Genomic DNA, 115,343 nt, shown 5'->3' on the forward strand with positions numbered 1-115,343 from the left:
GGCTTCGCCCATCCCGGGCTTCGCCCGAACCCGGGCTTCGCCCATCCCGGGCTTCGCCCGAACCCGGGCTTCGCCCATCCCGGGCTTCGCCCGAACCCGGGCTTCGCCCATCCCGGGCTTCGCCCGAACCTGGGCTTCGCCCATCCCGGGCTTCGCCCGGTCGCGTGGGTCAGACCTGTGATTCGTCTACCGCTCCGGAGGAGCCATGCAGATCGCCGTACTGCTCTACGACCGCTTCACCGCCCTCGATGCCATCGGGCCCTTCGACACCCTCGGCCGGCTGGGCGGGGCCGAGGTCGTGTTCGTCTCCGAGCGGCCCGGGCCGGTGCGGACCGACAACGGGTCGCTCGCGCTCGTCGCCGACAAGGGGCTCGACGAGGTGACCCGGCCCGACATCGTCATCGTGCCCGGTGCGCCGCACCCCGAGGTGCAGATGGAGAACCCGGCCGTGACGGAGTGGCTGCGCGCGGTCGACGCCACCACCACCTGGACCACCTCCGTGTGCACCGGCTCGATGCTGCTGGCCGCCGCCGGGCTGCTCGACGGGCGGCGGGCCACCTGTCACTGGATGTTCCTCGACCGGCTGTCGGCGTACGGGGCCGCGCCCACCGGCGAGCGGGTCGTGTTCGACGGGAAGTACGTCACCGCCGCCGGGGTGTCCGCCGGGATCGACATGGGGCTCACCCTCCTCGGCAAGATCGCCGGGGACGAGTACGCCCAGGCCGTCCAGCTCATGACCGAGTACGACCCCCAGCCGCCCTACGACGCCGGTTCCCCCGCCAAGGCCCCGGCCGCGCTCGTGGCCCGGCTGCGGGCGACCGACCCCCTGCGGTAGCTCACGGAGCCCACGTGAAGGAAGGGGCCCGGCGCTCCAGGAACGCGGCGACACCCTCGACGGTGTCGTCGCTTCCGGCCGCCTGGTCCTCCCAGTACGCGTCCCGGTCCGTCCGGCCGTCCGCGAACTCCTTGGCCGCCGCCTGCGTCAGCTGCGAGCGCGAGGCCAGCACCCGGGTGAACTCGGCGACCCGCTTGTCCAGTTGGCCCGTCGGCAGCAGCTCGTTCAGGAACCCGGTGCGCAGCGCCTGGTCGGCGCCGATCAACTCCGCCGAGAAGAGCAGGTACTTGGCCCACGCGGGGCCCACCAGCGCCGCCAGCCGCCGGGTGGAGGACGCCGGGTAGACGATGCCCAGCTTCGCCGGGGTCACCCCGAACGAGGCCCCCTCCTGCGCGAACCGCAGGTCACACGCCGCAGCCAGCTGGCTGCCGCCACCGACGCAGAATCCCCGGATCGCCGCCAGCGTCGGCTTGGGGAAGGCGGCCAGCGCCTCCTCCGCCGTCACGGCCAGCGCCCGCAGGTCCTCGCTCCCGGTCAGCGAGGAGATGTCCGCGCCCGCGCAGAAGGTCGCTCCGTCCCCGGTCAGCACGACCACCCGTACGGCCGGGTCGTCCGCCAGCCCCGCCAGCAGCTGCGGGAGCGCCCGCCACATCGGGGCGGTCATGGCGTTGCGCTTGGCGGGGTGGGAGATGACGACGGTGGCGACCCCGTCGGCGACCGTGTGCAGAAGGGTTCCGTCCGAGGCTGCGTCCATGCCCCGGATGCTATCCCGGGCTCACAAACCTATGATCGGGGAAGTCCGGCCGGGGGTGCGAGGAGGGAGCGCGTCCATGGACACAGACCGTGCGGAGACGACCGAACCCCAACGGGAGAAGAAGAAGCTCAGCCGCAGTTTCGGGCTGCTGGCACTGCTCGGGCTGATCCTCGTGCTGGCCGGGCTGGTCGGCCTGGTCTACACCGGCGTGGCCACGCTCACCTCGATGTTCCTCTTCGGCTGGCTGCTGCTGGTCGGCGGAGTGGTGGGCCTGCTGCACGCCGTGCAGTCGCGCAAGAGCAGCTACTTCTGGCTCGCCGTCATCGTCGCCGCGATCAACCTCGCGGCGGGTTTCGTGATCCTGCGCCGCCCCGAGGCGAGCGCGGAGGCGCTGACGATGTTCGCCTCCCTGCTCTTCCTCACCGGCGGCGTCTTCCGGCTGGCCGGAGCCCTCGTGGTGCGGGGCGCCAACTTCGGGCTCGCCCTCGTCCAGGGGGCCTTCGGGGTCCTGCTCGGCATCCTGATCCTCGCCGAGTGGCCCGGCAGCAGTCTGTACGTGATCGGAACCTTCTTCTCCCTCGCCCTGCTGTTCGACGGCCTCAGTCTGGTGGGCCTGGGCATGGGCGCCCGGCGCATCCTGGGGTTGGTCAGGGAAGACGGGGCGCCGGCGGGGACGGGCGCCGCGGACGGGACACGCGCGGTGGCCCAGAAGCGTCCCGCAGAAGATCAGGAACAGTCGAACAACTGACTCTGTCATACGCCCGTGGTCAGAATGCGTCCGATTGACGCTGACTTCTGGTCAGCGCTCCGGTCCGAACCGGCCCGTTCACCACTCTGGACGCGTGGAGACGATCGAGCGTGAAGACGGGGGACGGAAGATGGATGTCAGCGGGAGCGTCCCGCCAGCCAGGGAGGGGGAGCCGCAGGCTCCGGCCGACCCCCTCGCGTACGAGGGAGTGTGGAGGTTCACCGCGCCCGCCGTAGAAGAATCCGTTCCTCAAGCCCGTCGCGCGGTGCGCGAGCTGCTCGGGCGCCAGGGGGTGCCGGCCCAACAGGACCTCGTGTACTCGCTGCTCCTGATCGTCTCCGAACTGGTGACGAACTCGGTCCGGCACGCCGCCCTGCTCTCGCCGGAGGTGGCGGTCGAAGTAGCGATCGGCCGCGAGTGGGTACGCGTGGCCGTCGAGGACAACCACCCGTACCGGCCCAAGGCGCTGGAGGCCGATTTCGGTCAGATCGGCGGCCGGGGCCTGCTCCTGGTACGGGAGATCACGCGCGAGGCCGGAGGCGTCTGCGACGTCGAGCACACCTCGACCGGCGGGAAGGTCATCTGGGCGGCCCTGCCGCTCGCCGCCCCGAGCGCACCGGCCCCCGTGGGCTGACCGGTCCGGGAGCGAGCCCGGACCGGGTCGGGGGAAGCTACCAGCCCGCTTCCTCGCCGGTCAGCTCACGGATCGCGGGCCGGGCCGCGTCCAGGACGGTCATGAACCAAGCGGAGAACGGTACTTCGGCGTGCCGCTTCGCCAATTCCTCGGCCGTGACGAAGGCGGTGTCCTCGACCTCCTCCGGATCGGGCCGCACCGCCGCCTGTGCGAGTCCCACGAACAGGTGATTGAACTCCTGCTCCACCAGACCCGACGCGGGGTCGGGGTGGTTGTAGCGCACCGTCCCCGCCTGCGCGAGGAGCGAGGGTGACAGCCCCAGCTCCTCGTGGGTCCGCCGGGCCGCCGCCGCGAACGGCGACTCCCCGGGGTAGGGGTGACCGCAACAGGTGTTCGACCAGACGCCGGGGGAGTGGTACTTCCCGAGTGCCCGCTGCTGGAGCAGCAGGCGGCCGCGCTCGTCGAAGAGGAACACCGAGAAGGCGCGGTGCAACTGACCGGGCGCCTGGTGGGCGGAGAGCTTCTCCGCCGTGCCGATGGTGTTGCCGGACTCGTCGACCAGTTCGAGCATGATCGGTTCTTGAGTGCCGGTGCCGTGGGACGCGCTGTTCGCGGCGGTGGCTGGTGTGGTCGGCATACCCATCCTTCGCTTCGGACTTCGGCCTTCAGTCTGCCGTACAAAGGAGGCTTGTCCCCACTTCGGAGATCCGCGCATGTCCGGGCCCCGTCCGTGCTAGGCCGTCTCCGGGCTCTCCGGGCTCTCCGGGCTCTCCGGGCTCTTCGGGCGCAGGACGTAGCCGGTGTACCCGTACTCGTGCCCGTGGCGGACCCGTACGTCGATTTCCTCGCGGACGGCGGCCAGCGCCCGGGCCATCGCGGGGCCGGCGCTCGCGGAGCTGGTGCGCACCCGCTCCGCGAGCGGGCCGTAGTACTCGGCCCAGTCGGAGTCCGGCAGGTGGTGCACGCCCAGCACCCGGTACCCGGCGGCCCGGGCGGCGGCGAGGTTGTCGGCGGTGGAGCGCAGGGGGCACTGCGGGTCCCAGAAGGCGCGCGCGCCGGCGGAGGGTTCCCCGACCGTCCACTCGCACTCGGTCAGCACGAGCGTGCCGCCCGGGGCGAGCAGGCGCTTCCACCGGGCGAGCGCGGTGTCGAAGCCGAGGATGTAGGCGGACCCCTCCGCCCACACGAGGTCGAAGGAGCCGTCGGCGAAGGCGGCCGGGCCCCTGCGGGCCTCGCGCGGGAGCTCGCCCATGTCCGCCCTGACGGCGTGGACGCGGTCGGCGAGCCCGCGGGCCGCCGCAGCCGTACGGAGCTCGTCGAGGAAGGGGTCGTGCAGGTCGACGGCGATCACCTCGGCGCCGCCCCCGCCCGCGCCCAGCCAGCCCGCCTCGGCGGCGAGCAGCAGCGCGCTGCGGCCCGGACCGCAGCCCAGGTCCAGCACGCGCGGCCGCTCGGGCAGCGGACCGCACAGGGACAGCAGGTGGCGGGTGCTCGCGTCGGAGCCGGGGGCCTGCCGGGGCAGGCCGTGGTGCAGGGTGAAGAAGGCCTGCATGAAGTCATCGGAAGCGGTGTCGGTCAACGTGAACCCTTGAACGGGGGCCCCGGCCGACGAGGCCGATCAGTTCAGCGCATGATCAGACCCGGCCAGCGCCCGGAAGGAGCGGAAGGAAGGGAAGGAAGGGAGCAACGGGGACGTACCGGAGCTCGCCGCGCACGGCCGCGACCACTGCGACGGTCATCGACCCACCTCTTTCCGCTCGACACCTTCAGGGGGGTGTCCACCGTAACAGCCAGGCCGTTTGTGGTATCGCGCCGTGATCATCGATGATGATCGCGCCCGGGCCCGGGCCGGGGACATTTCGGCCTGTCGGGGCGCAAACGGGTGGTGAACCCCTGCTTCCGTCCATCCGATAGCCTCTGCCGACGTGCCGCCCCCCTCGGGCGCCCGTTCGCAATCCGTTACAAGGAGTGAGTTCGTCTGCCGACCGTCATCCTCACCGGCCTGCCGGTCCCCGGATCACCGCTCGCGGACGAGCTGCGCTCCCTCGGCTTCGACGTCCGCCCCGCCACCGGCCGCGAGGACGCCGCGGCCGCACTGGCCGGCGTACCCGCCGACCAGCGGGTGGCCGTCGTGGACAGCGGCTTCGTCGGACACGTGCACGCCCTGCGCCTCGCGCTGACCGACCCGCGCTTCGACGCCTGCGCCGTCACCGGCGCCCTCGCCGTCCAGCCGGGCGCCCGCGCGGCCCTCGACCGGGCCGTGGCCACCGCGGCCGACGGCGCCGGCCCGTACGCCGACCGGCTCGCCACCGCGGTCGAGGCCGCCGGGACCGCCGTCCAGCGCCCCGAGCTGGGCACGCTCGTCGCCGCCGTCCCCGCCACCACGGCGGAGCGGGACGCGGCGAGCGCCGCCGTCGCCGCCGTGGACGACGAGGCCGTGCGCCTGCGGACCGCAGTGAAGTCCCGCGACGGGTTCTTCACCACCTTCTTCATCAGCCCGTACTCGCGCTACATCGCCCGCTGGTGCGCCCGCCGCGGCCTGACCCCGAACCAGGTCACCACCGCCTCGCTGATCACCGCGCTGGTCGCGGCCGGCTTCGCCGCCACGGGCGAGCGCTGGGGCTACGTGGCGGCCGGTGTGCTGCTCCTCGTCTCCTTCGTCCTGGACTGCACCGACGGGCAGCTCGCCCGCTACTCGTTGCAGTACTCGACGATGGGCGCCTGGCTCGACGCGACCTTCGACCGTGCGAAGGAGTACTCCTTCTACGCGGGCCTCGCGCTCGGAGCCGCCAGGAACGGCGACGACGTGTGGGCCCTGGCGGTGGGCGCCATGGTCCTCATGACCTGCCGGCACGTCGTGGACTTCTCCTTCAACGAGGCCAACCACGACGCCACCGCGAACACGAGCCCCACGGCCGCCCTCTCCGGCAAGCTCGACAGCGTCGGCTGGACCGTCTGGGTCCGCCGGATGATCATCCTGCCGATCGGAGAGCGCTGGGCCATGATCGCGGTGCTCACGGCCGCGACCACCCCGCGGATCGTCTTCTACGCCCTGCTCGTCGGCTGCGCCTTCGGGGCCCTCTACACCACCGCCGGCCGGGTGCTGCGCTCCCTGACCCGCAAGGCGAAGCGGACGGACCGGGCCGCCCAGGCCCTGGCGGACCTCACCGACTCCGGGCCGCTGGCCGAGCTCCAGGCCCGGCTGCTGCGCGGCCGCGCCGGTACCTTCGGGTCCGTGTACGTCGCCGCCCTCGGCGCGGTCCTGATGGTGGGCGCCGCCCTGTACCTGCCGTTCGGCGACCGGCGGCTGATCGCCGTCGCCGTGATCTACGCCGTGACCGCCGGCCTCGCCGTCGCCGCCCCCCTCAAGGGCGCCCTCGACTGGCTGATCCCCCCGCTGTTCCGCGCCGCCGAATACACCACCGTGCTGGTCCTCGCCGTCAAGGCGGACGTCCCCGGAGCCCTTCCGGCGGCATTCGGCCTGATCGCGGCGGTCGCCTACCATCACTACGACACGGTGTACCGCATCCGCGGTGGCACCGGCGCGCCCCCGCACTGGCTGGTGCGGACGATCGGCGGCCACGAAGGCCGGGTCCTGCTGACCACGGTCCTCGCCGCCATCCTGGTGGGGCGCGAAACGGACTTCCCCGTCGCGCTCGCGGTCCTGGCCGTGTTCGTGGCACTCGTGGTGCTCGTCGAGAGCACCCGCTTCTGGGTCTCCTCCGGGGCACCCGCCGTACATGACGAAGGAGAACCAGCATGATCGGCCTTGTACTCGCTGCCGGTGCCGGACGCCGCCTGCGTCCCTACACCGACACCCTGCCCAAGGCCCTCGTGCCCGTCGGTCCCGCGGGTGACGAGGAGAGCCTCACGGTTCTCGACCTGACCCTGGGCAACTTCGCCGAGGTCGGCCTGACCGAGGTCGCCATCGTCGTCGGCTACCGCAAGGAAGCCGTCTACGAGCGCCGCGAGGCCCTGGAGGCCAAGTACGGCGTCAAGATCACGCTGATCGACAACGACAAGGCCGAGGAGTGGAACAACGCCTACTCCCTGTGGTGCGCGCGTGAGGTCCTCAAGCAGGGTGTGATCCTCGCCAACGGCGACACCGTCCACCCGGTCTCCGTCGAGCGCACCCTGCTCGCCGCCCGCGGCAAGGGCCAGAAGATCATCCTCGCCCTCGACACGGTCAAGAACCTGGCCGACGAGGAGATGAAGGTCGTCACCGCCGACGGCGCCTCCGGGAGCGGCGTCCAGAAGATCACCAAGCTGATGGACCCGGCCGAGGCCACCGGCGAGTACATCGGTGTCACCCTCATCGAGCCCGAGGCCGCCGAACAGCTGGCCGAGGCGCTGAAGACCACCTTCGAGCGCGACCCCGACCTCTACTACGAGGACGGCTACCAGCAGCTCGTCAACGACGGCTTCACGATCGACGTGGCCCCCATCGGCGACGTCAAGTGGGTCGAGATCGACAACCACGACGACCTCGCCAAGGGCCGGACGATCGCATGCCAGTACTGACGAGGCTCATCCCCTCGCCCGTCGTCGTCGACATCAGCCGCGGTGCGATGGACGACCTGGCCGGCCTCCTGGCCGACCAGCGGATCTCCGCCTCCGGCAAGCTGGCCATCGCGATCAGCGGCGGCTCCGGCGTGGCGCTGCGCGCCAAGCTGGAGCCCGTCCTGCCGCACGCCGACTGGTACGCGGTGGTCGACGGCACCATCGACTCCGCGGTCAAGCTGGCCGACGACATAAAGGGCCGCCGCTACGACGCCGTCGTGGGCCTGGGCGGCGGCAAGATCATCGACGTCGCGAAGTACGCCGCGGCGCGGGTCGGGCTGCCCATGGTGGCCGTCGCCACCAACCTCTCGCACGACGGCATCTGCTCGCCGGTGTCCATCCTGGACAACGACAACGGCCGCGGTTCCTACGGCGTCCCCACCCCGATCGCCATGGTCATCGACCTCGATGTGATCAAGGACGCCCCGGTGCGGTTCATCCGCGCCGGCGTCGGCGACGCGATCTCCAACATCTCGGCGATCGCCGACTGGGAGCTCTCCCACAAGATCACGGCCGAGCCCGTCGACGGCCTGGCCGCCGCCATGGCCCGTACCGCCGGCGAGTCCGTGCTGCGCCACCCCGGCGGCTGCGGCGACGACGAGTTCCTCACCGTGCTCTCCGAGGCCCTGGTGCTCTCCGGGATCGCCATGTCGATCAGCGGGGACAGCCGCCCGTCGTCCGGCGCCTGCCACGAGATCAGCCACGCCTTCGACCTCCTCTACCCGGGGCGCTCCGCACTCCACGGCGAGCAGGTCGGCATCGGCGCCGCCTTCGCGATGCACCTGCGCGGGGCCGCCGGGCAGGCCGGGCTCTTCGCCGAGGTGCTGCGCCGGCACGGCCTGCCGGTGGTGCCCGAGGAGATCGGCTTCAGCGTCGACGAGTTCGTCGCGGCCGTCGAGTACGCCCCCCAGACCCGCCCGGGACGTTTCACGATCCTGGAGCACCTCAACCTGTCCGCAGCCGAGATCAGGGACGCTTACGCCGACTATGCCAAGACCATCCGTAGCTGAACTCCGGCCCGTCGTTCACCCGGCGGGCGTCAAGGACCGGGTCAGCGGCGAGCACTGGGGCGGGCGCCTCTACATGCGCGAGATCTCCCTGCGCATCACCCGCCTCCTGGTCACCACCAAGGTCACGCCCAACCAGCTGACCTACATGATGACCCTCTCCGGTGTCCTCGCCGCCCCCGCCCTGCTGCTGCCGGGCGTCTGGGGCGCCGTCCTCGGCGTCGTCATGGTCCAGCTGTACCTGCTGCTCGACTGCGTCGACGGCGAAGTCGCCCGCTGGAAGAAGCAGTTCTCGCTCTCCGGCGTGTACCTGGACCGGGTCGGCGCCTACCTGTGCGACGCGGCGGTGCTGGTCGGCTTCGGCCTGCGCGCCGCCGACCTGTGGGGCACCGGCCGGATCGACTGGCTGTGGGCGTTCCTGGGCACCCTCGCGGCGCTCGGCGCGATCCTGATCAAGGCCGAGACCGACCTGGTCGGCGTCGCCCGCCACCAGGCCGGCAAGCCCGTGGTCAAGGACGCGGCGGCCGAGCCGCGCTCGTCCGGCATGGCGCTCGCCCGCCGGGCCGCCGCCGCGCTGAAGTTCCACCGGCTCGTCCTCGGCATCGAGGCGTCCCTGCTCATCCTGGTGCTGGCCGTCGCGGACCAGGTCCGCGGCGACCTGTTCTACTCCCGGGTCGGCGTCGCCGTCCTCGCCGGCATCGCGCTGCTGCAGAGCGTGCTGCACCTGGTGTCGATCCTGGCCTCCAGCAGGCTCAAGTGACGGCCTCCATGCGGCTGGGCGCCGTCATCATCACCATGGGCAACCGGCCCGACGAGCTCAAGGCGCTCCTCGACTCGGTGGCCCGCCAGGAGGGCGACCCGGTGGAGGTCGTCGTCGTGGGCCAGGGCGTACGCGTCACCGGCCTGCCCGAGGGCGTCCGTACGATCGACCTCCCCGAGAACCTGGGCATCCCCGGCGGGCGCAACGTCGGCATCGAGGCCTTCGGTCCCGGCGGCCGTGACGTGGACGCGCTGCTCTTCCTGGACGACGACGGGCTGCTGGAGCGCACCGACACCGCCGAGCTGTGCCGGCGGGCCTTCGCCGAGGACCCGGAGCTCGGCATCATCAGCTTCCGGATCGCCGACCCCGAGACCGGCGTCACCCAGCGCCGCCACGTGCCGCGGCTGCGGGCCTCGGACCCGATGCGCTCCTCCCGCGTGACCACCTTCCTGGGCGGCGCCAACGCCGTCCGCACGAGGGTGTTCGAGCAGGTGGGAGCCCTGCCGGGCGAGTTCTTCTACGCGCACGAGGAAACCGATCTGGCCTGGCGGGCGCTCGACGCAGGGTGGCTGATCGACTACCGGGCGGACATGGTGCTGCTGCACCCGACCACGGCCCCCTCCCGGCACGCCGTCTACCACCGTATGGTGGCTCGTAACCGGGTGTGGCTCGCCCGCCGCAACCTGCCCGCCCCGCTGGTCCCGGCCTACCTGGGCGTCTGGCTCCTGCTGACGCTCCTGCGCAGGCCCTCGGTCCCCGCGCTCAAGGCCTGGTTCGGCGGTTTCCGGGAGGGGTGGACCACTCCCTGCGGACCCCGCCGCCCCATGAGGTGGCGTACGGTCTGGCGGTTGACCCGGCTGGGCCGACCACCTGTCATCTGACGAGCCCGCGTCTGGGAACATGGCGCGATCACGGGCCTCGCGCCACCAGCCTGATGCCCACCTGGCCGCATCTTGAAGACGAAAGTTTCAACTTGTGAGTGACACAACCCACGACGGCGCCCTCGCCACGAGCAGGCCGCCGTCCGAAGACGCGGGGCTGAGCCCCGCGGAGCTCGCCAGGAAGTACGGCCTCTCCGTCAGCGGTGCCCGGCCCGGCCTGGCCGAGTACGTGCGCCAGCTCTGGGGCCGGCGCCACTTCGTCATGGCCTTCTCCCGGGCCAAGCTGGTCGCGCAGTACAGCCAGGCGAAGCTCGGCCAGGTCTGGCAGGTGGCGACCCCACTGCTGAACGCGGCCGTCTACTGGCTGATCTTCGGCCTGATCCTCGGCGCGGGCAGGGAGATGCCGTCGGGCGTCTACGTCCCGTTCCTGATGATGGGCATCTTCGTCTTCACCTTCACCCAGAGCTCGGTGATGGCGGGTGTCCGGGCGATCTCCGGGAACCTCGGGCTGGTCCGGGCGCTGCACTTCCCCCGGGCCGCCCTGCCGGTGTCCTTCTCGCTCCAGCAGCTCCAGCAGCTGCTGTACTCGATGATCGTCGTCTTCGTGATCGCCGTCAGCTTCGGCAACTACCCGCGGCTGTCGTGGCTGCTGGTCGTCCCGACGCTGGCGCTGCAGTTCGTCTTCAACACCGGCCTCGCCATGATCTTCGCGCGGATGGGCTCCAAGACCCCCGACCTGGCGCAGCTGATGCCGTTCGTGATGCGTACCTGGATGTACGCGTCCGGGGTGATGTTCCCGATCGGGATCTACCTCAAGGACCAGCCGCAGTGGATCAGCGACGTCCTGCTGTGGAACCCGGTGGCGATCTACATGGACCTCATCCGGTTCGCGCTGATCGACGACTACGGCAGCAGCAACCTGCCCCCCCACGTCTGGCTCTTCGCCGTGGGCTGGGCCGCCGTGATCGGCCTCGGCGGCTTCGTGTACTTCTGGAAGTCTGAGGAGCGTTACGGCCGTGGCTGACAACACCCAGGGGCGCGTCCCCACCGTGATCGCGGACGACGTCCACATCGTCTACCGGGTCAACACCGGCAGTTCCGGCAAGGGTGCGGCCACCGCCGCGCTCAGCAAGATCCTGCGCCGGGGCAAGGGCGAGTCCGCGGGCGTCCGCAGGGTCCACGCCGTGCGCGGGGTCTCCTTCACGGCGTACCGCGGCGAGGCGATCGGCCTCATCGGCTCCAACGGCTCCGGCAAGTCGACCTTGCTGCGCGCCATCGCGGGGCTGCTGCCCTGTGAGGCGGGCAAGGTCTACACCGACGGCCAGCCCTCGCTGCTCGGCGTCAACGCGGCGCTGATGAACGACCTGACCGGTGAGCGCAACATCGTCCTCGGTGGTCTCGCGATGGGCATGAGCCGCGAGCAGATCAAGGAGCGCTACCAGGACATCGTCGACTTCTCGGGCATCAACGAGAAGGGCGACTTCATCTCCCTGCCGATGCGCACCTACTCCTCCGGCATGGCGGCGCGCCTGCGCTTCTCCATCGCGGCGGCCAAGGACCACGACGTCCTGATGATCGACGAGGCCCTGGCCACGGGTGACCGCAGCTTCCAGGTGCGTTCGGAGAACCGCATCCGCGAACTGCGGGAGAAGGCCGGTACGGTCTTCCTCGTCAGCCACAACAACAAGTCCATCCGCGACACCTGTGACCGGGTGCTGTGGCTGGAAAAGGGCGAGCTCCTGATGGACGGGCCGACCGAGGAAGTCGTCTCGGCCTACGAGAAGGCGTCCAACGGCTGACCTCCGGGTCGCGCGGCGCCCTCCGGCGTCTCTCCCGCAGGCCCCTGCCGCTCCCGAGCGGCGGGGGCCTGAAGCGTGCGCGGCGGTGACGCGGCGACATTCGCTCGCGCAGCGAATACCCCAGCGGCCCCGGCGGCGTTGTACAGCGTAAGCTGAAGCGGTCCTTAATCGCGCCAAGAGGGGACGATTCCCCGCAGGTGAACGGCCCTGGGGCAGCTCGTGAAAAACCAGGGCGGCGTGTCCGAAATGGGATGTATTGGGTCGGCAGTGTAGAACGGGAGATGTGACGGCAATGGCTACGGGAATTCTCCGGCCCCCAGGCACGACGGCCGTCCCCGCCCCGGGCGGCGGGCGGTGACCCCCGGGCGCGGCATCCCACCCCTGTCCGACACCGTCCCCGCGGCCGACCCCGGCCCCGGGGGCGACTCCGTGCACGGCCCCGCCCCCCATCACGCGGCCGACTCCGTCCACGTGCGCGCCACCCTCGGCAAGGCCGCCGCCGAGAACTTCCCCGTCGCCCCCGCCTTCCTGCCCCGCGCCTGGCGCGACGGGCTCATGGCCGTCTACGGGTACGCCCGCCTCGTCGACGACATCGGCGACGGCGACCTCGCCCCCGGCGGACGCGACGCCGTGCTCCTCGGGCTGGACCCGGCCGCCGTCGACGACCGGCTCGCCATGCTCGACGCCTTCGAGGCCGACCTGCACCGGGTGTTCGGCGGGACCGACGGTCCCCCGCGCCACCCGCTGCTGCTCGCCCTGCGGCCCGTGGTCCGGGCCCACGGCCTCACCCCGGAGCCGTTCCTCGGGCTCATCGAGGCCAACCGGCAGGACCAGCGGGTCGCCCGCTACGAGACCTACGGGGACCTGCTCGCCTACTGCGAGCTCTCCGCGAACCCGGTCGGCCGCCTGGTGCTCGCCCTCACCGGCACCAGCACCCCCGAACGGATCCGCCGCTCCGACGCCGTCTGCACCGCCCTGCAGATCGCCGAGCACCTCCAGGACGTCGCCGAGGACCTCGGCCGCGACCGGATCTACCTGCCCGCCGAGGACATGCGGCGCTTCCACGTGGCCGAGGCCGACCTGGCGGCCCCGTCCGCCGGCGCGTCCGTACGCTCCCTGGTCGCGTTCGAAACCGAGCGCGCACGCGAGCTCCTGAACGAAGGCACCCCGCTCGTGGGCAGCGTGAGCGGCCGGCTCCGGCTGCTGCTCGCCGGCTTCGTGGGAGGGGGACGTGCGGCCCTGCGAGCCGTCACCGCCGCCGGTTTCGACGTACTGCCCGGCCCGCCCAAGCCCACCAAGAGCGGCCTGCTCCGCGAGGTGGCCGCCGTCCTGCGCACAGCGCCGAGAAAGGGGTGAGCCCGACCGTGGAGGGCCCCACACACGCGTCCGCACCCGTCCTTGCGGCGTACAGCTACTGCGAGGCCGTCACCGGTTCGCAGGCGCGCAACTTCGCGTACGGAATCCGGCTGCTGCCCACCGACAAGCGGCACGCGATGTCCGCGCTGTACGCCTTCTCCCGGCGCGTCGACGACATCGGCGACGGCACGCTGCCCCCCGAGGCGAAGCTGGCACGGCTGGAGGAGACCCGCGCCGTGCTCGGGCGGATCCGGGCCGAGGAGATCGACGAGGACGACACCGACCCGGTCGCCGTCGCACTCGCCCACGCAGCCCGCCGCTTCCCGATCCCGCTCGGCGGGCTCGACGAGCTCATCGACGGCGTCCTGATGGACGTCCGCGGCGAGACCTACGAGACCTGGGACGACCTCAAGACCTACTGCCGCTGCGTCGCCGGAGCCATCGGGCGGCTCTCGCTGGGCGTGTTCGGCACGGTGAACGCCGGGGGCCTGGGCGCGCTCGAGGCCGCACGCGCCGGGGAGTACGCCGACACCCTCGGCCTCGCCCTGCAACTGACCAACATCCTCCGGGACGTTCGCGAGGACGCGGCCAACGGCCGCACCTACCTGCCCGCCGAGGACCTCGCCAAGTTCGGCTGCTCGGAAGGCTTCCACGGCGACCGCGCCCCCGCCGGCGCCGACTTCGCCGGGCTCGTGCACCACGAAGTCCGCCGCGCCCGCGCCCTGTTCGCCGAGGGCTACCGGCTGCTGCCCCTGCTCGACCGGCGCAGCGGCGCCTGCGTCGCCGCCATGGCGGGCATCTACCGGCGCCTCCTCGACCGCATCGAGCGGGAGCCGGAGGCGGTGCTGCGCGGCCGCGTCTCACTGCCGCCGCACGAGAAGGCGTACGTCGCCGTGCGCGGCCTCTCCGGCCTGGACGCGCGGACCATCTCCCGCCAGAGCACCCGGAGGCGCAGCTGATGCCCCCGACCCGCCGCGAGCACCGGGGCCGCTCCCGGGCAACCACCGCGCGGGCGGCCGCGTCTCCCCCCGGGGGCCCCGCCGCACGCACCGCACGCGCCGCACGCGCCGAGGCCGGCCCGGACGGCGGCCGCATCACGGGGGAGAGCGCATGACCGGCACCGACCAGCACGCCGTCGTCGTGGGCGGCGGACTCGCGGGAGTCACCACCGCCCTCGAACTCGCCGACGCGGGGCTGCGCGTCACCCTGCTGGAAGGCCGCCCCAGGCTCGGCGGGCTCGCCTTCTCCTTCAAGCGCGGCGACCTCAACGTCGACAACGGCCAGCACGTGTACCTGCGGTGCTGCACCGCCTACCGGTGGTTCCTCGACCGCGTCGACGGCGCCGCCCTCGCCCCGCTCCAGGACCGGCTCGACGTACCCGTCCTCGACGTCGCCCACCCCGGCGGCCCGCGCCTGGGCCGGCTGCGGCGCACCGCCCTGCCCGTGCCCCTGCACCTGGCCGGGGCACTGGCCCGCTACCCGCACCTCTCGCTCGCCGAGCGCGCGAGCGTCGGCCGCGCCGCCCTCGCGCTGCGCCGCCTGGACCCCGCCGACCCGGCGCTGGACGGCCTGGACTTCGCGACCTGGCTCGGCCGCTACGGCCAGTCCGCCCGTACCATCGAGGCCCTGTGGGACCTCGTCGGCATCGCCACCCTCAACGCCACCGCCGAGCAGTCCTCGCTGGGCCTGGCCGCCATGGTCTTCAAGACCGGCCTGCTCTCCGAGAACGGCGCCGCCGACATCGGCTGGGCCCGCGTCCCGCTGGGCGACCTGCACGACACCCTCGCCCGCAAGGCCCTCGACGCGGCCGGCGTGCGCACCGAGCTGCGCACCCGGGTCACGTCCCTGACCCGCACCCCCGAAGGCGCCTGGCGGGTGGACACCGAGGACGAGAGCCTGGAGGCGGGCACCGTCGTCCTCGCCGTTCCGCAGCGCGAGGCACACGGACTGCTGCCGGCCGGGGCGCTGGCCGACCCCGACAAGCTCCTCGACATCGGCACCGCGCCGATCCTCAACGTCCACGTCGTCTACGACCGCAAGGTGCTCAAGCAGCCCTTCTTCGCCGCCCTCGGCTCCCCGGTGCAGTGGGTGTTCGACCGCACCGACTCCTCCGGACTGCCCGACGGCGGCCAGTACCTGGCGCTGTCCCAGTCCGTCGCCCAGGACGACATCGACGAGCCCGTCTCGGTCCTGCGCGCCAAGTACCTGCCCGAGCTGGAGCGGCTGCTGCCCGCGGCGCGCGGCGCCAAGGTACGGGACTTCTTCGTCACCCGGGAGCGGACGGCCACCTTCGCCCCCACCCCCGGCGTCGGCCGGCTGCGCCCCGGCGCGCGGACCGACACGCCGGGGCTCTACTTGGCCGGTGCGTGGACTGCCACCGGTTGGCCCGCGACCATGGAGAGCGCCGTCCGGAGCGGACTGAGCGCGGCGCACGCCGCACTCGCCGCGCTCGGCCGCCCCCGCGCCCACCCTCTGCAGGAGGCGGCATGACGACCATCAGCACGACCGCAGCACGTACAGGAACAAGAGGAGAGCCAGTGAACCCGGGGAATCCGGCTGTCGAGAACACGGATGCCGGTGTGGGCACCGCCGGAGCGGGCATGGAGAAGGCGGACACGATCGCCCTCCTGGAACGCGGCCGCACGCTGTCGACCCCCGCCCTGCGCGCCGCTGTCGACCGCCTCGCCTCGCCCATGGACACCGTCGCCGCCTACCACTTCGGCTGGATCGACGCCCAGGGCAACATCGCCGACGGCGACGGCGGCAAGGCCGTGCGCCCCGCCCTCGCACTGCTCTCCGCCGAAGCCGCCGGCGCCGCCGCCGAGGTCGGCATCCCCGGCGCCGTCGCGGTCGAGCTCGTGCACAACTTCTCGCTGCTCCACGACGACCTCATGGACGGCGACGAGCAGCGCCGCCACCGCGACACGGTGTGGAAGGTGCACGGACCGGCCCTCGCGATCCTCGTCGGCGACGCCCTCTTCGCCCTCGCCAACGAGGTCCTGCTGGAGCTCGGCACCGTGGAGGCGGGCCGTGCGACGCGCCGGCTGACCACGGCCAGCCGCAAGCTCATCGACGGGCAGGCGCAGGACATCTCCTACGAGCACCGCGAGCGCGTCAGCGTCGAGGAGTGCCTGGAGATGGAGGGCAACAAGACGGGGGCGCTGCTCGCCTGCGCGGTCTCCATCGGCGCAGTGCTCGGCGGCGCGGACGACCGTACGGCCGACAAGCTGGAGGAGTACGGCTACCACCTCGGCCTCGCCTTCCAGGCCGTCGATGACCTGCTCGGCATCTGGGGCGACCCGGAGGCCACCGGCAAGCAGACCTGGAGCGACCTGCGCCAGCGCAAGAAGTCACTGCCGGTCGTCGCCGCGCTCGCGGCCGGCGGGGAGGCCTCCGAGCAGCTCGGCGAGCTGCTCGCGGCCGACGCCAAGAGCAGTGACTTCGAGAACTTCTCGGAGGAGGAGTTCGCCGCCCGCGCGGCGCTCATCGAGGCGGCCGGCGGCCGTCAGTGGACCGCCGACGAGGCACGGCGCCAGCACGCGATCGCGATCCGGGCCCTGGACGGCGTCGACATGCCGCAGCGGGTGCGCGACCAGCTCGTGGCCCTCGCCGACTTCGTCGTCGTGCGCAAGAGGTGACCGCCACCCGACAGCGGATATGACTCGCGAGTCGCCGACCGGCGCCGCCGCCTGACGGTGGCGCGCACCGGCCGACGGCAGACCCCAGCACAGCACAGGACACTGTTCTAAGGGGAAGCCATGACAGCGACGACCGACGGCAGCGCGGATGGCGCTGGCGCTGGCAGCGAATCCACCCCGGGCGTTCCGCCGCCCGGTCCCTCACGCCGCAGTGCCCGCCCGGGCCCGGCCCCGGGACCGGGACCGGGCCCCGGCCCCGCGGCCCGGCAGGCCCCGGTGGCCGAGTACGGCCTCGCGGCCGCGCCCGGCGGCGCGGGAACGGCGCGGGCGGCCCGCCCGGCGGCCGACCTGACCGCGGAGCCGGGCTCCCCGTCCGCGCCCGCCCCTCCGGGGACGGGCAGGGCCGAGCCCCCGGCGGTACGGCTCCGGCACGACGGGCGCCCCGGACCCGTCCGGGAGTCCGGCCCGCCGGCCGGGCGCGGCCCCGGCGCGGAGCGGACCACCGCGGGCCTGCCCGGGGCTCCGCGCGGCCACGGGCCGGACCGGGTCCAGGAGGCCGCCGCGCGTGCGACGCGGCACCTGCTGGAGCGCCAGGACCCCGAGGGGTGGTGGAAGGGCACCCTGGAGACCAACGTCACCATGGACGCCGAAGACCTGCTGCTGCGGCAGTTCCTCGGCATCCGGGACGAGGCCACCACCCGCGCCGCCGCCCTCTTCATCCGCGGTGAGCAGCGCGAGGACGGTACCTGGGCCACCTTCCACGGCGGGCCGCCCGAACTGTCCGCCACCATCGAGGCGTACGTGGCGCTGCGCCTCGCGGGGGACCGCCCCGACGCCCCGCACATGTCCCGCGCCTCGGCCTGGATCCGGGCCCACGGCGGCATCGCCGCCGCCCGCGTCTTCACCCGGATCTGGCTGGCCCTCTTCGGCTGGTGGAGCTGGGACCACCTGCCCGAGATCCCGCCCGAGCTGGTGTTCCTGCCGCCCTGGGTGCCCCTGAACATCTACGACTTCGGCTGCTGGGCCCGCCAGACCATCGTCCCGCTCACCGTCGTGTCCGCGCTGCGCCCCGTCCGCCCCGCCCCCTTCGCCCTGGACGAGCTGCACGCCGACGCGCGGACGCCGTACCCGGCCAGGAGGCTGGCCCCGCTGACCACCTGGGACGGGGCCTTCCAGCGGATGGACAAGGCCCTGCACGTCTACCGGCGGTTCGCCCCGCGCCGGCTGCGCAAGGCGGCGATGGCCACCGCCAGCCGCTGGATCGTCGAGCGCCAGGAGAACGACGGCTGCTGGGGCGGGATCCAGCCGCCCGCCGTGTACTCCATCATCGCCCTGCACCTGCTCGGCTACGACCTGCGGCACCCGGTGATGCGCGCCGGACTGGAATCCCTGGACCGGTTCGCGGTGTGGCGCGAGGACGGCGCCCGGATGATCGAGGCCTGCCAGTCCCCGGTCTGGGACACCTGCCTGGCCGCCATCGCCCTGGCCGACGGGGGCCTGCGCCCCGACCATCCGGCGCTGGTCAAGGCCGCCGACTGGATGCTCGGCGAGGAGATCCACCGCAGCGGGGACTGGGCGGTGCGCCGGCCCGGGCTCGCACCCGGCGGCTGGGCGTTCGAGTTCCACAACGACACCTACCCCGACATCGACGACACGGCCGAGGTCGTCCTCGCCCTGCGCCGGATCAGGCACCCCGACCCGGTCCGCGTGGAGGCGGCCATCGCCCGCGGGGTCTCCTGGAACCTCGGCATGCAGTCGAAGAACGGGGCCTGGGGCGCCTTCGACGCCGACAACACCAGCCCCCTGCCGAACAAGCTGCCCTTCTGCGACTTCGGCGAGGTCATCGACCCGCCCTCGGCCGACGTCACCGCCCACGTGGTGGAGATGCTCGCCTTCGAGGGCCGGGCGGGCGACGCCCGCACCCGGCGCGGCATCGCCTGGCTGCTCGCCGAACAGGAGCCCTGCGGCGCCTGGTTCGGCCGCTGGGGCACCAACTACGTCTACGGCACCGGGTCGGTGGTACCGGCGCTCACCGCCGCCGGCCTGGCCCCCGGGCATCCCGCGATCCGGCGGGCCGTGCGCTGGCTGGAATCCGTACAGAACGAGGACGGCGGGTGGGGCGAGGACCAGCGCTCCTACAAGGACCCGTCCTGGGCGGGGAAGGGCGCCTCCACCGCCTCGCAGACGGCGTGGGCGCTGATGGCCCTGCTGTCCGCCGGGGAGCGGGAGGGCGCGGCCGTCGAGCGGGGCATCGCGTACCTGGTCCATGCGCAGCAGGAGGACGGCTCCTGGGACGAACCGTACTTCACGGGCACCGGGTTCCCCTGGGACTTCTCCATCAACTACCACCTGTACCGGCAGGTGTTCCCGCTGACCGCGCTCGGCCGCTACCTGTACGGGGAACCGTTCACCGCCGCCGGGGGAGCGTGATGTCCGCCGCCAGGGGGGAGCGGGCCGGGGCGGCGCCGGAGCAGAACCCCGACCCGTTACTGGTCGCCTGCGCCCTGCGGATCGAGCGCCTCGCGCTGCGCGGCGCAGGGCGAGGGGCCCCGGAGGCGTACGCCCTGCTGCGGACCGGGATGGGCGCGCGCGCGGCCGAGCGGGCCGTCGGCCGCGCGCTGGAGCGGCCGGGCATGGAACGGGCCGCCGTCCTCGCCACGGGATTCTGCGCCGGGCTGGTCCCCGGCATGCACCCCGGCGACCTGGTCGTCGCCGAGGAGGCCCGCGACCAGGAGGGGGCCGTCAGCTGTACCGGAACCGTCCTGCTCGCCGAGGCGCTGGCCCGGGCCGCCCCCGGCCGGACCGTGCACCGGGGCGCCCTGACCGGATCCGAGCACGTCGTCCGCGGCCAGGAGCGCGCGCAGCTGCGCGCCACCGGCGCCATCGCGGTCGACATGGAGTCCGTCGCCACCCTGCGGACCGCGACGCGGGGCGGCAGCCGTCCGGTTGGGGCCGTCCGGGTGATCGTGGACGCTCCGGAGTACGAGCTCGTCCGTATCGGCACGGTTCGCGGGGGAATATCGGCCTTCCGTGTCCTGCGTGCCGTACTGCCCGCGTTTTATGACTGGCACCGTTCTTTGCTGCTCCCCAGGAGGTGAGCCAGATGGCCATGCCGCTGCGCCAGACCATCAGGGTCGGGACGTATCTTCTCGAACAAAAGCTCCGCAAGCGCGAGAAGTTCCCGCTGATCGTCGAGCTGGAACCGCTCTACGCGTGCAACCTGGCCTGTGAGGGGTGCGGGAAGATCCAGCACCCGGCCGGGGTGCTCAAGCAGCGCATGCCGGTCGCCCAGGCGGTCGGTGCCGTACTGGAGTCCGGTGCGCCCATGGTGTCCATCGCGGGCGGCGAGCCCCTGATGCACCCGCAGATCCACGAGATCGTCCGGCAGCTGGTGGCGAAGCGGAAGTACGTCTTCCTCTGCACCAACGCGATGCTGCTGCGCAAGAAGATCGAGAAGTTCACCCCTTCCCCCTATTTCGCCTTCGCCGTGCACATCGACGGCCTGCGCGAACGGCACGACGAGTCGGTCGCCAAGGAAGGCGTCTTCGACGAGGCGGTCGCGGCCATCAAGGAGGCGAAGCGGCGCGGATTCCGGGTGACCACGAACTCTACCTTCTTCAACACCGACACCCCGCAGACGATCATCGAGGTACTCAACTACCTCAATGACGACCTACAGGTGGACGAGATGATGATCTCGCCCGCCTACGCCTACGAAAAGGCACCTGACCAGGAACACTTCCTGGGCGTCGAACAGACCCGTGATCTTTTCAGGAAGGCCTTCGCGGGCGGCAACCGGCGCCGGTGGCGTCTCAACCACTCCCCGCTCTTCCTGGACTTCCTGGAAGGGAAGGCCGATTTCCCCTGCACGGCCTGGGCCATTCCGAATTACTCCCTCTTCGGCTGGCAGCGCCCCTGCTACCTGATGAGCGACGGCTACGTGCCGACGTACCGGGAACTGATCAACGACACCGACTGGAGCAAGTACGGCCGCGGAAAGGACCCGCGCTGCGCCAACTGCATGGCGCACTGCGGCTACGAACCCACCGCCGTCCTCGCCACCATGGGCTCCCTCAAGGAATCCCTGCGGGCGGCCCGGGAGACGATCGGCGGCAACCGGGGAAAGCAGGCATGACAGCCGCGCCGGGAGGGGGCAAGGGCTTCGACCTCGCCGCACTGCTCGCCGAGCGCGGCGCGGAACGGTACGAGCTGCACGCGCGGCACCTCAACCACCAACTGCCCCGGATGCTCCACACGATCGGCTTCGACAAGGTCTACGAGCGGGCCCAGGGCGCCCACTTCTGGGACGCCGAGGGCAACGACTACCTCGACATGCTCGCCGGCTTCGGCGTGATGGGCCTGGGCCGCCACCACCCGGTCGTCCGCCGGGCCCTGCACGACGTCCTGGACGCCCAGCTCGCCGACCTCACCCGCTTCGACTGCCAGCCGCTGCCCGGGCTGCTGGCCGAGAAGCTGCTCTCGTACAGCCCGCACCTGGACCGGGTCTTCTTCGGCAACAGCGGCACGGAGGCGGTGGAGACGGCCCTGAAGTTCGCCCGGTACGCGACCGGGCGGCCACGGATCCTCTACTGCGACCACGCCTTCCACGGGCTCACCACCGGCTCGCTCTCGGTCAACGGCGAGGGCGGGTTCCGGGACGGCTTCGCGCCGCTGCTCCCCGACACCGGCATCGCGCTGGGCGATCTGGCCGCGCTGGAACGGGAGCTGAAGCGCGGGGACGTGGCCGCCCTGATCGTCGAGCCCGTCCAGGGCAAGGGGGTCCTCGCGGCCCCGCTCGGATTCCTGCTCGCCGCGCAGGAGCTGCTGCACCGGCACAAGGCACTGCTGATCGCGGACGAGGTGCAGACCGGCCTCGGACGCACCGGCGACTTCTACGCCTACCAGCACGAGCCGGGCGTGGAGCCGGACCTGGTGTGCGTCGCCAAGGCGCTGTCGGGCGGCTACGTGCCCGTCGGCGCGACCCTGGGCAAGGACTGGATCTTCAAGAAGGTCTACTCGTCCATGGACCGGGTGCTCGTGCACTCCGCGAGCTTCGGGTCCAACGCGCAGGCGATGGCGGCCGGTCTGGCCGTGCTGTCGGTCATGGAGGACGAGGAGGTCGTCGCCCACTCCAGGGCGATGGGCGACCTCCTGCGCGGGCGGCTGGCGGCGCTCGTGGACGAGTACGAGCTGCTGCACGAGGTGCGGGGACGCGGCCTGATGATCGGCATCGAATTCGGTCGGCCGTCCTCGCTGGGGCTCCGCAGCCGCTGGACGATGCTCCAAGCGGCGCGCAAGGGGCTGTTCGCGCAGATGGTCGTCGTGCCGCTGCTCCAGAAGCACCGCATCCTCACCCAGGTCTCCGGGGACCAGCTGGAGGTGATCAAGCTGATTCCGCCGCTGATCGTGGACGAGCAGGACGTCGACCGGTTCGTCGGCGCCTTCCGCGAGGTCATGGACGAGGCGCACGGCGGGTCCGGGCTGATGTGGGACTTCGGGAGGACGCTCGTGAAGCAGGCGGTCGCCAACCGCTGACCGCCTGCTTGAGCGGAGATCAGTCGAGCAGCTGCTCGCGGAGGCGGTCCAGGGTCTCGGGCGTGAGCCCGAGGCCCTGCGACAGGTAGCGGTCCACACCGCCCCAGGCCTCGTCGATGGTCTCGAAGGCCGCGAGCAGGTACTCGGCGCGGGCGTCGAAGAGCGGGGCCAGCAGCTCCATCACCTCGGGGGAGCGGGCCCCGGAGGACCCGTCGCCGCGCCGGACCCGGTAACGGCGGTGCGGGGCGTTCGACTCCAGGTAGTCCGCGACGATCGCCTCGCGCTCCACGCGCAGCGCGAGCAGGGTGACGGCGATCGACAGGCCCGCCCGGTCCTTGCCGGCGGCGCAGTGCATGAGGGCCGGGACGCTGTCCTCGGCGAGGGCGTGCAGGACGCGGCTGTGCTCGGCGGTTCGGTTCTTGATCATCACGCGGTACGAGCGGGTCATCCGGGCCGCGGCCTGCCCGTCGCCCAGGACCGCGCGGAGCTGGTCGAGGTCGCCGTCGCGGACCATCTTCCAGAACTCGCGGCCGTCGGCCGGATCCGAGAGCGGGATGTTGACGTTCCGCACCCCCGGCAGGTCCACGTCCGGGCCCTCCAGCGCGTGGTCGGCGCCGTTGCGGAAGTCGAAGACGGTGTGGAGTCCGAGCGACCCGAGGAATTCTGTATCCGTTTCAGTGGCATGGGCGAGATGTCCGCTTCGGAACAGTCGCCCCGTCTTGACCCTTCGTCCGTCGGAAGTCGGCAATCCGCCCACATCGCGGAAATTGCGCACTCCGGACAACTCCGGCTCCTGTATCTGCTGGGTCAAGGGAACTCCTCCGCTTCGTCGCGCCGACTGTGGGTGCTCTGTCCGAATTACACTACTTGGCGATAACTTGCCATCAGCGGAGGCGAGATCGACCGCGTCCCCGTGAGCCAGATCATACGGTGACCGTGAGTGCCTGATCGCTAAAGCCGAATGACCGCGTCGGAGCGGTTGTTGGCGGTGCGGAATGGACGGAGGGTGACCGGAATTCCGGCGGTCCCTCACCCCTGTTATTCCGTCAGGGAATTCATGGCTTGTTCAGCGTGGCCGTTTGGGATTACGTTCGCGACCGATCCGGGTGGATCGCCGAATCCTGCCGCCGCCCGGAAACCGCACCCGACTATTCACGCGCGGCAGGAGCGGGGGAACCAGGTAAGCCGCTGTCCCGGATCTTCGGACCCGGGACGGCTTGGGGTGAAGCCGTACATGGTCCGTTCATGTGCGGCCGGACATCTCCAGTCCGAACCCGACAGCTCACCTCGCAGGCACCGGAGAGGAAATGCGCCATGCCTGCAAAGGGTAAGCACCGCCGTCCCAAGCCCCTCTCGATATCGCGCGGTTTCGCCGTCGCCGGCACCGGTGGCGCGGCTCTCGCGCTGCCGCTGATGGGCGCCGCCGGTGCTCAGGCCGCCGGTGCTCCGGCCGTCGCCACGACGACCGCGGTCACCGCCGTGACCGCCGTGGCGCCCGTCGTGGCCCCGCAGGTTCCGGTCTCGCTGCAGGCCGCGGCCGCCGCGCCGGGCGTGTACACGGTCGTCCCGGGCGACTGCCTCTCCGTGATCGCCGCCGAGCGTCACCTGCCGGGTGGCTGGGAGCAGCTCTACGCCGACAACCGCGAGGCGGTCGGCAGTGACCCGTCTCTGATCCACCCGGGCCTGAAGCTGAACCTCGGTGGTGCGGGCGACTCGGCCGCGGCCGAGCCCGCCCCCGCCCGGAAGACCGCCGCGAAGCCCGCTTCGAAGCCCGCCACCAAGCCGGTGTCGAAGCCCGCTCCCCAGCAGGCCGCGAAGGCCGCCCCCGCGCAGCAGGCCGCCCCCGAGGCGCCCGCCGCGCAGCCGCAGTCCGCCTCCTCCTTCGTGGCGCCGGTGAGCGGAGGGATCTCCACCCAGTACAAGGTCGCGGGCAGCATGTGGTCCTCCGGCTACCACACCGGCGTGGACTTCATCGCGAGCTCCGGCACCACCGTCAAGGCGGTCGGCGCGGGCACCGTGGTCTCCGCGGGCTGGGCCGGCGCGTACGGCAACGAGGTCATCATCCGCCACGCCGACGGCAACTACTCCCAGTACGGCCACCTTTCCCAGCTCTCCGTCACGGCCGGCCAGAGCGTCACGGCGGGCCAGAGCATCGGCCTCTCGGGCTCCACCGGCAATTCGACCGGTCCCCACCTCCACTTCGAGATCCGTACGGGCCCCTCCTACGGCTCCGACATCGACCCGATCGCCTACCTCCGCTCGAAGGGCGTCAGCCTCTGACGGCAGCCGCCGCCGCGGCACGGACACACGTGGGGCCGGGACCCGAGGGGGGTCCCGGCCTTACGTGTACCTATTCCTTATCCCGCGGGTGGTATAGATCACGGCCCGTCAACCCCTCATTACGTTGGCGTAGGTTGGTAGCGGGAGTGAAGGATGGACCCGTGGCAGCGACGACGACGAAACTCAAGACCATCGGCTCGTACGCGGCGATCGGGGACAGCTTCACCGAGGGCGTGGGGGACCCGGGACCCGGGGATTCATTTCTCGGCTGGGCGGACCGGCTCGCCGTGCTCCTGGCCGATCAGCGCGAAGAGCACGACTTCCGGTATGCGAATCTCGCGGTGCGCGGAAAGCTCCTCGACCAGATCGTGGCCGACCAGGTCCCGAGGGCCAAGGCCCTGGCGCCCGACCTGGTCACCTTCTGCGCGGGCGGCAATGACATCATCCGGCCCGGCAGCGACCCGGACGACGTGGCGGAGCGGTTCGAGGCGGCCGTGGCCGACCTCGCGGGGGCCGTCGGCCAGGTCATGATCACCACTGGTTTCGACACCCGCGGGGTGCCGGTGCTCAAGCACCTCCGCGGCAAGGTGGCGACGTACAGCGCCCACGTGCGGGCCATCGCCGACCGCTACGACTGCCCGGTCCTGGACCTGTGGTCCCTGAGGTCCGTACAGGACCGGCGGGCCTGGGACGCCGACCGGCTGCACCTGTCGCCCGAGGGACACACGCGGGTCGCGCTGCGGGCCGGGCAGGTGCTCGGGCTGGACGTGCCGACCGACCCGGACCAGCCGTGGCCGCCGCAGCGGCCGCGCGGCTCGGTGGACGTGACCCGGGACAACATCCAGTGGGCGCGGGACCACCTCGTGCCGTGGATCGGGCGACGGCTGCGCGGGGAGTCCTCCGGGGACCACGTGGAGGCGAAGCGGCCGGACCTGCTGCCGCTGTAAGAGGCGGGAGGCGGGAGGCGGGAGGCGGCGAGGGGCGGTTGGGGGACGGGCCGCGGGGGCGCGGGGTCGCCGGCCACAAGCGGAATCCTTCGGGGCCGGTGTGCGTTGGGATGGTCGTAGAGCGACGACCACCTTGACCCCACCCCTCCCAGGAGGCGCTTTGACCGGCTCCCGTCCCCTGCGTCCGCGGCTGCGCGCCCTGCGGCCCGAAGCCTTCGGCGCGGACCCGTCCGGCGCCCGGCTCGAGCGGATCCGTCGTTCGCCGAACTTCGCCGACGGTGTCTTCCAGAACCCGCTGGGAGCCCGCAACAGACCCTCGGGATCGATGACGGAGTTCGCCAAGAACTACTTCCACCGGGAGCAGCGGGCGCTGCGCGGTCCCGCCGCGCCGATCCCCGTGTACCCGACGACCCTCGCGGAGCTGGCCAAGCCGCCCGTCGGCGGTCTGCGGCTGACCTGGATGGGGCACTCCAGCGTGCTCGCCGAGATCGACGGGCGCCGGGTGCTGTTCGACCCGGTGTGGGGAGAGCGCTGCTCCCCCTTCCCCTTCGCCGGCCCCAAGCGACTGCACCCGGTGCCGGTCCCGCTGGCCTCGCTGGGCGAGGTCGACGTCGTCGTCATCTCGCACGACCACTACGACCACCTCGACCTGCCCACGATCAAGGACCTGGCCGGTACGGACACGGTCTTCGCCGTTCCGCTGGGAGTCGGCGCGCACCTGGAGCGCTGGGGCGTACCGGCCGACCGGCTGCGCGAACTGGACTGGAACGAGAGCACCGAGGTCGCCGGGCTCACGCTGACGGCGACCCCCGCCCGGCACTTCTGCGGACGCGGCCTGCGCAACCAGCAGCACACCCTGTGGGCCTCCTGGGTCGTCGCGGGCGACGAGCACCGGATCTACCACAGCGGTGACACCGGCTACTTCCCCGGCTTCAAGGAGATCGGCGCCGAGCACGGGCCCTTCGACGCCACGATGATCCAGATCGGCGCCTATTCGGAGTACTGGCCCGACATCCACATGACCCCCGAGGAGGGCATGCGCGCCCACCTCGACCTCCAAGGTGGCGCCCCGCACGGCACGATGCTGCCGATCCACTGGGGCACCTTCAACCTGGCCCTGCACCCGTGGGAGGAACCGGGCGAGGGCACGCTGGCCGCGGCGCAGGGCGCGGGCGCGGCCGTCGCACTGCCGATCCCGGGGCAGCCGTTCGAGCCGGGCGCGGCCGACGCCCCGGCGAGCCCCTGGTGGCGCCCCTTCGCGGGGGCGGGCCTGCCGCTGCCCGCCGAGCCGGCCGCCCGCGCGGTCGTGGCGGACGCTGCGGATCCGGTGGTCCGCGAGGAGCCGGAGGCGGTGGGCTCCTAGAGCAGTCCCGGCGCCTGACCGGGTGCGGTCCCGTAGCCCGCTCGGGGGCGGTCCCGGCTCGCGCGGGGGGCGGACCGGCGCATTTCGGGCTGCTGTACGAGCGCTCCACCGGGAGCGGGAAGCACCCCCGCGAAGTTCCCCAACTGGCGGCATCGGGCGGGAGATCGGGGTCTAGCGTGGGTATCCGGTGATCAACACCGGGCCCCGGGAACGCTGGGGGCCGGGCCCCACGTACCGAGGACGCCGATGTCCGGACTCCGCGCCGCCCGCCACGCCCCGTCGAGACACGCAGTCACCGGTCCGGGGCGGCAGATACGGCCCCAGCTGGTGCACGCGGCCGTACTGCCCACGCTCGCCGCCGCGCTCAGCGGCGCGGCCGCGGTGATCTTCACGCTCCAGCTCGGCGGGGGAGCCGGTGACCGCGACGCCCGGCTGTGGCCGGTGCTGACCGGCTGCGCCCTGCTCGTGGCCGGCGCGCTCGCGGCCGCCCTGTTCGGAGCCCAGCGCTCCGCCAAGGCCGTCCGGGACCGGTGCGAGGCGCTGCGCCGCTCCAGCGTGCGCGGCCGTCAGGAGTTGCGCACCGCCGCCGACCGGCTGGAACGCGGCGAGACCCCGCCGCGTCCGGTGCGGGGCGGGCCAACCGGGCCCGCGGTGGGCGGCGATCCGGCCGGGGTGGACGAGTTCTGGCTGCTCTCCCAGGAGTTGCGCGGAGCCCGGGAGCAGGCCCACGAGACCCTCGTGCGGCTGGCCGGACCGCCCGAGCCGTCCGACAGCGAGCGCAAGGTCGAGGTCTTCGTCAACCTCGCGCGGCGGTTGCAGTCCCTCGTGCACCGCGAGATCTCGCTGCTGGACGAGCTGGAGGACACGGTCGAGGACCCGGACCTGCTCAAGGAGCTCTTCCACGTCGACCACCTCGCCACCCGTATCCGCCGCCACGCCGAGAACCTGGCCGTGCTGGGCGGCGCCGCCTCACGCCGCCAGTGGACCCGGCCCATCGACCTGAGCGAGGTGCTCCGCTCCTCGGTGGCCGAGATCGAGCAGTACACCCGGGTCAAGGTCGTCCCGCCGGCCGGGGGCAGCGTGCGCGGGCACGCGGTCGCCGACGTGGTGCACCTCCTCGCCGAACTGGTCGAGAACGCCACGGTGTTCTCCGCTCCCGACACCGATGTGGTGCTGCGCGCCGAGCGGGTCACCGCGGGCATCGCGGTCGAGGTGGAGGACCGGGGGCTGGGCATGCCGGCCGAGGAGCAGCACCGGATGAACGCCCTGCTCCGCGACCCCGACCAGGTCAGCGTCCGGCAACTGCTCGCGGACGGGCGGATCGGCCTGTACGTGGTGTCGGCGCTGGCCCGTCGGCACGGGATCGCCGTCGAGCTGAAGTCCAACATCTACGGCGGCGTGCTCGCGGTGCTGGTGCTGCCGCAGGAGCTGCTGGGCGCGCAGGCGCCGAGCGCGGCCGACGCGGCGGGAGGCTCACGGGCCACGTCGTGGGGGACGGGGCAGGGCGCGGCGCCGCCGCTGGAGCCCGTACGGGTACCCGCGCCCGCGCCCGTACCGGAGCCGGGCCGTCCTGCGGGGGTCCCGCCACGGGCCGGGGAGACCTCTCGGGCCGAGGGCTGGGCTCCGGCCGCCACGTCCTGGCCGGAGCGGGAGCAGCGGGCGCAGCCGCAGCCCGAACGCGAGCCCGTGCAGCCCAAGCCCAAGCCCGGGCCGGGGGCCGTGGTGCCGACGGGGCTCGGGGCCGCGCCCGGGGCCGAACGAGTGCCCGGCGGGGCGGCCTGGGCGGTGCCCGCGCCCCGGGCCGGGGAGCCGGCTCGGGCCGCCGCCGGGCCCGCGGCGCAGGAACCGCACGTGCCCGCCGCTCGCACCGCGGGCGACCGGCCGATTTTGCCGCGGCGACGGGCCCAGCAGCACCTGGCGCCCCAACTGCGCGAGGCACCCGCCCCGCCGCGGGCGGCCGGCGGTGCCGAGCAGCCCGTACACGACCCCGGCCTCATGGCCGCCTTCCAGCGCGGCTTCGGCCTCGCCCAGTCGGAGGACCAGGCATGACCCCGACCCCTCACCCCAGCAAGGAGCACACCCCCATGGGCGGCGAAGTGGCGACGAAGACCGGCGGCCGGCTATCGGACCTCGACTGGCTGCTCAGCGGCCTGGTGCAGCGCGTGCCGTACACGCGCAGCGCCGTACTGCTCACCGCCGACGGGCTCGTGACCTGCGTACACGGCCTTGACCCCGACAGCGCCGATCACCTGGCGGCCCTCGCGTCCGGGCTGTATTCGCTGGGCCGCAGCGCGGGCTCCCGCTTCGGGCAGGGCGCGGGGGTGAGGCAGGTCGTGGTCGAGCTCGACACCGCCCTCGTCTTCGTCTCCGCGGCCGGCGTCGGGACCTGCCTGGCCGTTCTCGCCGACCGCGAGGCCGACGCCGGGGTGCTCGGCTACGAGATGGCGATGCTGGTCAAGAGCGTGCGTCCGTACCTGGCGGCCCCGCCGCGGCGGCCCGTCGCCGACGGGGAGCAATGAGGGCCCGCGCGACGGGGGCGTACGCGAAGGGGCGGGACACGCCGTGGCTCGACGCCTCGGCGGGGCGGGTGATGCGCCCGTACACCGCCAGCGGCGGCCGGACCAGGCCGGGCGTCGCGCTCGACCTGCTCTCGCTGGTGACCGCCACCGGGGTGCGGCCGCGCACCCCGCTGGGGGCCGAGCACACCCTCGCCCTGCGGCTGTGCGCGGGCGCCGCGGCGGTCACCGTCGCCGAGGTGGCCGGGCAGTTGCGGCTGCCGGCGGTCGTGGTGAAGGTGCTGCTGGCCGATCTGATGGAACACGGGGCCGTCATGGCTCAGGCGCCCCGGTTCCCCGCCGTCGGTGGTGACGCGTATGCCGCCGCCGACCACGACCTGCTCCGGGCGGTGCTCGATGGCCTGCACAAACGACTGTGAAGCCCCCGCCCCCGTCTCCGTTCCCGCGACCCTGAAGATCCTGGTCGCGGGCGGTTTCGGGGCCGGCAAGACCACCTTCGTGGGGGCGGTGAGCGAGATCGAGCCGCTGAGCACGGAGGAGCTGCTCAGCGATCTCGGTGCGACCGACGACCCGCTGCACGGCGTCGAGGCGAAGTCCACGACGACCGTCGCGCTGGACTTCGGCCGGCTGACCCTGGACGAGAGGCACGTGCTCTACCTCTTCGGTACGCCGGGCCAGCACCGCTTCTGGTTCCTGTGGGAGGAACTGTGCGCGGGGGCGCTCGGGGCGGTGGTGATCGCCGACACCCGCCGGCTCGCCGACTGCTTCCCCGCCGTGGACTTCTTCGAGCGGCGGGGGATCGGGTTCATCGTCGCCGTCAACGAGTTCGAGGACGGTCACCGTTACGAGCCCGCGGAGGTCCGCGAGGCGGTGGGGCTCGGGCCGCAGGTGCCGGTCGTACGGTGCGACGCGCGCCTGACCAGCTCCGGGACCGGGGCGCTCGCCGCCCTGGTCCGCCATCTGCTCTGCACCTTTGCTTCCTCGTCCAGTTCTTCGTCCAGTTCTTAGTCTTCGGAGTCGGGGGAACCGCAATGACGCATTACGAATCGACCGGACACCTGCTGCTCACGCCGGTGGACCGGGAGGCGCCGGCGCGCGCCGTCCGGTTGCGCGAGCTGGGCCTGGGGGAGCGTACGGACGCCGCCCTGGACGCCTTCGCACGGCGGGTCGCGGACACCTTCGCCGCGCCGTACGCGGGGGTCAACTTCGTCGGCGAGGAACGCCAGTTCTTCGCCGGGCTGCACCACGCGGCCGGAGCCCCGGCCAGCGGGTACCCGGCCCGGGTCCTGGCCCGCGACCACGGCTACTGCCCGCACGTGGTGGTGCGCAAGCGGGCGCTGGTCCTCCAGGACGTACGGGACTTCGCGCGCTTCGCGGGCAACGCGGTGGTGGACGGGAGCGGGGTGCGCTCGTACCTGGGCGCGCCGGTGACGGACCGGCGCGGGTTCGTCCTGGGCACGGTGTGCGCGGTGGACGTGGTGCCGCGGCGCTGGGGGACGGAGGGGCTCGCCACGGTGAAGGGGCTGGCGGCCGAGCTGGGGGCGCTCGTGCACGAGCGGGAGGACCGGCAGGAGGACTGAGGCGGTGCCGCGGGTCACGGCCGCGGCCCATCCGGAACTGACCGGCGACGGGTCCTGAGCCGCGGGGCACCGGCGTCGGCGCCCGCACGGAGCGTTCCGGAACCGAGAAGGTCACGGTTTGGGGAAGGGCTTCGAGGGTGTCCTCTTTGTTGTATTTCCCGATCCGCGGCGCCGGGGCGGGTCGGCTAGCCTCCCGAAGTGAAACTGAACCATCGCTTGTCCGCCCGGCGTGTCGCGCGAGGCGCGGCCGAGGGTGACACCCCTCCCGCCGCGTCGCGGCTCGGCTGGCTGGACGGCCTCCGCGGCGTCGCGGCGCTCTCCGTCGCCGTGTACCACCTGGCACTGCCGTTCTACTGGGTGCCCCACGGCACCCGGGTGCCGTACTACCTGGACCCGGGCATCTTCGGCGTCCTGCTGTTCTTCCTGGTGAGCGGGTACATCATCCCCGCCTCGCTGGAGCGGCGCGGGGACATCCGCGCGTTCTGGGTGGGCCGGGCCTTCCGGATCTATCCGGTGGTCGTCCTGACCGTGGTCGCCTCGCTGCTGCTCCTGCCCCGCGCGCACACGGTGATCGCGGGCTGGGGCTTCGAGCACGCCCTGCTCTCGCTGGTGGGCAACGGGCTCATGATCCAGGACGTGATGGGCGTCACGAACGTGCTCGGGGTGATGTGGACCCTCACGTACGAGATGGTCTTCTACTACTTCGTCACGGCCCTCTTCGCGCTCGGCTGGCACCGCAAGAGCGCGCCCATCGCCGTCGGCTTCGCCGCCGTGGCCCTGATGCTCGGCGGCTGGGCCTCCGTCGGAACGCTGTCGGTGAACCTGGCGTCGACCCGGCACCTGGTGGTGGCCTGCGCCACCGTCGTGCTGATGGCGCTGGCGTGCATCATGACCGGCAAGCCGGCCCTGACCAGGACCGGGGCGCTGCTCCTCGGCGGCCTCGGGCTGCTCCTGATCACCATGAACGGCCGGGCCGCGTTCTTCGAGACCATGATGATCTTCGCGACGATGTTCTCGGGCACCGTGCTCTACCGCCTGGAACACGGCCAGGTCGACCGCGCCCAGGCCTTCCTGTCCTGCGCCTTCGTCGTCGCCTGCGGCTTCCTCGTCGGCTACATGTACAACCACGGTCCGGCCCTCTGGCGGACCTGGAGCGGGTCGTGGATGGCGTGGTCCTTCGCGTACGTGGCCGCGTGGGCGGTCTTCGTCGCCGGCATGCTGCTGCGCAAGCGCCGCTTCCCCCGCTGGCTGAGCTGGCTCGGGGCCATCAGCTACTCGCTGTACCTCCTGCACAACCCGGTGATCCACGCGATGAACTGGCTGCTGGAGGGGCGCGCTCCGATCGAGAGCTGGACGGGCCGAGCGGTGCAGTTCAGCGCCTTCATGGCCGTCCTGCTGGTGCTCAGCTACCTCAGCTACCGGCTGGTGGAGCTGCCCTTCCAGAACCTGGGCCGCCGCGTACTGAAGGCCGCGACACGCCCCCGACGGCGGGAGCCGGTGCATCCGGTAGACGTGCGGGATGCGGCCGTCGGGGCCCACGGCGGGCCCGTACCGGAAAAGGTGCGCGCGACCACCCCGTGAAATGCGGTATCGTTCTCATGCGCGTTCGGCCAGGGGAAACCCCAGGTCAGCGGGCATCGGGACGTGGCGCAGCTTGGTAGCGCACTTGACTGGGGGTCAAGGGGTCGCAGGTTCAAATCCTGTCGTCCCGACCATGCTTTATGCAGGTCGGAGGCCGTTCTCTCATCCATGGGAGGACGGCCTTTCGTGCGTCCGGGGCCATGGTGGTCGCCATGTGGTCGCACGTTCAGCCTGCGGGCTGGGAGGCCGTAGCGCTGAAGGCGGGCTTCATGGGGGAGCGGAGTCGGCGGACAACTTCGCCGAGCCGGTGGATGTGGTCGCGTGGTGGTCGCAGCCACGCCGGGCGGCTTGTCTCGTGGCCGGCCCTCTCGGCTCCGGTGAGGGTGCGGTCGATGGTGTTGACGGCTTCTCGGGCTGCCTGCTGGGTGAGGTGGCTGTAGAGGTTGGCGGTCGTCGACAGGGTGGAGTGCCGCAGTGCCTTGGAGACCACGGTGAGCGGCACGCCGGCGGTGATGGTGATGGTGGCGGCCAGGTGACGCAGGTCGTGCACCGTGATCCTGGGGACACCGGCTTCGGCGGAGAGGCGGCGAAGTCGGTCGAGGACTTGGTGGGGGCCGAGCGGTCGGCCGTCGGGTCGGCAGAACACGAGTCCGGCGAACGGATCGTCAGGATCGCCGCGTGTTCGAGGCATTGTTTGTGCTCGGTGTCGGAGGGCTGTGGCGACTCTGGGTGAGATGGCGACCCAGCCGCGGCTCGAGCGGGTCTTCGGTGTGGTGATGACGAGGTGGTTGTTGTCGATGGCGGAGAGGGTGCAGCGCACGTAGAAGACGCCCTGGTCGAGGTGGACGTCGTTCCAGTGGAGGCCGAGGGCTTCGCCCTTGCGCAGGCCGGTGCCGATGAGGAACTCGAACAGGTCGGCCATCTCGGGGTCGGCGTGGTGGCAGTGGGCGAGGAAGCGGGCGGCCTCGTTCGCTGTCCAGATGCGTCGTTCCGGCGATGGGGGTCGGTGCAGGACCGGGGGACGGGCCGGGTTGTGTGGGAGGCGGTGTTGGCGCACGGCGTCGCCGAGGGCGCTGGAGAGGGTGGCCAGGCACCGGTAGAGGGTGGTCTCGCCGCGGCCGGCGGCGAGCTGGCCGGTGGTGAAGCCGGTGATGTGGCGGTGGGCGAGCTGGTCGAGCTTGAGGGTGCCGAAGGCCGGGATGAGGTCGTTGCGGACGTAGTCGCGGTATCGGGCCATGGTGGTCGGCTTCAGTACGAGGGCCTTCGCTTCCAGCCAGGCCCCCAGGTAGGCGGTGACGGTCTGGTTCGGGTCCGCGTTGTATCCGCCGGCCTCGCCCTCGAGGTAGCGGCGCAGGGCCTGCTCGGCGGCGTCCTGGCTGGGGAATCCGCCCCGCCGCACCGTGGTGCGGCGATGGTTCGGGGTGGGGACATCGACGGCGAAGCTCCAGGTGCCGTGCTCGCTGTCGGTGACCAGGTGAGGCCAGTGGGCGCCGAGCTGGTGCTGCTGGGTGTCCCTGCAGCCACAGCGGCGGTAGATACGGCCGCGGCCGACGCTGGTACGCATGGGGATCGCCTCCGGGAGGCGGAGGGGGAGTGGGTATCTCCAGCCTGCGACCACAGGCGACCACCGCGCCGCTCACGAGCCCGTGACCAGCGGGTTTCCCTTGTTACCGCGCCAAGGCCAAACGATCCGATGGCACCCAGCAGACTCTTCGTCTCCTGGTGGTACAGCAGCTGCACCCATTGACCTGGGAAACGGCGCTTCGTAAGGCTCTCGGACGGGGGTTGGTCCGGAAATGGTCCGGATCTTGGTACCCGCTGGCCCGGGCGGTAGGCGTCGGTCAGGAGCGGGAAGCCGTGGGAGCGATCGGCAGCAGGCAGGGCCCTCCCGCGGGTGGCCTGTCCTGTCGGCTACGGCCGGTGGTCGTCGTAGAGCCATCCGGCGGGATAGAACCGCGAGGGCGCCCCGCATGGCTGTGCCCCAGCCGCGCACTCGCCCCGGTAGGCGATCGGCGGTGCCCTCGTCAGCGCAGGCCTTGTGCTCGGGACGGACTCCGGCGCGCGGGGTGCCGGGATGGGGGGAGCGGCGCGGTCTCGTGGTCCGGCGCGGCCGGCGTCCGGACGCGGCACGTCGGGTCGTCGTCCGCCATAGGACGCCGCACCTGACGTTGCCTCGGCATTACGGCAGGCGGTTCGCCCGATGTCGCGTCAAGGTACGCAGTGTGATCGGCAGTGGGGGTCCAGGGCTCGAACGTCGTCTGCTTCACCTTGACGATCGCTCTGCGTAAAGCCCGGTGGCGGCATCTCGGATGAATTCGTCGAAGGGGCGTTCCGCAGGTCGCATGATCGGATGCCAGCCTCCGCATTTCCCTGGCCGCGCCTCGCCCTCCGCCCTGTTTGGGAGTGCTCGCTCGTGGCTCTCTGACCTGAAGGCGATCGAAGATCGCGTCGGCCGACCTGATGGATGTCGCAGGGGCGCTCGTCGAATAACGATCGCCGTACCGATGGACCGCGCGGGAAAGACCCGAACGGCCGTTCCCGTCGACCGTGGCGCCCTCCGTCGAGCGGCGGTCAGCGCAGCGACCAGCCCCACTCGAAACCTTACGAGCGCTGCGGGGTGTCGCCGCCCGCCTCCGTACCGTGCTGGCAGCTCCCGGCGAACGACCGCTCGCCGCGGATGTCCAGCGGAGCGGCCGCACGGGGCCGAGAAGGGCTGACCGCCCTCGCACGATTGCAGGACTGTTCCCGGTGAGCCTGGGCCTGCCGATTGTCAGTGCTGCGTGGGACTCTTTGGGTACACGACAGGGCGACGAGCAGAATGCTGAGGTGCAATGCCATGGCTGTGCGTGTTCGCCATTCCGGTCCCCCTGCGCCGTCCGGTTGCCGATGGTGCGGTGAGGAGAAAAGCCTCCATGGCCGGCGCTGGGTCTCGTCCGTCGGCGTGCACTCGTGGGAAGAGCCGACCCGTGAGCAACGACTGAGCCGAATGAAGGCTCGCCGTGCACTACGCAGCCCGGCTCAGCCACCCTCCGGCCAGTAGGCCAGCCCTGCCTCGTGGGCCACCTTGATCACGTCCCGGAAGACCTGCACCAATGCGGCCGGCACATCGGCAGGCTCGCGCAGTCGGCGCGCCAGCTCGATGACCATGTACTCCTTCCTGTTCGGTGCGTCTTCGGAGTGCTCGCGCAGCATGCTGTGCAGTGCCTTGCTGAACTTACCGCCCGACCTGAGGGCCGTGACATCCTGGACGGTCCACTGCAGTGCGTCCTTGCGGGGCCAGAGGGCGTTCATGGTGTCCGCCCACTGATCGTCGCCGAAGACGTCCTCCAACTCGTTCGGGTCACCCAGGAACAGGCAGTCTGCTTCGGTGAAGCCCTGCTTGTTCAGGTGGCTGATGTTGAACTGCTTCTGCTTGTCGCGCATGGTGTCGGCGTCGACGAGGAACAGGACGGTGCGCCGGTGCTCCTTCAGGAACTTGGCGAAGCTCAGAGCACCGTCGTTGCCCTGGCAATTCCACAGCGCGATACCCGCAGACTGCATGGGATACCCGAAGGCACGCTTGAACAGGATGGGCAGCGCCGCGTACTCCGTGGGGCCCTCCACTCCGACGAAACACCGCTCGTGCAGCAGGACGCTGTTGCGGAAGCCCAGGGAGAGGGCCATGTTCGACATGAACCGACGGGTCTCGTCGTCGGTGTCCTCCGCGCCCAGCGACTGCACGTAGGCGCGCCCGTTCCGGCTGCGGAGGTGCACGATGTCCTGGATGTCGACGCCGTCGATCAGATTCAGCGAGTGGGTCGCCACGATCACGGTGGACTGTTCGGCAGACGCCGACACCTTGATCATTTCCATGATGCGGCGCTGGTGATCGTAGTCCAGGTGAGTGTCGGGCTCGTCGTAGGCGATGATCACCCCACCGACGCCGTCCCCAGGGTGCTCCGACAGCAGCTTCTGACTGGCCTCCCACAGCGCCAGGGACACACGCCGGGACCGGCCGGATCCCGCTGCCGTCAGCGAAACGGCACTCTGCCCCGGAGCCGTTGCGGTCAACGACAGCCCATGCACGGCTGGCCGGAACTGCACACCCGGATCCACGGTGAACGCATCGAGGGCGCACCGCTCCTCCACGAGCTTCTGCAGCCGCGCGACATCGCCCTTGAGGAGCGCGGAGAACTCCTCCTCCAGGTCGCTGATCTTCTGCCGGGTCTCCTCACGCTGCGTGTACTCACGCAGCTTCGCCGTCAGGATGCTGCGCACCACCGCTTCCGGAGACTCGGCGGCGTCGCCCTTGAAGTACAGCAACTGCGGCAGTGCCGCGGCCACAGAGTCGGGTGCCCCCACCCAGTCGGGTACCATCTCCGTTCCGGCGGCGTGCGCCTCGAGCGCCTCCACCCAACTGGCCTTGACGTTCGGCTGGTCCGTGCCCAACCGGACACCCAGCTCGGCAGCCAGCTCGCGCAGCTCGGTAACCTTCCGCCCGGGGATGTCACGCAGCTGCGCATTGCGGGGCGCGTCCGTCAGCCACTCCAGACGGCTGCCCTCGCCTTCCACATGACGACGACGCACCCGCAGCGATTCCCGGATACCCAGCGACTTCTGCTCTGCCGAGGACGGAACGAACCGGCCCTCCACCGTGACCGTACGATGCTCTCCTCCCTCCTCGAGCGGCAGCGCCGCACGGGCCGGCTCTCCGACGGCGAAATCCGAGATGTCGCTGTCGTCCATGTCCCGCTCACCGAGGAGGAACGCGATCGCGTCGAGGGTCGCCGTCTTCCCGCAGTCGTTGTGCCCTGTCAAGATCGTCTGCTTGTGAATCGGGATGCCCCGGACGTCGCCCAGCGAGCGGAAATTGGTGACGCTGAGTTCGACGAGACGCACGGTGCTCCCTTGCAGTACGGCCAAACGTCCGCGGGGGACAGCCAGAGCCGGCCCCGTGAGACCCACCCGCTTCGACGTGTGGGAAAACTCTAGCGCCCACTGCGACGCGGGAGCGGGGGAGAGCCCAACGTTGCAGCCGTGAGGGGCAACAGGGCGCCAAGGGCGGAACCCTGCAGCCGTCGTTGGCGGGAGGCATCGGGCTCATGGAGTGACGCCCCGGCACCCCCCGCACCAGCGGCTTCCGTGCCCTCGGCCTCCTGGAGGCGAGGTGGACCAGACCGGCGCGCCGCCCGATGGAGAGCATGGACGCCGTTGGGTTGGTCACGCTGGACGGGATGCTCATACCGGATGTCGTCCTCGCTGATGTTTCCTGCGCCCGCAGGGACGATTCCCGCGGTGTAGTCATCCTCGGAACAGCCCTTGAAGGGCCGTATCAGGCCCAGTGAAATGAGCGAGCTGCCGCTGCCCCTCAGCTGTCCTTGAGGACGTCAGCTCAGGTCTCGAGCCTGCCAGTTGGGCGGCAGCTTGGGCAGGCCGATGAGGGCGTCGATGCCGAGGTGTTCCAGGAGCAGTGCCTTGAGGTGACGGCCGTCGATGAGCTCGACCCGGTTGCGTGGGGCGAAGTCCCAGCTGGCCTTGCCGAACCATGCGGTGGTGACCACGATGCCCTTCGATGCGCTCTTGTCGACGACGAGTCCCGCGACTGCCCGTACTGTCTCGGCGGACACGACGTTCTTGGTGCGCTTGGCTTGGATGATGCACAGACCGCCGATTAGCGGTTCCTCGTTGACCGCGACGGCGTCGATGCCGTCGTCCCGCGATGCCTGGGTCACCCATGACTTCAGCCCGATTTTCTCGAACAGGCGCCGGATCAGGTGCTCGAAGTCGGTCGGGTCCATCGCGACCAGGTCAGGCCTGCTGTCCAGGCCGGCGACGACATCCCGCTCCGGGGCGATCTTGTATCGGGACAGGTCGAATGAGACAACAGGCCGCACCGGCTCCAGGTCGTAGGGGTGCTGGGAGACGATCGCGTTGAGATGATGCAGACTGGCGACCGGATCGAGCTCGGGCTCATCCAGGACCAAGTCCGCGAACCCTTCCCGGCTGACGCGCACACTGACCAGGCACGGTTCGATCGCCTTCCCCGTGGCCCGGTCCTTGGCACGCACCTTGCCGTTGAACGCGATCTGGTCCACGAGCGCCGGCGGAGTCACAGCGAAAGCCTCATCGATGGCCCGCAACGCGAGCCGCGCCACCAGATCCCGGTACAGAGCCTTCGTCTCCGCCTCCTTCCGCGGCTGCGGAACCACCGCCGGGGGAATAGAAGCCTTGAACCGGTACTGCGCAACTGAAGGCACCACCGCCTGACCCGGCAGCTCTATCTCCACCACCAGCTCCCTCGACTCCGGAGCGAACGCCACCTGCCGCGCCCCGCCGAGCCCCTGCGGATAACCGACGGAGCCGAGCGCCTCCTCCACACCGACCGCGAATCCCTCGAGATCTCCCTCGCCGAAAGCCTGCTCCGCCTTCAGCCGCAGCTGGTGCAGCCCTCCAGGACGTGAATGCAGAACCGAGGAAAGAACTCTCAGCCGCTCCTCCACCTCGGCCGTACGCTCGGAGGCCTCTCGCCGCATGCCCTCGACGGCCTCCTTCTTCGCGAGCCGCTCGGCCGCAGCCTTCTCGCGGGCCTCGGCACGTCGCCTCTGCTCCAGCTCCTTTGCCCGCGCCGCATCCCGTTTCTCAAGATCCCGCACGATCTGCTCAGCCCTGCGCGCGTCGGCACTCTGCCGCGCCTGTTTCTCCTTCTGGGTACGCGACCACGCCTGCGCAACCTCACGCTCCGTGCGAGCCTCCTCCCTGGCCCGCGCGGCCGCGACACGCTCCGCCTCCCGGGCCTGACGCGCCAGGTCCGCCTCCGCCCGCTTGGCCGCAGCAGCCTTCGCCTTCTGGCGCTCCTGGTACACCTGCAACAACTGCGCCGCCAACGACTTCCTGCGCGCCATTCACCGGCCCCCACTCCATGTCAAAGCACAAGAACTGCCCCCACGTGAAGCCCGGCAATCCCAATACCGGATCCATGGCCTGACTCGTGCGCGGCATGGCCGTTTTCCCAAGCAGTGGATCCCCTGTTCGCGCTGGGGGAGGGGCGGACCTGCTGCGTTCCCTGCAGGCCCTTCTCAGGGAGCGTGGCGAACCCGCTCCCCCGGCCGATGTCAGTACCCGTTCTTACGATGGGCCGCATGTCCTACGCATCGGCTCGTGATCTCCCCTCATTCCTCGAACTGGACCGGCAACTTAAGCTGCTGCGTCTGCTCGGCAAGACCGGCCGGCAACAAGCAGCGTCGATCAAGACGAAGATGCGTGAGCTGGCGGACACTGTCGACGCCTTCTACCAGCTGCTCGGCGACAAGCACTGGATCTTCCACGACCGGCTCTCCCTCACGGCGGTTCGTACTATCCACGCTTCCGCAGGTGGTGACGCAGACCGGGCCGAGCAACTGCTGATCGAGCACTACCACGACCCCGAACACCTGGCGCTCATGCTTCTTCCCCTGCGGAAACTGCCCGCCATGCGCCGCCGACTGGATCTCGTCGACAAGGCCCGCCAGGACTACTTCGACGGCCGCTTCTACTCCACCGTCCATGTCCTGCTCAGTGTCATGGACGGCTTCGTCAACGAGTTCGAAACTGTCCGGCGAGGCCTCCACGCCCGCAAGCCTGAAGAGCTTCACGCCTGGGACAGCGTTGTCGGCCACCACCTCGGTCTTGCCCACGCCCACAAGACGTTCACCAAGGGCCGCGGCGCTACCCAGGAGGAACCCGTTTTTGAGCTGTACCGCAACGGCATCGTGCACGGCAGCATCCTCAACTACGACAACATCACTGTGGCGACCAAGGCCTTCAACCGGCTCCTCGCCGTCGCCGACTGGGCCGTCGCACGCGAGAAGGAGCAGCGGCACCAGGCCGAGGAGCCTGTCACATGGTCCAGCGTGGGCCGGCAGCTCAAAGAGACGCTCGGCGCTATCAGAGAACAGGCCGAAGCGGACCGAGCCAACCAGCAGTGGGAGCCGGCCGAATACCGGCCCGGCAGTGAGGACTTCACCGGCCATCCTCTCTACCAGCAGACCCATGAGCTGCTGACCTGCTGGAGTCGCCGCAACTACGGATCCCTCAGCGGCCTGATGACCCACGACCTGCACCACAAGTACGGGAAGTCCGTGCGCAGCGAGATCCGCCGGGCCTTCGAGTCGTTTCCGCTTGACGACTTCGAGATCTGCGCGGTGCGTCATGACATGGCAGCCGCGGGCACAGTGCTGGTGGTCTTGGCCCACTCGGGTGGAAAGCGCGTCAGCGCCGAGCTGCGATGGGTCAGGGAGAACACCCAGGCCCGTCCATGTCCCGAACCCATGCCGGGGCAGTGGCGTCTGGTCTTCCAGCCCCGTGTCTTCCTCGACCAGGCCACCTCGCTGCCAGCGGAGTGACCGCCCAGGACAGCCCGTCGCGGACACCTACCCCTCCGGCGGCGACTGGGCCGACCTCTACCTCCAGCCCCTCGCCGACGCCCTCGGCAAGCACGTCCGCTACGACGCGACCGTCACCGGCGTCTCACGCGCCAGCCGCGACCGCATCGTCGAAGCCGACCGCGAGGCACAGCCCTTCGTCGTCCATTTCAGGAGTGCTGACGGTCGCGAGCGGCGGGTCCTGGCCCGCGCCGTCATCGAGCCTCCGGTACCTGGTCCACCCCGAGCCCCGTCGGCGGCAGTGGCCTCGCCGCGCTCGGCGAGAAGACAGCCGTCGACCGGATCGCCTACCGCGTCCCGGACCTGGCCGCGACCGGCGGTGCTTCGGGATCGATGGTGGTCACGCGCAGTACATCGTCGACCTCCGCACGCAGCTCGGCCAGCTCGGACACCCCCGCGTCCCCTCCTCCGAAGCACCGATCCAACACCTGCCCAGCGGAAACGCACCCGTCACTCTCGGAAGGACAACGGGTTCTGAGCGGCCAGCAATGTGCTCCGGCACCGCAAGGGTGGGAGGCCCGTGATGTGCCGGCGCAGGGATGCCGGTGGCAAAGAACGTCGAGGTAACGGTTCTTGGTACCTGAAGACGAGAGCAGACGTGGGTTGATGCTGCACCGCCGCACTCAGCTCATGCTTCTGGGGGCGTTGGTGAGCCGTCCGGGTCCAGCCCGTAGGGCCACTGCTCGTCGAATATGGAAAGGACTCGACTGTCGGTTGCACGAAGAGGTTGACCGGCGTCAGCCGCCTGACGGTAAATGGTTTCGGCGCCGTTTCGATCTCCGGCCTCCAGACGCTTTTGCGCCAGGTCTGCGAGACAGTGGGTGTCTCCCGCATCGGCTGCTCGGTGGGCGAAGATTTCGGCGCCCTTCCTGTCCCCAGCCTCCTCGCTCATCCGTGCAAGCTCTCTGAGTGCCTGCGCTCCCGGGTCGAAGATGGCGGTGATCCACGCAGAGATGCCGTCGTCCTGCAAAGTACTGGTAGAGGCGGTGTCGGCAACCGGCCGGAGGAGGGCTTCGGCGCCCTCGCGATCACCCAAGTGCCACCGTAGCTGGGCCAGGGTGCACAGCGCGTGGATATGGCCAATGTCGGCAACTCCGCGGGCGAGGGCCTGCGCGCCGTCCCAATCCCCGTTCTGACATAGCACTTGCACCATGCGGTTCAGGGAAACGACCTCGCCAGCATAGGCAGCCTGCGTGTAGAGCGCTGAGGCGTCATCCCAGTCTCCTGCTTCATCCCGCATCCGTGCCAGGCGGACGATGGCCCTGGTGTCGCTGGCGTCGGCGGCCCGCCGGAGGAAGGCTTCGGCGCCTTCCTGGTCCCCCGCCATCTCTCGCATCAACGCCAAGCTGCAAAGGGCGTTGGTATCGCCAGCATCGGTAGCCTGGAGGTAGAGGGCTTCGGCGCCCTCCCGATCGCCAGCGTGCCACCGCCCCTGCGCGATGTTGTCCAATGCCCCGGTGTCGCCAGCGTCAGCGGCCCGCTGCAGGAGGGCTTCGGCGCCCTCTCGATCGCCCGCTTGTTCCCGCATCAACGCCGCAGACTCCAGGCTGCGCTTGTGGCCGGCATCGGCAGCCTGGAGATAGAGGGCTTCAGCGCCTTCTCGGTTCCCTGCCTCCTCCTGCATGCACGCCAGTTTGTGCATGGCGAAGGTGCTGCCGGCTTCGACAGCCCTTTGGTAGAGAACGGCGGCACCGTCGTAGTCCCCCGCTTGCTCTCGCATCTGTGCCAGGAAGTCCAGGACGCCGCTGTCGCCGGATTCGACAGCCCTTTCGTAGAGGACGGCAGCTCCGTCGTGGTCCCCCACGTGCTCCCGCACCCGCGCCAAGCCGACCAGGGCGATCGTGTCGCCGACTTCGACGGCCCTTTGGTAGAGGACGGCGGCACCGTCGTGGTCCCCCGCTTGTTCCCGCATCTGTGCCAGGAAGTTCATGGCGCTGGCGTCCCCGGCATCGGCAGCACGGCACCTAAGACGGTGAGCCCATTGCAGGCGGTGCCGGGCCTCTGCGGCTTGGGCGAGGTTGTTGAGATTGTTCGCATCAGCAAGGTGAGCGTCAGCGGCAGCCCAGAACGAGTCGGGCGGGCACGCCCACTTACGGGTAATGCGGCCGTGCTGTTCGAGGTAATCCGCAAGGCGGAATACGGGCCCAGCCGACGCTACAAATGCAGAATCTGGCCCCGATCGGTCAGCTGATGGGCGGCGTGCCGGACGGGGGTTGACGCGGCGCAGAAGAGCCTGTTTGCCGTGGACTGAGCGGGCGAGGTCGGCGTAGGCGGCCTCTGCCCAGTCGTCGGTGAGCTGGTCCCAGTCGTGATCGGTGAGGTAGTCCGCGGCTGCGTGGGTGAGGAACGCCTGGGGGAGGTGGGGTCCGACGCCGAGGCGGCGGGCGTCCATTGCGGCCTCCAGCAAGGCCCTTACGGGCGGGCTGCCGTGTTCGTAGCCACGTAGGAGCTCGGGGGCGCCAGCCAGGTCCTGAGTGACCCGTCCGTTGGAGTGGGTGCGGACAAGGACATCGGCGAGCAACCGATCACCGTCTTCGGCGATGCTTTCGGCGGTGTGGAGTGCGTGCGCATCGAATGCGTCGGGGACGGTGAGGGTGCGCCCAGCGAGAATTTCGCGGGTTCGGCTGTGAGGGTCGAGTTCGCGAGGGCGGGGGACGTACAAGTACTGGTTGGCATACTCAGGCCACAACGTGCCCAGGACGAGGATCGGTCCGCGGCCGGGTTCGGTGAGGAGGGTGTGCAGGGCGGCAGCGATGCGCTCGCCGATCTGCGGGTCGCCGAGGTAGTGCTGGGCCTCGTTGAGCCATACCACCGTGAGTGGTGCGACGCGTTCGAGGTCGGCGAGAGCCGCTTCGGCCCGGGTCGGGTCGTAGGGGTGCCACAGCCGCCATCCGTCGGCGGCGAGCGGCTGCACGGCTTCCCAGCACGCCCGGGTCTTGCCGGTCGAGGACGAGCCGACCAAGACCAACATCCGGCTTCGGCCCTCCTTGGCCTCCTTTACGGCATCAGCCAGGAGCAAGTCGTGGCCGCGCTGCACGTACCCGGGTAACACCCGTCCCGATCCAGGAGAGCCAGAGCTGGGACTGGCGGCGATCCCTGCGGGATGGACCTCCAAATCGTGCGGATCCCACTCGGCGATGGGCCTGCCCTGGCCCGCCCCTGGCAAGGATGCCGGGCCGGGCGCACCAACTGCGATGCGCCTCAGTGCCAGCAGTTCACTCTCCGGCAGGTGCAGCGCGTCTGCCAGCGCGCGAAGCGTTGCAGCGCTCGGTACGGTCCCGCCATTCTGGAAGGCCGCTTGGACGGTGCTGCGGCTCAGGTCCGTCCGAGCGACGAGCTGGAGTTTCGTCAGCCGTGCATGGTCGAGCCCGTCCTCCAGCCGCTTGCGCAGCTCGATGAGTGCTTCATCAGGATTCATAGGCTCCGCCCACACGCCCCCCTGCCCTTGCATGTCCGATAGTGTCCAGCTTTATCCAGCTGGACCTTGGGCACCACCATTTCGGCGAAATTGGTCACGTCACCGTTCCTGCCACGTCAGGGGAGATCGCCGTGAACCACATCGCCATCGCTCTGCTCACCGCTGCTCTGGTTATCGTCGTCGCGTTCCTGGCGGCCGTTGGCGCAGGCGGGTTGGCCCGTCTTGACGGTGCCACCTACCCGGCCGCGCTCATGCGCGCTGGCGCTACCTTCGCTGCTGCCCTCACCATCGCGGCCGCTTTCAGTAGCGTGCTCGCCCAATTCCTTTCCTAAGTGTGGTTGCCGCCAGCTGCGGGCATGAAGGCATGGCGCCGGTGGAGTGCAACTCGGCTGCCGCCGCGGTCCGACCGTTGCTGCCGCTGCCGGCTGGCTGCGCAGCCGGGCGGGCAGCCGGAGGCGTACTACCACCGGGGGATATTGGACGGGGTCCGCTACCTTGTCGACAGAGGCATCAAGTGGCGGGCCATGCCTGCCGACTTCCCGCCGTGGGACCGGGTATGCGCGTTCTTCCGCCGCTGGAGAGACCACGTCCCGGTGCAGGAGTTCCACGACCAGCTGCGATCGAGGACCCGTGAGGGGAGGGGCGGGACACGGAGCCGACGGCCAGTGTGATCGACTCGCAGTCCGTCAAGGCGGCTGCCGTCGTGGAGTCGGACAGCCGTGGCGTCGACGGCGGTAAGCCAAAGGCGAGCACGTCGCAGTACGCCTCCAGGTCATGCCCGGAGTCGAGCCGGTCGGCCAGCTTGCCCAGCTCTTCCATGCGTGAGATCAGACGACGGGCCTGCGTGTAGCAGTCGGGAAACGGGTTAGGGCAACGGCGACAGCCCCCAGGCGCCGGAACGTCGGCCATGCTGCCCCGATCCGGTACGCGCAGGCTGACGCCAGCCCGCTGCGGAGGCACCCGGAATGCCCCGCAGGCCGCCGACAGGTGGAGCAACGAGCCGGCCGCTCCCTGCCACAGCGGTACGTTCATCCTTGCCAGTGGGCCCAGTGGAATGTCGCATGCTGTTGGAAGGGGTACCTCGTCATGTACTGCAACGCTCGCGGACACGCTCGTGAGCTCCTGCCCCTGGGATGCCGAAGGTGTGCCACACCAGCCTGGCGTATGCCCGACGGATACGGCGTGGCTTTCGCCGATCGAGTGACGGGAGCGCTGCTCACCCATGACCGGCTTGCCTACGTCGCCGTCACGATCTCAGGTCGGCAGTGAGAGTGAGGAGCGTCACATGTGAGGTGCGGCCAGCCCGCTTTGAGGGGCAGGCCCAGAGGTTCGGTCAGGCGTGTGCGATGCACCCCAAATTCGGGGCGGCGACCCCCAGTGGCCGCCCGGGAGACGCCTCGGTGCGACGGGTGTTTGGGGACCAGTTGGGGACCAGTGCCACTGCCCGCAGGTGCACGACACGCGCATTCACGCACATTACTCGCCCTCAAAACGCCCTTTATGTCAGGATTTTGACCCCGACCCATCTGGGGGTCAAGGGGTCGCAGGTTCAAATCCTGTCGTCCCGACCATGCGGAAACGCAGGTCGGAGGCCGTTCTCTCGCTCACGAGAGGGCGGCCTTTCGTGCGTCCGGGGGCGTGGTGGTCGCAGTGTGGTCGCAGGTCCGAGCCAGGGCTGGTTCGCCGTGGTGCTGGTGGCGGGTGGCGCGGGGAGCGGAGCTTGTGGAGGGCTTCGCGGAGGCGGTGGAGGTGGTCGCGCGGTGGTCGCAGCCACACGGGCCGGTCCGTACGGACCGCCGTCTGCTCGGCGCCGCGGAGGACGTGGTCGATGGTGTCGACGGCCTGGTGCGCGGCCTGTTGGGTGAGGTGGCTGTAGAGGTTCGCGGTGGTCGACAGGGTGGAATGCCGCAGCGTCTTGGAGACAACGGTCAGTGGGACGCCGGCGGCGATGGTGATGGTGGCGGCGAGGTGCCGCAGGTCATGGACCGTGACCCGGGGGACGCCGGCTTCCTCGGACAGTCGCAGGAGCCGGTCGAGCACCAGATGCGGCCCGAGCGGGCGGCCGTCGGATCGGCAGAAGACCAACCCCGCAAAGGGGTCGTTGGGGTCTCCGCGGGTTCTGGATGCTGATCGCGCCCGGCGGCGGAGTGCTGTGGCGACGCGGGATGAGATGGCGACCCAGCCTCTGCTCGACCGGGTTTTCGGGGTTGTGATGACGAGGCGGTTGTTGTCGAGGGCGGAGAGGGTGCAGCGCACGTAGAGCACGCCCTGGTCGAGGCGAACATCGTCCCAGTGGAGACCGAGGGCTTCGCCCTTGCGCATGCCGGTGCCGATGAGTACCTCGAACAGGTCGGCCATCTCCGGGTCGGCCTGGTGGCAGCAGGCAAGGAAGCGGGCGGCCTCCTGCGCTGTCCAGATCCGCCGTTCCGGCGACGGTGGCCGGTGCAGGACCGGGGGAGAGGCGGGGTTGTGGGGCAGGCGGTGCTGTCGGACGGCGTCGCCGAGCGCGCTGGAGAGGGTGGCCAGGCACCTGTACAGGGTGGTGCGGCCGCGGCCGCGGCCGGCGGCGAGCTGGCTGGTGGCGAAGGCCGCGATGTGGCGGTGGGCGAGTTGGTCGAGCTTGAGGGTGCCGAACGCGGGGACCAGATCGTTGCGGACGTAGGCCCGGTAGCGGGCCATCGTCGTCGGCTTCAGCACCAGCGCCTTCGCCGCCAGCCATGCGTCCAGGTAGGCGGCGACGGTCTGGTTCGGGTCCGCGTCGAACCCGCCCGCCTCACCCTCAAGGAACCGCCGCAAGGCCTCTTCGGCCGCATCCTGACTGGCGAAGCCGCCCCGGCGCACCGTCGACCGACGGTGGCCCGGGGCGGGTACGTCAACGGCGAAACCCCAGGTCCCGTGGGCGCTGTCGGCAGGCAGATGAGGACAGCGGGCACCTATCTGGTGACGGTGGGTGTCTCTGCAGCCGCAGCGGCGGTAGATGCGGCCTCGGCTGGCGCTGGTACGCATGGCGATCGCCTCCGGGAGGCGGAGAAGGGCCTGACATCCTCAGCGTGCGACCACACGCGACCACCACGCCCCTCAGAGAGGCCGTGACCAGCGATTTCCCTTGTCTGTGCATCCGCAGATTCTTCGTGTGCTGGTGGTACACGCCTCGCGTGCCCGCTGACCAGCTGAAACGGCCACGATTCGACCAAGCTGCAGGCGGCTGGTCCGCGTATGGCCCGGATCTTGGTTGGCACGGAGAGGACCTCTGACCGATGGCCCGTGGCGGCGGCGAGTTGGTACACAAGCGAGGGGCGGGCCGACAGGTCGCCGCGGCGCGTGCCTCGATCCAACGCGCCACGAGGGAGAAAGTCGCCAGGACGAAAAACAAGACACTCCCGCGCTTCAGCTACTTGACCGTGCCTGTGAGAAGCGTGTGGAGCTCGGCGGTAAGGATTCGCATCTCCTTGGCGGCCGCGTGCACGGTGGTGGTCTCGAAGTGCCACGGCTCGGACGGGGGCAGCCGTCCGCTGCCCGCGCACCGTGAACCGTTCCGACTTTCCTGCCGGTGGTTTGCTGGCCGGTGATCAGTCGGCTCCTGATTCTGTGTCAGCGTAGTGGGCGCCTCGAACTCAGTGGGGCTGATCATGCCCAGGCTTGAGTGCAACCGGCGGTTGTTGTACCACTCGACCCACGAGGCGGTGGCGTACTCGACGTCCGAGACCGTTCTCCAAGGACCATCATGGAAGACCCTGGTGCGTATGCACTCGGCCTTGTAGAGACCGTTGATCGTCTCCATCAGCGCGTTGTCATACGCGTCGCCGACGCTGCCGATCGAGGGGCGGATGCCCTCGATGCTCAGGTGTTCGGTGAAGCGCACACTCGTATATGGCGACCCGGCATCCGAGTGGTGAATGAGCTGGTCGCGTCTCACGGGCTTGCCCTCGTGGGTTCGGCGCCACAAAGCCATCCGCAGTGGCACGTCGACCAACTCCACGTCTCGCTTGACCGAGGCGTGCCAGCTCACGATCTTCTGGGAGAAGCAGTCGACGATGAACGCGACGTAGGTGAACGACTGATACGTGCGAACGTAGGTGAAGTCGGTGATCCATTTCCGGTTCGGTGCCGGGGCTGTGAAGTCGCGGTCCAGCAGGTCCGGGGCTCGTGCGTCGCCCGGGTTGGAGATCGTGGTTCTGGGTCTTCGACCGCGGACCACGCCGTTGAGTCCGAGTGAGCGCATGGCGCGGTCGACGGCGCCGAAGCCGGCCTCGGGCATGAGGGTGCGGCGGATGAGAGCCAACATTTTACGCCGGCCATAGAGCCCCTCGGGAGCCAGCACACGCTCACCGGCCGCGTTGGTGGTGAAGGCCAGGCGGCGGACTGCGTCCTCGACCAGGGCGTCGGTCACGGTTCGGGCCGCGGCCACATTGGACGGACCAGCTGGGGCGCACCAGGCCCGTAAGGTTTGTGCCGCGATCTTCAGCCCGGCCTGTTGCAGGGCGGTGAGGATCGACTCGACGGCATATCCGGTGGCCCGCATCTGATCGGCGAAGGCCACGATCAGCGGCTTCGGGGGTCGAGTTCCCCCGCGAAGAAAATCGTCGCGGACTTGAGCACCTCGTTGACCTCGCGCAGGCGCTTGTTCTCCGCCCGCAGCCTGCGCAGTTCCTCCCGCTCGTCCGTGCTCACGCCTGCCGCCTGGCCGGCGTCGATCTCGTACTGCATCACCCAGCGCCGCACCGACTCCCGGGAGACGGCGAGGGATTCGGCGACCTGGATGTGCAGTGCACGCTCGGAGGAGTACTCCGCTCGATGCTCAGTCACCAGTCTCACGGCCTGGCTACGAAGGGCTGTGTCAATCTTCTTGGGCACGAGACCCATCCTCTCTGATGGCTCACAACGGAGCGGCAGAGAAGTCGGAACGGTTCACTGCCCCCGTATGTGGCTACGGCCACAAAGTTCCGACGCCCAGCTACCGTGCCAGGTGACCACGTGGTTGGGCGAGCATCACATTGCGCTGGCGTCGGTCGCCGCTCAGGTCAGCCCGAACTGCCGGAGCACATCCGCGGACGGGGAGAGGGCCGTCGTCGGTCAGTCCGGGATCCATCGCACGCGGTAGCACGTCTGGAGTTCGTCGGCGGTCATGCCCCGCCGCTGCGCGCGTTCCTGCTGCTCGGCATCCGGCCCGAGCCCATCGGGGGAGGGGCGCGTCATCGAGGGCGAGCTCGGGGGCCTCCCAGGCCAGAGATGCAGACAAGGTCGGGTGATCCGCCCGTTGACATGAACGTTCCCCTCTGCCGTTGGGGTCTGGCCTGCGCCGTGCTCCTTTGCGCGGTGTCGTCGGGATCGCCGCCTGTTCGAGGCATTGTTTGTGCGCGATGTCAGACGGCTGCGGCGACACGGGGTGAGATGGCGACCCAGCCGCGGCTCGATCGGGTCTTAGGTGTGGTGATGACGAGGTGGTTGTTGTCGATCGCGGAGAGGGTGCAGCGCACGTAGAAGACGCCCTCGGGCAGGTGGACATCGTTCCAGTGGAGTCCGGGGGCTTCGCCCTTGCGTAGGCCGGTGCCGATGAGGAACTCGAACAGGTCGGCCATCTCGGGATCGGCATGGTGGCAGTGGGCGAGGAAGCGGGCGGCCTCCTCCGCCGTCCAGATGCGCCGCTCCGGCGATGGAGGGCGGCCCAGGACCGGGGGACGGGCCGGGTTGTGGGGCAGGCGGTGCTGTCTGACGGCGTCGCCGAGGGCGCTGGAGAGGGTGGCCAGGCACCGGTAGAGGGGTGGTGCGGCCGCGGCCGGCGGTGAGCTGGCAGGTGACGTAGGCGGAGATGTGCCGGTGGGCGAGCTGATCGAGTTTGAGGGCGCCGAAGGCCGGGACGAGGTCGTTGCGGACGTAGTCGCGGTAGCGGGCCATGGTGGTCGGCTTCAGCACGAGAGCCTTCGCCTCCAGCCATGCGTTCAGATAGGCGGCGACGGTCTGGCGCGGATCCGCGTTGAATCCGCCAGCCTCGCCCTCAAGGAAGCGGCGCAGGGCTTGCTCAGCGCTGTCCTGGGTTGGAATCCTCCCCGGCGCACTGCTGTGCGACGACGGTCTGGGGTGGGGACGTCGACGGCGAAGCTCCAGGTGCCATACTCGCTGTCGGTGACCAGGTGAGGGCAGCGTGCGCCGAGCTGGTGCTACTTGGTGTCCCGGCAGCCGCAGCGGCGGTAGATGCGGCCGCGGCCGACGCTGGTACGCATGGGGATCGCCTCCGTGAGGAGGGGGGAGTGATCGGGTGAGTGCTTGGTAGCTGAGAAGGGTCGGTCTGGCAGTCCAACTGGCGAGCTCTGTGCTGATTGTCGAAGTGCGCAAGGGCGAGATTCCGCTATGTCCGGCGACTGGTGAGGTCTGTGGACACGGACCCAGTGCAGAGCCTCCCCCACCCCGAGCGTGTGAGCGACGCTGCTGATATGGCTTCCGGACCTAGCGGACTTCGGCCGGCGGCGGTGTCCCGCCAAGTGGTATAGCAGCGATGAATCGCCTCGCTCCGACTGTAGCGACCTGTCCTGAAATGCGATGGGCCAGATGCACCCGGGACAGGCTCCCCATCCCCTCTCCCGTTCCCCGACTGAGTCGGCGTGCCATGGGGAGTGCTTCGAGATGCTCCTCATCCATGATCCCTTGCCGCTCTAAAGCAAACCTTGATAACGATTTGATGCAGGTCACTCTCTCCCTCGAAACTCCCCGTTTTCGCCCATTTGAGGGTCGCTTCGCGGACTTCAGGATGGCGTGCCCGTAGAACGTCGATGATCTCATCGCAGGACTTGAAGTCGTTCAAGCCGTCTGCAATGGCAAGCATTCCTGACAGCTTCGCCGTGGATTGGTCTTCGTAGAAGCTGTTCATGATTCCTCCTTTTGAAGCGCAGTGATCTCTCCGAAGGAGTCGGTTTCGGTGAAGAGATTCGGAGATCGAACCCACCGCCGCCAAGTCGGCACCTCATTTGAGGTGTCCCCCCTAAAGAGCCGCCATACGGTTGAAAGTGGGTCGGTGCCTAGTCATGGCGCGGTTGCTCGGATTGGGCCGAGTTCAGTGTCTCTTCTACGGTGACTTCGATGACCCTGTCCTGCTCTGCCGGGCTGAGTGCAACACGCTGCACGTCGGGCTGGTCGAGTTGGACGTGGATGCGTCGGGTGATCACGTCTCGGTGAGGAGCCGGGTTGTCCTCCTTTCGGTCGTTATAGATCGTCCAGGCGAGGCTGGCGATGCTGACGATCAGGGCGCCGAGGGAGATGGGATCGCCGTACTGGTCGGGTCGATCTGTCGCCCTGCGGCCGTGCAGGGCGGCCTCTACATCGGTGAGAAGGGCGGGCGTGCTCGGCGTCGTAAGGCGTCGTGCCGCTGCTCGAGCGCCAGCTTCAACCGGATGGGTCATGGACAGGTCTCCTGTTCCATCAGTCGTGGGGTTACGGATCACCCTGGACGTAGTCGCGAACCGAGGGGGGCACCGGCTCGCCCGTGACCGCCTGCCAGGATTCTTCAAGGGCCTCCAACCCAAGTGACGACACCAAGCGCTTGAGAAGTTCAGGGCCCGGCCCAGTCGCCGGGTGAGGGAATTCCTCGAAGCAGGCCACACACCTGACCATCCATTCCAGGGCTTCTCGCGGGTCGCCTCGTTCCTCAGAGAGAAGCCCGAGCTGCCCGTAGCTGAAAGCCATCCCGGGCCGATCCGGCAGGTCCTCCTTGATGACCAGTGACTGCCGGTACCACTGTTCCGCCTCGTCCAGTCGCCCTCGCTCCTGGGCCACCCTGCCGAGCTGGTGGTAGCTCGAAGCGATTCCGGGCCTGTCCCGCAGGCCCTTCCTGATGGCCAGTGACTGCCGGTACCGCTGTTCTGCCTTATCCAGCCACCCCTGCAACTGGGCCACCATGCCGAGCTGGTGGTAGCTCGAGGCGATCCCGGGCTGGTCCCCCAGGTCCTCGTCGATGGCCAGTGACTGCCGGTACCACTGTTCCGCCTCGTCCAGTCGCCCTCGCTCCTGAGCCACCCTGCCGAGCTGGTGATAAGTCAAGACCATCCCGGGCCGATCCCAGAGATCCTCCTCGATGGCCAGAGCCTGCAGGTACCGCCGTTCCGCCTCGTCGAGCTGCCTGCGGAACTGGGCCACCATGCCGAGCTCGTGATAGCTCGAGGCCATCCCGGGTCGATCCCTCAGATTCTCCTTGACCGCCAGGGAACGCTGGTACCACTGTTCTGCCTCGTCCAGCTGGCCTCGCAAGTGGGCCACGATGCCGAGCTGGTGGTAGCTCGAGGCGATCCCGGGCCGGTCCTGCAAGTCCTTTCTGATGGCCAGGGAACGCCGGTACCACTGTTCTGCCTCGTCCAGCTGGCCTCGCAAGTGGGCCACGATGCCGAGCTGGTGGTAGCTCGAGGCGATCCCGGGCCGGTCCCGCAGGTCCTTTCTGATGGCCAGAGACCGCTGGTACCACTGTTCCGCCTCGTCCAGCCACCTCCGCTCCTGGCCCACCCTGCCGAGCCCGTGATAGGTGATCGCGAGGTGGCTGAGCTGCTCATTACTGGGGGGTTGCTCCTGCAGGGCTTGGAGGATGTCCTGGTATGTGTTCTCGGCTTGGCTGAGCTGGTGCGCCCGAACCTGCTGGCTGGCTTCCGATTCGACCACGATCAGCCAGAGCGCGCCTGCGGCGCTATCCAGACAGGGTGGGGCGCCGTTGGAGTTTTCGAGGGCGAGCCGCGCACGGCCGAGCCACAAGCCTGCCTCAATGAATAGCCCCTGGACGTTCCAGTAGGTATCCAGCAGTTCCACGATGTGCTCGGCCTGTTCCCACATGGCGTGATCGAGGGCATAACCAAGCAGGCTGCCGAGAGTCCGCCGCTGGATGTCGATGACGGCGATCGCGGACTGGGGATCCCCGGCTGACAGCCGATGTTTAAGCCGTTCGGAAAGGGCGGCATAGGCGTTGAGCAGTGCGAGAGAGGCTGCCTGGTGCTGATCTCTGTAGCCTTTCGGTTCCTCTTTGCGCCATCGGGCGGCGAGGAACGCCGGCAGGGCCGGGTGGATACGGTAGATGTCATCGCCCAGCTCCGTGAGCAGGCCGATACCAGCTGCGCGCCTCAAGAGCTGCTGCCAGTCCTCTGCGGTGTGACCGCGGAAGCGTCCGGGCGCTACAGGATCCTGTGAAAAGGTTCCCAAGACGTTGGCATCGGCGGCGCCGTGGAGCAGGCTGAGCGCGGTCAGTATCTGCTGGTCGGCGGCAGGCACGTGGTCGAAGGAATAGGCGACGCTGGCGGACAGTGCGCCGCTCTCGTTTTCGGGCATGGGGGCGGCGCCTTGGAGGACGTCCAGCAGATCCTGCGGTTCGCGGGTATCCAGGTGCGGAAGCATAAGCCGCATACAAAGCGGATTCCCCTCAAGCCACTGCATTAGATGTCCGAATGCCTTCTGCGTGCGCCGCTGCCTGCCCCGGGGGTAGGGGGCAAGGAGCTGTTCAGCGTATTGATTGGCTTCCTCGGGTTCCAGGCCGGGCACCTCTATCCGACGCACCTCGCCCAGCCAGGTCTCTGGGGTACGGCTGGTAATGATGACCGCACTCTTGCTATTCCGAGTGATGTGGTTGAGGAATCCGCGCAGCGCACCGCGTTCTTCTTCGCACAGGGCCGGGGTGGCTCTGGTCGGGTCAGGCATGGAGTAAACGCACTCGAAATTGTCCCAGATCAGCAGCAGCCTCCGGTGCTTCAGCACCTCCTTGACCGCCGTCTGACGCTGGGTGCGGTTTTGAAGGAGTGCGAATCGGGTGCCGAACACGCGCAAGCCGATGCCGTTGATCACCCCGTCCAGGCCGAAGGAGGCCAGGCCGGGCTCGAAGGAATGCCAGATCACCGAGTCCGTCGCGTCGACGGCCCCAGTGTCACGGCACCAGCGGCCGAACGCCTTAGCCAGCTCAGTCTTCCCTATGCCGGCGGACCCGTGCAGCACCACTACCCGCTGCAGCCGCGCGGCCACATCCAAGCTGTAAAGAAGGCCATCCCGGCCGACGAATTCGCCATCCGATGTCAGACTCTCATCGGGGCTGGCTGTGCCGGCATTGCCGTCGTCGGGTTGCTTGCTGATCCGGTCCAGGATTTCTTCGGTCGACTCGCCGGCTTTCCGCTCAGTGCGCAATCCGGGAAAGGAAACCTCGCTGCGGGCATACAGGACCGGGACCATCCAGTCATCCAGCGGAAGCAGTCCTTTCGGTGAGGGCCGCCGGTTATGCTGTGCCAGTCGCCGGCGTCCGGCCGCCACCGCGTCCGCGACCCGGTCGCCAGCGAACAAGCGCTCGTAGAACGCCGTCATGAACTCAGCAGCCGCCACGGCGTAGATGCTGTATGCCATCGCCACGACAGCCCCGGCGCCTTCCTGCAGCAATCGGGTCGCCACCGCCGCCTCCACCTGCGAACCGACCATGGCCGACTGGCATGCGTTCAGCACCACCACAGGCACCCGGGCCTGTCCTAGCACCTGCGCCACACGTTCAGCAGGCACCAAGTCCGAACCACCTGCTGGCTGCTCGAACTCCAGCATCCCCCGCGGCCCCGGACCTTGGAACGTCGACGGACCCCAATTGCTCTCAGGCTCGGCTGACTCACCGAAGGCTCCGTGCCCGTCGAAGTGTACGATCTGGAACGGCTCACCCGCCTCCCGTGCCTCGTGCAGCACCTCACCGAGCCGATCCAAGGTCGGTGGCCGCAGCACCACCAAATCCACGTTCCCGCGCACTGCCTCCAGACGGCGCAACAACGGCCGGGCGATCATCTGATAGCCCACATCGGCTTCGCCCCGTGGGCGGGAGATCACCATCAGTACCCGCAGCCGCGAGCCCTCGACCGTGAACACCTCGCCCAACTTCGCTGTAGGCAGGCTGCGCGTCATCGCAGCCCAACCCAGAGCGATCGGCTTGGGATGGCCTGGATCCGCCATCACCTCCCACGGCAGCCCGAGCAGCTGGGCCGATTCGGACCGCAGCACGATCTCCAGCGACCCGCTGCCTGCCCGCGTCCATGCCCGCATATAGGCATCCCTGGCAGGCCCGGTCCCGAAGATAGCCTCAAATACCTGGGCGCCCCATCCCGGCAACTGACCGGCAATCTGCGGCCCCCGGTCGCTGTAAACCCCGAATGGGGCCCGCAGATACTCCTCTAGATACCAGCACAGATCATCCAGTGACTGAGCATCCAGCGGCCAAGCCAACTGCATTGGCCCGCCTGCGGGACTCGGGAATGCCTCCATCGAGCGCCACTCGGACACCGCCACTCGGCCATCTGTGTCTAAATCCACCAGTAGACGCTCCACCATGGCGAACTCCACCGATCACGAACTCCTGGGCAATACCCGGCACGCTGTAGGAGTAAGTACCATCCGTTCTGTGGCCCTATTTGGGTGCCCAGTTGAGTACTGTAGTAATGGACGAGACCCTGCGCTTGCCCGCAGCTGCGCTCTAAGTGGCGATCGGGGGCGTGTTACTGACTTGGCTTGGGCTCACATCTGGCGGCCACGGAATGTTGCCCCATCACGAAAAGTGATGATTCGATGCTTGCGGGCCCTAGCCTGGCGTTTGCCGAGTTGGCTGGGGCGGGCGTCGTCCGATCCATCGACACACAGAGAACGAAAGCCGTTGGCTCCAGCACGCGCTGTAGTTCCGCGACCATCGGGTGTGAGTCAGATTCGGTAACTTCGTGTAAGCCATGCAGTCATTGCAGGCTGTTCAGCGCCTTCTTCCAGTGTGCGGTCACGTGGTTGGCGGCGCGAGTCTTGGGGCCGATCGGCTCCGGTCGACCACGGCTCACAGCGTCGGCCTTTTCCACTCGCCGAGGAACTCCTGGCCCGGCTCGGTCCTAGGGGCCGCAGCTACAGACAGACACCTGTGCGGCCCAAAGGGGCGCAGGGGTGGTCCACGGTGGGGCATGAACCGGGCGGGGCAAAGGGTCCGGGCCGACCGTTCGGCGCCCGGCCGCGGGGCAAGCCGATGGTCGCCGGCCCACTCGGCGGTGCCCCGCCAGCCCGGCCAGACGGTCACGGGAACAGCCAGCGCCTGTCCACCCAGGCGATCTGGATGAAGCGCCCCTTCTCTGCAAGCCAGGGGTAGGGAGTGCGGAACCGCGTCAGGTTCTCCATTGATACCACCGGTGCGTCGAGCTGCCCCGCGACGTTGAGCACCGCATGCGAGGACATCGAGGAAACGGCGATTACGCCCCCTTCGGCGATGGCCTGGTCCAGGAGGTCTCGCTCGTGGTGCTCGACCGCCTCGGACACATCCGTGCCAATGACCGTGACAATGCGCCGGTCCGGGAAGCGCTGCCCGATCGCTGCGAGTGCGGAGGTGAGCAGCCTGTAACTTGGCGGTCGCCGTGATGCCGGGGTGCGCCCTGCCGTCATGACTGCTCTGCCGTCAACAACCAGAGCTGGCACGGTCGGACCGGGTTCCTCCAACTGCGGTTCGGCGTTTGCACGTGGCGCACCGGCCGACTTCGCGTTGGGAGCCGGCTCGGCGATCCGTCGGAGCAATCGCTCCAGCTCACGGTCGAGGCCTCGCTCGATGGGCGTTCCGTCTGGTCCGAAGCAGTCGAGTTCCTCGTTGAGGATCTCGCGGCCCCCATGACGCAGAACCGCTCGGACCTTGAGGATTCCATCGCGGTCGTATCGGTAGTCGACGTCGAAGAGATTGGCTGAGGGATCGGCCGTGGGATGCGGTACGGGCAGCTCGAGCCGGGCGAGTGGGAACGTGCGCTCGTCATCGGCGGCGCGGGCGCTGTCTCCCTCAACGATCTCAAGGACGACTCTTGAGGCACCGGGAACGGCGGGCATTGCACTGCGGCTGCCGCGTGCGGGCAGGGTGGAGTAGCGCGGGATCAACGTGGCGAATCCGCGACGGCCGCCGGCTTGGAAGGCAAGCCCCAGATCATGGCTGGCGGCCACCGAGATGGTGGTGCCCGGAACCAGGCCGTCAATCTCGGCGGCTGTGATCGCGGCTCCGCGGGCGACTGCCGTCATGGGGTTACACAAACTCGCGTCGACGACATCCCGGATCAGTGACTGTTCGACCTCGCGACGGACCATCGGGATCTGCGAGGTTCCGCCGATCATCAGCACGGCGTCGAGTGCGCCGGGGGAGAGCCCGACGTCATTGAGGCATTCTTCCAGCGGCACCAGAGCTCGCCGTACGAGGGGTTCGACGGCCTGCTCGAACTCCTCGCGGTGGATGATCACGGCGCGGCCGCCGCCGGGCGGCTCGAAGAGGACCTCCGTCGTGCCTGGCTGGGACAGTGCGATCTTGGTGAGCTCCACATGACGCCGCCAGCGAAGCGCTTCGGCGCGCGTGAGGTGCTCAGGCCTCGTACCGAGCTTGGGCAGCACGAGCTTCACAAGTGCCTCGTCGAATTCGAGTCCGCCGAGGGCCGTGATCCCTCGTGAGGCGATCTCGTCGAAGATGCCGTCGTAGTGCTCGAGAACCGTGATGTCGATGGTGCCGCCGCCCCAGTCGAAGACGAGGAAGCATCCTTCGCCGGGGTAGTCATGGGCGTAGCTGATGGCTGCCGCGGTGGGCTCATTGATAAGAGCCTTCACCTTGATGCCGGCCAGGCGGGCCGCGGCCCGCGTTCGGTAGCGGGCCGCGCCGGTCGCGTTGGCGGGGACAGTGACGACTGCCTCGTCCATCTCCCGAAGATTGCGGCGGACCCCGGCCCGCATCTGGTCGAACAGGGAAGCCGCTACCGTCGTACTCCGATAGGGCTCGTCGCCCAGCCAGACATTGTGCTCTTCGGGTACGGCGAAGCGCACGCTCTCGTCTTCTTCCGAGGAGGCCCTGGGCCTGGACGCGAGCATGCGCTTGACCGCGTCCTGGGGTGTTGCGGTATCGCACTTTGCAGACCATCCGAAGCACAGCGTTCGCTGCACGTCGCGAATCGAGACCACCGAAGGGAACAACTCGTCGAAGCCGGGGCGGTTCCATTCGGCGGGCAGGCCCCCGCTGTCCACCCGGATCACCTCAGTGCCGTGCCCCGTCCAGCGTGCGACGACCGAGTTGCTCGTGCCGAAGTCGATTCCGAACGTCATCCTCTGCCTTTCGACTCGCCAGTGCTGTCTGTTGGCAGCGTCCGTACTGCGCCGCGCTGGACGACGCGGCCGGTCGCCGTCTCGATGTATGCCGGCGACACAACCTCGTAACTGGCCGCGTCGTCGTGCTCCTCCAGATCCATGATGTCGAACGGCGTCAGGTCGCCTGGCGTCGCCAGGCGAGTGAGTCCCGCTCGCTTCATCTCAGCGTCGACTCGCAGGCGCACAGCCTCGATGTCGTCGGTGCCCCATGCGGTGCGATCGATCAGCGCGAGCTGCGCCAGCTGCTGGTCGCGGACGCGAGTAGCGTCGAGCACGGCGGTCCGCAGGGTGTCGTCCACCGCTGCCTGGACAGCTTGACGTACCAGTGTGCCCACTTTGTCGGCTGTGGACATGGCCACGCGGATGGCGTCGTCGAGCTCTTCGGTGAGCTTGCGGGACAGTTCTTGTGATGCTTTCAGTCCGGCCTTGGAGGCTGCCTTGTCCACCTGAGAGGCCAACTTCATGGTCAACTTCTCGAAGAGCACGCCGGGGTCGGCGAGTGCGTCGCCCACCACTGGAGCGTGCCTGTCGTGTTCCTCTGCGACTTCACGGTCCGAGTTCCCGGACGTCTGCTGCGTGGAGGTGTTCGCCCTGGTGTCGGATGCGGCTTGTCGGCCGGGCGACCGGGGTTGCCTCCGCGCCTTCGGCTCGTCCTGGGCGACACCGGGCCTGGGACGGGTGCGTAGTCCCCGGAAGTCGGGGATGTTGTTGAGGGGTTGCTTCCTGCTTCTGCTGCCCATCAGTATTCTTTCCTCGTGTTTCTGCTGCGGCTGATGACGTCCCGAGCCGCTTCGGACGCGGTCCAGTTCCGTTCTTCGGATGTGCTTGGATCCGTGCGGCGTTCCATGGGTCGTATCTGAGGTTGGAGAACGGGTGAGTGGGCGCGCGGGATCCACAGGAATCGTTCGTCGAGGGGAAGCTCGTAGAGAATCTCAACGTCCCTGCCCAGGCGCGCGGCCATCTCGCGCCGCTGGATTCGGTCCTTGGCGTTGTTGATGTACTCCAGCTGATCAGCGGGCACTTGACCGCGCAAATTTCGCCAGCCGTGGCGCCACTCGGATGAACCGTGTTCGACGGAGAGGGCCAGATACGGGTTGAGGACGTCGTGAGGCCTCGACTTCTGGCGTAGAGCTTGCAGTAGTTCACTGAGCCAGATCATGCGTCGGCGGGCCTTGGGGTCCACGCCTCCGCGACGCCGAGTACCGCGCATGAGTACCTCTTCCAGGAGTCCGACAGCCCGGTCCAGTCTGTCTCGGTCTCCCGGACGAGCGGTCAGGAAGTAGACGTACGCCAACACCGCGCGTGCTTCCCGGTCCGCTTTACCAGCCGCCGCTCCCTCCTTCTCGTTGCGAAGAGCGGTCGCCTGCTCCACCACGCTGCGAAGGACGTCCGGTGCAATGTCGGGTTCAGCTGCCATGAACCAATGAGCCTCGTCGAGCAGCCGATACAGGCGCCGCGTGCCAGCCCAGTAGTGGAATTTGGACGAGCCGGATACCAGGCGATCGTGTGGGAGACAGTCCTCCAGCAGGAAGAACAGGCCCGGTTCGTGTCCCAGCTCTGGTCCCACGGCAGCTCCGCGGCGTACGGCCTGAAGGGAGTGGACCAGCCGGGACAGGTCCGACGGGAATTGCGTTTCGTCGAGCGGCCAGACCTTGTCGAGCGCATTGACATCACCGGCGAGCAGTGCTGCACGCAGACTCCACTCATCGTGCCGCCCATCGACCGGAAGGACCTCAGCCCCCTCCACCACGGCGCGCCGTCGCAGCTCGCTCGTCCAAGCGAGGGCCCTGACGTCGGAGGCGTCGAGTGCGCCTGGCGACACGCGGGCCGTTACGTATCGGGAGCGGTCGTTGCGGTCCGGCCAGCTGGCCGGGTCGGCCCTTGCATCGAGTTTCCCGGAGTCGATGAGGTCGTCTACGACGGCCAGTGGCAGCGTATGTACGAGACGGCGCCACGCCTCTTTGGAGAGGACGGCACGCGTACCTGCCTCGTGGGCCTCCAGGAGTAGCTGCCATGAGTCCGCCTTGGCGGGAGCCACCGGGGGAGCGGGAAGGCGGCCCGTGAGAATGGCTTCGGCCCGCAGCGATTCGTCGTCGCTGAACACAGGCATCCCCGCCGTCGTGAGATCGGCGAGATGGGCAAGGGCAACGAGGGCAGGGAATGCGGCGGAGATGCTTTGCCGTATGGCGTTGGCGACGTACTCCATCGGATCGCGCAGGTCGCTGGCTCGCATTAGTACGTCGTGGAACATGTCTGCGACCCCGGCCTCTGCGCCGACACGATCCAGGATCGTGACGAGGCGTGCGGGTAGCACCAACGGTGCAGGCGCGACATCGGGTGTAGTAACTGCCATGCCGGGGCCGCTGGGATTCACTGCTCTGCGACGAGCCCGGAGAGCAGGTATCTCGCCCCTCTCCCGGGCGAGGCGTCGCTGTTGGCGCTTCTCCCGCTCAATCTGGCGAAGCTCCTCGGTACGGGCCTCGTCAACAGACTCCAACGACATCTGGTTTGTCCCCCTCGGCGAACACCACCTGTAACCAGCCCCACGTCACAGGTGTTTCGGTTCGGATCGTATGCCAGGTTGGAACGCCCCGACATAGCCCTTCCGAAAGGTGACCACCGAAGGGGTTTTGGGGCTGGTCGCCCAACCTGGTGGACGGCCAACCGCGTACAGCCTCTGGGGGCTACGGCAGGCCTGTCGTACCCCGCTCTTATGTTCGCCCGATGACGTCTTACGAGGGCACCCACCCCACCGTTCATCGTCCGGGTGGGCCATCGGCACGCAGAGATCGACGAGCAGCTCGCACACACGATCCAGGCGATGTGGGAGTCCGGGTTCGACACCTTCACCTGCTGTCAGGACGTGGGCGAGAGCAATGCGGACTGGCCGGAGATTCTGCCGCACATGGCGGAGTGGGTGAAGTCCAGGAACCGCTGGATGCTCATCGACTTCCCGGTCGACAGCGGCCTCGCCCTCCTCTCGGCCGTGGCGAACGCCGGCCCGCGGGACACGTTCTATGTCCGGATGACGCACTGGGCGGCTCCGGACGCATGGGACGTGACAGTCAAGCCGATGGACGTGGCGAGGTTTCAGCAGGACCTGCCATCACGATTTCGCCTACAGCTGCTCCAGATGAGCTTCCCGACGTACGACCTGCCAGAACTGACCCGGCGCCTTCGCGAGCACGCCGCAGACCGCTCGGTGCCGCCCGCCCCCGCCGACTGGAGCACCGTCGGCCGGTAGTTCCATGAGAGTGATCAGACGGTGGGCCTGCGTGTAGTAGTCGGGAAACGGGTTGGGGCAACGCCGGCAGCCCCCCGGGCTCCGGAACGTCGGCCATGCTGCCCCGATCCGGTACGCGCAGGCTGACGCCAGTCCGCTGCGGAGGCACTCGGAACGCCCCGCACGCCGCCGACAGGTGGAGCACCGAGCCGGTCGCTCCCTGCCACAGCGGTACGTTCATCCTTGCCAGTGGGCCCAGTGGAATGTCGCATGCTGTTGGAAGGGGTACCTCGTCATGTACTGCAACGCTCGCGGACACGCTCGTGAGCTCCTGCCCCTGGGAGGCCGAAGTTGTGCCACACCAGCCTGGCGTATGCCCGACGGATACGGCGTGGCTTTCGCCGATCGAGTGATGGGGAACGCTGCTCACCCATGACCGGCTTGCCTACGTCGACATCACGATCTCAGGTCGGCAGTGAGAGTGAGGAGCGTCACATGTGAGGTGCGGCCAGCCCGCTTTGAGGGGCAGACCCAGAGGTTCGGTCAGGCGTGTGCGATGCACCCCAAATCCGGGGCGGCGACCCCCGGCGGGCGCACGGGAGACGCCTCGGCGTGACGGCTGCTTGGGGGACCAGTTGGGGACCAGCGCCACTGCCCGCAGGTGCACGACACGCGCATTCACGCACATTACTCGCCCTCAAATCACCCTATATGTCAGGACTTTGACCCCGACCCATCGATCTGGGGGTCAAGGGGTCGCAGGTTCAAATCCTGTCGTCCCGACCATGCTTTTAGCAGGTCGGAGGCCGTTCTCTCATCCATGAGAGGACGGCCTTTTCCATGCCCGGACTGCTGGTGGTCGCAGGGTGGTCGCACGCCCGCTTCGGGGTTGGTTGTGTCCTGGCAGCCACATCGGCGGTAGGTGCGGCCGCGATCGGCGGTGGTGCGCATGGGGATCGCCGCCCGGAGGCGGAGGAAGGGCCGACACCACCAGTCTCGTGAATGGTCCGGAGCTTGGTCCGCCGGGCAGCGGCGTGCCCTCACCGAGGGGCCCGGCGCTCGGATCACCCCGGCGTACCGAGTCCGGTCAATGGGTGTGGCCGTGTGCGCCTGCGGCCGACGTCCTCCAGTCGATGCCGTGTCGACGGGCCGCCGCGAGAGCTGTGGGCACGCCTTCCGCGTAGGGCTCGCCGTGGCCGGGGAGCAGCGTCGTGGCTGTGATCCCGGCCAGAGCGGTCAGGCTGTCCAATGCCTGTTCGGGGTCGTCGTTGAGGGTGCCGGGCATGATTCCCAGGCCACGTCGGCCGGTGACGACGTCGAGGGTCACCAGGGCGTCTCCCGTTATCAGGACGTCTCGGTCGGCGAGCAGCAGGCAGCTGCTGCCCGGACTGTGGCCGGGAGTGTGGATCGCCCGAGGCGATCCCGGTACGTCGAGACGCTGCCCGTCGGTGTAGCACTCGGCGTGCAGGATCGGCGGGACGGTAAACAGGCCCGCGCGTGCCCAGTTAACGTTGAGCGCAAAGACGTGAGGCTTCCACAGGTTTCGCCGAATACGGCGGGGTGGGGTGTGGAGTCGGGCGCCTTTGGCCAGCGCCTCGTCGTCCGGGTGTATGTGCACCGGCCGGCCGGTGGCGTCGGAGAGCCGGCGGACGATGCCCAGGTGATCGGCGTGTCCGTGGGTGAGCACGATGGCCCGAACGGCGGTCAGGCCTTGCCCCCGCTTCTTCAGCCAGTCCATCAGCGCGGGCCAGTGACTGGGCATGCCGCCGTCCACGACGGTCAGGGCGCCCTCCTGCTCGACGACGTACCAGTTGACGTGACCGTCTCCGAAACGGAACACCCCACGGGCAACCTCGATACCGGCCTGACGAAGTCTCTGCATCTGGAAGAACCTTTCCCCAGCAGCTTCCACCATGGAAGTAACGGGAGGCTAGCAGTTCACTTCCAACATGGAAGTCGCTAAGCTGGGGACATGCGCTCGACCCTCGCCCTCGACAACTGTCCCGCCGCCCGAGCACTGGACGTGGTCGGCGAACGATGGGCGCTCCTGGTGGTGCGTGAAGCCCTCGCCGGAGCCCGTCGGTTCGACGAATTCCGCGATCGGTTGCGGATGAGCGAGAACACGCTCGCCCGACGGCTGACGGAGCTGACTGCCTCAGGCGTCCTCAGGCGCACGCAGTACAGCCTCAAACCCGCCCGCTTCGAGTACCACCTCACTGAACAGGGATGCGCCTTGGTGCCGGTGCTCGCAGCCTTGGCCGCCTGGGGAAACGAGTGGACCGATCCCGATCCCGATCTGCCGAGGCCGCCCGAGCGACCGAGCTGGCTCGACGAAGGCGCCGCGGGCGCCGCCGGGCGGAGGGCGTGATCGCCTCGCAAGCGTCCGATGACATCGGTTGTGACAGCCGTGACCCGGCCGGGACCCTGCATCCGAAGTGGCTGCGTGCACTGACCGGCTGCGGCCTCGACGCTCGTGCAGTCGGCCTTCCTCCGGCGGCCATCCACGCTGCGGCCAACTCTGCGATCAGCGAACCGAGTCGACGGCGCTGGAGGCCGGTGAACCCGTGCGGCCAGAGTGTTGCGTCGCAGCAACACCTAACCCGCACGGTCCTGTTCAGGCCGTGACAGAAGCGTGATCGTTACAGCGCGCCACGTTGTCGCGCCCTGCCGTCAGGTCAGCCCGGGCTCGGGAGGGCGGAGAGTAGGGCCGCGGCGGCGCGATCGAAAGGCGCGATGCTACCCGCTGCGCGACAGAGGATGTGGGCGCCTTCGAGTGTGACGATCATGAGGGTGGCCAGATCGGCGGCCTGGGATGGACTCAGTCCGGCGTGGGTGAGTTTTCCGCTGAGCTCGCCGACCCAGCCGGCGAATCCTTCGGCCGCGACAGTGCGCAGGATGCTCTGGTCGGCAATGCCCGTACCGCCGTCGATGGTGACCGCCGCGACTGCGCAGCCGCTGCCCCCGGCGGACGCCTGCACCACGGGGCGGACGTTGCCAAGGAACGCCTCCACAACTTCGCGTGGCGTCCGGGCCGGCAGTTCGTGCAGGTGACCGCGGACGTCCTCCGCGTTGCGGCGGGCGGCTTCGAGCGCGAGTTGTTGTTTGCCGCCCGGGAAATGGTGATAGATCGCCCCGCGCGCGGCCCCGCTCTCGGCCAGGACGTCGGTGAAGGACATCGCGGCCAGGCCGTGGCGTTGCAGCAGCCCGATCGCTGCGCTGATCATGCGGGACTTCGTGTCCGCGGCCATCGCAACCCCCTTGACTAGTACGGCCATCCTACTTCATGCTCACATCACTAGGACGCACGTACTAGTGCCGGGGGCCGGACAGGCCCCGAAACCGGAGGTTCGTGATGGGCAAGACGTTTCTCTACACCGAGATCCAGGCGGCAGTGCCGTTCGAGCAGTTCGACTGGCACCAGGTCAACGCCGCACTGAAGACCGCACCGGGCCTGATCCGCAAGACGTGGCTGTCCGGGGTCGGTACCCACACCATCGGTGGCTTCTACGAGTTCGACAGCGCCGAGAACGCCCTGGCCTTCGCCCAGGGCCCCTTCGCCGAAGAAGCCCGCCGGGCAGGAGCCCCAGCAACAACACGACTGTTCGACGGCGACATCGTCAAAGACGCCAGCATCGACCTGAACTCGCCGTACTACACCTGATCTCTATGAACATCACGCGGCATCCCGCGAACAGCGTGAGCTGGATCGACCTCGGCACCCACGACATGGAGACGACGGCGGCGTTCTACACCGCGCTGTTCGGGTGGATCGTCGCCCGACCGGACTCCAACGGCTACAGGCTCTGCACGCTGCGCGGACATCTCGTCGCCGCCCTGGGGCCCGCCGAGGACGCCGGCGCCCCCTACTGGACGATCAACGTCACCGTGTCGGACATCCAAGCCACCGTCACCCGCTTCGCGGACCTGGGCGCCCAGATCGTCGTGCCGCCCACTCGGGTCGGGACGCTCGGCCATGCCGCTGTCACCCTCGACCCCGTCGGCGCACCACTGTCACTCTGGCAGCCCGGCACCCATACCGGCATGGGGCTGACTCACGAACCGGGCACCTTCGCCGGCATCAGCCTGCTCACCGACCACCCCGCGCATGCTGCCGCCTTCTATCGACCGGCCCTGCACTGGAACGTCAACCCCCAGCACACCGAGTTCGGGGTGCCGGACAACTCCATCGCCGCTACCAGCCCGCCGCCAGGGAAACCAACGGCACAGCGATCACTCTGGCTGGTCGGTTTCGCCAGCAACAGACCCGATACCGACGCCGAGCAGGCCCTGCAGCTCGGCGCAACCGAAGTTCGCCAGGACGCCAACGGAGACGTGGTCCTACGCGATCCCGCCGGCGCTCTGTTCGCCCTCACCCAGCACACCCGATAGTTCCTGTCGTCCCGACTGTGCGGAAACGCAGGTCGGAGGCCGTTCTCTCATCCGTGAGAGGACGGCCTTTCGTGCGTCCGGGGTCAGCCGTGGTGCTGGAGGTGGGCGGCGCGGCGGCGCTACACCTTGCGGAAGAGGACCTTGTGCCTGCCGACGAAGAAGGGGTCGGCGCGCTTGAGCTCGGCGCGGATGCCTGCGCCCAGCACGAGGTCCGTGGCGGACGTGACCTTGCCCATGACGGCGGGCTCCGCCAGGTGCGCGGTGCCCTCCTTCAGATGGTCGAACTCGCGGTCGGTGTTGATGACCGTGACGTCGAAGACCTCGCCCACGCGGTTCTTCAACACCGCGGCCTCCGCGAGGTCCACCGAGTCACGGTCGGCCACCTTGCCCTTCCCCCGCTCCATGGCGCAGGGCAGGCAGGGCAGGGCCTCCAGCACCCAGTCCGGCGGGGCCTTCCCGGCGCACGCGGCCACGCACAGTTCACCGGTGTACCGGTCGACCAGGCGCCGGAGCGGAGCCGTGCAGTGCGCGTAGGGGGCCGCGATGGACGCGTGTTTCGTGTCGTCCGGGATCTGGTGGTCGCGGAAGACGGTGTACTCGGCCCTGAGCAGCATCGCCGTGGCTTCGCTGAGGAAGGCCATGTGCTTGGGGTTCGTCGGATCGAGCTTGCGTACCAGCTGGGCGTACGTGAGGCCGGGCTGCCAGTCGATGCTCAGTGACGCGGCGACGTCGTGCACGCGCTGGATCACCTTCTGATCGGACGTCTCCTTCTGCGTCCGCAGGATCCCGGTACCGCTGTCCAGCATGATCTGGGCCGCCGCCATCCCGGTCATGAGGGACATCTGCTCGTTCCAGCCCTCCACGGGCAGCGTGGCCACGTAACTCAGCCGGAACGTGCCGTCCACGAGGGTGACCTCCTGGTCGGGCAGGTTCATCGAGATCCCGCCGCGGTCGGCCTCGACGGCCTCCCGCAGTTTGCCGATCTCGCGCAGCAGCGCGACGGACCCCTGGGCAGTTCCGGCGTCGATGTCCTGCTGGACGCCCTGGTAGTTGAGCTTCGCCTGGCTGCAGACCTTTGCGCGGCTCACGGACGAGGCGGTGACCTTGCCGTAGGCGTCGAGGTCGTGCTGCCACAGCAGGGCCGGAACGACCTGGCCGGGCAGCAGGCTCGCCGGTCCCTCCGAGATGACCGGCGGGTACAGGGGGACCTTGAGGTCGGGGAAGTACAGCGTCTCGATCCGGTCGTGGGCCTCGGCGTCCAGCGGCTTGCCGGCCTCGACGAAGGCGGCCACGTCGGCGATGGCGTAGTACACGCGGTAACCGCCACCGGGTCGCCGCTCCAGGTGCATGGCCTGGTCGAGGTCCTTGGACGTCGGCGGGTCGATCGTGAACAGCGGCAGGTCGGTGCGGTCCTCGGCGGGCGGCCGCTCTGCGGTCAGGGCCTCGTCGGCCGCCGCGAGCACGCGCTTGGGGAACGTCGTGGGGACCTTCAGTTCCGTCCGGAGTTCCTGCAGCGCGGAGAGCAGGGCGGCCTGGGCCTCGTCGGACATGTGCATCTGGCGGCGTCGCATGCCCCGAGCGTAGGTCCGGGGCCACGGGCGGGCGCGGTGAGCGTGTCCGGTCGGGGGACGTGGTCGGGGGAGGCCCCCGGACTGAGAGCCCGAGGGCCGGGAGCCCGTGACGGGGACGGCCGGCGCATCGCTGATCCGGGGATTGTGTGCTGAGCTGGAAATGTCCTCGGGCAACGGCGCCGCTGGGAGGCCGCCATGCCGCACGTTCATCTCGCCGCACCCGCGCCGACCCGGCCCGGAGTCCTTCTGCCCCGCAGGGATCTGGCGGTCGGCTGGGCGCTGATGGTGCTGATCGCCGTACTCGCGTGGGTGCTCACGATCGGCCAGGCCCGTCAGATGGGGATGGAGCCCGGGACCATGGGCCTGGCGCTGCCGCTCTTCCTGCTGCTGTGGGTGGTCATGATGGCGGCGATGATGCTCCCCTCGGTGGCGCCGGTCGCCCTCACCTGGGTCCGGGGGATCAGCCGCCGCGCGGCGGGCCCGGCCCGCGCCCTGCACGTCGCCGAGTTCGTCTGCGGGTACCTGCTGGCCTGGACCGGCTTCGGGCTGCTCGCGTACGGCGCCCTGGCGCTGACCGGGCACCTGGTGGAGGGCGATCCGGACGTCGGCCGCTGGATCGGGGCCGGCGCCTTCCTGCTCGCGGGGCTGCACCAGTTCGGGCCGCTGAAGCGGGTCTGCCTGCGGCACTGCCGCAATCCGATGTTCCAGCTGCTGCGGTACTCGCGGTTCCGGCCGTGGGCGAAGGACCTGCGGGTCGGCGCGCATCACGGGCTGTACTGCGTCGGCTGCTGCTGGGGGCTGATGATCGTCCTGATCCCGCTCGGCGTGATGAACGTGGCGGCCATGGCGGCCGTGGCCGTAGTGATCTTCCTGGAGAAGCTGTGGTGGCGGGGCCCCTGGCTCACCTGGGCCGTCGGGATCGCCTTCCTCGTCCTGGCGGCTCTCGCCCCCTTCCATGACTGGCTGCTGCCGGGACTGGAGAACGCTCACCCGATGGAGGAGATGGGCGAGATGACGGGCCCGTTCTGACGGGATGACGGGCCCGTTCTAACGAGATGGCGGGCCCGTTCCGAGCGGAGGACTCGTCGCCGCCCCCAGGGCGCGTCACCCGCGCCCGATCGGCGCGCCCTCGGCCTGCTCGCTGGAGAAGGCGTACTGGGACTCCTCCCCGTACACCGGCTCGAAGGACAGGCCGAAGGCACTCGAGGTGCCGGTCGTACGCCCCAGGGTGAACTCGGGGGCGAATCCGAACATCGCGTTCTTCAGCGTCGTAGACCCGCCGTCGGGGCCGCGAAGGGGCTCGAACGCGAGCTCGGTCCTGCCGCCGACGCTGAGCCGGGGGTTCTCCCCGTCCGTCAGGGAGACGCTCGCCCGTTCTATCCCCAGGAACTCTCCGTAGAACTGCGACAACTCGCCGAACGCACCGCCTTCGCGTCCGGACAGGATGCGCTCCAGCGCATCGACCTGCTCGTCGCTGGCCCCCTCGTCGACGACGATGCCGACCTTCCAGTTCCCGGCCGTCAGGTGGGAGGGGAAGTGGTTGTAGAAGGCGAACGTCACGCCGGACAGGTCGATGTCGTCCAGGCGCCCGTCCGCCACGTGGAAGGCGGCGCAGCCGAGGCATTCCTCGCGTCCTTGCGGATCGTGCGGCATGGCGTCGACGGCGCATCCGCAGACCATCGCGCATGAGCAACCAGCCAGGTAGTTGCCCGAGATGCTCCAAGTCATGACTGCTCCCGCTCGCTGGATGGGTTCCGCCGTCCGGTGGTGCGGACGGCGCCTGCGTCGGGCGCGGCGGGCGGGGAGCGCGCGGAGCGTGCGGACCGCAGGGCGGGCACGGGGACGGGCATGGGTGCGGGCACTGACGGGCCAGCGGCGGCGCACGCCCCGCTGCCCGGGTCGGGGACCCGCGTCCGGTGCGTCCGGCGCGATGGCAGCGTACATATCCGACTCCCTCCTGCGGACGCTTGCGGTCCGAGGAGGTGACCCTTCCCTTTCAAGGCTAGGCGCGCCCGTCAAGGCTGTACAGGGTCGTCCCCGCGCCCCGGACGCCCGCCGGCGCCACCCCGCCACGGCCCCGCCGGCCCCCCGCCGGATCCTGTGAAGGTTGTTTGGCGGAGATTTGGAGAAGCTATGGCGGCCCTCCGCAGGATGGAACTCGTCCAAGCCCACCCGTGAAGGAGGTGCAGAGAGATGAAGAAGATCCAGATCCGTAAGGCCGGCCCCGTCCGCCTCACGTCTTCCGCCTGTCAGGTCTACCCGAACCCCGCCTGATCGCGCATCGGGTGAGTTCGTCCATGGGCACCCCCGGCCTCGGCCGGGGGTGCCCACGGGACCCGGGCGCCGACACGAGACGGAGCACCCTCCATGGCGGACCAAGGCATCCGCGGTTTTGACGACACCCCCTTGGCGCTCCACCCGCTGGTCTACGTGGAGGACGGCGGCGAGGTCACCATCGGCCGGCGGGACACCGACTCCTACGCGATCTTCCCCCCGGACGGCGCCGAGCTGGTGCGCCGCCTCCAGGAGGGCGCGACCCCCGCGCAGGCCGCCGACTGGTACGAGCAGGCCTACGGCGAGCGCGCCGACGTCGCGGACGTCGTCGAGGCCCTGCGCGAGCTCGGCTTCGTACGGGACGGGGACGACGAGCCGGCCGGACCACCGGAGCCGGTGCGCTGGCAGCGGGTCGGCCGGGCGGTGTTCTCTCCCGCCGCATGGGTCTGCTACGCAGCGATCACGGCCTGGGCCGTGGTGCTCGTGGTGCGGACCCCCGACCTCGTTCCGGTACCGGGCGACCTGTTGTTCAGCGACTACTACTCCCTGATCAACCTGGTCCTGCTGGTCGTCGCCGTGCCCCTCATCGCGATCCACGAGATCTTCCACGCGCTGGCCGGCCGCCGCCTCGGCATCCGCTCGCGCACGAGGATGTCGTACCGCTTCTACTTCCTGGTGGTGGAGACCTCCCTGGACGGGCTGGTCGCGGTGGAGCGCCGCAAGCGGTACCTGCCGATCGTGGCCGGCATGGTCGCCGACGTGGTCCTGATCAGCCTGGTGATCATCCTCGCCTCCCTCACGGGAGGTCCCGGCGGATCGAGCACCCTGGTCGGCCGGGTGTGCCTGGCCGTGGCCTTCGCCGCCCTGATCCGGCTGCTGTGGCAGTTCTTCCTCTATCTGCGGACCGACGTCTACGTGCTGGTCAACACCGTGCTGGGCTGCGTCGACCTGCACACCACGTCCGTCCGCCTGCTGCGCAACCGGTTCAACAGGCTGCTGCGGCGCCCCGGCCGGCTGGTCGACGAGTCACTGATGCACCCGGTCGACCTGCGGGTGGGGCGCTGGTACTCCTGGCTGATCCTGGTGGGCTACACCCTCAGCCTGAGCACCTTCCTGCTCGGCCTGGGCCCGGTCTTCCTGCAGATGATCAGGTCCTCGCTGGACCGGTTCGGCGACGGCCACGACGCGAGCCTGCTGCAGCTCCTGGACGCCGTCCTCTTCCTCGCGCTGACCTTCACGCAGGTCGGCCTCGCCCTCGGGCTCGCCGTCAGGGAGCGCGTCCGCAGTCGGCGCTCCCGGCTCCATCACGTCATCGCCTGACGGGAAACCCCCGACGGCCTTCCTGTGAAAGGCAGGTCCATGAGCGGCCACTACTGGATCTCCGCGCCGCACCGCCGCGAGCGCGACCGGCTACGGGCCGGCCTCGAACTGCCTCCCCTGCTCGCGTCCGTGGACGCGCACCGCCGGCTGCGCGGTCCCTACACCGCCGCCGGCACGCTGCTGCGGCTCGTCGCCCCGGACGTGCTGCGCGCCGACCCGGCGCTCGCGCGGCGGCACTACATCGAACTCCAGCAGAGCACACCGGAGCTGGCCCCCCTGGTGCCGCCGATCGTGCGACGTCTGGAGCAGCAGTCCGCGGTCGGGGAAGTCAGCCGCTATCCGGCGCGGCTGCACTCCCTGCGGGTCGCGCACGGCCTCGTGGACTTCCTGCTCTCCGCGCTGGCCGGCACCGACGGCGCCGGACCGCGCACCCTGGTCGTGGAGAACGTCCAGCACGCCGACGTCACCGACCAGGAGTTCCTCGCGGCCGCCCTGCGCCGCATACCCCCCGAGCTGCTCACGCTCGTCGTGTGCTCCGCGACGGGGGAACTGCTCGACCCGCCGGGCACGCCCTCCGTCTCCCTCCCCGCCGCCCTGGCCGCGCACGCGACCAGGCTCACCGGCCGGCCTGAGCCGGACGCGGCGCAGGACGCGGCGGCGGACGCCGACGCGGCGCGGCCGAACGCGCAGGATCCCGCCGGTCTCCTGCGGGCGGCCCGGAGCTTCGTGGACGGCGACGGTGTCGACGACGACCCGCTGACGGTCGCCGCGTACGAGGGGCTCCCGGCCGCCGAGCGGGCCGCCCTGCACGACCGGCGGGCCGCGGAGCTGGCCGAGCGGGCCGAGGAGCGCGAACCGTCCTTGCGGCTGGGAGCACTGCCGTACCACCTGATGCGCGGCAGCGACCCCGACGGGGCCGGTGTGGAGGCGCTGCGCGAGGCCCTGCTGCGCTGCAAGTACCTGGGCTTCTACCACGCCGCGGTCGAACTGGGCGACGAGGGCCGCCGGTCGGTGGACCCGGCGCGGCGCCCCGAACTGTGGTGGATCTTCATCCGCGAGACGGGCGTGTGCCTGGCGGCGGCCGGCCGGCCCGACGAGTCGGCGGTCCTCCAGCAGGAGGCCCGGACGGCCTCGCTCGATCCGGCGCACCACATGAAACTCGCCTACGAGATCGGGATGCTGTACGCCCGGCACTACCCGGAGGAGCGCCGCGACCCCGGCCTGGCCCGCGCCTGGGTGAACACGGCCATCGCGATCGCGGACCTGCTGCCCGACCCCAAGGAGCGGAGCTTCTACTCCGTGTTCAACCGCAACGGGCTCGCCCTGGTGGAGGTGCGCGACGGCCGCCCGGACGAGGCCTTGCGGCTGCTCGACGAGGGCATCGAACGGCTGGACCGCGAACTGGGCCTGGGCGAGCGGACCTGGCACCGGGTGGGGCTGCGCTACAACCGCGCCCAGGTCAACGCCATGAGCGGGCGGCTGGAGGACGCCCTGGAGGACTACGCCGAGATCATGGACGCGGACGACGACTTCGCCGACCACTTCTTCAACCGGGGCAACATCCTGCGCAAACTGGGCCGCCTCGAAGAGGCCATCGCCGACTACGAGCGGGCGCTCGGCCTGGAACCGCCGTTCCCCGAGGCGTACTACAACCGGGGCGACGCCCGGCTGGAACTCGGCGACGCGCAGGGCGCCTTGGCCGACTTCGACCGGACCCTGGAGCTCGAACCGGGGCACCTGGAGGCGCTGGTGAACCGCGGCGGCCTGCTGGCCGACCTCGGTGAGACGAAGGCCGCCCTGGCGGACGCCGCGGCCGGTCTGGCGCTCGCCCCCGACCACGCGCACCTCCTGTGCCTGCGCGGACGGCTGCTGGCCGAGGACGGCCGCGCCGAGGAGGCCGCGGCCGCCGTCGCGGCGGCGCTGCGCAGCGACCCGAAGCTGGCGGAAGCCTGGGCCGTCAAGGGCGAACTGGCTTATTTAAACGGGGACTTGAGCACCGCCGCGGCCGATTTCGACCGGGCGGTGGAGCTGTCCGACCGGGCCGAGTTCCGCTTCAACCGCGCCATGGTGCACGAAGCGGCGGGCCGCTTCCGGCAGGCTGCCGCGGACTTCGACGCGGTGCTCGTGGCCACCGGGGACCCCGATGCGCTGAGCCACCGCGACTCCTGCCGGACCGCGGCCGACCGCGCCGGCGCCTAGGCGGTCCGATGGCCCTGCGGCAGCAGCAGACGGAGTCGGCCGGGCAGTTCACCGAGGCCATGGCCCGTTTGGTGTCGGGGGTGGCGGTGGTGTCCGCACGGCGCGCCGACGGGCGCCCGTGCGGACTGCTGGTGTCGTCGGTCTGCTCGTACAGCGTGGATCCGCCGTCCGTCCTGGTGGCGCTGGCGCGCAGCTCGCGGACCTACCGCAGCATGGACGCCCGGGCGGGCACGGCCTTCGGGGTGCACCTGCTGGGTGCCTCGGACGGCCCGCTCGCCCAGGTCTTCGCGGGCGGCGCGGCGGACAAGTTCGCCGACGTGCTGTGGGACTGGGACGCGGGGGTGCCCCGGCTGTCCGGGGTGCCGGTCTACCTCAGCTGCCGGGTCGCCGCGTCGTTCCCGCACGGGGACCACGTGATCATGGTGGGCGAGGTGTCACACTGCGCCATCGCCGAGGGCGAGCCGATGGTGTACTTCCGCCGCGACCTCGGCTGGCGCCTCACCTAGGCCGTCTGGGCCGTCTGGGCCGTCTGGGCCGTCTCGCCGGCGGGGCCCGCCGGGCGCGGGGGAGCGCTGTCGGTGCGACATCGCTCGTGGCCCGCCTGGACGGGGCGGGTTCCGGCGAACAGCGCCCGCTGCGCGGCCTGGAGGGCGGGGCCCGGCTCGATGCCGGTGTTCTCGACGACGGTACGGCGGGCCCGCGTGTACGCGTCCAGGGCCTCGGCCCGCCGGCCGGTGTCGGCCAGCGCCGTCATCAGCTGCGCGTGGAACTCCTCGCGCAGCGGATGCCGGGCGCACAGCTCCTCCAGCTCACCGGTCACCTCGCGGGCCCGCCCCCCGCAGATGTCCGCGCCGATGCGGTCGTGGACGAGGGCGAGGCGCTCCTCCTCCAGCCGTACGCCGTAGTACGCGGGCAGGCAGGCCTGGTCCAGGTCCCCCAGCGGCCTGCCCCGCCACAGCGCCAGCGCGGACCGGAAGACCTCACCCGCCGCGGCGCAGTCCCCGGCGGACAGCAGCCGGCGGCCGAACGCGGCCTCCAGCCGGAAGCAGTCCAGGTCCAGCTCACCGGGCCCCACGTGCAGCAGGTAGCCCGATCCCGCGGTGCGCAGCACCGGATGACGGCGCGCGTCGCCGCCGTCGCGACTGTGGCCCGGGTCGAGGATCCGGCGCAGCCCGGACACGTACATCTGCAGCGTCGCCACCGCGGATCTGGGCGGGTGCCCGTCCCACAGCTCCTCGACCAGCATGTCCACGGAGGACGGCCGGTTGGCGTGCAGCAGCAGAAGTGCGAGCAGGGCCCGGCGCTTGAGCGCCGTCGGTGTGCGCGGCAGGCCGCCCCGGCGTATCTCCACCGGACCGAGGATCAGATACGTCGGGCCGTCGGCCGGCTCGCCGCCGCGGACGGCGCCACCCGCCCAGGTTCTCGCGCGTTGTGCCAGCAATGCCCTGCCACCCCCCATAGGGGCGCCGCCCCGGCGCCCGGTCCGTCTCATGCCACGCGCATAGGTTCGGGCCTCACCGGCGTCCTGTCATGGGGGCCGAATCAGCCATCCTGCGCCCTCAGGCCCGAGGACGGGCCCCGGCGCGGGCCCGGGGCTAACCTGAGGGGGAGCGCCGCTGGAGGTGCGATGCCGTGACGCACGCCGACTGGCTCCTGGTACGGGGCGAACGCGGCAACCCCGCGACCCGCCTGGACGAACGACGTCCGGACGGACGGGCCTGGTCCGAGGGCAACCAGGTGTCGTACCTCGTCCACGGCGCCGCCTACTTCAAGGAGCTCCTGGCGGCCGTCCGCGCGATGCGCGCGGGCGACCTGCTCCTGTTCACCGACTGGCGCGGAGATCCCGACGAGCGGCTCGACGGCCCCGGCACGGAGATCGGCGCCGTCCTGTGCGCGGCGGCGGAGCGGGGCGTCCGCGTCAAGGGGCTGCTGTGGCGCTCCCACCTGGACCGCCTCAACTACAGTCTGGGCGAGAACCTCCGCTTCGAGCAGGAGATCGCGGCGGCCGGCGGCGAGTGCCTCCTCGACATGCGGGTGCGGCCCGGCGGCTCCCACCACCAGAAGCTGGTGGTGCTGCGTCATGACGGGCGCGCGGAACGGGACGTCGCCTACGTGGGCGGAATCGACCTCTGCCACAACCGCAACGACGACGCCGCGCACCGCGGCGACCGCCAGTCGCTGCCGCTGGCCCCCGGCTACGGGCCGAACCCTCCGTGGCACGACGTCCAGCTCGCCCTGCGCGGGCCCGTCGTCGGCGACATCGAGGCCGTCTTCCGCGAGCGGTGGGAGGACCCGGCGCCCCTGAGCCGCAGCCCGCTCACCCGGCTGCGGGAGCTGCTGCACCGCGAGGACGTCCACGCGGACGGCCTGCCCGCGCAGGCAGCCGATCCGGCACCCCGCGGGACGCACACCGTACAAGTGCTGCGGACCTATCCGAACCGTCTGCTGTCCGGCTACCCCTTCGCCCCCGACGGCGAGCGCAGCATCGCCCGCGGGTACCTCAAGGCGCTGCGGCGGGCCCGGGTGCTGATCTACCTGGAGGACCAGTACCTGTGGTCCCCGCGCGTCGTCGAGTGCTTCGCCCGGGCGCTGCGCACGCACGAGCGGCTGCGGCTGGTCGGCGTCATCCCCTCGGTCCCGGAGCAGGACGGCCGGCTGACCCGGCCCATGAACCTGATCGGGCGCATCACGGCCCTGGACGCGCTGCGCCGGGCCGGCGGCGACCGGGTCGCGGTGTACGGCCTGGAGAACCGCGCCGGAACCCCCGTCTACGTGCATGCCAAGGTGTGCGTGATCGACGACGTGTGGGCCACCGTGGGGTCCGACAACATCAACCTCCGCTCGTGGACGCACGATTCGGAGCTGAGCTGCGTGGTGTACGACGAGAATCCGGACCCCCGGCGGCCGGCCGACCCGGGAGGCCTCGGCGACGGCGCGCGCGCCTTCGCCCGGCAGCTGCGCCTGGACCTCATGCGGGAGCACCTCGATGCCGTTGCCGTTGCCGATGCCGGAGCCGAGACCGGGGCCGCGGCGGGGGAGCCGGCGCAGGACGCGCTGTGCGATCCCGTGGCCGCCTTCGACGCCTTCGCGGAGGCCGCCGCCGGACTGGACGCCTGGTACGCGGGCGGCTGCCGCGGGCCACGGCCGCCGGGCCGGCTGCGCCGCTACGAGCCACCGGACCTGCCCGTGACCCAGCGCGCGCTCGCGACCCCACTGAACCGCGTCCTGATCGATCCGGACGGCCGGCCGCTGAGGCTGCGCCGCCGCAATGCGTTCTGAACCGGCACATATGAGCACCCCCTGTCTCGGGTGCCGGTACCGGCTCAGTGGCCGCAGGAGGGGCGGGTTAGCATATGAGCACCGCCTAGCTCGAAAGATAATCCTGTGACTGTCAATGAGGACTCGTTCACCAGCTGGAAGCACCGCGAGGAGATCGCGGAGTCGATGATCCCGATCATCGGGAAGCTGCACCGGGAGCAGGACGTCACCGTCCTCCTCCACAGCCGCTCCCTGGTGAACAAGTCGGTGGTCAGCATCCTCAAGACCCACCGATTCGCACGGCAGATCGACGGTGAGGAGCTCTCGGTCACCGAGACGCTGCCGTTCCTGCAGGCTCTCACCACCCTCGATCTCGGCCCGTCCCAGATCGACATCGGCATGCTCGCCGCGACGTACAAGAACGACGACCGCGGCCTGTCGGTGGCGGAGTTCACCGCCGGCGCCGTCGCCGGCGCCACCGGCGCCAACAAGGTCGAGCGCCGCGAGGGCCGCGACGTCGTCCTCTACGGCTTCGGCCGCATCGGCCGCCTCGTCGCCCGCCTGCTCATCGAGAAGGCCGGCTCCGGCAACGGTCTGCGCCTGCGCGCCATCGTGGTCCGCCAGGGCGGCGACCAGGACATCGTCAAGCGCGCCTCGCTGCTGCGCCGCGACTCGATCCACGGCCAGTTCCAGGGCACCATCACCGTGGACGAGGCGACGAACACGATCGTCGCCAACGGCAACGCGATCAAGGTGATCTACGCGAACGACCCGTCCGAGGTCGACTACACCGCGTACGGCATCAAGGACGCCATCCTCATCGACAACACGGGCAAGTGGCGCGACCGCGAGGGCCTCTCCAAGCACCTGCGCCCCGGGATCGACAAGGTCGTCCTGACCGCCCCGGGCAAGGGCGACGTCCCGAACATCGTCCACGGCGTCAACCACGACACCATCAAGCCGGACGAGCAGATCCTCTCCTGCGCGTCCTGCACCACCAACGCGATCGTCCCGCCGCTGAAGGCGATGGACGACGAATACGGTGTGCTGCGCGGCCACGTGGAGACCGTCCACTCGTTCACGAACGACCAGAACCTGCTGGACAACTACCACAAGGCCGACCGTCGCGGCCGCTCCGCGCCGCTCAACATGGTCATCACCGAGACCGGCGCCGCCTCCGCGGTCGCCAAGGCGCTGCCCGACCTCAAGGCGCCCATCACCGGCAGCTCGATCCGTGTCCCGGTGCCGGACGTCTCGATCGCGATCCTCAGCCTGCGGCTCGGCCGCGAGACCACCCGCGAAGAGGTCCTGGACTACCTCCGCAACGTGTCGCTGAACTCGCCGCTGAAGCGCCAGATCGACTTCACCACCGCTCCCGACGCCGTCTCGATGGACTTCGTCGGCTCGCGCCACGCGTCGATCGTCGACGCCGGAGCCACCAAGGTCGACGGCGACAACGCCATCCTCTACCTGTGGTACGACAACGAGTTCGGCTACTCCTGCCAGGTCATCCGTGTCGTCCAGCACGTGTCCGGTGTCGAGTACCCGACCTACCCGGTTCCGGCGGTCTGATCCCCGCGGACCGCATGACGGTGACGGCCGCCCCGCCCCCGAGCACGCGCTCGGGGGCGGGGCGCCGTCGTTCCCGGCTCAGGCGCCGGCCCGTACCGGCCGCCGCAGCAGGTAGCCGGCCGCGGTCAGGACCAGGACGGCCATACAGGCGATGAACACCAGCCCCGCGCCCTCCAGGCCGATCGGGTCCGCCAGGACCCCGACGCCGATCACCGGCACCGAGATGCCCGCGTAGGCCACCACGAAGAGCGTCGAGATCACCGCCGCGCGCCGGTCCGGGGGAGACGCCCCGGCCACCGCGGACAGGGCTCCGCGAAACGCCAGCCCCTGTCCGGCCCCGCCGACGAGCGCGCTCGCCACCACCAGCGGCAGCAGGTCCCACCGCAGCGCGCCCGCGAGCAGCGCCAGCCCGGCCAGCAGCCCGAAGCAGCCCAGCGGTAGCGAGCGCCCCACCCCGATCCGGCCGACCGCCAGCTGCCCCGCGGTCGAGGCGAAGAAGGCCAGCGCGACGACCAGCCCGCTCACGGCGCGGTTGTGCACGTCCAGGGACTGCGCGAGGAAGGACGGGCTGACCGACGTGAACACCCCGAACAGGGCGAAGCCGACGAACGAGGCGATCGCGGCGGGCCCGAACACCGAGCGCACCTGCGGGGGCAGACCCGGCCGCTGCGGACGCACGGTGCTCAGTGGCCGCCGCCGCTCCACGGTCTCGGGGAGCCCCAGCAGCACGGCGGTGGATCCGGCCACCAGGGCGAGGTGCACGACGAAGGTCAGGTAGAGGGGCCAGGCGGCGTACTGCGCGAGGACCCCGGCCAGCAGCGGACCGCAGCCCAGCCCGCCCATGTTGGCGGCCGTCGCCACGAACGTGGCCCGGGAGGCGTCGCCCGGGGGCGCCAGCTCCATCACGTACGCCGTGGCGGCGCCGGTCAGCAGCCCGGCGGACAGCCCCGACAGCAACCGCCCGGCGTACAGCCAGCCCAGCCCGGTGGCGCACAGGAAGCAGACGGCGCTCGCCGCGGCGAAGCCCAGGCCCGCCAGCACCACCGGGCGCCTGCCCACGGCGTCCGAGGCGTTGCCCGCGAGCAGCAGTACGCCGATCACCCCGAAGGCGTAGACGGCGTACACGACGGTGACCACCAGCTCGGAGAACCCGAACTTCTCCTGGTAGAGGCCGTAGAGGGGGGTGGGCAGGGTGGTGCCGGCCATGCATACGGCGAAGACCGTCCCGCCGAGCAAGCACTGGCGCCACCTTCGGCGATCACCGTCCATGCCGCGACGTTAACCCCGGCCCGCGTGGAGTTCCACCGGGCCGCCGCCCGTCGCGCGGACGGTGAGGCAGGCGGTGATCTGGCGCCGCAGAGCGGGTTTGACCAGGGCGGGGAGCTCCTCCGGGGCGACGGTGCGCCATTGGAGGAGCTCGGTGCGGTCCAGCCGGATCCGGGCGAGCGTGGCGGCGTCGAGGACGCCGCCGTCGTACAGGAAACGGATGCGGGCCGGACGGCCCGGCTTGTGGGACCAGTTCACGGCGAGGAGGCGGCCCGGGGCGAGGTCGAGGCCGAGCTCCTCGTGGACCTCCCGCCGGGCGGCGCCGCGCGGGGTCTCGCCGAGGTCGCTGTCGATGCCGCCGCCGGGCAGGTGCCAGCGGTCGGTCCTGCCGTACGCGGGCTGGACCAGCAGGACTCCGCCGTCGGCGGCGGTGAACACCACGCTCGCGGCGGTCACGGCCTTGGGGCGGTTGGCCCGGTGGCTGGCCGCGTCGAGGGCGCCCGCGTGCTCCAGCGCGGAGCGCCGGGCAGGGTCGAGGCCGGCGGGGGATCCGGGGTGGGGCACCCCGTCGACGAGGTGGGCGAAGGAGCCGGTGTGCAGGGCGGCCAGCGCGGCGCGCAGCCGGGGTGCGACACGCGCGGGCAGGACCGCGCAGGCCTCGTCCGGCCGCAGCCAGCGCGCCTCGGTGATCTCGCCGTCGGGGAACGAGATCGCCGCGGCCTCCTGCGGCGACAGCGGGCCGACGAGGTGGAGGTGCACGACCAGGGAGCGGCCGAGCGGGCCGGGCGGCCGGGAATCCACCGCGAGCAGCCGCCCCACCGGCAGCCGCAGGTCGAGCTCCTCCGCCAGCTCGCGGGCCAGCCCCTCCTCCGGGGTCTCGGTGTCCTCGACCGTGCCGCCCGGCAGCTCCAGGTCCGGCTTGTACGAGGTGGTCAGTACGAGGACCCGCCCCCGGGTGTCCAGGACGATCCCGGTGGCGGCCACCAGCGGGGCCGGCTGAGCGGCGTAGTACGCGCGCACCTCGTCGGGGGAGGGGCGGTGGGGCACGGAGGTCTCCTGGGGTCGGGGCGCCGGCGCGAGCACCGTGCCGGGCTGCCGACGCTACTGGCGCGCGCGGCCCCAGGACCTCAGGCGCGGGCCGCGAGGAGCCGCGCGCGTGCGGCCCGAAGACCTCAGGCGCGGGCCACGAGGAGTCCGCCCATGGTGACCATCGTCGCCGCGACGAGCCCGTCCAGGACCCGCCAGGCCGAGGGGCGGGCCAGGAGGCCGCTCAGCGCCCGGGCCCCGTAGCCCAGGGCGCCGAACCAGGCCAGGCTGGCCAGCCCGGCTCCGACGCCGAAGGCCCAGCGCAGGTCGCCGCGGTCGGCGGCGAGGGAGCCGACGAGCAGGACGGTGTCCAGGTAGACGTGCGGGTTGAGCCAGGTCATGGCCAGGCAGGTCAGCACGGCCCGGCGGGCGGAGCCGGGGGCCGCGCCCCCGGTGGTGAGGGCGGCGGCCGGGTCGGGCCGCAGCACCCGGCGGGCGGCGAGGACGCTGTAGCAGATCAGGAATCCGCCCCCGGCCAGGGCGACCAGGGTCAGGGCGGCGGGCCACGCGGTGACGAAGGCGCCCACCCCCGCCACGCCGAGCGCGATCAGCACCGCATCGGAGACCGCGCAGATCGCCACCACGGCGAGGACGGCGTGGCGACGGGCTCCCTGCCGCAGCACGAAGGCGTTCTGCGCGCCGATGGCGACGATGAGGGAGAGTCCGGTGCCGAAGCCGGCGAGGGCCGCCGTGATGATGCCGTGTGTCATGCCTCCGACCGTAGGCAGCGGAGGTTGTTCAGTACAGCTAAAGGTTTTTACGTACCATTAACTTTCGTGATGGACGAGCTTCCCCTGGACCAGGTACGGACCCTGCTGGCGGTGGTCGACGAAGGCACCTTCGACGCGGCCGCCGCGGCCCTGCACGTGACCCCCTCCGCCGTCAGCCAGCGGGTCAAGGCACTGGAGCAGCGCACGGGGCGGGTGCTGCTGATGCGGACGAAGCCGGTACGGGCGACGGCGTCGGGGGAGGTCGTGGTCCGGTTCGCCCGGCAGCTGGCCCGGCTGGAGCGGGACGCGCGGGCCGAGCTGGGGATGGCCGAGGGGACGGGGCCGGTCCGGCTGCCGATCGCGGTGAACGCGGACTCCCTGGCCACCTGGTTCCTGCCGGCGCTGACCCGGGTGCCGCAGGACCCGCCGGTCTGCATCGAGCTGCACCGCGAGGACGAGTCGCACACCACGGCCCTGCTGCGGGAGGGGCAGGTGATGGCGGCGGTGACCTCCTCGCCGGACCCGGTGGCGGGGTGCAGCGTACGGATGCTGGGGCTGGCGCGGTACCTGCCGACGGCGAGCCCCGCTTTCGCGGCCCGCTACCTGACGGGGGAGCTGGAGCGGGACCTGCGCGCGGCGCCGACGATCGTCTTCGACCGCAAGGACGACCTCCAGGACGCGTTCGTACGGTCGCTGGCGCGGGACGCGGCGGGCGGGGAACGGGGCGCGGCGGCCGGGGCGGGGCCGGTGCGGCACTACGTACCAACGTCGGAGGGGTTCCGCGACGCGGTGGTCGCGGGGCTGGGGTGGGGAGTGGTGCCCGAGCAGCAGGCGGAGCCGCTGGTGCGCTCGGGGAGGCTGGTGCTGCTGGCGCCCCGCCGTCCGCTGGACGTGCCGCTGTACTGGCAGCAGTGGAAGCTGGACTCGCCGGCCCTGTCGACGGTGGCGCGAGTGATCGCGGCGGCGGCCGCGGAGGCGCTGCGGGCCCCTGCACCCGGTGGTCCCCCGGGGGCCGCCCCCGATGCGGGGGACACCCTCCGCGCGCGGGGCGGCGCCTAGGGAGTGGGTGTCTTGCACCCCCTAAGCTGCGGGCCATGGAGTCCTACACCATCGGCCAGGCGGCGCGGCTGCTCGGCGTCAGCGTCGACACCGCCCGCCGCTGGGCCGACGCCGAACGGTTCCCCACCCGCCGGGAAGGCGCGCGGCGGATGGTGGACGGGCCCGACCTGGCCGCGTTCTGCGTCGAGGTCGCGCAGGAGGGCGCCGAGGGCGAGGAGGCCCCGTACACCTCGGCGCGCAACGCCTTCCCCGGGATCGTCACCGGGGTCAAACTGGGCACGGTCGACGCGCAGGTGGACATCCAGGCGGGGCCGCACCGCATCGTGTCCCTGCTCACGCGGGAGGCGGTGGAGGAGCTCGGACTGGTGGTGGGCGCGCGGGCCACGGCGCGGGTGAAGTCGACGAGCGTGTTCATCGACCGGGCCTGAGCCGGGCTTGAGCCGGTTTGGAGCCGGGCTTGAGCCGGTTCGGGGGCGACCCGGCGGCGATGGCAGACTGGCCGGCGATCCACCGAAAGGGAATACGCCGTTGTCCATGTTCAGCAGCCTTCGCCGGGCCGTGCGCCGCGGCTACCGGCGCGCCGTCGACCTCAGCCACCCGGCCCGTTCCCCCCTCGGCAGCGCGGTGGTCAACTGTGTGGTCTACCGGGAGGGCGTACGGCAGGCCGACTGCGCGGAGGTCGAGGACGCGCTGCGCCGGGTCCGCAAGGCGGGCGACGGTTTCGTCTGGATCGGCCTCCACGAGCCGGACGCCTCCGAGCTCGCCGGGCTCGCCGCCCTGTTCGACCTGCACCCGCTCGCCGTCGAGGACGCCGTGCACGCGCACCAGCGTCCCAAGGTGGAGCGTTACGACGACACGCTGTTCTCCGTCTTCAAGACCGTGCGCTACGTGGAGCACGAGGAGCTGACCGCGACCAGCGAGGTGGTGGAGACCGGCGAGCTGATGGCCTTCACCGGCGACGACTTCGTCATCACCATCCGGCACGGCGGCCGCGGCACCCTCGGCCCGGTCCGCGAGGAGCTGGAAGCGGCACCGGACCAACTGGCCAAGGGACCCGCGGCGGTTCTGCACGCCATCGCCGACCACGTGGTCGACGACTACACGGCCGTGACGGACGCCGTGCAGAACGACATCGACGCCGTCGAGACCGCGGTGTTCAGCGAGGCGGGCGGCCGCGGCGACGCCGGCCGGATCTACCAGCTCAAGCGCGAACTCCTGGAACTGCGCCGGGCGGTGGCCCCGCTGAGCCGCCCGCTGCAGCAGCTGGCCACGCAGCCGATACCGGTCATCCCGCCGGAGATCCGCGCGTACTTCCGGGACGTGGCCGATCACTTGACGCGGGCCACCGATCAGATAGGCGCCTACGACAACCTCCTGGACTCCATCCTCCAGGCCCATCTCGCGCAGGTGACCGTCGCGCAGAACGAGGACATGCGGAAGATCACGGCCTGGGCGGCGATCGTGGCCGTACCGACCATGGTGTGCGGGGTCTACGGCATGAACTTCGACCACATGCCGGAACTGCACTGGACGTACGGCTATCCGCTCGTCCTCGGGATCATGGCGGTGGCCTGCTTCGTCATCCACCGCGGCTTCCGGCGCAACGGCTGGCTCTGACCCCGCGACCAACGGCCTGACGTCCGCCAACACTTGACGCCCCATTCCGTGCGGGCGCGGGTCTTGAGCTGCCGTGAACTCTGGTAGTAAAGTTTCCTAACGACATCGGGACGCCTCAACTACCCCACGGAGGCCTTGTGTTCGCCCCCCACCGCACGATGCTGTCGATCGGCGGCGCCCTGCTCGGCAGCGCGCTCCTCGCCGTACCCGTCACCGCCCACGCCGCCGCCGACGCCGGCTCCGCCCCCGCCGCGCAGACGGCGACGGCGACGGTGGCGGCAGCGGCCGTCGGGCTCGACGATCCGGCGAAGAAGGAAATCGCCATGAAGATCGTCTCCAGCGCGGAGAACTCCTCGCTGGACTGGAAGGCCCAGTACAAGTACATCGAGGACATAGACGACGGCCGCGGCTACACGGCCGGCATCATCGGCTTCTGTTCCGGCACCGGCGACATGCTCGACCTCGTCGAGTACTACACCCAGGTCAAGCCCGGCAACGTCCTCGCCAAGTACCTCCCGGCCCTGCGCAAGGTCGACGGCACCGACTCGCACGCCGGTCTCGACCCGAACTTCACCAGGGACTGGGCGAAGGCGGCCCAGGACGCGGAGTTCAGGAAGGCCCAGGACCACGAGCGCGACCGGGTCTACTTCAACCCGGCGGTCAAGCAGGGCAAGGCCGACGGGATCGGCGTGCTCGGCCAGTTCATGTACTACGACGCCATCGTCATGCACGGCGACGGCACCGACTCCACGAGCTTCCGCAGCATCCGCAAGCGCGCGCTCTCCAAGGCCAAGCCCCCGTCCCAGGGCGGCAACGAGACCGCCTACCTCCACGCCTTCCTCGACGCCCGGGTCTGGGCGATGAAGCAGGAGGAGGCGCACAGCGACACCAGCCGCGTGGACACCGCGCAGCGGGTCTTCCTCAAGAAGGGCAACCTGAACCTCAACACGCCCCTCGACTGGAAGGTGTACGGGGACTCCTTCCACATCGGCTGACGACCGATCGGCTGACGACCGCGCGGCGGGACCGAGCGGCTGACGACCGATCGGCTGACGACCGCGCGGCGGCCCGGGACGGGATCCCTTTCCGTCCCGGGCCGAACTGCTGGTGCGGCGCCCGCGCATCGCGGTGCGGTAACGATATGGGCGGCCGTCGAACACGGCTCGGGCGGTAGTGCGTGCGAATGTGGCGTGGACGATACGGACTTCCGGGGACACTGCGCCGTTTCCGCGACCCCAGGTAAGGATCCCGTCACAGGTTCGTCACTCGTGGCCATTTCCCGGCCCCGTGAAGTGGCTTGACCCCGGCATAAGGGGGGCATAAGTTCTGCCCCGGCCCGTTCCAGAAGGCCGGACCCACGTACGTTCCCTGGGGGGACACATGCACTACTACACCGACGTTCTCAAGAAGTACGCCGACTTCTCCGGCCGCGCGCGCCGCCAGGAGTACTGGATGTTCTTCCTGTTCAACCTGGCCGCGCTGATCGTCGTCGCGATCCTGGACAACGTGATCGGCACCTACCCGGTGCTCTACCTGATCTACGCCGTGGCCGTCTTCCTCCCGGGCCTGGCGGTCGGCGTCCGCCGTCTGCACGACACCGGCAAGTCCGGCTGGTGGATGCTCATCAGCTTCGTGCCCCTCATCGGTGGCATCTGGCTCATCGTCCTGATGGCGACCGAGGGCCACGCGCAGCCGAACCAGTACGGCCCGAACCCCAAGGCCCTCCAGGCCTGACGAGCCACGCGCACGCGCACACCTGGGCGCCGCCACCGACGGAACACGTCGGCGGTGGCGCCCTCGCCGTTCCGGGGCCCGGGGCCCGCGTGACGCGCATCTCCCCGACCTCGCGCCAGGGGGCTGTCCAGACCAGCCCGATCACGAGATATCTTGATGTCGAGCAATGTTGCAGACGAGAGACGCAGACTGTGGAGCGGAGCATCCGGTGACTGACTCGACCATCATCTACACGCACACTGACGAGGCCCCGGCCCTCGCGACGTATTCGTTCCTGCCTGTCATCCAGGCATACGCGTCGACGGCCGGTGTGAATGTCGAGACCCGTGACATCTCCCTGGCCGGTCGGATCATCGCCAGCTTCCCGGAGTACCTCCAGGAGAGCCAGCGGATCGCCGACGCGCTGGCCGAGCTCGGCCAGCTGGCGAAGACGCCGGAAGCCAACATCATCAAGCTGCCCAACGTCTCGGCCTCCATCCCGCAGCTCAAGGCCGCGGTCGCCGAGCTCCAGGGCCAGGGCTACGCCCTCCCGGACTACCCGGACGACCCGAAGTCCGACGAGGAGCGCGACATCCGCGCCCGCTACGACAAGATCAAGGGCAGCGCCGTCAACCCGGTCCTGCGCGAGGGCAACTCCGACCGCCGCGCCCCCGCCTCGGTCAAGAACTACGCGAAGACGCACCCCCACCGCATGGGCGCCTGGACCCCCGAGTCCAAGACGAACGTCGCCACCATGGGTGAGAACGACTTCCGCTCCACCGAGAAGTCCACCGTGATCGCCGAGGCCGGCACCCTGCGCATCGAGCACGTGGCCGCCGACGGCGCCACCACCGTGCTGCGCGAGTCCGTACCGGTCCTCGCCGGCGAGGTCGTCGACGCGTCCGTCATGCACGTCGACGCGCTGCGCACCTTCCTCAACGACCAGATCGAGCGTGCCAAGGCCGAGGACGTCCTGTTCTCCGTGCACCTCAAGGCCACGATGATGAAGGTCTCCGACCCGATCGTCTTCGGCCACGTGGTCCGCGCCTTCCTCCCGAAGACCTTCGCCCGTTACGGCGAGACCCTCGCCGCCGCCGGCCTGTCGCCCAACGACGGCCTCGGCGCCATCCTGAACGGTCTGGGCGCGCTGCCCGAGGGCGACGCGATCAAGGCCTCCATCGACGCCGAGATCGCCGAGGGCCCGGCCCTCGCGATGGTCGACTCCGACAAGGGCATCACCAACCTGCACGTGCCGTCCGACGTCATCGTCGACGCGTCCATGCCGGCCATGATCCGCACCTCCGGCCACATGTGGGGCCCCGACGGCAACGAGGCCGACACCCTCGCCGTCCTCCCGGACAGCAGCTACGCCGGTGTCTACCAGGTCGTCGTCGACGACTGCCGCGCGCACGGCGCCTTCGACCCGTCCACGATGGGCTCGGTGCCGAACGTCGGCCTCATGGCCCAGAAGGCCGAGGAGTACGGCAGCCACGACAAGACCTTCGAGATCGCCGCCGCGGGCACCGTCCGCGTCGTCGACGCCGACGGCAACACGGTCCTGGAGCAGGAGGTCGCCAAGGGTGACATCTTCCGCGCCTGCCAGACCAAGGACCTGCCGATCCAGGACTGGGTCAAGCTCGCCGTCACCCGCGCCCGCGCGACCGGCAACCCGGCCGTCTTCTGGCTGGACGAGGGCCGCGCCCACGACGCGCAGCTGATCGCCAAGGTCAAGACGTACCTGGCCGACCACGACACCGAGGGCCTGGACATCAAGATCCTCTCCCCGGTCGAGGCCACAGCCTTCTCCCTGGAGCGCATCCGCCGCGGCGAGGACACCATCTCGGTGACCGGCAACGTGCTGCGCGACTACCTGACCGACCTCTTCCCGATCCTGGAGCTGGGCACCAGCGCCAAGATGCTGTCGGTCGTCCCGCTGATGAACGGCGGCGGCCTCTTCGAGACGGGCGCCGGCGGCTCCGCCCCGAAGCACGTCCAGCAGCTGGTCAAGGAGAACTACCTGCGCTGGGACTCGCTCGGCGAGTTCTTCGCGCTCGCGGCCTCCTTCGAGCACCTCGCGACCACCACCGGCAACGCCCGCGCCCAGGTGCTGGCCGACACCCTGGACCGCGCGACCGGCACCTTCCTCAACGAGGACAAGTCGCCGAGCCGCAAGCTGGGCGGCATCGACAACCGCGGCAGCCACTTCTACCTCGCCCTGTACTGGGCGCAGGAGCTGTCCCGGCAGATCGACGACCCGAAGCTGGCCGCGGCCTTCGACCCGCTCGCCAAGACCCTCGCCGAGCAGGAGCAGACCATCGTCTCCGAGCTCATCGCGGTGCAGGGCTCCCCGGCCGACATCGGCGGCTACTACCAGCCCGACCCGGCCAAGGCCGCGGCGGTCATGCGCCCGTCCGCGACCTTCAACCAGGCGCTCGCGACCCTCGGCTGATCTCTGTAGCCGCACGCGCGTCTCGCTGACGTGCTCCGCCCCGGCCGGCTTCCCGCCCGTCGGGGCGGACCCGTATCCGGGGCGCGCGGCGCGTCTCGTCCAGGGCGTAGACGGCGTAGACGGCGTGGACGTCGTATCAGAGCCGGTGGATCAGCTCCTGCTCGAACGCCAGGGGGGTCCGCCCGGAGGCCAGGATCCGCAGGCCCGGGGCGACCGCCAGCAGTTTGCGCAGCCACGCCAGGGCGTCCGGGCCGAGCTGCTCGGCGCCGTCGAGGACGAGGAGCATGTCCCGTTCGGCCAGCCAGGAGGCGGCGTTCGCCGTCCCGCAGGGCGTGCGGGGCGCGGACGGTAAGGAGTCCAGCTCGGCCGTCAGTTCGCGGACACCGTAGCCGCCGTGCAGCGGGTCCATGGCGACGACGGCCACCCCGTCGTAGAAGTTGGACGCGAGCCGTCGTGCGATCTCCCGCACCAGCAGGCTCCGGGGCTCGCGGAAGCCTCCCGCCACGGTCAGGACCCGTCCGCGCCGGACGGCGGTGAGCAGGCAGGACATCTCCGCGGACGTCGCCGGCAGTGTCGCGGTGGACCCGTGTTCCCCCATCGGCACGATGCCCCCCATTGCATGCGTGACCACGTGCGGCAAGAGGGTTGATTCCGCCGCGTGTCGACGATTATGCGCCACCTGCGCCACGAGACCAGGGGAATGTCGCATTCCGTTGCGCGGGGCGCGGATTTTCACCACAGCGGCCGGGCCGCACCACAGGGTGCCACACTGGAGAACGGTTGTCCGCAGGCCGCACATGGGCTCTACTGCTGTGCAGCCCCCACTCGGGGCGCAGGCAGGGGAGGGGCCAGGATGAGAGCGGACCGCAGAGCGGGGCGAGGCGCGAGACGGGGGGAGCCGCGGCGGGAGCGGGCCGCCCGGCCCGCGTCGCACCGGCGACGGCCCGGCTTCCGCGGCCGCAGGCCACTGCTGGCCCTGCTGATCTCCGTCTTCCTCCTCGTCGGTGTCTGCGCCGCCACCGGAATCGCCTGGGACCCCCGCAACGGAGCGCCCGCGCAGGACGCTTCGGCCCCCGGCGTCGACGTACCCCGGTCCACCGGCCCCGACGCGGCATCCGGCTCCACCGCTCCGGCCGCCCCCTCACCGCAGAACAGTGCGCCGCCCACCAAGGGCGCGGCCGCCAAGGGCAATCCCCGGGGCGCGGTGGACAGCGGGGCCGAACGCCCCGCCGGGGCCCTGCCCTTCGACATGCCCCCGCCGGCCGCCCTGCGTTCCGGCGCGGCGGGCAAGAAGCTGGTCTTCGCCCACTACTTCACCCCGTACCCGCTCTCCCTCGACAACGCGAGCGCGGACGCCGACTACTACACCCGCAACTACCTGAGCCCCGACGGCGAGAACGGCAAGCACGGGCGATACGGCGGCCTGCTGCGCGACCGGCCGCTGCCGGTCGCACCGAAGAGCGGCGACTGGGAGTACGCCAACCTCCAGCAGGAGGTGCGCACGGCCCGCGCGGCGGGCATCGACGGCTTCACCCTCGACCTGCTGTCCCTCTCCGGGCGCAACTGGGACCGCTCCCACCTCCTGATGGCGGCGGCCCGTTCGGTGGACCCGGCATTCAAGATCATGCTGATGCCGGACATGACCTCACTGAAGACCGACGACCCAGGGGTGCTCGCCGACGCGATCGCCGCGCTCGGCGGCGCCTCCGCCGCCCACCGGCTCCCCGACGGCCGGCTGGTCGTGTCCCCCTTCAAGGCCGAGGAGAAGAGCGCGGCCTGGTGGAGCGAGGTCATCGGCCTCCTCCAGTCCCGGCACGGCATCCGCACCGCCTTCGTCCCGCTCTTCCTCGACTTCGGCGCCCACAGCGGCGCGTTCGCCCCGATCAGCTACGGGTTCTCCGAATGGGGCAGCCGCAGCTACGTCGGCCAGGACAGCTCCACGCGCGACGTCCGGCGGGCCCACGGCATGGGCAAGATCTGGATGCAGCCCGTGTCCGTCCAGGACGCCCGCCCCAACCAGGGCATCTACGACGAGGCGGGCAACACCGCGACCCTGCGCGCCACCTGGACGCACGCCATCGAGGACGGCGCCGACTGGGTGCAGCTCACCACCTGGAACGACTACTCGGAGGGCAGCCAGTTCGCGCCCTCGCTGCACAACGGCCACGCCTACCTGGACCTGACCTCCTACTACCTGACCAAGTTCAAGACGGGCAGCTGGCCGGAAATCGTCCGGGACACCCTCTACCTGTCCGCGCGCACGCAGTTCGCGGCCGCCGATCCGACGGGCGAGCAGTCCCTGCTGATGTCACTGCGCAAGGGGAGCGCTCCGCCCCGGGACCGGGTGGAGGTGCTCAGCTTCCTCACCGAGCCCGGGGTCGTCCGTACGGCCGTCGGCTCCGACAAGGGCAGCCACGAGGCCCCCGCCGGGCTCCACTCCGAGCTGCTGCCGCTGAAGCCGGGCACCAGTTCGGCGCAGGTCGTACGGGACGGGGAGACCGCGGCGAAGGTGGAGCTGGCGTACCGGGTGGACCACGAGGTGGAGGTCCAGGACCTCCAGTACTACGCGGCGACCAGCGGACGGGAGCCGTAGGGGGGTGTCTGGTGGGTCACGCCGGGCTCGCGGGGTCTGGTGCCGCGCCTCGCCGCGTTGTCGTCGGTCGCCAATGCTCCGCATTGACTCCCTCCTCCGCCTCGCGATCCACGGCACCAGACCCCGCTCCCTGATCCGGCCTGACCCACCAGACACCCCCTGGGGGTGTCCCGGCCCGGCGTGGGGCGCTCTTCCGGCATCGGCCGGGGCAGGAGATGATCCGGGGGACAGCCGCGCCGCACCCACGGAGGGTCCTGTGACCGAGCCGACCCCGTCCCCGGGGCCCACCCGGGGCCTGCCCGCCGAGTCCCCGGCCGAGGCCCCCGCCGAATTCCCCGGCGGGCCCGCACTGTTCTGCCTGGACCCCGCCGTCGCCCATCTGAACCACGGCTCCTTCGGGGCGGTCCCCCTGCCCGTCCAGGAACGCCAGGCCGCCCTCCGCGCCGAGGCCCACGCCGATCCGGACGCCTTCTTCAACACCGTCCCGGACCGCCTGGCCGAGGCCCGCGCCCGGATCGCCGCGCACCTCGCCGCCGACCCCGACGGGATCGCCTTCATCTCCAACGCCACCGAGGGCGCCAACCTCGCCCTCGACGCCATAGCGTTCGCCGACGGCGACGAGATCCTGGTCACCGACCACGGCTACGGCACCGTCGTCGCGGCCGCCGCCCGCCGCGCCCCCGTCACCACCGTCGCCCTGGACCCCCACCTGCCCGACGAGGACGCCGTGCGCGAGCGCGTGCTGGCCGCGCTGACCCCCCGTACGAGGGTGGCCCTGCTCGACCACGTCAGTTCCCCCACCGCCCGGCTCATCGCCTCGCCCCGGCTCCTCGCCGAGCTCCGCGCCCGCGGGATCACCACCGTCGTCGACGGCGCCCACGCCCCCGGCATGCTCGCCGACCCGCTCGCCGGCGGCGCCGACTTCTGGTTCGGGAACCTCCACAAATGGGGCTACGCGCCCTCCGGCACCGCGGTCCTCGCCGTCGCCCCCCAGCACCGCGGCCGGATCCGGGCACTCGTACCGTCCTGGGAGGACCAGGAGGGATTCCCGCGGTCCGTCGAGAACCGCGCCACCGCCGACTACACCGGCTGGCTCGCTGCCCCCGACGGGCTGGACCTCCTCGCCCGCCTCGACGCGGCCAAGGTCAGGGCGCACAACAGCGCCCTCGCCGCCCACGGGGCCGCGCTGCTCGCCGAGATCCCCGGGCTCGTGCCCCTCCCGTACACCGACGGCCTCGCCATGCGCGCCCTGCGCCTGCCGCCCGGCGTCGCCGAGACCGCGCAGGGCGCCCGCGCGCTGCGCGAGGAGCTCGCGGCGCGGCTGCGCATCCGGGTGCTGGTCTGGCCCTGGCCGGGCGGTGGCGGCATCCGGGTCTGCGGCCAGATCTACAACAGGGCCGCGGAGTACGAACGCCTCGCCGCGGCCCTGCCCGACCACCTCGACGGGTAGGTCGTCTCTTTCGGATCTTGTCGGTTGAGCCCGCGTCGTCCGGTGCCGTGCATCGCAAGGCGGAGGGGTGCCCGTGTACTGGATGTACTCGGGCGCCCCGACAACGCGGCGAGGTGCGGTGCCGGGCGGCGCGGGCCCGGCAAGATCCGGAAGAGACGGCCTAGGTCAGCCGCGCCTGAGCAGGTAGGTGTCCATGATCCAGCCCTTGCGGGCGCGGGCCTCGGTGCGCAGCTCCTCGATCCGCCCCGCGACCTCCGCCAGCTTTCCCGAGACCAGGATCTCCTCGGGGGTGCCCACGTAGGCCCCCCAGTAGATGAAGAGGTCCTGGTCCAGGTGGGCGGTGAAGGCGTGCCGGGCGTCCAGCATCACCACCACGTCGTCCACGTCCTGCGGCCAGCCCTCGGCGAGCCGGCGCCCGGTGGTGATCTGGACCGGGCGCCCGACCCGGTTCAGGTTGGTCCTGTGCCGGGCGAGCAGCGCCGAGACGCTGCTGATGCCGGGGACGACCTCGTGCTCGAAGGCCACCCGGCCGCGCTCCAGCACCTCGTCGAGGATCGCGAGGGTGGAGTCGTAGAGCGAGGGGTCGCCCCACACCAGGAACGCCCCGGTCTCGCCCTCCGCGAGATCCTCCGCGATGAACCGCTCGAAGAGCTCCGCCCGCGCGCTGCGCCAGCCGTCCACGGTGGGGGTGTACTCGGCGGGGGTCCGGTCCCGGTCCGGGTCGCGGCCCTCCACCAGCCGGTGTCCCGGGCGGGCGTGCGCGTCGAGCATCGCCCGCCGCAGCCCGGTCAGATCCGCCTTCTCCTCGCCCTTCTCCAGAATGAGGAATGCGTCCGCCGCGCCGATCGCCTTGACCGCCTGGAGGGTCAGGTGGTCCGGGTCGCCCGCGCCTATGCCGATCACTGAGAACTTCTTCACCCCGCTATTCTGCCCGTCATGCGTGCCGCCCTGTTCGTCACCTGCGTCAATGACGCGCTCTACCCCCGGACCGGCATCGCCGTCGTACGCCTCCTGGAGCGGCTCGGCGTCGGCGTGGACTTCCCGGCGGGCCAGAGCTGCTGCGGCCAGCCGCAGTACAACACCGGCTACCGCCGCGAGAGCGAACCGCTGATGCGGCGCACGGCGGAGGCCTTCGCGGGCCACGAGTACGTCGTCACCCCCTCCGGGTCCTGTGCCGCGATGATCCGCGAGCACTACCCGCGCATCGGCCGCAAGGCGGCGCAGGAAGGGCGCGGCAGCGCACTGGCCGAGGCGGCCGAATCCCTCGCGCCGCGCGTGTACGAGCTGACCGAGTTCCTCGTCGACGTGCTCGGGGTGACCGACGTGGGCGCGTACTTCCCGCACACCGTCACCTACCACCCCTCCTGCCACGGCCTGCGGAGCCTGCGCCTGGGCGACAGGCCGCGGCGGCTGCTCGCCGCCGTCAAGGGCCTGGAACTGGTCGAGCTGCCCGGCGCCGAGGAGTGCTGCGGCTTCGGCGGCACCTTCGCCGTCAAGAACCCGGACGTCTCCGCCGCGATGGGCACCGACAAGACCGACCGGGCCCGCGCCACCGGCGCCGAGGTGCTGTGCGGCGCCGACAACTCCTGTCTCGCCCACCTCGACGGACTGCTGCGCCGCGCGGACGCCCCGATGCGGGCCGTGCACCTCGCGGAGATCCTGGCCGCCACCGAGGAGGAACCGCTGCCGTGACCGGTGCGTATCTGGGCATGCCCACCTTCCCCTCCTTCCCCTCGGCGGCGCGGGAGGCCGTACGGGACGAGGTGCTGCGCGCCAACCTGCGCCACGCCACGCACACCATCCGCGACAAGCGGGCCCGGGCCGTGGCCGAACTGGAGGACTGGGACCGCCTCCGGGCCGCCGGAAAGGCGATCAAGGACCATACGCTGCGTCACCTCGACCACTACCTCCTCCAGTTGGAGGAGGCGGTGACGGCCGCCGGCGGGACCGTGCACTGGGCCGTCGACGCGGACGAGGCCAACCGCATCGTCACGGACCTGGTCCGCGCCACCGGAGCGCGCGAGGTCGTCAAGGTCAAGTCCATGGCCACCCAGGAGATCGGGCTCAACGAAGCCCTGGAGGCCGCGGGCATCGCCGCGTACGAGACCGACCTCGCCGAGCTCATCGTCCAGCTCGGCCACGACCGGCCCTCGCACCTCCTGGTCCCGGCCATCCACCGCAACCGGGCCGAGATCCGCGACATCTTCCGCACCGAGATGGGCCATTGGGGACGCCCCGCCCCCGAGCCGCTCGGCGACGGCCCCCGCGAGCTGGCCGAGGCGGCCCGCCTCCACCTGCGCGAGAAGTTCCTGCGCGCCGAAGTCGCCGTGTCCGGAGCCAACTTCATGGTCGCCGAGACGGGCACGATGGTCGTCTTCGAGTCCGAGGGGAACGGCCGGATGTGCCTGACCCTGCCCGAGACCCTGATCTCCGTCGTGGGCATCGAGAAGGTGGTCCCGACCTTCCGCGACCTGGAAGTCTTCCTCCAGACCCTGCCGCGCTCCTCGACGGCCGAGCGGATGAACCCGTACACGACCATGTGGACCGGGCTGGGTCCGTCGAAGGGAGCGGACGGCGACGGGCCCAGCGCCTTCCACCTCGTCCTCCTCGACAACGGCCGCACCGACACCCTCGCCGACGAAACCGGCCGCCAGGCCCTGCGCTGCATCCGCTGCTCCGCCTGCCTCAACGTCTGCCCGGTCTACGAACGCGCCGGCGGCCACGCCTACGGATCCGTCTACCCCGGCCCCATCGGCGCCATCCTCAGCCCCCAACTGCGCGGAACCGGCAGCGAGATCGACGCCTCCCTGCCCTTCGCCTCCACCCTGTGCGGGGCCTGCTACGAGGTGTGCCCGGTCGCCATCGACATTCCCGAGGTCCTCGTCCACCTGCGCGAACGGGTGGCCCAGGGCGGCCCGGTGACCCGGGAGGGCCTGCGCGTCACCCTCCGCCCCGCGCACGGCCACACCGCCGAACGGGCCGCCATGCGCGCCGCCCGGCTGCTCCTGGAGCGGCCCCGGGCCCTGCGTGCGTCGGAACGCCTGCTCGCCCGGGCCCGTCGGCTGGCGCCCCGCAGACTCCCGGGCGCCGGGAGGGCCTGGACCGACACGCGCGAACTGCCCTCCGTCCCGGCGGAATCCTTCCGCGACTGGTGGGCGCGGGAACGGGGGACCGGCCAGTGAGCAGGAAGGACCGCCAGTGAGCAGCAAGGACCGCATCCTGGGCCGTATCCGCCGGGCCGCCGGCGGCGGCCCCTCGCCTTCGGACACCGGGATCCCCCGGGACTACCTCCGGGTCCACGGCGTCCGCGCCCCGGCCGAGAGCGCCGACCTGCTCGCCGCCCACCTCGCGGAGTACCGGGCGAAGGTCCACCGCACCGACGAGGACGGCCTCGCCGCCCTGCTGGCGCGGCTCCTGGCCGCACACGGCTCCCGGACGGTCCTCGTACCGCCCGGGCTGCCCCCGCACTGGCTCGCGGCGGCCGGCCCCACCCGCGTACACGACCGGGCCGGCTCCACCCCGGCCGATCTGGACCGGACCGACAGCGTGGTCACCGGCTGCGCCCTGGCGATCGCGGAGACGGGCACCGTCGTCCTCGACGGCGGCCCCGAGCAGGGGCGCCGACGCATCACCCTGATCCCCGACCACCACATCTGCGTGGTCCGCGTCCCGGAACAGCTCGTGGACTCCGTCCCGCAGGCACTCGAACGCCTCGATCCGACCCGCCCGCTGACCTGGATCTCCGGCCCGTCCGCCACCAGCGACATCGAACTCGACCGGGTGGAGGGCGTTCACGGCCCCCGGACCCTGGAAGTGATCCTCCTCGGCGCACAATAAGGGGCATGCCATCCCACATCGCCCTCACCGCCCTCGTGGTCCGCGACTACGACGAGGCCGTCGACTTCTACACCCGCGCCCTCGGCTTCGACCTCGCCGAGGACACCGCCCGCCCGGACGGCTCCCGGTGGGTCGTGGTCCGCCCGCCGGGCGCCACCGAATCCGCCCTGCTGCTGGCCCGAGCCAAGGACGACGCCCAACGCGCCCGGGTCGGCGACCAGACCGGCGGCCGCGTCGGCTTCTTCCTGTACACCGACGACTTCACGCGCGACCACGCCCGGATGACCGCGCAGGGCGTCCGCTTCCTGGAGGAGCCGCGCCACGAGGCGTACGGCTCCGTCGCGGTCTTCGAAGACCTGTACGGCAACCGCTGGGACCTGCTCCAGCCCGCGGGATAGGTCGGGGCGGGCGCTCAGGCGGGTCTCAGGCGGGGGGCTCAGCCCCGGGACCGGGCGGCGCGCTAGGCGGGGCGCTCAGCCGGGGCGCCTCGCCGGCGGCGTCGATCGGCTCCCCGGCCTCCACCCGGCCCGCCAGTTCCCGGGCCCACCCGACCAGCCCGGCCCGGTCGATCCCGTAGGCGCCACCGCCCTCCTTCGCGCCGCCCAGCCGCACCCCTTCGATCCCGGCGGCCCCGCGCAGCAGCAGCCGCGCCCCACCCACGGCGTTGCCGCGCGCGGCGTGGGTCAATCCGACGGCCAGCTGCGCGAGGCCCCGCCACAGCGGCGCCTCGGCCTCGGGCCCGGACTTCCAGGCGTCCTCGAACACTTCGTGCGCGTGGAACGGCATCCCGGCGTCCAGCAACCGCTGCGCCTCCCGCACCGTCTCCCCGGGCGAGCGCACCACCCCCTCGGGCTGCCGCTCGACCCCCGGCGCCCCGTAGGGCAACGGCCGCCCCAGCCCATCCCTGGGCCGCGCGCTCCGCGCCCGCCCTTCGACATCCCGATCCCGTGCGTCCACGACACCATCCTCCTCCAACGCCGATCACCCGTGCATGCGCACCCCTCGGCGTGGGGTAATGTTCTGCATGTGCCGCCGAGCACGGGGAAACCTGCAGGTCGAAGGCACAACGGGACGTGGCGCAGCTTGGTAGCGCACTTGACTGGGGGTCAAGGGGTCGCAGGTTCAAATCCTGTCGTCCCGACCATGCTCTATGCAGGTCGGAGGTCGTCTTCTCAGAAATGGGAAGGCGGCCTTTCGTGCGTCCGGGGCCACGGCGGTCGGAAGCGCTCGGTGAGCGGCTTGGAACCGCCGGGCTGGGTGCCGGGGAGCGTGCGCCCACTGCACCCGCGTCGCTGCCCTGGACAAGGGCTCACGATGTCCGGTCGTAGGCACCGGCTGAGGATGGCGGCTTCGGATCGCAGCGGCCGGAGTCCGGAGCTCGGGGGGCAGCAGGCGAGGTGCGTTCGGCCCCGAGGCCGTCGACGAGCACCGTCTCCGGTCGTCTCGCCGGTACAGCGGCCAGGTCCGGCTCCGCGTACCCCGCGCAGCGGTGTTCGCAGCGGGCCGGCGGCACCAGCTCAAGGCCTCGGGCCGTCGCCTCGGTCTACGGACGGCCGTGGCGCTCGACGGGCTGCCCGGGCGGTGAGGCTGCGGAGCGGGTGCCCTGTCTTCGCCGCAGAGTGCTTCAGGCTGCGGCTGTGGCCGTCGTCTGTTCGCCGGTCAGGCGGGCCCGCCAGTCGCTGACGTAGTCGTCGGGCATGGACGCCAGGCGGGCGATTTCCCCGTCGCTGCGCCCATCGGACCAGGCCAGGATCCGTGTCACGGTGCGGTTCCGTGCGGCGCGGAAGTCCTTGAGCATGTTCTCGAGGCGTTCGACTTCCTCGGCTTCGCGGACGAGCTGCTGGTCGACGGCGGAGCGTTCCTCGGCGCGCAACCGGCGCAGATGGGCATCCAGGCCCGTCAGGACCAGACCCTCCTCGTGCGCGGCGTTCTGGAACTTTTCGGCCAGGGCCGCCAACACGCAGTCGGGGACGTCGGCGAGGGTGGCTCCGGGGGGCTTGGCCGCCTCCCAGTTGCCCTGACCCGCCTCTGTCGTCTCCAGCCAGACGCGGGCGTCTGTCGGGATACGGTCGCCGCACGCCTGCGCGCGGTAGGCGTACAGGGCGGCACGGTGGCCGTAGAAAGTGAAACCGTCCTCGATCTGCCGGTCGGCGGCGCGGCACATCCGCCCCGGTACACCGCCGTAGCCGCTCTCGGGACTGTAGTCGGCGCAGGCATCGAGTTCCGCGTCCGTGGCCAGGCCCCAGGAGGGATCGCACAGACCGGGGTTCATGGCGAGGAACGCGCCGACCTCGACACGCCAGGCAGGGATCGGTGTCGTGCACGGCCTGGGCCAGCGGAGATCGCCGGAGGGGCCGAAGGTGTGGGTCGCGGCCTGCTCGATGTCGTCCCAGGCGGTGGCGGCCTCGGCCGACCACTCCAGTTCGCCGTCCGGTCCGATGCGGTGGATGGAGTCCACGAGCCGCTGCACGGCGGGGAGTATGCGCAGGGCGAGCGCGTGCAGTTCCTCAGCGGTGAAGAAGCGCCAGGAGCAGCCCCGCTGTTCGTCATGGGTCAGGTGGCCGAGCAGGTGCACCATGGTTCCGGCGGCCGGGACGGCCCCGTCGCCGAGTGCCCTGCGGGGGAGGCCGGGGAGCTGCCTGCCGAGGTCCTCGGACGGGGCCCGCCAGTCGATGTCGCCGAACCATACGGCGCCGTCACGGGCGTCCACTGCCAGCCACTGGTGGTAGCCCGCTCCCGGGCCGTAGCGCTGCTCCTGCTGCTCGGGGTGCTCGTCGTGCCATACGTACTCGTCCGGAGGCGGGTCGAGCTCCACGGCCATGAAGCCGTCCTCGGGGCGGTAGCCGGTGAGGACGCGGGCCGTTCGCGGCGCACTGTCGGCGGCGGTCATGAGGGGTTTCCTCTCGCTGGAACGTCAACCGCCGCAAACCTAGGGCGCCCGCCACGCAATAGTTTAACTTTCAGCCACTGTGTCCGGTAGTCGGACGAGGCGGGAGACCTGGCGTCACTACCCGGTCTACGCGCGTGCGGCCGCCGTCAACTTGGCGCAATTCACGTGGGTGCACCCTCCGTTCACCCCCGGCTGCCGGCCGCCGCAGCCTCATGAGAGCGCGGCCAGCGCTTGCGCGGCGAGCATCTGTTCCAGGTCCAGGACGGCGCGTGGGGCGTGCCGGGTGTCGATGCGGACGGCGTAGATGAAGCGCGTCAACTGCGGCTCGGCCAGGGGGCGGGCCACGACCTGGGTGTTGGCGCGGGGCAGGGCGAGTTGCGGCATGACGGCCACGCACAGGCCTGCGGCCACGAAGCCGAGCACGGTGTTGAAGTCGTCCCCTTCGTATTGCAGGCGGGCCTGGAAGCCGGGCGTCTTGGCGATCTGGGAAAGCAGTTCCAGGCGCAGTGCGGCCTCCGGGGCCGCGATCCAGGTCTCGGACGCGAGGCTGGCCAGGTCGATGACCTCCCTGTCGGCCAGGCGGTGGTGTGCCGGGACCACGGCCACCACCGGATCCCGTGCGACCAGCATCCGGCGCAGCATCCGGGGCGGCGGGACGGGGATGAAGTCGTAGTCGTAGGTGAGGGCCAGATCCATGTCCCCCCGCTTGAGCCGGTTGTGGCAGGCCTCGGGTTCCAGTTGGCTGAGGCTGACCTGCACGTGGGGGTAGGCCGGGTGGAGTTGGGCCAGCGCTTGCGGAACGATGCTGGTGGCGGCCGAGGCGAAGGCCCCGAGCCGGATCCGTCCGGCCGTACCCGCGCGCATGGCGTCGAGTTCCACCGCTGCCGTCGCCAACGCGTTGCGGACGCCCTGCTCGGCGTCGAGAAGGACTTCGCCGGCCGGTGTGGCGCGCACGGGCCGGCGCTCAAGCACTCTGAGGCCCGCGCGGCGTTCGAGTTCGGCGATCTGCTGGGAGACCGCGGGCGCGCTGTAGCCGAGCTCGCGTGCGGCGGCGTTGAAGGAGCCCTGCCGCACGACGGCTTCGAGGGTGGCGAGCAGGCGAGGATCGAGTCCGTACACGGAGTTAAGGCTCACTTATCTGTCGCGAAGATGTGTTTTCTTGTGATTGCGGATGAACGCCAGCAGGATTCTGCTCGCGGCAAGAAAAACGCAAGCCCGCGCTCCCGGGTCGTGACCGCCGCTCCCCTTGCCGTCACGGTGCCCCTCCGCCAGTGCCCCGTTCGTCTTCTGCCGCAGCCCGCCGCGGCCGGGGACGTCTGCCGGGGCGGATGTGGATCCGGCCGTCGACGATCACCTCGCATGCCCTGAAAGGAAGTGGTATGCCCCAGCCACCACTCATCGGACTCACCACCTACCTGGCCGACGCCCAGTGGGGCGAGTGGGACCTGCCCGCCGCGGTGCTGCCCGCGGCCTACGTCGGCTGTCTCCAAGCGGGGGGTGGCCGCGCCGTTCTGCTGCCGCCGGACGCGCCGGAGGCCGCGGCCGATGTGGTCGAGCGTCTGGACGCGGTCGTCCTGACGGGCGGTGAGGACCTGGATCCCGCCCTGTACGGTGCGGTGCCCCACCCGCGTACGGGGCCGCCGGTCCGCGAGCGCGACCGGTGGGAACACGCTGTGCTGGGCGCCTGCCTCGCCCGCGACATACCCGTGCTCGGAGTATGCCGGGGAATGCAGCTGATGAACGTGCACGCGGGCGGCACCCTCATCCAGCACCTGCCCGACAGCGTAGGCCACGACGGCCACAACCCCTACCGGGGCCACTTCTGCGCCCACGCCGTCACCACCGTGCCGGGGACCCGGATCGGTGCCCTCCTGCCGGGGACCCGCGAGGTCGCCACGCATCATCATCAGGCGGTGGATCGCCTGGGCTCCGGGTTCATCGTGGCCGCCCGTGCGGCGGACGGCACCGTCGAGGCGATCGAGAGCTCCCGGCACCGCTTCGCCCTGGGCGTCCAGTGGCACCCGGAGATGGGTGTCGATGCGCCGGTCGTGCACGCCTTGGTGGCGGCTGCGAGTTCCGCCGCGAGCGCCGAGCCTGCTCGGGTGGCAGGACGAAATGTGCGCCCGGTACGAAGCTCTCCGGGCCCGACCTTCCCGACACAGGTGTCTTGACACCCTCCGGCGCAGCCCTCAGGATCACAGCGTGAAGAACCTGTCAGACAGCCAGACAGGTGGCGTACCGCGGCGCGTAAGCGCGATGGAAGCGGTCTTCGGCCACCTGCGCAGCGCCATCGAGCGCGGCGAGTACGCCGTGGGCGACAAGCTCCCCTCCGAAGCCGAGTTGTGCCGGACCCTCGAGGTCAGCCGGCCCGTGTTGCGGGAGGCGCTCCGAGCTCTCCAGGCCATGGGCCTGACCGTCTCAAGGAGCGGCAAGGGCACGTTCGTCCTGGCGAACACGGTCGAGGACCCCACCTTCGGCGACTACGCCGCAAGCGACCTGCTCGAGGTGCGCCGGCACGTCGAGATTCCGGTCGCCGGGTACGCCGCGCTGCGCCGCACCTCGGAGGACCTGGACCATCTGGGCCACCTGCTCGACCGGATGGAGCAGGAGACCGACACCACCGCGTGGGTGGCGATGGACACCGTCTTCCACCTGGCGGTGGCCGAGGCATCCCGCAACCCCGTCTTCCGCCGCGTCATCGAGGAGATCCGCGACGCGCTGGCGCGTCAGTCGACCTTCCTCAACGAACTCGGCGGCCGGCGCGAGCAGTCCAACTGTGAGCACCGGGCCATCCTCGAAGCGCTGGTCGACGGTTCCGAGCACGACGCGGTGGAGGCCATGTCCCACCACCTGCTGCGGGTCGAGACGACCCTCACCGACATCGTGCGCCCCCAGCGCACGGACACTTCCACGGAAGGCAGACCCGAGGCGTGAGCGAGCAGTTCCTCAAAGACGAGAAGCGCCCCACGACCCGTCACGTCGACGCCGGGGACACCGGCTACAGCAAGTCCTTGAAACCCCGGCACGTCAACATGATCGCCATCGGGGGTGCGATCGGCACCGGGCTGTTCCTCGGCGCGGGCGGACGCCTCGCCGAGGCCGGTCCCTCCCTGTTCGTCGCCTACGCCGTCTGCGGCGTCTTCGCGTTCCTCGTCGTGCGCGCGCTCGGCGAGCTCGTCCTGTACCGGCCGTCCTCCGGCGCCTTCGTGTCGTACGCCCGGGAGTTCCTCGGGGAGAAGGGCGCGTACACCGCGGGCTGGATGTACTTCCTCAACTGGGCGACCACCGGCATCGCCGACATCACGGCCGTCGCCACGTACACCCACTACTGGCACCTGTTCTCCGATGTCCCCCAGTGGGTGATCGCCCTCATAGCCCTGGCCGTGGTCCTCACCGTGAACCTCATCTCGGTGCGGATCTTCGGCGAACTGGAGTTCTGGTTCGCCATCGTCAAGGTCGGCGCGCTGGTGGTCTTCATGGGGATCGGGATATTCCTCCTGGTCACCCGGCATCCCGTCGACGGCGCCGTCCCCGGCCCTGCTCTGATCACCGGCAACGGAGGGATCTTCCCCCACGGCCTGCTGCCCATGCTGCTGATCATCCAGGGCGTCGTCTTCGCCTACGCCTCCGTCGAGCTGGTCGGTGTCACGGCCGGTGAGACAGAGAACCCCGAGGAGATCATGCCGAAGGCGATCAACTCGATCATGTGGCGTGTGGGCCTCTTCTACGTCGGCTCGGTCGTCCTGCTGTCGATGCTGATGCCGTGGAGCAGCTACAGCACCGGCCAGAGCCCGTTCGTGACCGTGCTCTCCCACATCGGTGTGCCGGCGGCCGGCGGCGTGATGAACCTGGTGGTCCTCACCGCCGCCATGTCCTCGCTCAACTCCGGCCTCTACTCCACGGGCCGCATCCTGCGCTCGATGGCCGTCAACGGCTCCGCCCCGCGCTTCACCGCCCGGCTCAGCCGCACCCAGGTGCCCTACGGCGGCATCCTGCTCACCAGCGGCATGTGCGTCCTCGGCGTCGGGCTCAACTTCGTGGTTCCGGCGGATGCGTTCGAGATCGTGCTCAACCTCGCGGCCATCGGCATCCTCGCCACCTGGGGCATGATCATGGTCTGCCACCTCTTCTTCTGGCGGAAGACCCGTGACGGCGAACTGACCCGCCCCTCCTACCGCCTGCCCGGCTCCCCGTGGACCGAACTCGTGACACTGGCCTTCCTTGCCTCCGTCCTGGTCCTCATGTACGCCGACGGAGGAGCGGCGCGCACCACCGTGCTGTGCGTGCCGCTGATCGCCGCGGCGCTGGTCGCCGGCTGGTACGCCGTCCGCGGCCGCGTGGCGCGCGCCGCTGCGAAGAGCGAGGGCTGAACCGGGCGGCGGGCCCGGCCCGTCCCCCTGGCCGGGCCTGCCGCCGACCACCCCGGTCAGCAGCAACCCACCACCGAACGAGGCAGTGATGCGCAGCAGTCTCCTCGCGGACTCGCCCGAGATCCGCGAGCCCCAGCATGCACCCGTCGCCCACGTCACCCGGGGCGGCGTGATCGAGGGAGTCCACTACGGCTCCGTCGTCGTCCTCGCCGGTAATGGCGACGTCCGATTGAGCATCGGAGACATCGAGGCCGCCTGCTACCCCCGCTCAGCCCTCAAGCCGGTCCAGGCCCTCGCCATGGTGCGGGCCGGGCTGCCGCTCGACGGCGCCCTGCTCTCCCTCTCGATGGGCAGCCACTCCGGCGAGGAGCACCACCTCGCAGGTACCCGGCTGATCCTCGAAATGGCCGGCCTCACCGAGGACGACCTCCGCAACGTCCCCGACTTGCCGTACGCCCCGGCGGTCCGGGATGCCTGGGTGCGCGAGGGCCGCGGGCCTTCCCGGCTCGCCCAGAACTGCTCCGGCAAGCACGCGGCGATGCTGTACGTGTGCAAGCTGGCCGGCTGGCCCCTGGAGAGCTACCTCGACCCGGGCCACCCGCTTCAGAGGGCGATCGCCGAGGTCGTCGAGGAACTCACCGGCCAGCACATCGCGAACGTCACCGTCGACGGCTGCGGATCCCCGCTGTTCGCAGTGTCCCTGCACGGCCTGGCCCGCGCCGCCGCCCGCATCGCCACGGCCGCTCCGGACACCGCCGAACGCCGGGTGGGGGACGCGCTGCGCGTCCACCCGGAGATGGCCTCCGGCACAGGGCGAGACACGGCCGAGCTGATGCGCGCGGTGCCCGGGCTGCTGGCCAAGGACGGCTTCGAAGGCGTCCAGGTGGCCGCGCTGCCCGACGGCCGGGCCGTCGCAGTGAAGATCGCCGACGGGACGGACCGGGCGCGCATCCCGGTGACGGCCGCCGCCCTCGCCCGGGCGGGAGTCGAGCCACAGCTGCTCGCCGGGTTCGAGGGCGAGCCGATGACCGGCGGCGGCCGGCTCGTCGGCGGCATCCGGCCGGTGGCGGCGCTGAACCCGCCCAGCGTCCCCGCCACCGCCTGACTCCATCCCCTTTCACCACCTTGACCCACCTACCTCAGGAAGAGGGCCGCACACCCATGACCGCCGCCACCCGCAGCGAACACGACCTGCTCGGAGACCGCGACGTCCCCGCCGACGCCTACTGGGGCGTCCACACCCTGCGCGCCACCGAGAACTTCCCCATCACCGGCACGCCCATCTCCGCCTACCCGCACCTGATCGACGCCCTCGCCGCCGTCAAGGAGGCCGCAGCCCTCGCCAACGAGGAACTCGGCCTGCTGGAGCCCGCGAAGGCCGCCGTGATCGTCGCCGCCTGCCAGGAGATACGCGGCGGCAAGCTCCACGACCAGTTCGTCGTCGATGTCATCCAGGGCGGTGCCGGCACCTCGACCAACATGAACGCCAACGAGGTCATCGCCAACCGGGCGCTGGAGCTGCTGGGCCACGCCAGGGGCGAGTACCGGCACCTACACCCCAACGAGGACGTCAACCTCGGCCAGTCCACCAACGACGTCTACCCGACCGCCGTTCGGATCGCGACCGTCTCGGCGGTGCACGGCCTGCTCGGCGCCATGGCCGTCCTGCAGGACGCGTTCGCCCGCAAGGCCGTCGAGTTCCGCGACGTGCTGAAGATGGGCCGCACCCAGCTGCAGGACGCCGTACCGATGACCCTCGGGCAGGAGTTCTCCGCCTTCGCCGTCATGCTCGACGAGGACCGCAGCCGGCTCGCGGAGGCCCTCGGACTCATCCACGAGATCAACCTCGGCGCCACCGCCATCGGCACCGGCCTCAACGCCCCTGCCGGGTACGCCGAGTCGGCCCGCCGCCACCTCGCCGACATCACCGGGCTGCCCCTGGTCACCGCGGCCGACCTGGTCGAAGCCACCCAGGACTGCGGCGCCTTCGTTCAGATGTCCGGTGTACTCAAGCGCATCGCCGTCAAACTGTCCAAGACCTGCAACGACCTGCGCCTGCTGTCATCCGGGCCGCGCGCGGGCTTCGGCGAGATCAACCTGCCGCCGGTGCAGGCGGGCTCGAGCATCATGCCCGGCAAGGTCAACCCGGTGATCCCGGAGGTCGTCAACCAGGTCGCCTTCGAGGTGATCGGCAACGACATCACCATCACCATGGCCGCCGAAGCCGGACAGCTCCAGCTCAACGCCTTCGAGCCGGTCATCCTGCACTCGCTGTCGAAGTCCGTCATCCACCTGCGCGCGGCCTGCCTCACCCTCGCCGAGCGCTGCGTGGCCGGCATCACCGCCAACACCGAGATGCTGCGGGCCACCGTTGAGAACTCCATCGGCCTGGTGACCGCCCTGAACCCGCACATCGGCTACACCGCCGCCACCGACATCGCCAAAGAGGCCCTTGCCACCGGCCGGGGCGTGGCCGAGCTCGTCCTGGAGCGAGGTCTGCTGCCGGCCGAGCGGCTCGCCGCCCTGCTGCGGCCCGAGGTGATCGCGGGAGCCGGAGCGGCCGGGGCCTGACGCGGGGCTGCGCCGCGGCTCACCGGCCGCGCACCTGGACCGTCCCGCGCCGCGGACGCCACGCTGTTGCACCGTTCGCCATGCCGAGCGCCCATCTGTGGCGTCGGGTACACATGCCCCAGCCGTGCGGCCGCGTCGGCCAGGAGCCGCTCGCCCGCATCATGGGCCATGTGCTCCACCCGTGTGCCGGGGTCGCGGTCGGGGCGTGCCCGGCCCAGCAACCCGGCGGAGGCGCCGTGTGCGATGCCGGGCGCCCCGGGGTCGTCAACCAGAACGGCAGGGCCGCCGCCCGCACGAGAGCGCGGGGGCGGTGCGCCGCCGGGCCAGGGTGCGGACTGCCAGGACGGCCGCACCTGCGGCCCCGGCCGCGGCCGGGCTGATGCCGACCATCGAGCCGGCGGCGCGGGGGAGCGGAGTCGGCCGAGGGCTTCGCGGATCTGGGGGATGTGGTCGCGCCCTGGTCGCAGCCACGCCGCACGGCTCGTTTCGTGGTCAGTCTTCTCGGATCCGGTGAAGGCCCGGCCCCGAGTGCGCCGCCGTGCCCCCACCGGTTTGCGGTGAGGGGCCCGGCGGCGGTCCGGCCGTCGGCCTTCTTACGTGGGCGGGACGGTCTCCTGATGACGGTCAGGCGCCCGCGGCCACGGCTGTCAGCCAGGCGTTCCAGTCGCTCTCGTAGTCCAGCGAGGTGAGGAAGGAACGCGCGGCGGTCCAGTCTCCGGTGCGGTAGTGGCCGAGCACGGTGGCGACGTCGGCCGGGTGCTTCTCGACCATGTAGCGGGCGGCGAGGTAGCCCCAGTTGTAGGTGCGGTTGACGTCGCTGTTGGCGTAGGTGGTGTCGAAGAGCGTGCGGAGGGAGTACGTGTGCTTGCCGGCCTCGGCCAGCGCGCTGGTGTAGGGGACGCCGCGGTAGGAGTAGGAGATGTACTCCGCGATGCCTTCACCCCACCACACGGTGGGGGTGGTCTGGCTGGCGTTGAAGTCGCCGTAGAGGTCGAAGCGGCCGTCGAGGTAGTGGGTGTACTCGTGGTTGAGGTTCCAGATCTGCCAGCCGGGGCTCGTATCGGTGCGCTCGTAGCATATGAACCGCGGCTGGTTGCCCGTCCGGGAGGGGTCTCCCTCCAGGTACATCCCGCCGTTGTTCGTGTCGATGCCGTAGATCCTCCCCGCGTAGGCCTTGTAGTCGGCGCTTGAGTTGAAGACATCGACCTCCAGGGTGGTGTTGTAGTCGTTCGCGACCGGCCCCGAGTCCTTGACCAGGCTGTGGAAGTAGGCGTCCTGGTTGGCCAGGCTCGCGCAGGTAGCCGTCAGTTGGGCGGCGGTCATCTCCTGGGCGCGGATCCGCAGCGTCGGGCTGCAAGTGTGGACGATCGGCAGGATGCGCGATTCCAGCTTGCCGCCGGTGGTCCCGGTCGCGCCGGGAGCGCCTTTGACATTGCCGTGGGCCGGGCGCTGGCCCGGATCCGCGAAGACGTGGTCCGGCTTGGGGTCGGCGTGGGAGGCCTGGGCGGGAGAGGCCGCGACGGCGGCTATGAACAGGGCGGAGGCGACGGCCATGGCGCGCAAAATTCACTCCTGGGGATGGGAGTTGTGGGGTCCCGTCCGCGACGGGCTGCGCTGTAAAATGGCACATGTCACATGGGCTTTTCAATGCTTTTGACAGGTACGCATCGAGATCATTCAGTGGGGGCGGCGCACGTGTCTCCCAGCCGGGCCTGTTCCGCTCGGGAGCGCCTTCCTGAGTCGTGGCCCTGACCAGGGCGGTGTGGCCGTGATCGCGGCCGCCGTCGGCTGCCGGAGAGGACGAGGGGGACTGGCCCCGTCGCAAGTCACTCTCTGCTGAACGACGGTGCGCCCCGCTGGATAATCGGCTCACGCCACCCTGCAGTGCCCCGACACATCGCGAAGGAGTCTCGACATCAGCGCGGCGGTCTGGGGGACCAGTTGGGGACCATGCGATGGAGGCGGTCGCATGAAGCGCCTCCCTGTACGCGGTCTACGTCCCAGGTAAGTGCGGTGTGTCCGGATATAACGGCTAGCCTGCACATCTGAGAGTCAAGGGGGCGCAGGCGTCCAGCAGCGTCGACCACGGACCGGCCAGCTCGTCGATCAAATCGGCCAGGTGCTGACGGGAGACACCGGTGAAGACAGGCTGCGAGAGGGCCGCGCGGGCCCAACCAGGTGCAAGCATCCGGTCATGATCGGGCAACCCTGTGACAGCCCCACAACCTCAACGCGCCTTCGCTCTCGTCGCTGTGGCTGCCAGTGAATCAGAGGGCTGGCCACCGGTGTCAGCTCAGTGCGACCTCGCCTGCCTGGAGGGCACCCATCGCGCGCCCGACAGTCTCATGGACTTCGCCGACCGGAGCCGCGTAGCCGATAGCGCCGCGGGCGGCATCCTCCCCGAGCGTCCGGGTGATCACCCACGCGGCAAGATACTGCGATGCCAGGCAGCCGCCCGCCGTAGCGATGTTCCCCTTCGCATGGAACGGCGCGTCCAGCACAGTGACATCGCAGGCCTCGACATAGGGCCGGCTCGTCATATCCGTACTGGCCGGCATCCCAGCCAGCAAACCGAGTCGCGCAAGTACCAGCGCGCCGGAGCACTGAGAACCGATCAGCTGCCGCGACGGCTCGAGCCGCAGCATGGCGAGCATACGGTCATCGGCGACCACGTCGCGCGTCTTCACCCCGCTGCCGATCAGCACAACGTCAGCCTCGGTGACGAACTCCATCGGACGCTGCCCGGTCACCTCGACTCCGTTCATCGACGTGATCACGGGCACGGGTGTGGTGATGAAGGCCTCCAGGCCGTCTTTGCGACACCGGTTGATCAACGCTGAGGCGATGAAACTGTCCAGCTCGTTGAACCCGTCGAAGGTGACCACGGCTACCTGCATCGCAACTCCCTGAGTATGACGTCCGGGCACCAAGCCTCTCGAATGCGCCAAGCCCGGGTCACGGGCCAATCGGCGGCTGGTGGCATACCTGCCACAGCTCTCACAGTCCAAGACCTCCAGCATCCACGACCGACCGCCGGCTGAACGCCCCGAGCTCAATCGTGCTCGTCCTCGTTAGTGGGATCGCGGCGCGGCAACGGCAGCAGCTGGGTGCTGTCGTGCCGGTTCCAGCCGGTCAGTGTGACGGCGAGCGGGGGTCCGCACCGGGCGACGCCATCTGGTGCCTGCGCCCGCCCGCCCCGCGCAGGTCGTTCAGTGTTCCTCGTCCGGGTAGCCCCAGTCGATGACGCCCTTCGCCGCCGGGGCGGCCTCGGTGACGGCGAACGCGAACGAGCTCTCGAACCCCGGCTGCCAGCGGCCGAAGCCGGTGATGCTGAGCGGGAACTGGGTCTCGCCCGAAACGTAGTGGACGCCGGCGTCGCAGACCGCGCCGTAGCTGATCTGGTTCTCGATGCCCTCGTCGCGCAGCAGTTCGCCGATCGATTCGGCGACCGCCCCGGCCTGGGCCGCGTCCGTGAGCTGCGAGACGGTGAAGTGGAGATTGATGTTGACCGACATGCCCGCAGGCTATCGCCCGCCGCCGCCCGGACGTTCCTCGCCCTTCCCCGTGTGGTGGCCTTCAGCGGCCAGCGGGGAACCGCCCTCGCCGGGGCACCGAGTCCAGGAGGAGGCGGGTGTACCGGTGTTGCGGAGCGTCCAGGACCCGTGAGGTCGAGCCCGTCTCCACGACGTGGCCCGACTTGAGCACGAGGACCTCGTCCGCGATGTGCCGGACCACTGCCAGGTCGTGCGTGACGAACAGGTAGCCGATCCCCGATGCGCTGCGGATCCGAGCGAGGAGTTCGAGTATCTGGGCCTGGATCGACACGTCGAGCGCGGCGACGGCCTCGTCGAGGACGAGGACGCGGGGCTCCACGGCGAGGGCGCGGGCGATCGCGACGCGCTGCCGCTGGCCGCCGGAAAGGTCACGGGGGAGGGCGGCGGCCTCGCGCGTGCCGAGGCCGACCTGGTCCAGGAGTTGGGTGACCCGGGCGCCGCGGCCCGGCGCGTCGAGAGCCGTGTGGAGGCGCAGCACCTCGTCCAGGCATCCGGAGACGGTCACCCGGGGATCGAGCGAGAGGTACGGATCCTGGAAGACCATCTGGATCTCCCGGGCCCTGGCCAGCCGCTCCGCCCGCCGTCGGGGCCGCGTGGAGCGGTCCCGGCCGTCCAGGCGGACGGTCCCGCCGTCCGGGCGCTCCAGGCCGACGAGCATCCGCACCGTGGTGGTCTTGCCGCTGCCGGACTCACCGACGATCGCGAGGCAGGCCCCGGGTGCCAGGGAGAACGACACGTCGTCGACCGCCGTGTGGTCCCCGTAGAGCTTGCGGAGGCCCTCGACGACCAGTCCCTTGCCGGGCGGTCCCTCGGCTGCCGGTTCCTCCTTCACTGAGGCCGTCACAGCGTGATCCCTTCGTCGGCGCGGTGGCAGGCGGCGAGTCCGTCGCCGTGCCGGGTGAGTACGGGCTTCTCCTCGGAGCAGCGCGGCAGCGCGTGGGCGCAGCGCGCCGCGAAGGCGCAGCCCGGCGGCGCCTCGGCCAGGGAGACGGGACGCCCGGGGATGGGGCGGGGAGCGGGCGTGCCCGCTTCGATGCTCGGCGTGCAGGCGAGCAGCCCCGCGGTGTACGGGTGCCGCGGGCGGTCGAACAGCTCGTCGGTACCGCGGGTCTCCACGATCCGGCCCGCGTACATCACGTACACCCGGTCGCAGACGGTGGCGGCCAGTTCGAGGTCGTGGGTGACGAAGAGCAGGCCGGTGCCGCGCTCGGCGCGTAGCCGGGTGAGGAGGTCGACGATCTCCGCCTGGGTCGTGACGTCCAGGGCGGTGGTCGGCTCGTCGGCGACGATCAGCGCGGGTTCGGCCGCGAGTGCGGCGGCGATGACCACCCGTTGGAGCATGCCGCCGGAGAACTCGTGCGGGCGGCGGCGCAGGGCGCCGCGCGGGTCGCGGATACCGACCGCGTCGAGGAGTTCAAGGGCCCGCGCCGTCGCCGTGGCGGCCGGGGTCCCGGCCGCGCGCAGGCCTTCGGTGAGGAAGTCGCCGACGCGGCGCAGCGGGTTCACGGAGGCGCGCGGGTCCTGGTAGACCATGGCGACCTGCCGGGCCCGGAGCTCGGTCAGCTCGGCGCGGTTCATGGTCAGTACGTCCCGGCCGGCCACCCGGACCTCGCCGCTGGTGCGTGCGCCGGCGGGCAGCAGCCCGAGGACGCTGCGGCATGCGACCGATTTGCCGGAGCCCGATTCGCCGACGAGGCCGACGCTCTCTCCCGCGCGTACCCGCAGGCCGACTCCGTCCAGGATCGGGCGCGCGGCCCGGTCGCCGGTCAGGCTGACCCCGAGCCCTTCGATCTCCAGGACCGGAGATCCGCCCCCGCCGGCCGGGACCCCAGTCGCGTCCACCTGTGCCATCTGTTCCCGTTGTTCCCGCTGTTCCCGTTGTTCCTTCACGCGGTTCACCGCTTCCGCCTCGCGATCCGGTCGGCGAGGCCCTCGCCGACGATGCCGAACGCCACCACCGCGAGCACGATGCACGCCGAGGGCGCGAGGGCGGGCAGCAGCGCCCCCTGCTGGACGGCCGACTGGCCCTCGTTGATCATCGCGCCCCAGTCGGCGGTCGGCGGCTGCACGCCGAAGCCGAGGTAGGAGAGCGCCGCCAGGTCCATCAGCGCGTACCCGAAGTTCATCGCGGACTGGGAGAAGACGGTGGGGGCGATGTTGGGCAGCAGGTGGCGCAGGCAGACGTTCCAGCCGGACCAGCCCTGCACCCGGTAGGACTCGATGTACGGGCGGGCCTTCTCCTGGCGCGCGATGCCGCGGACCAGGCGGCCCACGTACGGGGTGTAGGCCACCGCCATCGCGATCACGGGCGCGGTCATCCCCGAGCCGACGACGGAGACGAGCAGGATGGCGAGCAGGAGTCCGGGGATCGCGAAGGCGATGTCCATCGAGCGGGACAGGAACGCGTCCGCCCAACCGCCGCGCCAGGCCGCCACCACGCCGAGCAGGGTGCCGGCCAGGGTGGAGACGCCGACGACGAGCAGCGGGCCGAGCAGCCCGGTGAGGGCCCCGTGCATCAGCCGCGACAGGATGTCCCGCCCGGACTGGTCGGTGCCGAGGAGGTGCTCGGCGGTGGTCCCGGCCAGGCTCGCCGAGAGGTCGACGGCCTCGGGGTCGTACGGCGCGAGGACGGGGGCGAGCACGGCGGTCAGGACGAGGGCGGCGAGCACCGCGACCGAAGCGGTGAACAACGGCCCCTGTGCGAAGAGGCGCAGGGGGCGGCGCAGCCCGGGCCTGCGGCGCAGGACGGCGGGCTCCGCAGGTGCGGTAGTGGTCATGAGGAGCCTTCCCCGTGGAGCGACAGCCGGGGGTCGATGAGGGGTGCGAGCAGGTCGACCGCGAGGTTGACGAGGACGAAGGCGCCCACGCTGAGGAGGGTGATCGCCTGCACGACGGCGAAGTCCTTGGAGGTGACCGACTGGACGAGCAGGGAGCCGAGGCCGGGCACGTCGAAGGCGGTCTCGACGATCGAGGTGCTGATGAGGAGTCCGGCGAGCATCGTGCCGCCGACGGTGACGACCGGGCCGAGCGCGTTGCGCAGGACGTGGCGGCGGACCACGGTCCGCCCCGGGACGCCGCGGGCGCGTGCCACCTCGACGTGTTCCCGGCCGAGTTCGTCGAGCATCGCCGACCGGGTCACCCGGGCGAGCAGCCCCGCGAAGGTCAGCGCCAGGGCGATGGCCGGCAGCGTCAGGTGGTACAGCCGTTCGGAGAGTCCTACGGGTGTGCCGCCGGGGCCGGGGAACCAGCCCAGGCGGACGGAGAACAGCGACACGAGCGCGATCGCGGTCACGAAGGACGGGGTGGCCGTGGCGAGGCCGCTGCCGAGGAGCACCGCGCGGTCCAGCGGCCCGGGCCGCAGCGCGGCGAGGACACCCGCCGCCATGCCGAGGAGGGCGACGAGCAGCGCCGCGTACCCCACGAGCAGGGCGGTGCCGGGCAGCCGGGATCCGATGAGCGCGGAGACGTCCTGGTGGAACTGGGCGGAGCTGCCGAAGTCGCCCTTCAGGACGCCGCCGAGCCACTTGGCGTACTGCACGGTCAGCGGGTCGTCCAGGTGGTACTGGGCGCGCAGGGCCGCCACGGCCTCGGGTGTCGCGGGGCGCCCGTGGAGCAGGAAGGACACCGGATCGCCGGGGGCCAGGTGGATGCTGCCGAAGACCACGAGGGAGGTCACGAACAGCACGGCCACCAGCCCGAGGACGCGTCCGGCGAGGTAGCGCGTCATTTCGCAGCGGCCCCGATCGTGGCGGCCCACGGGTAGTACAGCTGGGCGATCCCGGTCGGGGCGCCGGTCACGCGCTTGCCGAGGAAGAGCACGTAGGGCGCTTCGTAGACGGGGATGACCGGCAGCTCGCGCATCGCGATCCTCTGGAGTTCGGCGGTCAGCTCCGCGCGCTCGCCCGCGTCGGGTTCGCCGTTGGCCCGGTCGAAGGCGGCGTCGAACTCGGCGTTCGACCAGTTGCCGTAGTTGCCGAAGTCGCCGGTGCGCAGGTACTGGTAGAACTCCAGCGGGTCCGGAGTGTTGTCGTACCCGTTGGTGATGACCAGGTCCAGGCCGGCGCGTGCGGCGGGGTCGACGAAGATGCTGCTGTACGCCTCCGGGGGCACCGACTTCAGCTCGACGTCGAGGCCGATCTCCCGGCCGGCGGCCTGCACGGCGGTGGCGACGACGCTGATCTCGGGGGCGAGCGTGCTGGTGACCAGGGTGATCTTGCGGGTGGCGGCGCCGGACTCCTGGACGAGCTTCTTCGCGGCGGCGAGGTCGTAGCGGGGGTCGGGCAGGGTGTCGTAGAGCGCGGCGGTCTTCTCCGGGGCCAGCGCCCACGCGCCGCGCGCGGCGGGGGCCTTGGCGGGGACGCCGACGCCGCCGGCCGCGGCCTTGACGATGTTCTTCCGGTCGAGCGCCAGGGAGAGGGCCTCGCGCACCTTCAGGTCCCCGAGCGGCCCGCCGAAGTCGAGCACGGCGAGGTTCGACGCGGCGGTGTTGGGGCCGAAGAGGACGCTGCCCTTGCCGCTGGAGCGCAGCTGGCCGATCGTGGCGGGGGCCACCATGTATCCGCCGTCGGCGCTGCCGGAGAGGAAGGCGTTGGTGCGGGCGGCAGGGTCCTCGATGAAGGTGAACTTCACGGCGGTGGTCTGGGGGGCGAGCTGGGGGTCCCAGTAGGCGTCGTGCTTCTTCAGGGTGATCTCGCTGCCCTGGGTCCAGGTGTCGAGGGCGTACGGACCGGTGCAGTTGACCTTGCCCGCGGGGGTGCCGTAGTCCTTGCCCGCCTCGGCGAGGGTGGCGGCGCTCTCGATGGTGCCGGGGGAGGCGGCCATCAGCTCGTGGAGCAGGACGTCGGGCTTGGTGAGCCGGAGCGTCACCTCCAGCGGTCCGGTCTTCTCCACGGCGCGGACGTTCTTGAACGCCGAAGCCCAGGGGGAGCCGGTCTCCGGGGCCATCTGACGCTGGAGCGAGGCGACCACGTCGTCGGCCGTCATCGTCGTGCCGTCGTGGAACTTCACTCCCGGGCGCAGGGTGTAGACCAGCGTGAGCGGGTCGGGGCGGTCGTACTTCACCGCGAGGCCGGGCTCGATCCTCATGTCGGGCGTGACCCGCATGAGCTGCTCGCACACGTTGGCGAGCACGGTGTTCGGCGGGTAGTCGTACGCGAGGGCGTAGTCGAGCGTGTAGGGCTCGGCGTACAGGGACCAGGTGAAGGAGTCCAGCGGACCCTGTGCGGCCGGTGAGAGCGGAGCGACCTTGTAGTCGGCGCCGCCGGCGGCGCCGGGCGTGGTGGCGCCGGAACAGGCACCGGTGGTGGCCGCGAGGGCGGCGGCGCAGAGGAGAAACGCCATGCTTCGGGACATGCGCATGCAGACCCACCCCTTTACGGGTGTAGTGACGGGCGCTGTGGGATGGAGCGAGTATTGATGCGGGAACGTTCCCGCACAAGGCCGTGCGGGAACGGTTTTGCAAAGGTCGCGAGGGTGGCAGCATCGGTCGCATGACCGAAGCCTCCCCGCACGGCGGGCAGCCCTCGCCGCCCCTCCCACGCGTGCGCCTCGTCGACGTGGCCCGCGAGGCGGGCCTGTCCAAGACAACCGTCTCGGCGGCACTGAACGGCACCGGAAGGCTCTCTCCCGAAGTCCGGGAGAGGGCCCGCGAGACCGCGCGCAGAATGGGC

The 115,343-nt window shown here is 70.6% G+C and carries 93 protein-coding genes, 2 tRNA genes, 6 pseudogenes and 1 riboswitch (1 of these 102 running past the window's edge); of the genes and pseudogenes, 61 read left to right on the forward strand and 40 right to left on the reverse strand.

Translation table 11 applies throughout. The features are described 5' to 3' along the window. Positions 1-205: 205 nt before the first annotated feature. Entirely contained in the window at positions 206-835 is a 630-nt protein-coding gene (locus AC07DU_RS11840; protein ID WP_360888975.1) for a DJ-1/PfpI family protein, read from the forward strand. A 1-nt stretch (position 836) separates the two neighbouring features. On the opposite strand, the gene AC07DU_RS11845 is transcribed toward AC07DU_RS11840, so the two are convergent. Continuing rightward, a complete protein-coding gene (locus tag AC07DU_RS11845; protein WP_479110923.1) occupies positions 837-1,589 on the reverse strand; it encodes an enoyl-CoA hydratase/isomerase family protein in 753 nt (250 codons plus the stop codon). A gap of 76 nt (positions 1,590-1,665) precedes the next feature. On the opposite strand from AC07DU_RS11845, the gene AC07DU_RS11850 reads away from it, so the two are divergent. Both AC07DU_RS11850 and AC07DU_RS11855 read left to right on the forward strand, forming a co-directional pair. Next, the gene (locus AC07DU_RS11850) at positions 1,666-2,337 is read left to right on the forward strand and encodes an HdeD family acid-resistance protein (RefSeq protein ID WP_479110925.1); all 672 of its coding nucleotides are present in this window, start codon (positions 1,666-1,668) and stop codon (positions 2,335-2,337) included. A 130-nt stretch (positions 2,338-2,467) separates the two neighbouring features. Then, entirely contained in the window at positions 2,468-2,971 is a 504-nt protein-coding gene (locus AC07DU_RS11855; protein ID WP_479111150.1) for an ATP-binding protein, read from the forward strand. Positions 2,972-3,008: 37 nt separating this feature from the next. Here the strand turns inward: AC07DU_RS11855 and idi are convergent, their stop codons facing one another. Together idi and AC07DU_RS11865 are read right to left on the reverse strand one after the other, a co-directional pair. Beyond that, positions 3,009-3,608: an isopentenyl-diphosphate Delta-isomerase gene (idi, locus tag AC07DU_RS11860; RefSeq protein ID WP_360888968.1), complete on the reverse strand. Its 600-nt coding sequence runs from the start codon at positions 3,606-3,608 to the stop codon at positions 3,009-3,011. Between the two features lie 111 nt (positions 3,609-3,719). Next, a pseudogene (locus tag AC07DU_RS11865) lies at positions 3,720-4,523 on the reverse strand (class I SAM-dependent methyltransferase); the annotation flags it as partial. Positions 4,524-4,949: 426 nt separating this feature from the next. Between AC07DU_RS11865 and AC07DU_RS11870 the strand changes: the two are divergent. The 15 genes from AC07DU_RS11870 to AC07DU_RS11940 all read left to right on the forward strand — a co-directional run bounded on the left by AC07DU_RS11870 (position 4,950) and on the right by AC07DU_RS11940 (position 22,507). Further along, positions 4,950-6,734, forward strand: coding sequence for a DUF5941 domain-containing protein (locus tag AC07DU_RS11870; protein ID WP_479111151.1), 1,785 nt, complete (start codon positions 4,950-4,952; stop codon positions 6,732-6,734). Continuing rightward, positions 6,731-7,492: a phosphocholine cytidylyltransferase family protein gene (locus tag AC07DU_RS11875; RefSeq protein WP_360888959.1), complete on the forward strand. Its 762-nt coding sequence runs from the start codon at positions 6,731-6,733 to the stop codon at positions 7,490-7,492. Before AC07DU_RS11870 ends, AC07DU_RS11875 begins: the two co-directional genes overlap by 4 nt. Next, the gene (locus AC07DU_RS11880; RefSeq protein WP_360888956.1) at positions 7,480-8,541 is read left to right on the forward strand and encodes an iron-containing alcohol dehydrogenase family protein; all 1,062 of its coding nucleotides are present in this window, start codon (positions 7,480-7,482) and stop codon (positions 8,539-8,541) included. Before AC07DU_RS11875 ends, AC07DU_RS11880 begins: the two co-directional genes overlap by 13 nt. Continuing rightward, positions 8,519-9,298 carry a CDP-alcohol phosphatidyltransferase family protein gene (locus tag AC07DU_RS11885; protein ID WP_479110928.1) on the forward strand — a complete coding sequence of 260 codons (780 nt, stop codon included), beginning with the start codon at positions 8,519-8,521 and terminating at the stop codon, positions 9,296-9,298. Before AC07DU_RS11880 ends, AC07DU_RS11885 begins: the two co-directional genes overlap by 23 nt. An 8-nt stretch (positions 9,299-9,306) precedes the next feature. Then, entirely contained in the window at positions 9,307-10,179 is an 873-nt protein-coding gene (locus tag AC07DU_RS11890) for a glycosyltransferase family 2 protein (protein WP_453374443.1), read from the forward strand. A 94-nt stretch (positions 10,180-10,273) separates the two neighbouring features. Beyond that, the gene (locus AC07DU_RS11895) at positions 10,274-11,203 is read left to right on the forward strand and encodes an ABC transporter permease (protein WP_360888947.1); all 930 of its coding nucleotides are present in this window, start codon (positions 10,274-10,276) and stop codon (positions 11,201-11,203) included. Next, a complete protein-coding gene (locus AC07DU_RS11900) occupies positions 11,196-11,978 on the forward strand; it encodes an ABC transporter ATP-binding protein (protein WP_360888944.1) in 783 nt (260 codons plus the stop codon). The genes AC07DU_RS11895 and AC07DU_RS11900 overlap by 8 nt, the downstream gene beginning before the upstream one ends. 471 nt (positions 11,979-12,449) lie before the next feature. Continuing rightward, positions 12,450-13,334, forward strand: a complete 885-nt coding sequence (gene hpnC, locus AC07DU_RS11905; protein WP_479111153.1) for a squalene synthase HpnC — start codon at positions 12,450-12,452, stop codon at positions 13,332-13,334. Further along, complete coding sequence (hpnD, locus tag AC07DU_RS11910; protein ID WP_479110931.1) at positions 13,331-14,293, forward strand: presqualene diphosphate synthase HpnD; 963 nt, start codon at positions 13,331-13,333, stop codon at positions 14,291-14,293. Before hpnC ends, hpnD begins: the two co-directional genes overlap by 4 nt. A 151-nt stretch (positions 14,294-14,444) precedes the next feature. Then, positions 14,445-15,824 carry a hydroxysqualene dehydroxylase HpnE gene (gene hpnE / locus AC07DU_RS11915; RefSeq protein ID WP_479110933.1) on the forward strand — a complete coding sequence of 460 codons (1,380 nt, stop codon included), beginning with the start codon at positions 14,445-14,447 and terminating at the stop codon, positions 15,822-15,824. 47 nt (positions 15,825-15,871) lie between these two features. Next, positions 15,872-16,972, forward strand: a complete 1,101-nt coding sequence (locus AC07DU_RS11920; protein ID WP_479027592.1) for a polyprenyl synthetase family protein — start codon at positions 15,872-15,874, stop codon at positions 16,970-16,972. A 120-nt stretch (positions 16,973-17,092) separates the two neighbouring features. After that, complete coding sequence (shc, locus tag AC07DU_RS11925; RefSeq protein ID WP_479110935.1) at positions 17,093-19,402, forward strand: squalene--hopene cyclase; 2,310 nt, start codon at positions 17,093-17,095, stop codon at positions 19,400-19,402. Further along, positions 19,402-20,070 (forward strand): phosphorylase family protein, encoded by a 669-nt coding sequence (locus tag AC07DU_RS11930; RefSeq protein WP_479110937.1) that lies wholly within the window; start codon positions 19,402-19,404, stop codon positions 20,068-20,070. Before shc ends, AC07DU_RS11930 begins: the two co-directional genes overlap by 1 nt. 5 nt (positions 20,071-20,075) lie before the next feature. After that, positions 20,076-21,107 carry an adenosyl-hopene transferase HpnH gene (hpnH, locus tag AC07DU_RS11935; protein ID WP_360888925.1) on the forward strand — a complete coding sequence of 344 codons (1,032 nt, stop codon included), beginning with the start codon at positions 20,076-20,078 and terminating at the stop codon, positions 21,105-21,107. Then, complete coding sequence (locus tag AC07DU_RS11940) at positions 21,104-22,507, forward strand: aspartate aminotransferase family protein (protein ID WP_479110939.1); 1,404 nt, start codon at positions 21,104-21,106, stop codon at positions 22,505-22,507. The genes hpnH and AC07DU_RS11940 overlap by 4 nt, the downstream gene beginning before the upstream one ends. Positions 22,508-22,526: 19 nt before the next feature. On the opposite strand, the gene AC07DU_RS11945 is transcribed toward AC07DU_RS11940, so the two are convergent. Then, positions 22,527-23,318 carry a tyrosine-protein phosphatase gene (locus AC07DU_RS11945; RefSeq protein WP_360888919.1) on the reverse strand — a complete coding sequence of 264 codons (792 nt, stop codon included), beginning with the start codon at positions 23,316-23,318 and terminating at the stop codon, positions 22,527-22,529. A gap of 324 nt (positions 23,319-23,642) precedes the next feature. Continuing rightward, positions 23,643-23,818, forward strand: a riboswitch (cyclic di-AMP (ydaO/yuaA leader). Between the two features lie 3 nt (positions 23,819-23,821). On the opposite strand from AC07DU_RS11945, the gene AC07DU_RS11950 reads away from it, so the two are divergent. The 10 genes from AC07DU_RS11950 (at position 23,822) to AC07DU_RS11995 (ending at position 32,908) form a co-directional block, all read left to right on the forward strand. After that, positions 23,822-24,787 carry a M23 family metallopeptidase gene (locus AC07DU_RS11950; protein WP_479110941.1) on the forward strand — a complete coding sequence of 322 codons (966 nt, stop codon included), beginning with the start codon at positions 23,822-23,824 and terminating at the stop codon, positions 24,785-24,787. 161 nt (positions 24,788-24,948) lie between these two features. Beyond that, positions 24,949-25,734, forward strand: coding sequence for an SGNH/GDSL hydrolase family protein (locus AC07DU_RS11955; protein ID WP_360888913.1), 786 nt, complete (start codon positions 24,949-24,951; stop codon positions 25,732-25,734). Positions 25,735-25,894: 160 nt separating this feature from the next. Next, positions 25,895-27,097: an MBL fold metallo-hydrolase gene (locus AC07DU_RS11960; RefSeq protein ID WP_479027578.1), complete on the forward strand. Its 1,203-nt coding sequence runs from the start codon at positions 25,895-25,897 to the stop codon at positions 27,095-27,097. Between the two features lie 246 nt (positions 27,098-27,343). Beyond that, positions 27,344-29,146: a sensor histidine kinase gene (locus tag AC07DU_RS11965; protein ID WP_479110943.1), complete on the forward strand. Its 1,803-nt coding sequence runs from the start codon at positions 27,344-27,346 to the stop codon at positions 29,144-29,146. Positions 29,147-29,181: 35 nt separating this feature from the next. After that, complete coding sequence (locus AC07DU_RS11970) at positions 29,182-29,616, forward strand: roadblock/LC7 domain-containing protein (RefSeq protein WP_360889528.1); 435 nt, start codon at positions 29,182-29,184, stop codon at positions 29,614-29,616. Then, the gene (locus AC07DU_RS11975) at positions 29,613-30,032 is read left to right on the forward strand and encodes a DUF742 domain-containing protein (RefSeq protein WP_453372604.1); all 420 of its coding nucleotides are present in this window, start codon (positions 29,613-29,615) and stop codon (positions 30,030-30,032) included. The genes AC07DU_RS11970 and AC07DU_RS11975 overlap by 4 nt, the downstream gene beginning before the upstream one ends. After that, positions 30,010-30,621: a GTP-binding protein gene (locus AC07DU_RS11980; RefSeq protein WP_360888900.1), complete on the forward strand. Its 612-nt coding sequence runs from the start codon at positions 30,010-30,012 to the stop codon at positions 30,619-30,621. Before AC07DU_RS11975 ends, AC07DU_RS11980 begins: the two co-directional genes overlap by 23 nt. Positions 30,622-30,644: 23 nt before the next feature. Beyond that, positions 30,645-31,193 carry a GAF domain-containing protein gene (locus tag AC07DU_RS11985; protein ID WP_360888897.1) on the forward strand — a complete coding sequence of 183 codons (549 nt, stop codon included), beginning with the start codon at positions 30,645-30,647 and terminating at the stop codon, positions 31,191-31,193. A gap of 198 nt (positions 31,194-31,391) precedes the next feature. After that, entirely contained in the window at positions 31,392-32,774 is a 1,383-nt protein-coding gene (locus AC07DU_RS11990; protein ID WP_479110945.1) for an acyltransferase family protein, read from the forward strand. Between the two features lie 57 nt (positions 32,775-32,831). Beyond that, positions 32,832-32,908, forward strand: a tRNA-Pro gene (locus AC07DU_RS11995). 92 nt (positions 32,909-33,000) lie between these two features. On the opposite strand, the gene AC07DU_RS12000 is transcribed toward AC07DU_RS11995, so the two are convergent. From AC07DU_RS12000 to AC07DU_RS12010, 3 genes are all read right to left on the reverse strand, one after another. Beyond that, complete coding sequence (locus AC07DU_RS12000) at positions 33,001-34,338, reverse strand: site-specific integrase (protein ID WP_479110947.1); 1,338 nt, start codon at positions 34,336-34,338, stop codon at positions 33,001-33,003. 1,454 nt (positions 34,339-35,792) lie between these two features. After that, positions 35,793-37,652 carry an ATP-dependent nuclease gene (locus tag AC07DU_RS12005; RefSeq protein WP_479110949.1) on the reverse strand — a complete coding sequence of 620 codons (1,860 nt, stop codon included), beginning with the start codon at positions 37,650-37,652 and terminating at the stop codon, positions 35,793-35,795. A gap of 488 nt (positions 37,653-38,140) precedes the next feature. Next, on the reverse strand, positions 38,141-39,655 hold the full coding sequence (locus AC07DU_RS12010; protein ID WP_479110951.1) for a restriction endonuclease: 1,515 nt from the start codon (positions 39,653-39,655) through the stop codon (positions 38,141-38,143). 237 nt (positions 39,656-39,892) lie between these two features. On the opposite strand from AC07DU_RS12010, the gene AC07DU_RS12015 reads away from it, so the two are divergent. Next, the gene (locus tag AC07DU_RS12015; protein WP_479110953.1) at positions 39,893-41,134 is read left to right on the forward strand and encodes a hypothetical protein; all 1,242 of its coding nucleotides are present in this window, start codon (positions 39,893-39,895) and stop codon (positions 41,132-41,134) included. Positions 41,135-41,144: 10 nt separating this feature from the next. Then, positions 41,145-41,479, forward strand: a pseudogene (locus tag AC07DU_RS12020) (flavoprotein); the annotation flags it as partial. Positions 41,480-41,801: 322 nt separating this feature from the next. Here AC07DU_RS12020 and AC07DU_RS12025 read toward each other — a convergent pair. Further along, entirely contained in the window at positions 41,802-44,591 is a 2,790-nt protein-coding gene (locus AC07DU_RS12025) for a hypothetical protein (protein ID WP_479110955.1), read from the reverse strand. A gap of 41 nt (positions 44,592-44,632) precedes the next feature. On the opposite strand from AC07DU_RS12025, the gene AC07DU_RS12030 reads away from it, so the two are divergent. Continuing rightward, the gene (locus AC07DU_RS12030; RefSeq protein WP_479110957.1) at positions 44,633-44,923 is read left to right on the forward strand and encodes a hypothetical protein; all 291 of its coding nucleotides are present in this window, start codon (positions 44,633-44,635) and stop codon (positions 44,921-44,923) included. A gap of 24 nt (positions 44,924-44,947) precedes the next feature. Next, positions 44,948-45,262 carry a transposase gene (locus tag AC07DU_RS12035; protein ID WP_479110959.1) on the forward strand — a complete coding sequence of 105 codons (315 nt, stop codon included), beginning with the start codon at positions 44,948-44,950 and terminating at the stop codon, positions 45,260-45,262. Between the two features lie 862 nt (positions 45,263-46,124). Here the strand turns inward: AC07DU_RS12035 and AC07DU_RS12040 are convergent. The 10 genes and pseudogenes from AC07DU_RS12040 to AC07DU_RS12085 form a co-directional block, all read right to left on the reverse strand. Beyond that, complete coding sequence (locus AC07DU_RS12040) at positions 46,125-47,387, reverse strand: tyrosine-type recombinase/integrase (RefSeq protein ID WP_479110961.1); 1,263 nt, start codon at positions 47,385-47,387, stop codon at positions 46,125-46,127. 778 nt (positions 47,388-48,165) lie between these two features. Next, positions 48,166-49,445 (reverse strand): annotated as a pseudogene (locus tag AC07DU_RS12045) (IS3 family transposase); the annotation flags it as partial. Between the two features lie 509 nt (positions 49,446-49,954). Next, positions 49,955-50,170 (reverse strand): site-specific integrase, encoded by a 216-nt coding sequence (locus tag AC07DU_RS12050; protein ID WP_479111171.1) that lies wholly within the window; start codon positions 50,168-50,170, stop codon positions 49,955-49,957. A gap of 277 nt (positions 50,171-50,447) precedes the next feature. Continuing rightward, positions 50,448-50,504, reverse strand: a pseudogene (locus tag AC07DU_RS12055) (hypothetical protein); the annotation flags it as partial. Positions 50,505-51,219: 715 nt separating this feature from the next. Then, entirely contained in the window at positions 51,220-51,456 is a 237-nt protein-coding gene (locus tag AC07DU_RS12060; RefSeq protein ID WP_479110963.1) for a hypothetical protein, read from the reverse strand. 148 nt (positions 51,457-51,604) lie between these two features. After that, positions 51,605-51,985 (reverse strand): hypothetical protein, encoded by a 381-nt coding sequence (locus AC07DU_RS12065; protein WP_479110965.1) that lies wholly within the window; start codon positions 51,983-51,985, stop codon positions 51,605-51,607. 31 nt (positions 51,986-52,016) lie between these two features. Beyond that, the gene (locus AC07DU_RS12070) at positions 52,017-55,916 is read right to left on the reverse strand and encodes a tetratricopeptide repeat protein (protein ID WP_479110967.1); all 3,900 of its coding nucleotides are present in this window, start codon (positions 55,914-55,916) and stop codon (positions 52,017-52,019) included. A gap of 705 nt (positions 55,917-56,621) precedes the next feature. Continuing rightward, a complete protein-coding gene (locus AC07DU_RS12075) occupies positions 56,622-58,661 on the reverse strand; it encodes an Hsp70 family protein (RefSeq protein ID WP_479110969.1) in 2,040 nt (679 codons plus the stop codon). After that, positions 58,658-59,215, reverse strand: a complete 558-nt coding sequence (locus tag AC07DU_RS12080) for a hypothetical protein (RefSeq protein WP_479110971.1) — start codon at positions 59,213-59,215, stop codon at positions 58,658-58,660. The genes AC07DU_RS12075 and AC07DU_RS12080 overlap by 4 nt, the downstream gene beginning before the upstream one ends. A 227-nt stretch (positions 59,216-59,442) precedes the next feature. After that, positions 59,443-60,954, reverse strand: coding sequence for a hypothetical protein (locus tag AC07DU_RS12085; protein ID WP_479110973.1), 1,512 nt, complete (start codon positions 60,952-60,954; stop codon positions 59,443-59,445). A gap of 516 nt (positions 60,955-61,470) precedes the next feature. Between AC07DU_RS12085 and AC07DU_RS12090 the strand changes: the two genes are divergently transcribed. After that, the gene (locus AC07DU_RS12090; protein WP_479110975.1) at positions 61,471-61,947 is read left to right on the forward strand and encodes a hypothetical protein; all 477 of its coding nucleotides are present in this window, start codon (positions 61,471-61,473) and stop codon (positions 61,945-61,947) included. A gap of 1,066 nt (positions 61,948-63,013) precedes the next feature. Here AC07DU_RS12090 and AC07DU_RS12095 read toward each other — a convergent pair. Beyond that, complete coding sequence (locus AC07DU_RS12095) at positions 63,014-63,841, reverse strand: MBL fold metallo-hydrolase (RefSeq protein WP_479110977.1); 828 nt, start codon at positions 63,839-63,841, stop codon at positions 63,014-63,016. Positions 63,842-63,898: 57 nt separating this feature from the next. Between AC07DU_RS12095 and AC07DU_RS12100 the strand changes: the two genes are divergently transcribed. Continuing rightward, entirely contained in the window at positions 63,899-64,294 is a 396-nt protein-coding gene (locus tag AC07DU_RS12100) for a winged helix-turn-helix transcriptional regulator (protein WP_479110979.1), read from the forward strand. Positions 64,295-64,601: 307 nt separating this feature from the next. On the opposite strand, the gene AC07DU_RS12105 is transcribed toward AC07DU_RS12100, so the two are convergent. Continuing rightward, complete coding sequence (locus AC07DU_RS12105; protein ID WP_479110981.1) at positions 64,602-65,174, reverse strand: TetR/AcrR family transcriptional regulator; 573 nt, start codon at positions 65,172-65,174, stop codon at positions 64,602-64,604. 104 nt (positions 65,175-65,278) lie between these two features. Here AC07DU_RS12105 and AC07DU_RS12110 point away from each other — a divergent pair, with 104 nt between their 5' ends. Then, positions 65,279-65,587 (forward strand): hypothetical protein, encoded by a 309-nt coding sequence (locus AC07DU_RS12110; RefSeq protein ID WP_360888882.1) that lies wholly within the window; start codon positions 65,279-65,281, stop codon positions 65,585-65,587. Positions 65,588-65,592: 5 nt separating this feature from the next. Then, positions 65,593-66,315: a VOC family protein gene (locus AC07DU_RS12115; protein ID WP_479110983.1), complete on the forward strand. Its 723-nt coding sequence runs from the start codon at positions 65,593-65,595 to the stop codon at positions 66,313-66,315. Between the two features lie 119 nt (positions 66,316-66,434). On the opposite strand, the gene AC07DU_RS12120 is transcribed toward AC07DU_RS12115, so the two are convergent. Next, entirely contained in the window at positions 66,435-67,886 is a 1,452-nt protein-coding gene (locus AC07DU_RS12120) for an RNB domain-containing ribonuclease (protein ID WP_479110985.1), read from the reverse strand. A gap of 195 nt (positions 67,887-68,081) precedes the next feature. Between AC07DU_RS12120 and AC07DU_RS12125 the strand changes: the two genes are divergently transcribed. Next, positions 68,082-68,915, forward strand: coding sequence for a DUF2182 domain-containing protein (locus AC07DU_RS12125; RefSeq protein ID WP_479110987.1), 834 nt, complete (start codon positions 68,082-68,084; stop codon positions 68,913-68,915). Positions 68,916-68,990: 75 nt separating this feature from the next. On the opposite strand, the gene AC07DU_RS12130 is transcribed toward AC07DU_RS12125, so the two are convergent. Then, positions 68,991-69,614, reverse strand: a complete 624-nt coding sequence (locus tag AC07DU_RS12130) for a DUF1326 domain-containing protein (protein ID WP_360888871.1) — start codon at positions 69,612-69,614, stop codon at positions 68,991-68,993. A gap of 639 nt (positions 69,615-70,253) precedes the next feature. On the opposite strand from AC07DU_RS12130, the gene AC07DU_RS12135 reads away from it, so the two are divergent. The 3 genes from AC07DU_RS12135 to AC07DU_RS12145 are packed head-to-tail and all read left to right on the forward strand — an operon-like array spanning position 70,254 to position 74,185. Further along, on the forward strand, positions 70,254-71,480 hold the full coding sequence (locus tag AC07DU_RS12135; RefSeq protein ID WP_479110990.1) for a hypothetical protein: 1,227 nt from the start codon (positions 70,254-70,256) through the stop codon (positions 71,478-71,480). A 39-nt stretch (positions 71,481-71,519) separates the two neighbouring features. Next, entirely contained in the window at positions 71,520-73,679 is a 2,160-nt protein-coding gene (locus tag AC07DU_RS12140; protein WP_479027542.1) for a tetratricopeptide repeat protein, read from the forward strand. Positions 73,680-73,687: 8 nt separating this feature from the next. Continuing rightward, positions 73,688-74,185, forward strand: coding sequence for a flavin reductase family protein (locus AC07DU_RS12145; RefSeq protein WP_360888862.1), 498 nt, complete (start codon positions 73,688-73,690; stop codon positions 74,183-74,185). Here AC07DU_RS12145 and AC07DU_RS12150 read toward each other — a convergent pair. Next, complete coding sequence (locus AC07DU_RS12150; protein ID WP_479110992.1) at positions 74,182-75,120, reverse strand: AfsR/SARP family transcriptional regulator; 939 nt, start codon at positions 75,118-75,120, stop codon at positions 74,182-74,184. The two genes, AC07DU_RS12145 and AC07DU_RS12150, sit on opposite strands and share 4 nt — an antisense overlap. 191 nt (positions 75,121-75,311) lie before the next feature. Between AC07DU_RS12150 and AC07DU_RS12155 the strand changes: the two genes are divergently transcribed. Together AC07DU_RS12155 and AC07DU_RS12160 are read left to right on the forward strand one after the other, a co-directional pair. Further along, positions 75,312-76,958 carry a phospholipase D family protein gene (locus AC07DU_RS12155; RefSeq protein ID WP_479110994.1) on the forward strand — a complete coding sequence of 549 codons (1,647 nt, stop codon included), beginning with the start codon at positions 75,312-75,314 and terminating at the stop codon, positions 76,956-76,958. Between the two features lie 105 nt (positions 76,959-77,063). Continuing rightward, on the forward strand, positions 77,064-78,509 hold the full coding sequence (locus tag AC07DU_RS12160) for a glyceraldehyde-3-phosphate dehydrogenase (RefSeq protein ID WP_360888854.1): 1,446 nt from the start codon (positions 77,064-77,066) through the stop codon (positions 78,507-78,509). 78 nt (positions 78,510-78,587) lie between these two features. On the opposite strand, the gene AC07DU_RS12165 is transcribed toward AC07DU_RS12160, so the two are convergent. From AC07DU_RS12165 to AC07DU_RS12175, 3 genes are all read right to left on the reverse strand, one after another. After that, complete coding sequence (locus AC07DU_RS12165) at positions 78,588-79,778, reverse strand: MFS transporter (protein WP_479110996.1); 1,191 nt, start codon at positions 79,776-79,778, stop codon at positions 78,588-78,590. A 9-nt stretch (positions 79,779-79,787) separates the two neighbouring features. After that, entirely contained in the window at positions 79,788-80,822 is a 1,035-nt protein-coding gene (locus tag AC07DU_RS12170; protein ID WP_479110998.1) for an NUDIX domain-containing protein, read from the reverse strand. Between the two features lie 125 nt (positions 80,823-80,947). Further along, complete coding sequence (locus AC07DU_RS12175) at positions 80,948-81,571, reverse strand: LysE/ArgO family amino acid transporter (protein WP_479111000.1); 624 nt, start codon at positions 81,569-81,571, stop codon at positions 80,948-80,950. Positions 81,572-81,640: 69 nt separating this feature from the next. Between AC07DU_RS12175 and AC07DU_RS12180 the strand changes: the two genes are divergently transcribed. The 6 genes from AC07DU_RS12180 to AC07DU_RS12205 all read left to right on the forward strand — a co-directional run bounded on the left by AC07DU_RS12180 (position 81,641) and on the right by AC07DU_RS12205 (position 88,409). Then, entirely contained in the window at positions 81,641-82,630 is a 990-nt protein-coding gene (locus tag AC07DU_RS12180; protein WP_479111002.1) for a LysR family transcriptional regulator ArgP, read from the forward strand. A gap of 35 nt (positions 82,631-82,665) precedes the next feature. Beyond that, on the forward strand, positions 82,666-83,058 hold the full coding sequence (locus AC07DU_RS12185; protein ID WP_360888840.1) for a TOBE domain-containing protein: 393 nt from the start codon (positions 82,666-82,668) through the stop codon (positions 83,056-83,058). Positions 83,059-83,164: 106 nt separating this feature from the next. After that, positions 83,165-84,247, forward strand: a complete 1,083-nt coding sequence (corA, locus tag AC07DU_RS12190; RefSeq protein WP_360888837.1) for a magnesium/cobalt transporter CorA — start codon at positions 83,165-83,167, stop codon at positions 84,245-84,247. 158 nt (positions 84,248-84,405) lie between these two features. Further along, the gene (locus AC07DU_RS12195) at positions 84,406-85,242 is read left to right on the forward strand and encodes a chitosanase (RefSeq protein WP_479111155.1); all 837 of its coding nucleotides are present in this window, start codon (positions 84,406-84,408) and stop codon (positions 85,240-85,242) included. Positions 85,243-85,627: 385 nt separating this feature from the next. Beyond that, positions 85,628-85,981: a DUF805 domain-containing protein gene (locus tag AC07DU_RS12200; RefSeq protein WP_479027525.1), complete on the forward strand. Its 354-nt coding sequence runs from the start codon at positions 85,628-85,630 to the stop codon at positions 85,979-85,981. A gap of 208 nt (positions 85,982-86,189) precedes the next feature. Then, the gene (locus AC07DU_RS12205; RefSeq protein ID WP_360888830.1) at positions 86,190-88,409 is read left to right on the forward strand and encodes an NADP-dependent isocitrate dehydrogenase; all 2,220 of its coding nucleotides are present in this window, start codon (positions 86,190-86,192) and stop codon (positions 88,407-88,409) included. Positions 88,410-88,545: 136 nt separating this feature from the next. On the opposite strand, the gene AC07DU_RS12210 is transcribed toward AC07DU_RS12205, so the two are convergent. After that, a complete protein-coding gene (locus tag AC07DU_RS12210) occupies positions 88,546-89,013 on the reverse strand; it encodes a hypothetical protein (RefSeq protein ID WP_360888827.1) in 468 nt (155 codons plus the stop codon). Between the two features lie 249 nt (positions 89,014-89,262). Between AC07DU_RS12210 and AC07DU_RS12215 the strand changes: the two genes are divergently transcribed. Together AC07DU_RS12215 and AC07DU_RS12220 are read left to right on the forward strand one after the other, a co-directional pair. Further along, positions 89,263-91,002 carry a glycoside hydrolase family 71 protein gene (locus AC07DU_RS12215; RefSeq protein WP_479111005.1) on the forward strand — a complete coding sequence of 580 codons (1,740 nt, stop codon included), beginning with the start codon at positions 89,263-89,265 and terminating at the stop codon, positions 91,000-91,002. Between the two features lie 256 nt (positions 91,003-91,258). Further along, positions 91,259-92,452 (forward strand): aminotransferase class V-fold PLP-dependent enzyme, encoded by a 1,194-nt coding sequence (locus tag AC07DU_RS12220; protein WP_479111007.1) that lies wholly within the window; start codon positions 91,259-91,261, stop codon positions 92,450-92,452. A 165-nt stretch (positions 92,453-92,617) separates the two neighbouring features. On the opposite strand, the gene cobF is transcribed toward AC07DU_RS12220, so the two are convergent. Further along, entirely contained in the window at positions 92,618-93,370 is a 753-nt protein-coding gene (gene cobF / locus AC07DU_RS12225) for a precorrin-6A synthase (deacetylating) (protein ID WP_479111009.1), read from the reverse strand. 18 nt (positions 93,371-93,388) lie between these two features. On the opposite strand from cobF, the gene AC07DU_RS12230 reads away from it, so the two are divergent. From AC07DU_RS12230 to AC07DU_RS12245, 4 genes are read left to right on the forward strand one after another with little or no spacing between them, the layout of a single operon-like run. Next, a complete protein-coding gene (locus AC07DU_RS12230) occupies positions 93,389-94,144 on the forward strand; it encodes a (Fe-S)-binding protein (protein WP_479111011.1) in 756 nt (251 codons plus the stop codon). 17 nt (positions 94,145-94,161) lie between these two features. After that, positions 94,162-95,634, forward strand: a complete 1,473-nt coding sequence (locus AC07DU_RS12235; protein WP_479111157.1) for a lactate utilization protein B — start codon at positions 94,162-94,164, stop codon at positions 95,632-95,634. A gap of 16 nt (positions 95,635-95,650) precedes the next feature. After that, complete coding sequence (locus AC07DU_RS12240; RefSeq protein ID WP_479111013.1) at positions 95,651-96,289, forward strand: LutC/YkgG family protein; 639 nt, start codon at positions 95,651-95,653, stop codon at positions 96,287-96,289. Between the two features lie 5 nt (positions 96,290-96,294). After that, complete coding sequence (locus AC07DU_RS12245; RefSeq protein ID WP_360893905.1) at positions 96,295-96,687, forward strand: VOC family protein; 393 nt, start codon at positions 96,295-96,297, stop codon at positions 96,685-96,687. Positions 96,688-96,712: 25 nt separating this feature from the next. Here the strand turns inward: AC07DU_RS12245 and AC07DU_RS12250 are convergent, their stop codons facing one another. Then, on the reverse strand, positions 96,713-97,246 hold the full coding sequence (locus AC07DU_RS12250; RefSeq protein ID WP_479111015.1) for a DUF309 domain-containing protein: 534 nt from the start codon (positions 97,244-97,246) through the stop codon (positions 96,713-96,715). A 110-nt stretch (positions 97,247-97,356) separates the two neighbouring features. On the opposite strand from AC07DU_RS12250, the gene AC07DU_RS12255 reads away from it, so the two are divergent. After that, a tRNA-Pro gene (locus tag AC07DU_RS12255) sits at positions 97,357-97,433 on the forward strand. Between the two features lie 165 nt (positions 97,434-97,598). Here the strand turns inward: AC07DU_RS12255 and AC07DU_RS12260 are convergent. From AC07DU_RS12260 to AC07DU_RS12270, 3 genes and pseudogenes are all read right to left on the reverse strand, one after another. Next, a pseudogene (locus AC07DU_RS12260) lies at positions 97,599-97,820 on the reverse strand (hypothetical protein); the annotation flags it as partial. 93 nt (positions 97,821-97,913) lie between these two features. Continuing rightward, entirely contained in the window at positions 97,914-99,179 is a 1,266-nt protein-coding gene (locus AC07DU_RS12265; protein WP_479111017.1) for a hypothetical protein, read from the reverse strand. 210 nt (positions 99,180-99,389) lie between these two features. Further along, a complete protein-coding gene (locus tag AC07DU_RS12270; RefSeq protein ID WP_479111019.1) occupies positions 99,390-100,298 on the reverse strand; it encodes a LysR family transcriptional regulator in 909 nt (302 codons plus the stop codon). 260 nt (positions 100,299-100,558) lie between these two features. On the opposite strand from AC07DU_RS12270, the gene AC07DU_RS12275 reads away from it, so the two are divergent. The 5 genes from AC07DU_RS12275 to aspA all read left to right on the forward strand — a co-directional run bounded on the left by AC07DU_RS12275 (position 100,559) and on the right by aspA (position 106,120). Next, positions 100,559-101,350 (forward strand): gamma-glutamyl-gamma-aminobutyrate hydrolase family protein, encoded by a 792-nt coding sequence (locus AC07DU_RS12275; RefSeq protein WP_479111021.1) that lies wholly within the window; start codon positions 100,559-100,561, stop codon positions 101,348-101,350. 85 nt (positions 101,351-101,435) lie between these two features. After that, entirely contained in the window at positions 101,436-102,113 is a 678-nt protein-coding gene (locus tag AC07DU_RS12280) for a FadR/GntR family transcriptional regulator (RefSeq protein WP_360893948.1), read from the forward strand. Continuing rightward, positions 102,110-103,549: an amino acid permease gene (locus AC07DU_RS12285; RefSeq protein ID WP_360893892.1), complete on the forward strand. Its 1,440-nt coding sequence runs from the start codon at positions 102,110-102,112 to the stop codon at positions 103,547-103,549. Before AC07DU_RS12280 ends, AC07DU_RS12285 begins: the two co-directional genes overlap by 4 nt. Positions 103,550-103,637: 88 nt before the next feature. Next, entirely contained in the window at positions 103,638-104,654 is a 1,017-nt protein-coding gene (locus tag AC07DU_RS12290) for an asparaginase (RefSeq protein WP_479111023.1), read from the forward strand. A 56-nt stretch (positions 104,655-104,710) separates the two neighbouring features. Next, complete coding sequence (gene aspA / locus AC07DU_RS12295; RefSeq protein WP_479111025.1) at positions 104,711-106,120, forward strand: aspartate ammonia-lyase; 1,410 nt, start codon at positions 104,711-104,713, stop codon at positions 106,118-106,120. A gap of 630 nt (positions 106,121-106,750) precedes the next feature. Here aspA and AC07DU_RS12300 read toward each other — a convergent pair. The 8 genes and pseudogenes from AC07DU_RS12300 to AC07DU_RS12335 form a co-directional block, all read right to left on the reverse strand. Continuing rightward, positions 106,751-107,512: pseudogene (locus AC07DU_RS12300) on the reverse strand (collagenase); the annotation flags it as partial. Between the two features lie 896 nt (positions 107,513-108,408). Continuing rightward, complete coding sequence (locus tag AC07DU_RS12305) at positions 108,409-109,017, reverse strand: DJ-1/PfpI family protein (RefSeq protein ID WP_479027480.1); 609 nt, start codon at positions 109,015-109,017, stop codon at positions 108,409-108,411. A gap of 312 nt (positions 109,018-109,329) precedes the next feature. Beyond that, on the reverse strand, positions 109,330-109,635 hold the full coding sequence (locus AC07DU_RS12310; RefSeq protein ID WP_479111027.1) for a hypothetical protein: 306 nt from the start codon (positions 109,633-109,635) through the stop codon (positions 109,330-109,332). A 61-nt stretch (positions 109,636-109,696) separates the two neighbouring features. Then, complete coding sequence (locus tag AC07DU_RS12315) at positions 109,697-110,518, reverse strand: ABC transporter ATP-binding protein (RefSeq protein ID WP_479111029.1); 822 nt, start codon at positions 110,516-110,518, stop codon at positions 109,697-109,699. Then, positions 110,515-111,525 (reverse strand): ABC transporter ATP-binding protein, encoded by a 1,011-nt coding sequence (locus AC07DU_RS12320; RefSeq protein ID WP_479111159.1) that lies wholly within the window; start codon positions 111,523-111,525, stop codon positions 110,515-110,517. Before AC07DU_RS12320 ends, AC07DU_RS12315 begins: the two co-directional genes overlap by 4 nt. Before the next feature lie 44 nt (positions 111,526-111,569). Beyond that, on the reverse strand, positions 111,570-112,451 hold the full coding sequence (locus AC07DU_RS12325; protein WP_479111031.1) for an ABC transporter permease: 882 nt from the start codon (positions 112,449-112,451) through the stop codon (positions 111,570-111,572). Next, entirely contained in the window at positions 112,448-113,401 is a 954-nt protein-coding gene (locus tag AC07DU_RS12330) for an ABC transporter permease (RefSeq protein ID WP_479111033.1), read from the reverse strand. The genes AC07DU_RS12325 and AC07DU_RS12330 overlap by 4 nt, the downstream gene beginning before the upstream one ends. Beyond that, the gene (locus tag AC07DU_RS12335) at positions 113,398-115,032 is read right to left on the reverse strand and encodes an ABC transporter substrate-binding protein (protein WP_479111035.1); all 1,635 of its coding nucleotides are present in this window, start codon (positions 115,030-115,032) and stop codon (positions 113,398-113,400) included. The genes AC07DU_RS12330 and AC07DU_RS12335 overlap by 4 nt, the downstream gene beginning before the upstream one ends. 131 nt (positions 115,033-115,163) lie before the next feature. Between AC07DU_RS12335 and AC07DU_RS12340 the strand changes: the two genes are divergently transcribed. Continuing rightward, positions 115,164-115,343: the 5' end (the start) of a LacI family DNA-binding transcriptional regulator gene (locus AC07DU_RS12340; protein ID WP_479111037.1), read on the forward strand. 879 nt of this gene lie beyond the right edge of the window; only the first 180 of its 1,059 coding nucleotides appear in the window; its start codon is at positions 115,164-115,166; the stop codon falls past the right edge of the window.

This window comes from Streptomyces sp. NPDC045695 (assembly GCF_056432025.1).

Excerpts from the sequence above, each read along its gene's own strand:
- AC07DU_RS11840 (WP_360888975.1), top strand. The coding sequence starts at position 206 with ATGCAGATCGCCGTACTGCTCTACGACCGCTTCACCGCCCTCGATGCC.
- AC07DU_RS11845 (WP_479110923.1), bottom strand. The coding sequence starts at position 1,589 with ATGGACGCAGCCTCGGACGGAACCCTTCTGCACACGGTCGCCGACGGG.
- AC07DU_RS11850 (WP_479110925.1), top strand. The coding sequence starts at position 1,666 with ATGGACACAGACCGTGCGGAGACGACCGAACCCCAACGGGAGAAGAAG.
- AC07DU_RS11855 (WP_479111150.1), top strand. The coding sequence starts at position 2,468 with ATGGATGTCAGCGGGAGCGTCCCGCCAGCCAGGGAGGGGGAGCCGCAG.
- idi (WP_360888968.1), bottom strand. The coding sequence starts at position 3,608 with ATGCCGACCACACCAGCCACCGCCGCGAACAGCGCGTCCCACGGCACC.
- AC07DU_RS11875 (WP_360888959.1), top strand. The coding sequence starts at position 6,731 with ATGATCGGCCTTGTACTCGCTGCCGGTGCCGGACGCCGCCTGCGTCCC.
- AC07DU_RS11880 (WP_360888956.1), top strand. The coding sequence starts at position 7,480 with ATGCCAGTACTGACGAGGCTCATCCCCTCGCCCGTCGTCGTCGACATC.
- AC07DU_RS11885 (WP_479110928.1), top strand. The coding sequence starts at position 8,519 with ATGCCAAGACCATCCGTAGCTGAACTCCGGCCCGTCGTTCACCCGGCG.
- AC07DU_RS11890 (WP_453374443.1), top strand. The coding sequence starts at position 9,307 with ATGCGGCTGGGCGCCGTCATCATCACCATGGGCAACCGGCCCGACGAG.
- hpnE (WP_479110933.1), top strand. The coding sequence starts at position 14,445 with ATGACCGGCACCGACCAGCACGCCGTCGTCGTGGGCGGCGGACTCGCG.
- shc (WP_479110935.1), top strand. The coding sequence starts at position 17,093 with ATGACAGCGACGACCGACGGCAGCGCGGATGGCGCTGGCGCTGGCAGC.
- AC07DU_RS11930 (WP_479110937.1), top strand. The coding sequence starts at position 19,402 with ATGTCCGCCGCCAGGGGGGAGCGGGCCGGGGCGGCGCCGGAGCAGAAC.
- hpnH (WP_360888925.1), top strand. The coding sequence starts at position 20,076 with ATGGCCATGCCGCTGCGCCAGACCATCAGGGTCGGGACGTATCTTCTC.
- AC07DU_RS11940 (WP_479110939.1), top strand. The coding sequence starts at position 21,104 with ATGACAGCCGCGCCGGGAGGGGGCAAGGGCTTCGACCTCGCCGCACTG.
- AC07DU_RS11950 (WP_479110941.1), top strand. The coding sequence starts at position 23,822 with ATGCCTGCAAAGGGTAAGCACCGCCGTCCCAAGCCCCTCTCGATATCG.
- AC07DU_RS11965 (WP_479110943.1), top strand. The coding sequence starts at position 27,344 with ATGTCCGGACTCCGCGCCGCCCGCCACGCCCCGTCGAGACACGCAGTC.
- AC07DU_RS11970 (WP_360889528.1), top strand. The coding sequence starts at position 29,182 with ATGGGCGGCGAAGTGGCGACGAAGACCGGCGGCCGGCTATCGGACCTC.
- AC07DU_RS11975 (WP_453372604.1), top strand. The coding sequence starts at position 29,613 with ATGAGGGCCCGCGCGACGGGGGCGTACGCGAAGGGGCGGGACACGCCG.
- AC07DU_RS11980 (WP_360888900.1), top strand. The coding sequence starts at position 30,010 with ATGGCCTGCACAAACGACTGTGAAGCCCCCGCCCCCGTCTCCGTTCCC.
- AC07DU_RS11985 (WP_360888897.1), top strand. The coding sequence starts at position 30,645 with ATGACGCATTACGAATCGACCGGACACCTGCTGCTCACGCCGGTGGAC.
- AC07DU_RS12000 (WP_479110947.1), bottom strand. The coding sequence starts at position 34,338 with ATGCGTACCAGCGTCGGCCGCGGCCGTATCTACCGCCGCTGTGGCTGC.
- AC07DU_RS12010 (WP_479110951.1), bottom strand. The coding sequence starts at position 39,655 with ATGGCGCGCAGGAAGTCGTTGGCGGCGCAGTTGTTGCAGGTGTACCAG.
- AC07DU_RS12015 (WP_479110953.1), top strand. The coding sequence starts at position 39,893 with ATGTCCTACGCATCGGCTCGTGATCTCCCCTCATTCCTCGAACTGGAC.
- AC07DU_RS12025 (WP_479110955.1), bottom strand. The coding sequence starts at position 44,591 with ATGAATCCTGATGAAGCACTCATCGAGCTGCGCAAGCGGCTGGAGGAC.
- AC07DU_RS12035 (WP_479110959.1), top strand. The coding sequence starts at position 44,948 with ATGAAGGCATGGCGCCGGTGGAGTGCAACTCGGCTGCCGCCGCGGTCC.
- AC07DU_RS12050 (WP_479111171.1), bottom strand. The coding sequence starts at position 50,170 with ATGGCCGACCTGTTCGAGTTCCTCATCGGCACCGGCCTACGCAAGGGC.
- AC07DU_RS12060 (WP_479110963.1), bottom strand. The coding sequence starts at position 51,456 with ATGAACAGCTTCTACGAAGACCAATCCACGGCGAAGCTGTCAGGAATG.
- AC07DU_RS12065 (WP_479110965.1), bottom strand. The coding sequence starts at position 51,985 with ATGACCCATCCGGTTGAAGCTGGCGCTCGAGCAGCGGCACGACGCCTT.
- AC07DU_RS12075 (WP_479110969.1), bottom strand. The coding sequence starts at position 58,661 with ATGACGTTCGGAATCGACTTCGGCACGAGCAACTCGGTCGTCGCACGC.
- AC07DU_RS12085 (WP_479110973.1), bottom strand. The coding sequence starts at position 60,954 with ATGTTCCACGACGTACTAATGCGAGCCAGCGACCTGCGCGATCCGATG.
- AC07DU_RS12095 (WP_479110977.1), bottom strand. The coding sequence starts at position 63,841 with ATGGTGGAAGCTGCTGGGGAAAGGTTCTTCCAGATGCAGAGACTTCGT.
- AC07DU_RS12100 (WP_479110979.1), top strand. The coding sequence starts at position 63,899 with ATGCGCTCGACCCTCGCCCTCGACAACTGTCCCGCCGCCCGAGCACTG.
- AC07DU_RS12105 (WP_479110981.1), bottom strand. The coding sequence starts at position 65,174 with ATGGCCGCGGACACGAAGTCCCGCATGATCAGCGCAGCGATCGGGCTG.
- AC07DU_RS12110 (WP_360888882.1), top strand. The coding sequence starts at position 65,279 with ATGGGCAAGACGTTTCTCTACACCGAGATCCAGGCGGCAGTGCCGTTC.
- AC07DU_RS12115 (WP_479110983.1), top strand. The coding sequence starts at position 65,593 with ATGAACATCACGCGGCATCCCGCGAACAGCGTGAGCTGGATCGACCTC.
- AC07DU_RS12120 (WP_479110985.1), bottom strand. The coding sequence starts at position 67,886 with ATGCGACGCCGCCAGATGCACATGTCCGACGAGGCCCAGGCCGCCCTG.
- AC07DU_RS12125 (WP_479110987.1), top strand. The coding sequence starts at position 68,082 with ATGCCGCACGTTCATCTCGCCGCACCCGCGCCGACCCGGCCCGGAGTC.
- AC07DU_RS12130 (WP_360888871.1), bottom strand. The coding sequence starts at position 69,614 with ATGACTTGGAGCATCTCGGGCAACTACCTGGCTGGTTGCTCATGCGCG.
- AC07DU_RS12135 (WP_479110990.1), top strand. The coding sequence starts at position 70,254 with ATGGCGGACCAAGGCATCCGCGGTTTTGACGACACCCCCTTGGCGCTC.
- AC07DU_RS12140 (WP_479027542.1), top strand. The coding sequence starts at position 71,520 with ATGAGCGGCCACTACTGGATCTCCGCGCCGCACCGCCGCGAGCGCGAC.
- AC07DU_RS12145 (WP_360888862.1), top strand. The coding sequence starts at position 73,688 with ATGGCCCTGCGGCAGCAGCAGACGGAGTCGGCCGGGCAGTTCACCGAG.
- AC07DU_RS12165 (WP_479110996.1), bottom strand. The coding sequence starts at position 79,778 with ATGGACGGTGATCGCCGAAGGTGGCGCCAGTGCTTGCTCGGCGGGACG.
- AC07DU_RS12175 (WP_479111000.1), bottom strand. The coding sequence starts at position 81,571 with ATGACACACGGCATCATCACGGCGGCCCTCGCCGGCTTCGGCACCGGA.
- AC07DU_RS12180 (WP_479111002.1), top strand. The coding sequence starts at position 81,641 with ATGGACGAGCTTCCCCTGGACCAGGTACGGACCCTGCTGGCGGTGGTC.
- AC07DU_RS12185 (WP_360888840.1), top strand. The coding sequence starts at position 82,666 with ATGGAGTCCTACACCATCGGCCAGGCGGCGCGGCTGCTCGGCGTCAGC.
- corA (WP_360888837.1), top strand. The coding sequence starts at position 83,165 with ATGTTCAGCAGCCTTCGCCGGGCCGTGCGCCGCGGCTACCGGCGCGCC.
- AC07DU_RS12195 (WP_479111155.1), top strand. The coding sequence starts at position 84,406 with ATGCTGTCGATCGGCGGCGCCCTGCTCGGCAGCGCGCTCCTCGCCGTA.
- AC07DU_RS12200 (WP_479027525.1), top strand. The coding sequence starts at position 85,628 with ATGCACTACTACACCGACGTTCTCAAGAAGTACGCCGACTTCTCCGGC.
- AC07DU_RS12215 (WP_479111005.1), top strand. The coding sequence starts at position 89,263 with ATGAGAGCGGACCGCAGAGCGGGGCGAGGCGCGAGACGGGGGGAGCCG.
- AC07DU_RS12230 (WP_479111011.1), top strand. The coding sequence starts at position 93,389 with ATGCGTGCCGCCCTGTTCGTCACCTGCGTCAATGACGCGCTCTACCCC.
- AC07DU_RS12235 (WP_479111157.1), top strand. The coding sequence starts at position 94,162 with ATGCCCACCTTCCCCTCCTTCCCCTCGGCGGCGCGGGAGGCCGTACGG.
- AC07DU_RS12245 (WP_360893905.1), top strand. The coding sequence starts at position 96,295 with ATGCCATCCCACATCGCCCTCACCGCCCTCGTGGTCCGCGACTACGAC.
- AC07DU_RS12265 (WP_479111017.1), bottom strand. The coding sequence starts at position 99,179 with ATGACCGCCGCCGACAGTGCGCCGCGAACGGCCCGCGTCCTCACCGGC.
- AC07DU_RS12275 (WP_479111021.1), top strand. The coding sequence starts at position 100,559 with ATGCCCCAGCCACCACTCATCGGACTCACCACCTACCTGGCCGACGCC.
- AC07DU_RS12280 (WP_360893948.1), top strand. The coding sequence starts at position 101,436 with ATGGAAGCGGTCTTCGGCCACCTGCGCAGCGCCATCGAGCGCGGCGAG.
- AC07DU_RS12290 (WP_479111023.1), top strand. The coding sequence starts at position 103,638 with ATGCGCAGCAGTCTCCTCGCGGACTCGCCCGAGATCCGCGAGCCCCAG.
- aspA (WP_479111025.1), top strand. The coding sequence starts at position 104,711 with ATGACCGCCGCCACCCGCAGCGAACACGACCTGCTCGGAGACCGCGAC.
- AC07DU_RS12305 (WP_479027480.1), bottom strand. The coding sequence starts at position 109,017 with ATGCAGGTAGCCGTGGTCACCTTCGACGGGTTCAACGAGCTGGACAGT.
- AC07DU_RS12310 (WP_479111027.1), bottom strand. The coding sequence starts at position 109,635 with ATGTCGGTCAACATCAATCTCCACTTCACCGTCTCGCAGCTCACGGAC.
- AC07DU_RS12320 (WP_479111159.1), bottom strand. The coding sequence starts at position 111,525 with ATGGCACAGGTGGACGCGACTGGGGTCCCGGCCGGCGGGGGCGGATCT.
- AC07DU_RS12325 (WP_479111031.1), bottom strand. The coding sequence starts at position 112,451 with ATGACCACTACCGCACCTGCGGAGCCCGCCGTCCTGCGCCGCAGGCCC.
- AC07DU_RS12330 (WP_479111033.1), bottom strand. The coding sequence starts at position 113,401 with ATGACGCGCTACCTCGCCGGACGCGTCCTCGGGCTGGTGGCCGTGCTG.
- AC07DU_RS12335 (WP_479111035.1), bottom strand. The coding sequence starts at position 115,032 with ATGCGCATGTCCCGAAGCATGGCGTTTCTCCTCTGCGCCGCCGCCCTC.